Source organism: Microbulbifer maximicatervae (SeqCode) (assembly GCF_052467325.1).
Genome location: NZ_CP174310.1, coordinates 233,187 through 348,529, shown reverse-complemented (window position 1 = coordinate 348,529; position 115,343 = coordinate 233,187). Strand labels below are relative to the sequence as shown.

Genomic DNA, 115,343 nt, shown 5'->3' with positions numbered 1-115,343 from the left:
AAGGCCAGCTATTGAGGATACAACGATAGCTGAAGACACCAACTCTAATCCATAGATTAGACTATAACAGATAACACCTACTATAGACAGTGAGCAAATAGATTGGATAATCCTCATCGCTTTCGATTTTTCTTTTGGTTCACTGCTCATCATTTTCTCCTATTTATAACGGGACTTAGACACACTCATCCCAATTTTTATTTAGTGCTTCTACGTGAAAACAGTCGACTCATCGACAAGGAATAATAGGCCGCTTACGGCCGGAGTGTGGTTGAGTATTTTATTCTGAAGTTAGTCATATTGCATTACATTTTTCTACTGAGCCTTGCTCAAGACAAATATATAGAGAAATAAGAGTGCCACCTCTCATATCTATTCCATAGATATCAAAGATCCAAAAAAATATTTGTAGTCTTCAATGGAAATTAGAAAGCCTAATGCTCCTTCTTTCATTGAATATTTTTCAAGAAAATTTTGCTCTTGAGTATTCTTTTGCCTCTTTCGCTTAATTCTCTCTATATCCACATGAAGTTAACACGGAGTGTGGGGGCTGCTGTTAAACAGCCCCTGCGTAAAGCATCCGTGCTTCCACAATTTATTATAACTTTTCTGCCACATACCGTGAACCTAAGTAAAAAACCACTGCAGCTAATAATAATGGGACAAACAAGCTTAGCCAATAGTACCAATCCAGTACGACAGTTAAGACTCCTTCCATTCGAGCAGCGCCTAGCCTTACAGTAACCATAGTCAACAATACCGCCGCCGATACTACGGAGGTTTTAAGCTGACTGGCCGAAAATCTCGCCAAACCTAAAAGGATGCCAAGCAACGCCCCTTTTATGGCAAAGCTCATAAAATCCATTAACCAACAACCATACTCTGATTGAATGCAGGGATGATGGAACATCAAATGCGAGGAGCCGTAGATCTTGTCACCTGTAAAAAACGCTAACCAAGGAAGCAGGATTGCAAACAAATACTTTATGTAAATCACAAGGTCCTCATAATTTATAATGCCTTTGGCTGCAGCACATGTATCACGTCTGGGCCACACAGTCCGTACTGCCCAAACTAGTTATGTGTTTTTGATGACATAAGTATAAGACTCGAGCAACTTTCCTGCATGCTCAATCAGATTTACCGATTCTTCATCATCGTCGAAGCCTGCTATATCATGATTCCAAAAGTACACGGGCGATTCTTCATCACTTATGTCGATAAAGTAATAATCTCCACAGCCACTTTCTCCAATCAAAAAGTAGCTAAGTTCAATATCTAGGTGCAACCTTACAAACCGATTGAGTTCTACCAGTCGATTTTGATTGTTAAGAAGCTCTACTTCCGCAGCCCAAAAACCATCAGCTAACAGCATATCTGGATAGTTTGAAATGAACTCCTTGTAGCTTTGAGGAAGTTCGATATCTAGGGATTCTTCTATTTCTTTAAAATTCATAATGTTCTCGGAGCAACATAACGAGGGTATAGAAAACTCACCCCTATTTTGCATTGTGCATCTGCATGAAAAATAGCCTATTCATCAGTGAAAGCTCAATAAGAATTCACGTAGAATCACCATTTATGGTTAATAGTTGAAACCAAGTGAACTTAAAGGGTCATAGGTGCACATTAGTTTTTCTACAGTCTGAACACCCAATTAAAGGGCTCCGCTTCGCGGCGCCCCTCTTGAATTAGTTGTTAGCTTGTACCAGGACTTCAGCCTTGGGCATTTAATATAGCTATTTAGTAAATATATAAGAAATAGTAAGTACCCAAACATAACCCAACCTACAAATATACTAATTGGACCCGCATTAGCGGGGCATTTTATTACACCTATACCACAGCTAAGCATTAACCACACACCTGTATTTTTCAGTTGCATTAAAATCCCAAATGATAGAAATGCAACTGCACCTTTATATGAAAGGGAGTTTTTCTTGTATAAAGCAAAGAGGCACAAAAAAGAAAGAGTGAAAATAACAAGATATTCTATATGCAGCCAAGCTGAAAACGTACTTTTAACTGAGTATTTGGGATACTCAATGACTACAAGAAGCAGGTGAGTTGCTGCTAATACCAATGTACTTATAAATACTATCCAACTTTTCATGATTGATATATTTCTATTTACAGGCTAATGTTCGAAATTTTCGCGGCTGGAGTATAGCGGAAGTCGTCCGGCTACGATAGCGGCGAACAACCTGCGCTTTTAAGTGTTTCGGAACCAAGCATCACTATTGAATTCCTCGGGTATATTTTGTTCAGTAGGATCATCAAATCCCATACTCTCTAACTTATCAAACCATTTATCTCGTTTTGAGCCCGGTAGCTCCTGGCCACACCATGGACAAAACCTGATAGAAATAGAACTACTACCACCATCATGAATAATGAGACCATATTCATCAAACTTTGGGATAAAGGAAACAAGGGTGTCTGGACACTCATAGTTATTCTTGTGATCCCTACAGTTAAGCTCGACTCTTTTTCCCATTTCTTTACAACAATGCATAATTATCTTGGATACTTAACCCCCGTAATAACCGGCCGGCCAATCTGGCGATTTTTTGGTCAGAAAAAAGTAACGGGCTTGGTTAATCACATTGATTCCCTTGCTACCTGCCTGTCCCTGTCTAATCACTGCGACATCCATGTCGTTGCCAAATAGTGCTTATTCACGATTAGCCCACGGCGATTTCTTTTCAAAAGTTGAGATATACAGATTCTCAACTTTATCTCGCGCCCACTGGGTTTTGCGTAAAAACTTGAGCGAAGACTTAACTGATGGGTCACTCTTAAAGCAACTGATATTAATCCTATCTGCCAAGCCATCCCAGCCATAGTGCTCCTGCAAACGGGTAACAACTTTCTCAAGAGTAATACCATGTAGCGGATTATTTGGTTACTCTTTGCTCATTCTTCAATCAATACTCTATGTTTTATAACGCATTACGTCGTTGTATGTGGCGACCTACGCAGTAGGTTATTCAAACCGAAGGCGACAACACAACTTTGTTAAGCATTGTGTACGCCGAAAATCAAAGTATATGGAATTTCTATAGCCAACACCGTAACCGGAATCCATACAGAGCACTTTAGAGATTTTTTTGATGAATACCCTAGCACTTTCTTTAAATAGATAAACGGAATAATAAAATATAAGGAATATGCCGATAAAATAATAATCCCCGAAAAATCGTTTCCTACAACTACTAAACTGATTATGAATATAAGAATCATTGGTGCAAAAACGAAGACAAATGCAATCCACCAATCAATATCAGAGTCACTACTTTCGGCATTGTTTCCATCAATTAACTTGTAGATACCTACCAGTATCAACGCAGTTATTGCAGCCTGTAACATCTTCCTACCTATTTATGCTTAACGAGAATGTAGAAAAACTCAGCCCTCTTTTCGTATTGTGCCTCTACGTGAAAAATAGCCTACTCACAAGTAAAAGCTAAATCAGAACTCACGTAAAATCACCACTTGTGGTCGATACTTAATCATATTTGAAGAGTCATAGATGCACATTCATTTTTCTACAGCCTAAACACCCGCAGCGTAGGCTGCCCCGCGAAGGCTTTGACAGGAGCCGTAGCACCCGGCCTATATTGTCATGCCTCTGAACTACGCAGTTAAAGATGAAGTACACCACCCACCCTGATTTCAGTTGGGTATACGAATGTCTTCTGTCGCAAAACTTGATTATCGCACAATAATGACGCTGAATATTTTTCCTCGTTAGGTGAAACCACAAAATCTTGGCTAAACAATCCGGCCACCTCGCGAATATTGTGACTCACAAGGCTGTCATCTTGCTTTGATATTGAGAGGAGGCAATCTCCAGCTGTAGAGCCTTGAACAATGAACATGCCATCGCCCATATTGAAGCTTACACACCCAGTCAGAGTGAAACTAAAAATCATTGCAAATTTCATATTCATGCTGTTGAGGCATAATGCCGCCAACACGTTCCGAAATGGAGCAGCGAAGCTGCGGAATGTAAGTCCAGCCAGTTCTGCTTGCGTTCGTGCTTGACATTTCTATGGACTTTCTTTTTCTGTCACGTTCTCAAAAATCTGGAAACAGTAAGACTTGAAGTCATCTTGGCTGCCAACAAACTGAGCAAACGGAACATAAGTTGCTAAAGTGCTCGAAAAACCAGATTTAGAAGCCATTTTGACTGATGGGACCACAACTTCCGTGGGCCCAGCTCTTAATGGCGACATAACCTCAAATACATAGTGGTAAGATCTATTATCGCTTTTCCCTTTATCAATTGTGTACTTTAGTTTAGGATTTGCCTTGCACAGCAATTTAACTTGGCCTTTCTTGTATCTGTACAACTGACCTTCATGAGAAAAGCAAAAGTCATTGCTTTCTTTTTCGGCAACCAGGCTTCTGCCAACTTCTTGAACTTCTTTCATGCTTAAGTACTCATGTTGCAAAACACCGCAAACAGCGGTAGATTTCGAGCAGCGCAGCTACTTAAAACTGTTCAGTCACATGTAGTGGGCGGTGCTGCTTTACTAGTTATGCAATGCTAGTATTGTTGTTACTCTATTATTTGGCTTACGGTACTTAGATCAACTCCACACTCTTTGAGCCACGATGTCATTTCTGACAAGCTAATTGAGTGTTTTGTGAACGCTCCACCGCTATAGCCCTCAAAATAGTAGCCTGAGCTATTGTGCCCCTCGTAAATTGTTTTTATACCTTTGCAATCTACAAGAAATTCCCCTCTAAACTCATCCTTTCCCTGTAGAAGCTTAATTTGTGACTGCGTTGTACAACCAGCTTGCACAAGAATGAGGAATATTGAAATAAATATCGGGACTTTCTTCACTCATTTCCCTCGTGAATATAACATTCGTATTTGCGGCTGGTAAAGCGTAGTATAAGCTGTCCGGTCGCTATAACGGCGAGCAACATGCGCTTGTTAAGTGATTTGATCCTACCCATCAACAACGGACACACCACTAAGCGACTAGTTGTTCCTCAAACGCCTCAGGGCTGAGATAGCCATTGGCGCTGTGTAAGCGATTTCGAATGATTTCATTGACTATCCCCTTGTCACTTAACGAGAGTGTAGAAAAACTCAGCCCTCTTTTCATATTGTGCTTCTAAGTGAAAAATAACTTACTCATCAGTGAAAGCTAAATCAGAATTCACGCAGAATCACCATATGCAGTTAATATTTGATCACACTTGAAGAGTCATAGATGTACATTAGTTTTTCTACAGCCGGAACGCCCGCAACAGGGGCACTCAATACTATGCCCGATTTGTACAAATCTGGGAGCGCAGCGACCTGCGCAAAACATACATGGCGTTGGGCGTCCCTCGGAGGCCCGAAAGGCTGTACCAACTACTTGCGCTTGTATGTATTTTTACTTCTGTGGTTCTATAAGCCACTGTGAAAAACCACCTTCTTCGCTTGTACGGCACGAGTAGACGAAACCAAATTCGTATGATTTTGGCCTGTTTTTCAAGTATGCCCCCGATTTTGACATATAGTGTTGGAAAGGTTCTACGCTATTTTCTTTTTCAAAGAAGACAGAGTGATCTGAGCCCTCAGTTATACAACAACCATTACCCTCACAAGCTATCCCCTCAGAGATAGAAACCTCAACCGCTGCGTCAGAAGTACTAACCACGGTCGCTCCTCCTATACAGATACATGTGCCAGATGCCATGACGTTACTAGAAATTATAAATAGAAGTAGAACTATCGATCTCATAACGGCCTACACATAATGCCTCAATCAGCCACTGCCTCAGCGGTCGAGTGTATTGACTTGTTCAATTTTGATACGTGAATCATAAATTTTTCTCTGAGCAAATCACGATTTTCCCCATAATGAGCTTGGCGATGATGGTTAGGGCAAAGGGCAATGACATTTCTAGCTGAATCCTCCCCCAACTCTGACAATGGAACTATATGGTGTGTTTCGAGATACCTAGCTCCTGCTAAGGTTTTAAACCCCTCAGCTCCACAAAATTCGCAGTAGCCTTTTGCTCTTTCCAGTACACTCCGTCTAACGTCAGGGTTTCGAGAATACTGGTTGCTAGCTACTTCTTCTCTCACTACCGGAGCTGATTTAACAATTGATTCGTCAAATTGATCTATATATTTCGCTGGACCATCAATGCCTCTAACTAAAATACACTCTCCTGAATCTCTATCGTAACTCTCTAATGTCCACGGTTCATCATCAAGCATTCTTGTTTCTGTTTCCGAACGCTTTCTATCTGGAGTGTCGTCCCTAAGGGTACCATCACAAATTATTACTCTCACAGGCCAATTAAGTCGTGCCGCTTTTTGAAGCGCAAAGTCCATTTCGAATGCCCTTCTTCTTTGGGGGGAGCAACTCATTTCTTCTGCAAGTGTTCTCATGTTCAATTGTTGGATGATACTTTCTTCGCGAAGCTTAATATTTTCGTACCATAAATTAAGCACAATTAGTTCGCTATCATGATCTTGAAAGGTCCACTCATAGCAGTATTTTGGATTACTAGCCGCGTATTCTTCTCCTCGCTTATAGTTACCCCAATCACTTACATCAATACCCACTTGCTTGAGCAAGTCCATGAGTCGCAACCTTTCTTTCGGCTTTAAGAAATCAAAATCCATTGCAAATCTCCAAGAGGAATTGAACAATTTTATAAGCGGCGCGCGCTTTCTGAGCGCCCAGTGAAGATCGTTTTTTAGCCGTAGTGATGTTTGGTAAACTTGTTATTTTAATGTTGCACCACACCATAAATGAAACCAATTAATCCAAGTATTGCCAGCGGCAAGTAGTAAAATTTTACCACCGGCTCTTTTAAGCACTTCAACCCCTGGACTGGAAGAAAGTTAAAAGCCAACACCCAGGTTCCAACAAGAAAAACGACCCCTTCAGATAGTTTGCCATCGTCAAAGGTCCACCATAAGCCAGCCATTATCGCCATTAAAAGGACACCGAATAGCACAGCTAGATTGTAAATTGCCAGGAAAATATTATTCATGCTTTAAATATTACCCTTTTAGCGCCTGCCTCAAAACCAAAACGAATCGATGGTTTTGATGTCGGATATCTTTATTTTTTATAACTAGTGTACTACACATGCACTTCCACACTTTTAGGATTCAAAGCCATTGCTAGTTCTCGGAATATACGTTCCTCTACTGAGGAAATACCACCTTCAACCATTTCTTTAGGCTCTACAATTACCTTGGGCTTCCGTTTAAAGAGTCCTTTTATAGATAACTTTTTCTCAGCATTCACGATGCAATTCCACGCCGCATCAAAATCTCCAACCAAAAGTCTTTGAGTTGAGAATGCCTCTTTAGGAGTCTCAAAGTGAAATTTAGAGCCAGTAAACAGCTCTATCCTATTCCTATAAATTTTTAATTTTACTTCCATCTCTACTCGACTGTTTAGTTAGAACGCCCGCAGCATTTGGTGTCCCGTAGAGGACCACAGGACCGGAATAGAATGCCTTCGATTGTTATCCATTACTTGGCACGTCCTATATTTTTAAGGAAGACTATCACTGAAGCTGTACTTAGAAACCAAAAAGCCAACTTAAGAACAAAAACTACCAAAAACAAAAATGGATGAATTTTCAACCATATAATATCTGTAGTGCGGACATTAGGAATTCCGAACTCTGTTACGGCTTGCCAAAGATGGCCTCCCAACCAAATTGCAGAAAAAATAAAAATGCAGAACCACAACCAGTTTTGACATACCAAAGAGGTAACATCTTCTAGAACTTCAAATTTTCTTTTTAAACAGCCCTGATCTGAATTTAGATTTTTCCTTCTATTTTTTTTAGTGCGAGATCTTTTCATATCCTATAAATAACTCCAAACTCATCTGCGGAGACGTGTTAGCACCGAATTCCAGTACAGCGCTTTGTTACATTTCCATCTGCGCGATCTCTTCATAAAGCATGTCAATACGTAGACATTTTCTATCTTAATAATGAAATAGAGAGATTTTTCGACGTTCTCTACCTCTATATCAAGCTTGTAAATGGGGTTTCTCAAAAGGGGGTGGAATACGCCATCTTTATTTAGTGAAGATGAAAGCAGTCCGTAATACTCGTTTATATCCTCAATCAAAATCTTCGACGCATACCCTCTTGCATCTTCATCTGGCATCAGCTGTTTATTCAGTAGTCCATTGAAAATATAACTTTCTATTTCTTTGAATAGCCAATCTGATTCGACCTCTACTCGACCGTTAAAACGGTATTCTTTCGCCGCGAGATATTCATCCCCTTCTGACCAATGCGCAACAAGTTCACTTACGAAAAAATCAATTTCTTGCTCAGCTGCGTAGGCTGCCACTCCGAATCTATATCCATTCGCACAAAGCTTCGACAGACATTTCAAGTAGCCATGAAGCGATTCTACATGTGGATTATCTATGTGCTTAATCATGCTCAAAATGTAACGCCCGGCTCATCGGCGAGCGCAGCAAGTCCTCTAAAGGCCACAGGCCGGATCGAAATGAAGACGCTTATTAAGTGTTGATCTCATCTTCCCTGTCACGGATTGTATCAGAATGAATTCTATAAATACCACGATCAATTCTTTGTGTGAAGTTCTCATATGTTGGGCTATGTTGGCCTGTCTCCATTTCTAAGTTTGATAGAATAACACCTGTATATGCCTCTGGATTCTGTGGAAAGTAGCTTTGCCCTCATATTCGTAATTTAACGCCAATCTCACCGGCAGAGGCGCCACAGCGCCGGAGTCGGGTGCGACGTCTTGTTAACATTTCTCTCTCCGATCACTTTCATTCCATTCTTTTTGATTCCAGTGAACACTCTTTGCTCCCACTTCCCTAATTGAGAGATTGGGATCGTTACTATGGATTAACGTAACGAATTTTCTTCCGTAAACAAGATAGGAATAAGTTTGATCAGACATTATCTCTAGAAACACTTGTGAGTTGGAAATATCTCGTTTACTCCAAGAATCAAAATTTCTCACGCAGACTAATACATCACCTTGAGAACCTCTCTCAATCTCAGAAATGACATCGTCAAAAGCTCCCCAATTGCGTCCATAGTAACTAGGGAAAGAAAATACTTCATGGCAATCACTATGGAAGCTCTCCATTGTGTACCATTTTCCTCCATCTAAGAAGTACACTTTATATCCCGCGTCTTCATACCATGATATGTCTTTCTCAAATAATGCTAAATCAAAGTATTTGGCCACGGGCCCATACGCAAGGGTTTTAAGATCTAATTTAAATTCAGCCATGTTCGATTACTGCTGAAAGTTAACGCCCGGCTTCGGGGCGGACTAGGATATGCGAAGCAGCGGAAGGGAGGTCCCAGAACCGAGAGCGCGGCAAAAGCCGCTTATTAAATTTCGATGCTCTAGAAGAAAACCAGAACCGCATTTTCTTGCAGATCATATTCATGAACTCCTTTGAGTACGTAAGCTTCTTTTTCTATCGGTACTGGATCTTTACACAATAGCCACTCCTTGACAGCTTCCGCCTCGATACACTCTTCAGATGCACTTCTTATTTTTACTCTATACACCTCTCCAGGGGCTCTATCAGTGACTTCAGCAATCACAACAACCACACCTCGGTCTATAACCTCAAATTTCTCAATTATTGAATATTCCTCAAACATGGACTTGGAATTTAACGCCCGGCAGGCCGCGCGAAGCATGGGCTGTCCGGCAGAAGCCTCGTAGAGGCTGGAGCGAAGTTGATGCACTTGTATGGTTGTTCTTGCCCAATTCTGAAGTTGCGAAGTCTACAAACCATACGTAATGGACAAACTTTTGAGGGTACTTTGCTCACCAGATATTTCCCACTCTAACCAATTTGTCCACTCCATATGTATTTCGTCACCATGCTTTTCGAGAATATAGCAATCGTAGTCTATTCCTTTATAGAAAGCATCTAAATTATATTCAGATTGAATCCGCCAGCCATGCTCCTTGACCAACTTCTTCAATATGTCGCTTCCAATCTCCGTTCTTATGTCAGTAAGTTTCATAACGTGTATTCACATACTACCTAGGCAGCAGCAAAGAATACAGTCGACTCTTGAAAAAATGATTTCACAAGTTTTCTATTTTTCTTGATGCTCTGCAAATCTGCATTTGCACGACTCAGTAGTGTCTCACCTTTTTTCAGCGGCCTCTTTGAAGTCCCTATATTTCTCATATGATTCCAGACCAACTTATCTGGATTTAGGTCTGGTGCATATGGCGGTAAGAACACCATTTCAAGCTTTCCATCCTGTGAATCGACATACTCCAATACCTTTTTCGATTTGTGTACTGGGTGCCCATCAACAATGAGAATCACTGGTCTTTTCTGACTTCTCTGGAAATTTTTGAAGCATTCTACGCACTTTTCTGCCGTGAACTTTCCACTATAAATATGATACCAGAAGCCACCTCTATTCGATAAAGCTGAGATCGCATTGATTGACTGTCTTTGACCACTCGTTTTTACCACTGGAGTTTTTCCTTTTTCTCCCCATGTCCTTTGGAGTGGATCGTCTGATCTGATACTAGCCTCGTCCAGCCAAAACATTTCTGCACCAGTTTTTTTCGTATAAGATTTAATCTTTGGATAGACTTCCTTTACCCATTTATTCACCGCCTTCTCATCTCTCTCGTAAGCTCTTCGTAGAGGCTTTTGTGGCGTCAGGCCCAGTCGATGTAGAAGTGTGCCGACACTAGAAACGCTAAGTTCAATTTTGAATCTCTCAAAAATCAAATCCGATACGATCTGACGTGTCCACAATCCGAAATCAAAGCCATATTGCCTTGGATCGCCACCAATAACCCATCGTTTGACTTCCTCTTCTTCAATAGCTGACAGTTTTCTACCGCGTCCAGGTCTAATTTTTGGAGATAGCGCTTCAATACCTTTCTCCCGAGCAGTCCTTAACCATGGGAAAATAGTTCTGCTCCCCAGCCCTAAGCTACGACTAACCTCCGCCGCAGATTCTCCATCAAATACTCGCTGAACAGCAATTTTACGTATGAGGTGCTGCTCCTCAGTACTAAGTTTTCTGGCATCGTATTTCATGCAGTTTATATTACCAGGGTGTACTGATTATTTCTGCCCCGCTAGTAACTCCTCAGGAACGGGTGCGATTTACTGTATTCTTCTTGCTTGATTTGTTATGTGCTGACCTAATTGAAAAAAACATCAATTGAGCGCAGGCAATTAATTGTATTAAAGGAATATACCAATAATTTGTGCCGTACTCATTAAGATAACTATTATAATCAGGGCCACATAAGTGATTGCCGCTAATAGTAGTGTTTACTAAAAGCAAAGACCATATATACCCTACAAATAAACACAATATTAATATTAAACTAGCTGAGATGTTTTCAAAGTAAACATTTGTCGGCTTGACCTTAAAAATAATGAAGGAGGCAAGTAATGCAAAAGGAACAGATAGAATGACACTTCCAACGTAACCACCTGTATCCCCCATAGTACAAGTCTCAGCCATAGGGCCGAACCACGATAGCAAACAAAAAAGTAGCGCAGAAAACACTGCAATTATCCGTAAAAAAATATTTATAGCTTCACTCCATTTGGCTAATAGCACCCAAAGCGGGGTGCCGTTTACTGCATCCTTTGCCTTTGATTGTTAAGTTTATCTCGATACTCGCTAAGCTTTTTAATGTATTCTTTAATAGATTGACTATACTTGTGCTCTTTATCTAGTTGCTGAGCCTGATATATAATTTGAGCGAGCTTCCCTAGCCAAAGAGTACTGGAAAAATCGTTGTTTTTAGAGCCGCACTTTAATATTGAACATACCAGCTCACGAAATATCTCATACCGAATTCTGGAGTGCCTATTTGTTTCCAATTTAGGCAAGCATTCCCATACCCAGCTATTTATCTCTTCATCATTTTCAAATTGTGAAATAAAGGTACGGATAGACTTTGAAGATTTTTTCTTCAAACCCTTATCTTTGTATTCTTTGAATAATTGATAGCACTCAATTTTCATAATAACTTAACGTATGTATTTGCGACGGGTGAAGCGTACCGAAAGCCGTCCAGCGGCGAATCATATACGCTTGCTATGCATTTCTACTTACCGCACCAAACACACCACAAAACTCTTGCTCCATTTTTGAGCTGATAATACCAGTTTTATACATAGCCCAGGTAAAATGCGAACCTAGCCAACATGCTTTATCCAAAGTATCATCATCCAAACCAGACCTGTATTCATAGACAAGCTCACTATCAAAGTTATTCTCGCAATCAAGCTCTCCTAGGGGCCTTTTAGCATAAACATTTAATGGCGTATTTGAAGCCTCCGCTACATAATGAGCCAACAATCTGGTTTTAGAATTATGAATGTAAAATTGTAAACGGAAGTGGGAGTCATGGCACGATCTTTCACCCCACACAATTCCTTCATTTAAGCCTATCAGTTCTATTAGTTTTGTGTAGATAATATTCATTTGGCTTTTATGTATCCAAGCGGAGTTGCGATAGCACCTGAGTCGAGTGCAGCGCCTTGTTACAAACCCAACACCTTACGTGAAAGGTCTATTGTTTGTTCTCGATCTTTGGTTACAACAAGCCAGTCGAAATAAACCTCGCTGAATTGCCCAACCTTTCCGTCAAAAGCTGAAACTCTAACTGGCTCTCCAAAGAAGTCTTCACTTTTAGCAGATTTTACTGCCTGAATGATGTTTTCGGCAAATTCCAGAAGCTCAGCTTCAGTACCAATAAGGTATGCTTCTTCCCAACCTGTTTGAGCCGTAATCAAGGGCCCAGCATTTCTATCTTTATTCATGAAAATACGTACTTTTTAGATACTTGCAACCCCCCGCTAACGCGGCGAAAGCTGCGTAGCCGCTAGAGTCCGTGCCCTTTGTAGCACTGCGCTGCATTGAGCGCCCTATTATATGCCTAGTCCTCCCAAGTACCGGACTTAGCCGAGTTAACCAAAACCGATACAGGAAGAGGGGCGATGTCATCCCAGTTTTCTCTAGTGACTCCTTTACATCCATACAAAAATCCTTTTAAAAAGGCCCAGATGCCTTCAAATGGGTTTAAAGAGATACCTTCTGGGCCAAAGTACACACGATCGATACCAGAGATGTCTACATTGAATTTATGAGAGAATTCGATGAGGAACTCATCACCATCATCACCATCGACAGCCAGGTCGTCGTTCACTAGGGTTTCTAGGCGGATCTTCTCTGCTGCTATCCCTGTAAAGTTCGATACGAACTCTATGACGTCATTTTCCATAAGGCATGTAACGAGTGTGGAGAAAAACTCATTCCTCTTTTCGTATTGCGCTTCACGTGTAAAATAGCCTATTTATCAGTGAAATCTAAATCAGAATTCACAGAGAACCATCACATGCGGTCAATATTTGACCATACTTAAAGGGTCATAGATGCACATTAGTTTTTCTACAGCCTGAGCACCTTAATCTGCGGTAGGCCACGCTAAGCGTGGACTATCTGGTAGAGGCTCGCAGCGCCGAAACAAACAGTATCAACTTGTTTTGTTTTTCACAATGTTCCAACATGATTGAAGCTACCCGAGCCTAGATCAAAGTGCTGGATTTCGACATTGTTGGGGAAAACTGCACCATTAAATTTTTTGAAGATTCTATCTGCCATTTCTTTATCGGTAAGGATATGAAGCCTTCGTTCAGGACCTTGCCAAAGAGTGAGCCACAGGATTTCAGTTGCCGCACGATCCTGACCTGAAGTATTGCCAGTTTGCTTACCTTTCGCATTAGGATTATTGAACCATGGAGATGTACTGACTCCACCAATAATTTTACCTTCCTCAAAAATATCAAACTCGTGTGATGGCCCACCCTCAGAAAGACTTAGTATTTCCTTCTTTGCCGTGGTACCAATGAGTTTATTGAGTTTGTCACGTACCTTTTTTTCAACTTCTAGTGGTGACACGGAACTCTCCTAATACATAACGTCGAAATCGATGGCGGCTTGCTTTGCGTACATTTTTTACATGCATATTGGAGTTCTGCGACTATGTAAAAAGCGCACAAAGTAAGACGTCAACTGCATTGCCTTGTTAAGGTTTTTTCCTGTTAAACGTAAATTTATTACCACCTTCTACCAGCCCCCTAAAGAAATCCTGATCAATCTCGGCAATATGAGTTTTTATTATATGAGAACTATTTAAACGAAGAGTGAGTGTGCTCCCTATTAATTTCCAAGTTCCTTCAAAGGGTAAAACCAAACTGCCTAGTTTTGGATAGTTAGTGCACAGAAAAGTGTTGTCATATCTAAACTCACACTTATCCCATCCCGATTCACCACCAAATATGCCCCCACTCCTATCCTCCCAAGTGCCTTCTAGATCCTGAGCTAAAAAAGCATTGCTACTTAGCAGTAATAGAGTGACGAGCTTACTCATGAAGTACCTTAACGATTAGAGCACCTGCGGCAATACCAAAGCGAAGCGACGATTTTTACGTCCGGTGCCTTTAGTTTTTAAAAATTTTGCTGATCATAGGTACGATTTATCTCTGACCTAGAATACCCATACTGCTCTAATAGATCTTCGAAGAATCCTATATCTTTGATCTCATCCATAGTTGCCTCGTCTTTGTAGGCAAGGCATAAAACCATATGTGCCACAGCCATTTCTTGGTCACTTGTTATTCTAGGGAGCCTCTGAATAACTCCGTAATGCCTCTGCGGGTCTTGAAGGCTGCAGATGTTAGGCGCGGCTCGCCGCGAATGGCCGTAGCCCTTTGCAAGAGCTGCAACGCAGCAGCTGTGGCCTTCAAGGCCCGCCCTTCGGGGCTTGCAGAGCGATTCACACTCCGCGTTGCGACTTCTTGAAAGGTCTAGACATTCCTGCGAAGCCGCGCCTTGATTGTGAACCGCTCTGCATGCCAGAGGTATCACGGAGTTATTCAGAGGCTCCCTAGGCCCACTATTACCATCTACCCATGCCCACAATCTTCCCTTCATTTCACCCTCATTGAAGTCCACACCTGATCCTGACCAATAAGCCTTCATTACTTCATAGGAGTCAGAAATGGGGGATTGAAATTGTGACTCAATCTTTTCAATCCATGAAATCATGTATTGTGCGTATTCCTTCTTCATACTTTTACCGTCCACAGCGCGGGCGATCGAAGCGTAGGCTGTCCCGCGAAGGCCCATAGAAACTTCCCTATGATTATTAGCTGCTTTTACGTGGTCGGTCATTATATATTTCCTGTATCTTAGCATGGCCAACTACTCTTGAGCCTTCGCGAACCTCTAGATTGGAACCTACCTTTAGGCATTTTGGATATGCCTCTGATGTGGTGAATTTGACAAACGCTAGAGCGCGCCTGTTAGGTTCCGTAATCCCTGAATCAATAAACCAATAAATCGTAGTTGTAAGATAGTCGGCTTTAACCTTATAGTGAGGTCGGTATCCACTTTTTACGGTGGTATCTTTATCAGAAAAATATACTTGCATAAGGGCATCAGGCTCCCAGTCTGGGTTTTCAATTCTCTCGAATTTATCAGATATCACATTTACCCATTACAACAGTTAACGCCCACAATAGCCGGCCGGAGGCGCCGGAGGTCCGGCCGAAATCACGCAGTGGCTGGAGCGAAGTTAATTGTTTTGTTACGTACGACGTACTAGCCACTAAACCATGTACTTTCACGCTCGCAAATATTATCCCATGTCTCCCTCGGTACGATTTCCATGTTTGAAACCTCAGTTCCAACAAGAACATTTTTTTGATCCCATGAGATCACTTCTTCCAAATCTCTTGGAGGCTCACCACCGAAGCTTGGCACGTTGCTAAGGGAAAATACCCAAAGCCCTTGGACAAAATTATTATACAGTTCACCCACATTTTTCGGATAATCAACAATTACAGGGATTTTGGATAGATGCCTGGCAATTTCTCTAACATCCCAGTAATCGTCATCTAGACACCAACCATCGCAATCAGACCAGAGGTAGGATTCAAATTCTCCTTGAGAAATCAAAATAGAATTAACTGACATTCCATAGCCAGCTTGATAAAAGATTCTATATTGCAGCGACTTAGTTTCAACAACTTCCAAACTTACTGGGATGGCTAAGGGAATATCAGATTGTATTAGGTTGTAGATTGACGCTAACTCGCGATTGATCGCCTCAAGATCATTGAAATTTAACAATGCACACTCAATCCGACTCTGAGCGTCATTCATTAAACTTGTCGTATCCATCTAGGAACCAAAAGTCACGTAACACCAACCACACACATCGAATTGAAATTTTTTGCTGCTTTTCAAGCAAAGTTTACGAAGGCTGTCATACTGGTTTTTGCTAAGCAACTTTTCCACCATGCTTGAGAACAGATTTTCTTATAAATTCCATAGCCTCATCATCAATGGATGCAAGAGGTACCGATGTATAATTACCCCGGTTAACTAAAAGGATGAAAAAGTCTTTATGCTGGTGAAGTGAAGATATCTGACCCCATGGTATTTCTGCGAAACCTAGCGGTGAACTAAAACTAATACCAGATTCAGATAAACCAAATATAGTTTCTCCATTTCTCAGCTCATTGGCCGTTGTTTTAGCATGCTTCAAGTGGCCGATAAATAATGAAATTATTATTGCACCAACAATAAATACACCGCCGCCCGCCAAGCCTACCCTCCAAGAATAGTCTTCATTATATACTTGAATGCCGGAGTATATCGACAAACCAATAAAAACGACTGGGAATACTGGCCCGATTAGTTGTTTTATATAGGAAACAGCAGCTGACTGTAGTAAAGCCGGAGAATATTTTAGAACGTAATCTCGATTCATACCTATACCTAACGTTTGGCACAGAGGGGGTTTTGGAGCGACGAAGGAGTGGAAAAACTATCCGACTGCTGCCGCTTGTTAGGCGCTGAATCTTGCCTAAATGCCCAATACCGCAATGTGCCCATATTTATTAATATTTGTTTCTGCCCAAGCTGACAATTCTGAAATCATTTCTTGAAGCTGGCCTCTGCAAGACTGGAAATGATTTTGAAAATAGTCCCTAGTACCACCGAATACAAAACTCACTTTTCCGATGATTTCATTAAAGTCATTTGCTGATCTTAGTGACTCACTCAGTTCTTTTAGCTCAGTTAATATTTTACCCCATGAGTTTGAATCAGCATCATTCATACAGTAGTGGTTATAATTAGGAATATTCCTTTCAAATATTACTTCGATAAGACCAAAAACCTCTTCATCGAAAAACAGGCTACTCTCGTCCCAATGCTTACCCTTGTACTTCCCTAAGCATAGCTCGATATAACATGTTCCTTCTAGCTTGGACCTATCTTTGATTATCTGAATTTGCTCCATGACTTAATATCGCCTAACGCCTTTGTACCGAGCAGCTGTGTGGCGAAGCCACACTTAAGGCTGCCCAGCCCGAAGGCCGATCGTTGACAAACTTGTTAAAGGTCATGCTTTCTCCAGTGGGTAGAAAGTAAAACCCGAATATGTATTCTTGTGTTCTATGGGCATTTCATGAGCCACTTTTACAAGTATGGTGTGGCCGGGTAGTCCTTTGCCACTAATTTCTGGTTCCGTAAGTAGTTGTGAAATTACCTGGCTAGACGCCTCCTCTTCGGTTTCGGCCTCGGCACGCCTAGTAGCGAAAAATCCCGCAGGTTGAATTACCCCCTCAACATCTAAGTTGAAATTTTCACCTTGTACTAAAACCACGAAGTTTCGCATAAGACCTTTAACGCTTTGCCCACAGGCAGCCGAAATGCAGTGTAGGCTGCCCAGCCCCGAAGGGACGATTGTGCGACAACTTGTTAGCCATGCATGCAAATTTCTGCAATATTCTGCGCCTTTTCTATGCTTATACCATTAATAAAGTCATGATAAAACTCATGCTCTGTTTCATGTAAGCACAGTGTTGGTCTTGAACCTTCGCTTTGAGGGTTTACATCTGCTGCTAAAGAATGAGTGCTTTTATAATAAGGAAGTTCACTGCAGAACCAACCAAAGTAACCTGTGCCAGTATCTGGTTCGTCCCAATTCTCGATATAATGTTTGAAGCTTTGTTCACTTAAAGATACCCAGACACCCCACATGAATGGGTCTGTTACACCGTGGATAGGTATCTCTATTATTACTCTTGCAAAATAATGTGTGCCACCTTCATCTGTGTAATAGCAAAGGTCATCACTGATCTTTCCTTTCTCTTTTACTTCATCTGGTTGTGACAACCACGGATCAGGAGCTTTGAAACCAAAGCTAGGAGAGCCTTCGTGGACTTCACCGCAACATGAACATGTAAAGCTAAATATTCCTGCCATATCTCTAATTCTTTATTCAGCTAACGTCCGCCACAACCGCATTTCTGGAGAGGATTGTTTTGTATTATGAGCGCAGCGAACACAAAACAAGCACCGGAATAAATGTCGGATTTCTGACGTTTGTTAGGAATTTTTACCACACTCGTTTTTAACTTTTTGCTCAAGCTCTTTGATGCTTTCCTGTAGATTGCTCATATGCTGTGAGTTAGCCTCACGGTCAAACTGGAATTCCGCTTCAAGAGCTTCGACATTGGCACCCTTCGATATTAGATAGCGAACAATTTCAAAGTGCTCAAAATCATCAGCCACTTTCAAAGGTGTAAATCCACCTTCACCTTTTTGCTCGATATTGATGCCATTTTCTACAAGCAATTTTGCAGCATCTATGTCACCCCATACGCAAACACAATGGAGAGCGTTATCACCAAATGCATTCGTGTCATTTATGTCCTTAAGATCGGTGCCGGAAAAATCCGGCACCGATTGGATATCATCTAAAATCTTTCTGAGTAGCTGGTCCATGCCTGTATACCTAACGCCGGCCACACAGGCGAGCGAAACGCAGTGTAGCGAGTCCAGCCAAATGCGTTTTTTGCATTTGGCGATTGTGCTGGCCCTTGTTATGAGCCAGCTCTTGATTCGAGGTACTTAATGACACGCAGCCTTTCTACCTCGTAATACTCTTCTCGTGTTTCGTAATGAATTGTGGGGCTACAGCTTGATACCATAGCCCCTCCCTCAACGGCCATACCATACTCAGCTGATTCCCTAGAGCCGGGATATGCGAACACAACATATTCAACTCCTTCTTGAAAGGTGAAGCCACAAGCAGAAGACTGAGGATGAGTAAAAACTGTTACCTTTTCAGCAGCGCTAGATTTGTAATTTTTGGTTACTTCGAACTTCACTTTATTCAGGCTGTTCGGTAGCCAATAACCTTTTTCCCAAACCCACTTACTCCCTATGCTTTTTACTACGCCACGAAATACGAACTCGTAGTCGTTAAAAGCTTCTTCAATTTCATAACCTCTGCAGCTGCATGCCATGGCTACATTAGGCAAGATTATTAGAAGGGCTATTACCACATTCTTCATTTACGATTCTCACAACGCTTTGCCTGTGTTTTATACACATCATTTAAGCCCATTTAAAGCCTCTGCTGCTTCAATATAATGGAGCAGTTTGGTATATCCCTGCCAAACAGTTTTAACCCCTGGTTCGCCATCACCTTTACGTCCTAGAAATCCCCCTAGGCCTGCCAACATACGCGTTATATCCCTCATGCTTGGAGGTATATTCGGTGGGCAACTTTTATCTCGCATCATCCATACCATGCGCCATTCTTTTTCAGAGTAAGCACTCGTACATGGTTCATCAGGAAGACTTCTTGCTTGTGTAGTTATCGAATGTAGTCGCCATCCAATAATCATATAGATCGCAATACAATTCAACAATCGCTGCTCTGTTCTAAAACGATTACTTTCTATCTGGCATCCGCCTTTTACTACCCGAAAATAGGTTTCAATTTCCCACCGGCTTCGATACCACTCAATGATAACTCTCGCCTGCTTAAAGTCTTCAACTGGAAGATCAGTTAACAGCATCCACTCAATGCCTTTTTCACCCTCTGGTGGGTTTAATTCTTTGGCCAATACAGCATAGAGAGAAAGTGGTCGTTTAGATTTTCCTTTCCCAAGTAGCCGTATCTCAGTAGTGGATACACTGACTTTGGCTTTTCTTCCAGGTTCTCCATTCCGTTTGGGAATGTCTACCGTGTATAGACCAACAGATTTCTGCTCATTCATATGATCCCAAAGCAAAACTGTTTCTTCTCCATCGAGCTCTAAAGTGCGATTGGCCTTAGCTCGAACGATATAGCTCGCCCGCCGCTGTTCACTTTGATCTTCAGCCCGTTGAAACCACTCATGAATATCACCTTCTCTATCAGCAATACTCACAATTGTGCTTTCAGGGCAGCGCTCCTGTATCTGACAAGCCGCTTCGTAATGGTCTAGCCAGCGTCGACTCTCCTTATCCTTTATCGACTTGGTATAGCGAGAATTAGAGCTTGATTCCTTGTCTCTCTGCCACATACTACCCTCAACAACACCCAAGTTAACTCTTGATGGCGTTATAGCGATTGAGGTGTGCAAAAGTTGCTGATTGGTCTCTTTCCGTCGAAGAGTTCCCATCTCTTTACTTTCTAGGTCAGTGGCAAAATTTAAAAAGGTAGTATCTTGAGGAATAAGAACAACGGGCTGCGCTTTGATTCTCTCAAGAGTTGCTGATTTATGGCCGCTCATAATAGAGTCAAAGTTGACTTTATCATTTTCGATAAAGCGATAAGCCGCAAACGTTTCTGCCCAAGTTTTGTTTGCGCAGGGAATACTATTCTTTGGGTCGGAACTTAAATTACTGAGAATATTAGACAGGCGCTTATTCAAGCGTGTATCACCCATAACCTGATTTTTTATTTCGTCCATGACCCAGTCCTGCATAATTATCCAGCCAAATCTATAGTTCTTACTGGGTTAAACTGTAACTTATTGATTTATAAAATAAAACTGAAAAAACTTATGTATAAAACTTAGCGCTTTGCTAAGGGGCAACCGAAACGCAGTGTAGGTTGTCCCACGGAGGCCGCGACCTTTGCGACCGGAGTGTACTTCAGCAACTTGTTAAATCCCTACTGCCAGAGCTTCAAGTACTTGCTATGAAGCTCTTTCCGCTCTTGATCTGACATGTTTGAAATTGCCAAACCTTTAGCGCACCTATTTTCGATCACATACTCCTGCCAGCTTGGAGGGAAACCTGAAAGCCTAACCTCTGGCCCAATTTGCTTAAAGTGAACCAGCTTGAGAGTAAAGTAACTAAACTCTTGTTCTCCACGCATAACTTGGAATGATTGCCAAAAATGCATATGCCCAAAGAAAACAGATATCATTAAAACGAGCGAGAAAAAAGGAACAAATCGCTGGGATTTTGCAACTATACCAAGTACCAACTCCAAAAGTGACCAGATAGCAAGCAACAGGAAAACTATCGTATACATCCAAAAAGGATTCAATGGATCCGGGCGGTAATCCCATACTTCCTCAAAACTCCAGCATTCGAATGGAGTTACCGTGATAAAAATATGAAATCGGAAAAAAATCAGAACTGCCGTAACCGACAGTACTAGCACCGTTAATCTCCAATAACTTGATTCCACGTATCTCATTTCTACTATGACTTAATCGGGATAGGGAGGCACCTCACGATGCCTCTCCTCCCACACCACCAGGCATACGGGTCACGTACCATGGCGGTTCAATTCTATTCCCCTTCCTATCTGCCAATTCCGGCAGCCCCAAGTTCCTAAAGTATCTATTTGGCAATGCTCTGTAAAGGGCAGGACTTTTGCTTAGCCTCCATGGTCCATGCGCTGATTTGGCCGTGTTCCACGCTAAAAAACGATCAACGCCCAGCCTTCTTAATCTGCGGTAACCACTACGTCCCCATTGCTTCCATAAATAACATCGCAACTTCCGCCTTATCCACTTGTCCAGATCTTTCAGAGGGCTCAGTACTTCACTGATGTCAAAGTACGCTTTCCAACCAAGCAGGGTCTTCTTTAACTCATCTATGATCTGAGTAAACTTGCGGCCTCGTGTTCGGCGGGTGATCATTCTGATCTTGGCCTTCAATTTATTAATCGATGATTCTGATACCTTTATCCGGGCATCCTTCTTCAGCAATCTAAATCCTAGAAAGCTCCGCTTCCAGAAGTGATCCTCTGCACTCTTCTCAGTATTTACTGTGAGCTTCAGCTTACATTTGATGAAGTGCGTAAGGCTTACTTTTATCCGCTCTGCAGACCGACGACTTCCCACCAGTATTTGAAAATCATCGGCATATCGTACAAAACTGAGTTGCCGCTTGTGCAGCTCCCAGTCCAGTTCATTAAGCACAATATTCGCTAGAAGCGGAGATAACGGCCCACCTTGCGGGACGCCTTTTGTTGTAGCTATTACCTTGCCATCGACTACCGTTGGCGCTTTTAGGTATCGGTTTATCAACCCCAGCACATCAGCCGGTATTCCGCTTTGCTTCAGTGTTAGCATGAGCCTGTCATGATTCACTTCATCAAAGAAGGATTTCAAGTCCATATCGATCGTCCAGCGCTTTCCTTGCCGGACAAAGTTTTGGACCTGTCTAATCGCCTGGTGTGCCGATCGATTTGGTCTAAAACCAAAACTAAGAGCATGAAGCTTCGGCTCCCATTGCTCACTGAGTATCTGTGCGATAGCTTGTTGGATCAACCTATCTTGCACAGTGGGTATACCCAATGGACGCAGGCCTCCATTGCCTTTTGGTATAAAGACGCGTTTCACCGGTTGAGGACGATAGCTACTACTTAACACCTTTTGTCGGGTAGCAATCCAGGTCTGCTTAAGATGTTCCGGCATACGAGAAACTTGTTGTAATGCTCGAAACAGATTATTCCTATCTAGAATTCGCTGCATTAAAAGAGATGGGAAATTGGACAATGTATGATTAAGTTTCCAGTTTGATGTTCACCCAGAAAAAAATATTTTTTTCCTGGTAACTAAGTTACTTGTCAGATGCAGTCATCAAGCTCTGCATTAATAATACTGTCCAGAATTGTTCAGGCCTTCAGTAGCACGAAATCTACCTACTATGCCTTCTGCTGACTTCTATAGGCCGGTCAAAACCAATCTCTCAGTTTTCAGTTATTCCATTAACAACCCATAGACCTCCCAGGGTAAGACATTTAACTTTCTTCACGTAGATGCTGGATTTATAAAACGTAGGCCAATTGTGGATGGAGAGCTTTATGGTCACGTGCCCACTGGCTCCACCTACGTCACACCTCATATCCAGTTCTTGTTCATCATCCCGTGAATTTGCGTTGGGCTTCCTCCAGCTAATACCTCGCGATATTAACCTTGCCCTTTCGCTAACCTTCGGCTCCACGAATACCTGGTAAGAGGACTTTCACCTCTCTAGTTAAATGCCATGCCTGGCACACACGCCTGCCGCACAGGCGAGCAACTAGTTGCGAGTCCAGCGCACGAAGTGCGCGATTGTGCCGGCACTTGTTAGGGTGTTTTGGCTTCGACTTTTTCGATCGTCAGGTATTGCGCATAAATAGCTTCTTTGTGACCGAAGCTAATGTGTTTATCCAGACGAAGCATGGGCTTAATGACATACCCATTCTTTAGCTTCACAGAATATGAACCATCCCCTAGCTTCACCCAATTGCCTTGGTAACGCTTTAAAAGAGCTTCACCATAGTAGGCACCCCACAAGGTTGGCAGCATATTCTTAGCTCGCTCTGAGTAAGTCGGACCTTCCCTATCAATCACTTCGCTCAAGAACTTAACCGACTTTTCGGAATAATCGAAACCTTGCACGCCATTCTTGATGAAACTACTAACCGTACCAGCTCCGTAATCTTGTACTTGAGTCAATTCCTCTTTAGAAAGCGGTTGAACAGCCAACATCTGTTCAATTTGATCGTGATCACCACCATTCACTTCCTTCACTTCAATTTGGAGATTCTCTGAATTTGCACTCATTGAAATAGCTCCTACGAATAACACGATTAATCTTTTCACTATATTTATCTATTTATGACTCTCTGAACCCTAACGCCCAGCGCAGGCGCAGCCAGCGCGGAGCGCAATTTGTGTTAATGTTTGAGCGCCAGCGAGTAACACAAAAGGTGCGTAGCGTTGGCTGTCGCTCTGCCGCTGCTTGTTATGTGTTGGATACATTAACTACTTTACGACCTCACACTCTTTACTGTCATACATGAACTTACCGCCACTATCTAAGCACTTATCTATTTTTAACTGAAGCATGATGGCCGGCACGCCCACAGCAAGTACGAGCAGAACAAGAACAATTGAAACGGGTATGAACCAACTTTTCATGCGACCTATTGAAAATCCATATTTCTGTTGAATATCCAAGCTTGTGCTAACGGTGACACATAACGCCGCTAGCAAGGGCAGCCGAAGCAACGCGTAGGCTGTCCAGCCCAGCCCCGAAGGGGTTGGGCGAGCTTGCCTAGCTTGGTTATGGCTGGCGCGCTCGGGACCGACTACTAGCACTTTGCCAGCCATAGTTTGGCTGGCCGCTGCCCAATATTTACGAGGGAAGAATACCGCACTTTCCCTAACCAATTCTTATCTTACTGGCAATCCGCGAAATTGCAGCGGACTGCCTCTTTTTACAACACCCGAGCGAACACTCTTGGAGCGAAACTGCCTGAATAGCAATCAGTAAAATTGCTCAATACCAGATGCTATTTAGTGGCACGAAACCTTCAGTTACCACGAAAAATCAATAAAACCGACCGCCACAATAACGCCTGCATCACCAGCCGGAGGTAATTGGAGGCTTTTTTGCAGCTCTACCGCAAAAAAGGTGCAAATTGCCGGAGGTCGGGTGCATGCCCTGGTTATGTTTATTTCTCATTCCACGCTAACCCCAATTGGGTTACCACTACAAAATCACTAAATTCTACAAAGAATAAAATTTACTCATCACCGTCATCATCAAGAAATTTTAAAGTCGTATGTTCTTGACTAATAAATCTATTCCAAGGGCCATCTTCTTGGTCTGATGTTGAGATAAGACCATAATACTCAATTAGATTCCAATCTAAATTATCCAAAGCCCTAGTTTTGGTATCCGATATTTTCTTATAAATATGATCGATGAATAATTGATAAGTAGTTTTGTAATCAGATTGTCTTTGTTCTATGAGTTTTCCAAACTCACCAATACTTTTTATTGTGCCTTCGACAATAGAGTTTAAACCAGCATCCTTTTCGACAAGTGTTGCACTAAACATCCTTTTCGGACAGTCGATCACACACCTTAATGCATTGAGGAAGCCATTCAACTCAATTACTGCAGGCTCTGCTCTATGAATTTCAAGATTATTTGTTTTAATGGAACGACCCCTCAAAAAACATAACGCCCGCAGCTGCGGACAACTTGGAGCGCAGCGGAAAGGCGTTCCGACAGCCTGCGCTTGTTAAGCCAGCCAGAGTTCATAAAGGCACCATGCTCCATAAATAGTTAATGGCAAAACGAACAAACCATAAAGAACAGCTGCTGAGGGAGATGTAAACAAAATAGCTAAAACAGTACCTGCGCCCAACAAAATCACCGGCACTCCTAGCAACGTTGAAACCGCCTTTTCAAGTGAACCAATTTCGGACAATGGAGTTTCCTTATAAAGGAGCCTCCAAAGCTGCAATAGAGCTAAGCACGGTACAAAAAGTAAAAATACTGTTTGATATGGATTTGGCCCGAGATCAAATCTTCCTTTACTAAACACAGCCAATCCGAGAGCGATTGTTAAATAGAGTACCCAGATCGTACCGGGAACTATAGAGAGCAATCCAATTATTCTACTTTTCTTGGTCATATTGGCTTAACAGTTAATTCAAAAGAAGCTTCTTTATATCACCCTGCTTTATATTTCTATGCCTCACTTCCTTTGGGGACTCAAAAAAGCTCATAAAATCAATAAACTATCGTAACTTGGCGCAAATATGCAAGAATAAATACCAAGCAGCGTCTTTATAATTCTGTATATTCTCTGCTTTATATCATTTTTGGAACCCTTTAAGTATCAATGAGTTACGGAGTTTCACCTAGAAATAGGAGCAGCTGCTGCTGATTTTGTTGTAGAGTGCACAACTGTATACTTTTCAGTCAAAACCTATCTATATAACCACAAACCGACGATCTGAGAGTTATGTCTAGCCTACCACTTATACCCTAAAATCAGCCCCATCACTCGCAGGCGCTTGCGCACGGTGTACTCCATATCATCAGGCGCGACCTCCTCCCCACCTGTAAGCCCAAGCTTCACTTTCTTGTAAGTACAGGTCGATATACAGTACCTCCACTCACCTTTCTACCCCTACTTTATTGATCTCCTAATTTTTGTCACCCGGCGTCAACAGGTTCTCCGCTGCTACCACCCTTATACGTGGCAACAACGAATCTGGGGGGGCTGACTACAGGCTCGGGAAAGCATGAAGGGAAGCACAGATTCCGTCAAAAGTGGAACCTCCATTGCTGGCAGCTGGATTGATCGCTGACTCGGCGCACAAGAGCTAGGGAGCACTGACGGAAATATTCCTCCATCACTATGAGGCTAGATATCTTGGCAGCCGTGGGCTCTAGCTTTAGCACAACGCCGAAAGCCGCTTTAAACAACTGGTGGGCTCGTCAACATTCATCTGGAGGGTCTGTGTATAGCAAGCCAAGCATTGAGTACACGTCTTATGGCGCTGGCAAGGCTTGCCTACCCTCTCTTCCTGTCGGATAAGAGGGTCTGCTTGTTAAACACCTCCAAGACTTCAGCATGGCCACTCCGAGTTCGCTACCTAATCACCTTTGGCATCCAAGAGGCATTCGAATCAGAGCGCGTATATCCCCTACCGAACAGAGGCGCAATGATTCTACTTGGAATCCCATCTTTTAATTACTGGGTGCCTTAAGTTGCCCTACCCTTTTTAGGATATTCAGGCCTTTGCTCTCTGCTGCTTTTTGATCCGCACATAGATTTCTTCACGGTGGATGGGGAGTGATTTGGGTGCGCTTATGCCTATCTTCACTTGATTACCTTTCACCTCCAGCACTGTGACTGAGACATTTGCTCCAATCCTTAGAAGTTCACCTGTCCGTCGCTTTAAGATCAACATACTTATTTCCTTCGATGGTCAAAGTTTGGGCGCTTCCGGGGTGGGGAAGCTTGGGCTTAACGTTTGGAGGAAATGTGGGGTGGTGCGCGGGGACGGTAGGCAGAGAAGAGGAAAAGGCGGGCGCTAGGCTTCCAGCGCTTGGGAACAGGCCCCAAGCCGCTGAATGTACTCCACTTTATTGAAGACGAGCGGGTTTCTAGCGTACTATGCATATAGCCAGTGCGTCCTGAGTATTTTTTTTTTTTTATAAATAAAAAAAAAAATACGTGCTATCCAGGAGATGGAGGTCGGCCCTCCGTTATCGCTTTGCAGGAAGTGATAACAAACCCCCTCAAGGTGATCGGAGTAAAGAGCTTTGGTTAGAAGCGCTTGAGGAAAAGGCGTACGAGATACGTCAGGTATGTTGTGTAGAGACGAATGCAAATGAACCACTGATGAGGTGTCGAAAGCGTATTACCAAGATGATGTCAAAACCCGTGCACTGGCTAAGTGCGGGGATAAGCTTGGAGGTTACCTGTTTACCGACCGAGTGGCATCCGGCATAGAGGTGGCGTGAACACACAACAGGCTTTTGGGTGGAACAGGAGAACCTGTCGTCCAGGTGTTAAGGAAGAGCGTCAAGTAGAGGCCCTGCAAGACGTTGAGTACCAAGACTGGTCACAGGGGCGGAACAACCCGTAGTAGTGGAGAAGCGGCTGTAATGGACGTGGAGCGAAGGGGTTGTCGTATTCGGCGACTAACCGTGTAATCAACCCAGATGGGGAGGAATTAACGATTAGCGCAAAGCCATTCAATATTCCCAAGCGAGCGGTTTGGGAAGCGTGGAAGCAGATCAAGGCCAATGGCGGCGGAGCGGGGATTGATGAGATAACGATAGAGCAATATGAATCGAATCTCGCCAAAAACCTGTACAAGCTATGGAATCGGATGTCATCTGGCAGCTATTTTCCATCAGCCGTCAAACGAGTGGATATTCCGAAACTCGATGGCAGCCTGCGACCACTGGGTATCCCCACAATCGAAGATCGCATTGCGCAAATGGTGGCTAAGCAACTGCTGGAGCCAGAATTGGAGAAGGTATTTCACCCTGACTCCTACGGCTATCGGCCAGGCAAATCTGCTATAGACGCAGTGCGCCGAGCTCGACAACGATGCTGGGATAGAATCTGGGTAGTTGATTTAGATATCAAGGGTTTCTTTGACAATATTAATCACGAACTCCTGCTGAAGGCATTAGATAAACATAATAATCATCAGTGGGTCAGACTCTATGTACAGCGCTGGTTAACGGCTCCAGTACAACATCGGGACGGACAGCTTGAAGAGCGAACACAAGGTACTCCACAAGGGGGTGTAATCAGCCCTCTACTGGCAAACTTGTTTTTGCACTACGCGCTGGACGCCTGGATGGTGAGAACGCACAGAGATATTCCTTTTGAGCGTTACGCGGATGATGCTGTTTACCATTGTCGTAATCCTCGAGAGGCGGATCGCTTACTGGCGGCTCTAAAAGCACGCTTGACTACCTGCGGGCTTGAGGCTCATCCAGAGAAAACGCGCAAGGTCTATTGCAAGAACAGTAATCGTAAAGACTCCCACCCAGTGATCCACTTTGACTTTCTGGGCTTTCGATTTGGTCCCAGAAAAGCAAGGAATCGCCAAGGACAGATCTTCACCGCATTTAGTCCTTCAATGAGCCCTAAGGCCTTCAAGAGGATTAAGGATAAGGTCAGGCAATGGCGAGTAATAAACTGGGTGGATCGATCACTATCTGAAATGGCAAAAGTACTTAATCCCGCAATACAGGGTTGGCTGAACTACTATGGTCACTTTGGGCGGAGATATGGTGTTTATCGACTTCAGAAGTATCTTGACCAAACGCTGATGCGTTGGGCCAGGAAGAAGTTTAAGCATCTGAAGCGAAGCTGTTTCAAAAGTTGGGCCTTTATTGGAAAAGTTCGTCAACAAATGCGCGGCTTGTTTGCACACTGGAGAATGGGAAGATTGAAAATGTGCTGAATACGAAGAGCCGTATGAATTGAGAGGTTCACGTACGGTTCTGTGAGAGGTCGAAGGGGAAGTTCCTTTGGTCTACTCGACCTTTGATAGTCTACGTATCAATTTGGTTAGCTGGCCCCGGGTGTTCCTAGCACCTTGGGTCAGCGCCTTTTACTTACTCTTACGTCACGCTACCGTTCTCCTTTGAGGGGATGGGTTTTTTAGAGAATTCTCGACTCTCTCGAAGCTTTCAATACTATTTAAAGTTCTGAAGCGTTTTTAATTGGCTCGCTCTATTACGGCCAAAATACCAAAAATATCTATCGATTTTACGCAGCTTTGAGATTTAAACAAACTGAATAAATTCCAATAAGATAATTTTCGCGCCTATATTTTTATACATTTTTGACTAAGGAAACCTCAGTCAACCATTGGAGAATTCAGTTTACATTGGAATTTACCCCATGCTTTTCTGAAAAGATTAAAGAGTAATACTCTTATTCAAATAGTTAACCAAAGGCAAAACCGTGGATTGTGAAAGTTCACTAATGATTTAAATGGCTCATTAGTTTTATGCTTGTAGCCGCATTCCTTGGTTAAATACAAGATGAACGGGATTCTATTGTAGGGATAAATATTGAGTTCGGCGTGAAGTTACCATCTTGCAAGTCAACTCCCCACATTAGTGCTATTGCTTGGTTATTTTGGGTTAAAACCAACCGTACAAGTAACCGCTGGTAAGGTCGCTTTAGATTTTAGGCTTAGCTCTATCCTTACCAGTAACGTGGACCCTAACCTTATCCGTTCTGGCATAGCTAAAGCTCCAGGGGAATTCGATTACACTTCAATCCAGCAACGCATTCACGCTGCAATCTCAGGTGAGCAACCCACAAATCTTTTGCCGCTGGCTGTCGGGGGGCGTCGGAATATGCCCAAAGGCTTGCCTTTTCAGCTGTAGACCACTATTTAGAGCTGGTAAATTGGAGTGGCCGACAGCTGCCCCCTAAAAAGCGCGAGGCCATTGCAGCGGATGCACCACCTATCCGAAAACGGCTGGGCATCTTTCCAAAGCACTAGCTCTACCTCAACTTTGAAAGCCGCTTTAAGCGATTAGTGGGCTCAGCGGAAGTGGTACGCCAAGTCTGTACTCAGCAAAACAAATGCTGGGTGAACGGGTTACGCGATTGCCAGCGTTTTCTGCTTCCCACCTCCTGCTAAATTCAGCCTATTCATCTGGGCCGGCTAGCTCGCTGTGCAGCTCTTTGCGCAATCTCTTGCTAATTGACCCGATAAGCGGCTATCAGGACTAGCATACCGTCTGTTTTAACGCCAAACCTCTGAAAGTTCACCAACTAGTATGGAAGTCAGGTTTTTTACCTAAATGCTTTTCAATTGATAAATGTTCTCAATCGTGATCATTGAGTGTCCAGGATTGCCATCTTGGACACCCACTAACTCAAAAGCTGTAAAAAATACTCTTCTCTCGCGCCCCAGTCTCGACCAAACAATTGACATCATAAGATGATCGCAAAAGAATTTCCTATCTATGAGATCAGATCAATCCACCTATTTTTCTCTATATAGGATAAACACATTATCTAACTCATGCGGCTCCCACTCTAAAGTAAAAGACTGATCACCCTTTGAAAATATAGCTTGAACTTTAACCACTCCACTCAAACCTTCAAGGTTATTGATATCAGCTTTACCCCCTTCAGAATCCACTGATAATATCTCAACGTAAATTCTATTTTTATAAACATATTCCCACACACTCTCTAAGGCTCGCTCTTCCTCCTGGGCCGTAGAGCTCGAAACAACCTTTGATGCTAGGACTTTTATATCACCCATACTATCTCCCCTGCCGCAGGATACCAGGCTAAAAACCAATAATATTAAGCATAAATTTTTAAGCACTATGAAATACCATGATTCGCCAATTTACTTTCTAACCATTTCATATGAGTACTGTCATGCCTTTTAAGTACTGTTTCGCCACTATTCATAACAGATCTATAGTCCCCACTATGCTTACTTGATTTATGATATTCATCTTCAAGGCCAAGCATATGACCAAACTCATGGACTGCACCACGCTGCCGTTGACCACCCGACTTCCTTACAAGCTTCAAGTCTTGACTATCCAGTGCAACGGTTCCCATTACAGGATTAACACTACTTACAGCAAACTTGCTAACCTTTTCTACGGTTATTTCCCAGTGATCCAACATCCAGCCACCTATTTGCGTCTCAAACCTAAAATCTATACCAATAGCTTTTCCAGATGTCAGATATTTAAGTATTCTTCCACCCCACTTGTTCTGTATAGCAAGCTTCCACCGACTAACAAAAAGTGACTTTTCTGATGAACTCCACTTACCACCTTCTCCATCCTCAAAGAAGAACTGGATCTTCATAAAAACTATAAGTAAATAATTTCCACTAGCCAACTTCACCAGATATAAATCGAATGCATCATTGACTCCACCATACCCTATAGTTCCAGATCGAACATCCGTTTCTGAAGCTATAACAGTCTCTCCTGACCTTAGCACTGACATGCGTTCCCCTAAGAAAATAAATATCAATTTCACAAAAAACCAACGAGCATCATTATTCCCCCCGAAGTTCAGATATCAACTACAGGTAATGAAGTGTAATCGCACTCAAGGCTAATTTAGGAGAAGATCTGAAATATTACCTCACACGAAGTCAGATTTAGACAGTTAAACTAATCATTGATACTTACGGCCTCAGAATTATAGCGGTGCTGTCCCGGTTTCCCTTGAGGGCTCTCACCGAGATCAGACTGGTTTCAGAGATAGTGTAATAAAGATCATAGCGATCAACGGAAAGGCTTTTGAGCCCTTCCGCCAGTTCGATTGGCCTAGCCTAAGCTAGAGAGGGCGGCCAGCTTATGAACATGCATTCACAACCTGTCCAGATATCTTCGGTGTTAATAGGTTGATCTTCGACCACAATCCCATGCACCCACCAAACAAGGTTCATAATCCGACAATCCTGTTGGCAAAGGTGGGAACCCCGCAAAATTACTTATATATGTCCACCGCAGTACCTATAGGCCAATGACTTTACCCTGGAGTGCCCAGGCACCCCTTACACTAATCTTTGGGTGTGCAATATTGCCGTTTCTCTGATACTTAATTGACTTAACATTTGTCTTTGGGGCTGAATTGGAAAAGCTCAAGGGCTGCCCCAATTCCACAAGAGCGATAACATCCGCTTGATATAATTTTACTAAGTAGAAACGATTTCCATCACAACTACTTTCCAGCCATTTTCTCTCATACACGCAACAAGCTGGATTGTAGCCATCGAGTCTTTCGGCCATGATTTAGGGCCATATATTTCCCTACTCATTTCTTCTAGAGAATCTATGCAAGTGAAAATTGTCCGCTCGAACGTCACATTTCCATTGATTCCGTATGAATCACATCCACTCCGGTAGTCCTCAACCCAACAACCAGATAACCCTACACCAAAATTTCCCAAATCTATGGTGACTATTTCCTTCGCAACCTGTCGATATGGAGAAGTCGAATTACATCCAATACAAGCAACTAAAAAATATAATATTATGAAGTACTTCATAGAAGTATGGGGCCCATAGAAAATGTCCTGTGATTGTTAAACATGGCGCTAACCAAGAATCCCAGAACTGAAAACCCAATAGTAGATTGGGCCGCAGACAGCCCACCCTGAGACTGCAAATTTAAAAAAACTATCCCGCCTTGGCGCCCCTATACTTGCAAGGCCCGTAAGCTCTTTCTCTTGAATTGGCTTTATAAGTCTGTAGGTTTTTACCAGCAGCCATCCAACCAGAAGTGGGAGTAATGTCAACAGAATGATAGTGCCGATTGTAAGTAAAGCTTCAGGTGATGATTTTCTCATTTATCTTATCAACTATTTAGAGTATTGGGGGTAAATGTACCGAGCGCACGCCAGTGCGTCCGGTGCTTTTACTAGTTAGGCATAGTACCGAATCGCCCACCAAAAGACGGCAGTAGCTACCATACCCATATAACACATGAGAACAGTATGCCTATGACATATACATAGCTGGGCAGTCTTGTTCGACCTGGTTATGCGTCGCTTTGTTATCCATGGCTTCTAGACTTCAACATAGATTCAAATAAAAGTATTAAAAAAGCGCCACTTATAACTGGTAAAATTATTCCGAAAATGAAAAAAATAGCAGCCAATGAGCGACTACCTGTTTTATAGCACCTGTAGCCCTCTATGAACGGATACAATAGGAATCCTATCAGTACGCTTATATGATGAACTCCGGGACCCTCAGTAAAGCTCCACCCCCTAACCTTTCTAGGCCGAGGAGGTAGATTACCGGATAAAGCAGGCCGGCTAGTATAAAAATAACTAAAAGATAAAGCCACTTACTCAAAACTCATATCTCTCCGCTGAAGCATACAACACCACGTTTAGCCGCGACCAAAACTGGGTGACTTTTTTGATATTGGCATTGCGATCACAAAAGACCCTCTACTTTAGACAAAGTACTGTAACGCTTTGTTATGAGCTGCGATAGCACGGGATATACGAACCAATAAAATGAATGTAATTGGATTCACTTGTTACCTCAATTGGTGAGCCGGGTTTAATATCAATCAATATTGTATCGAAAGCCCGTTTACCATCAACTCCCTCTGCTCCCTTACATTCGATATATTTTGAGTCTCCTACTGACATCCTAATATAAATTCGATCTCCAACATCCGGAAAAACATGCCCGAACATACCATACTCTGTTCTTAAGCTACCCAAGTTTACGTCCTTAAGTTTCTTCATCTCAGCAGCGGGCATCTTAATTTGTTCGTCGCCTACTCTAAGATTAAAAATTCTGACATTATCCGTATTTTCATCAAGCTCTATTTCGAGAAAAAATTCCTTATAAGGCTCAGGAAGAACGCCCTTCAATTTTAGCTCGTGAACGTGTAATAAAGTTGTATCGTAGCCAAAAGCTGAGGCACACAAAAAATATGTTAATATTGCTAGTCGATTCATATCATAATCTCGTAATACAGGCGCCTAAACTTGTTAAGTTTTTTATGACCAATGTAAACCAACTAAACTTAAAAATGTTTTATTAGTTACTGGCATACCTGAAGAGGCCCCAACAACAACGCTGCCTAACCCACATTTTGGACAACAAGCTGTTTGCTCATTGTCAGTCCAGCGAACAATCTCACTTGGTGGAAAATTCTCCTCGCACATAAAACACCCGCAAATTTCACTTCGTAGAATTTCTTCCCGGTGATTTACTGCATGATCAGAGACCTGATATTGATCATACCCAAACTCCGAAGACAAATGTTGTTCAATACTTTGATATTTCATTCTGATGGATACTGGTCTTAACCTTAATACCTTGCGAAAATGTCTTGCTCACCGGGACATACTGCAGGGAGCATTTTTGTGTGAAAATGGTGCACAGTGACAGATATAAAAATGAGCGTAGTAGTATGTGCCTGAATACAGTAACTTGTTAGTCTTTGGAACTAGAAGAAACATTCCCACTTACAGTTGAACTCTTTAGTTTTTATATTAAAGCTATATTCACAGCCCTCAGCTGTAAGATCGTTGACTCTTCCATACACAGTAGAACCCACTTGCTTTTCGATAGAAATACCATCTGCGGATACTCGATTACCTGACCAGACCATGTTAGTTCCCTCGATAACAGCCAAACACAGTCCATCTGTGGCAACAAAGCAATTTGTTTCGCCATTGTACGCGACTGCTTCAATCATATCCCAATCTGTTTTTGCCATTACTTTTCTAGAATCTGGATCTACAAGATAGCCTTGACCACCAGCAACAATTAAAAATAGGTGTTTATCTTGTAACGGGAGCACTAAATTTGTTGATTCGCAATCGCCTTGGCTAAAGACGCCAACCCATTCCAAGTATTCCGAATCCAAAAATTTAACCCACAGAGTATTATTTCCTGACTCTATGACTGAATGCTCTTCAAATTCTCCAGACAATGGAGGTCTATCTAAAATACTTGCTTCCATTCCTTGAACTCATGTAGAGGCTAACTCGCCAATAAACTGTCCAGTGAGGACCCTATAATAGGGACGGCCTCGTGCCAACCCAGCGGCGCTTAGTAGTCAGACTTCATTGGATTGTTAGGCAGGTTTAAACCAGCGTTCTGGTGCTCTTTTGTTTAGCAGATAGTATACCGCTAGAAAGCATGAAGCTTCGCCGATCCCCGTATATAGTGAGTAAGCACCCAGAGGTGTGAGAATGCTCATGCCGGAAACTACGACAGCCAAGATCAGGAAGGTACTTTTAGGATTCTCGGTTCTTTTTCTGATCATGCCAGAGACCCATAGCAAAATGGCACCCCATATAGGGATGAATATGTAATTAAAGGGGTCGAGTATTCCTGTTTCAGAGCTAAGCACGTAGATAAACTCTTCAATCAAGAAGATTAGAAAGCTTAGGGCTATGAGGAGGTACACCATCTTGATACTTGTAGGAGTAGCTAGTTTCTCTAGCTCAATATCTGATTCAGGTGCTTTGTACGGATTCATGAATGGTATACCTAACGTTCACATAACCGGCCGTAAACGGCGCGGCAGTTTGTTGTAGTCCAGCCAGCTCTGCTGGCGAGATTGATGTACTTGTTAACTGTTGATTACTGGATAGATTGCATAGAAAACAGCCCTACCCCTGTGACGGTAAGCGCTGAGGCAACGACTTTACGTTTAGTGCTAAATAATGTTATGCCCGGATAGTGGCGAATAATATCACCCGACAACCAAAACAATGAGAAAAGACAGGCTACCCACGCGGCTTGCCTTGTTAAAGTCAACGTACCATCTCGGCAGGGAATAACTATTCCATTTGATAGTGCTCCGACAACAAAGTAGGCCAACATCAAAAATAGAATTAGCCACAAAGCCAGTACTTTCCCACCAGCTTGTGCGACTTCGCTCATGACTACCCCAGACAGCTAACTGTTAATTCAAAAGAAGCTTCTTTATATCAGCCCGCTTTATATTTCTACGCCCGATTTTCTTTCAAATCTCAATAAAATCAATAAGTTACCTTATTTTTGTGTAAATACGCAAGAATATATACAAAGCAGCGCCTTTATAATTCTGTATTTTCTCAGCTTTACATCACCTTTGGCACCCTTTAAGTATCAATGAGTTACTGAGTTTCAACTAGAAGTAGGAGAAGCTTCTGCTGGCTTTTGTTATTGAAAGTACAGCTGTACACTTTTCGATCAGCGCCAACTAATTTACATGGCCCAAAACTGATAATCTGAGGGTTATGGCTTGCTAGCCACTTGTGCCGTCTAAGCAACCCCATCACTGATATGTGTTTGCACGCGGTATGCTCCATATCATCAGGCATAGCCTCCCATCCAAGCTGTAAGCCTAAACTTCACTGTGTTGTAAACACTGGTCGATCCCCTCTTCCTTGACCTTATTGATATCCTGATTTTTGTCACACGGCGTCAACAGGTTCTCCGTTGCTACCATTCTTATACGTGGCGGTAACGATTCTGCGGGGCTGACTATACAGGTTCGGAAGAGCGTGACGAATTGAAATCTAGCGATGTGGAGGGACACCTTGTATGTTAGGCGAGGAACAGAAAAACCAAAGCATAGATTCCGTCAAAAGTGGAACCTCATCTGCTGGAGCTGGATTAATCACTGACTCAGCACACAAGAGCTAGGGAGCATTGTTGGGAATATTCCTCCTTCATCAAAAGGCTAGGCATCTTCACTTAGCGTAGGCTCTGTCTTTAGCCCAATCCTGAAGGCTGCTTGAAGCAGCTGGTGGGCTCGGCGACATTCATCTGGAGGATCTGTGTATAGCAAGCCAAGCATTAAGTACACCTCTTGTGGCGCTGGCAAGGCTTGCTTACCCTCTCTTCCTGTCGGATAAGAAGGTCTGCTTGTTAAACACCTCCAAGACATCAGCACGGCCACTCCGAGTTCGCTAGCTAGTCACCTTTGGCATCCAAAAGGCATTCGAATCAGAGCGCGTATATCGCCTACCGAACAGAGGCGCAATGATTCTTCTTGGAATCCCTCTTTCAATTATTGGGTGCCTCAAGTTGCCCTACCTTCAAGCATATTCAGGCCTTCACTTTCTGCTGCTTTTTGATCCGCAGATAGATTTCTTCACGGTGGATGGGGAGTGACTTAGGTGCGCTTATGCCTATCTTCACTTGATTGCCTTTCACCTCCAGCACTGTGACTGAGACATTTGCTCCAATCCTTAGAAGTTCACCTGTCCGTCGCTTTAAGATCAACATACTTATTTCCTTCGATGGTCAAAGTTTGGGCGCTTCCAGGGTGGGGAAGCTTGGGCTTAACGTTTGGAGGAAATGTGGGGTGGCGCTCGGGGGCGGTAGGCAGAGAAGAGGAAAAGGCGGGCGCTAGGCTTCCAGAGCTTGGGAACAGGCCCCAAGCCGCTGAATGTACTCCACTTTATTGAAGACGAGCGGGTTTCTAGCGTATTATCCATATAGCCATTTTGATACTTAGGTTATCAATTTGGTCAGCTGGCCCCGGGTGTTCCTAGCACCTTGGGTCAGCGCCTTTTACTTACTCTTACGTCACGCTACCGTTCTCCTTTGAGGGATGGGTCTTTTAGAAAATTCTCGACTCTCTCGAAGCTTTCAAAACTATTCAAACTTCTGAAGCCTTTTTAATCGGCTCGCTCAATTACGGCCAAAATACCAAAAATGTCTATCGATTTTACGCAGCTTTGAGGTTGAAACAAACTGAATAAATTTCAATAGGATTATTTTCGCGCCTATATTTTTGGTTATTTTCGGTTAAGGAAATCTCAATCAACCATTGGAAAACTCAATTCATATTGAAATGCACTCCATACTTTCCTTAAAAGATTAAAGAGTAATGCTCTCAATCATACAGCTAACTAAAGGCAAAGCCGGGGAATGTGAAAGTTCACTAATAATTAAATTGGCTCATTAGTTTTATACTCGTATCCACACTCCTTTGCTAAATACTGGAAGAGCAGGATTCCGTTGTAGGGGTAAATATTGAGATCAGCATGGAGTTACCATCTTGCAAGTCACCTCTCCACATTAGTGCTATTGCTTGGCTATTTTGGGTTAAAAACAATCGTACAAGTAGCCGCTGGTAAGGTCATTTTAAATTCCAGGCTTAGCTCTATTCTTACCAGTATTGCCAAGATATTGAAGACTCTGATTACACTTGTACTCAACAGCGCATTCGCACGGTCGTATCTAGTGAGCAACCCAAAGCTCTACTTTATTACTGGTAGTGAGCGCTTAAAAGGACCTAAAGCACTCCCTTTTCAGTTGGAACACTATTTCGAGCCAGTGACTGGAGTGGCCGGTATTTAGATCCTTAAAACGTGGTGGTATGTACGGAATCACCCCTCCTATCCGAGAGACTTGATATCTCACCTCTCCACTGGCTATATAGCAACCGAATTTTGAAAGCAGATTTAAAGTCTGTAGCTGACTGCCAGCAGCTTCCTCTCAGCGTTCGTTATAATCTGGCCTAACCCCAAATCAGCCTTCCCAAAGCCTGAACAGCAATTTCTGGTATTCCACTTCCCCTGCCTCTATGTCAGAGATGGAGGGCCTGCAGAAAGCTTTTATGGCTATTTACATCAGAGCCACTGCCATCTGGGGCCATCAGGATAAAGCCTTAACCTTTGCCCTTGAATATGTGTACGGCCGGTATAAGTATCCTCGCTCCCATCGACAGTCTCTTTAACAACAGTACCGCGAAAACGTTGATACCATTTGCCTCTATAATTATGATCTTGAAAATTTTTTAAGCGCAACTTACAGGTTTTTGACGAAATCCCAAAATCCATTTCAGTTTCACTTAAGTCAACATTATTTTTTTCCAGTTCTTCTTTAAACTGCTCCATATAATCGCTAGTGGGCTGATAGTGGCCACTGAAATTATTAATATGCTCTATTATTCCACCTACCACCGAGATATGCCCAGCCGCAGCAACTGGTCGCCCCGAGAAAAATGCTGAATGGTGCTGAATGTCACCATTTTTGTTACCACAAAAGATACGCCCATTCTTATCCATAACGAATGCCCAAGATCCGCCAGGATTGGTATTAAGTCTCTCTCCGCGCCAAAACAGAAGCCCATCTTGTATCGTAACCTGATATTTTTCTCGTTCAGCTTCACTCATATAGGGCACAACAACTCCACTATAAGTATCTTTACTTAAACCGCTATCTTTTAGCATTCCAAGTTCTTTGTATGGCATGGCAGTTATCTCCTTTATAAATGCGCTTAATAGGTAGCCATCAATATTAGCTAGTCATATTGATAACTATTTCAAGAGTATTTCTATCTCCATTCGTAAGTTTGACTCCAATGTAAATCATTGCGTTTCTGGTTACATACGCAGGGCTTTTCTTTGTGGGAAAGATACCCAACCCGAGAAAGATTATGAGCATCGGCGCCAGTGTATTGAGGGTAGAATGAAAAAGCTAGCCGCCATCTTTGCGTTCAATATTGCAGCCTATGCTGTAATGAGCAACCACTACTGTATTGTGCTCTATATCGGCGTAGAAGCCGCCAAAACTTGGTCCGATACCGAGATCCTTACTCCCTGATGAGGGCTTTTAAAAACTTCCGTACTAATTCAACGCTATCTTCAAGGGAACACTCTCGATTCTAGCGAAATAGAAAAGCTCCATGAGCTTAAAGAGTGGCCATAATGAATGACTTGCCACTAGAGACCTATAAAGCATGATAAATTTCAATGAATATAATCAACCAGCAAAGACATTGGTTCTGTATTATGCGAAACAACTAAACTCTGAAATCGCTCGATCAGTTGTTTCTGGAAACTCCAATTTAGATAGTAAAGAGGAGGCAGAGTCTTTGGCTTACTTTTTCTGGAAAATGACGGATCAAGCGGTTGATGACGAAAAAGATTGCAAGATGATTGAGGGTATTTCAGATATTCAGTCTTGGCTAGAAAAAGCACTTCATATATTTAGGGGTTACTTCAAAAAGCAAGGCTATCAGCAAGAGTGGTCAGAGGGCTATGACAAATACCATAGTGAGTAGAGCTTCATAACAAATTTCCACCTAACTGCTATGAGGAGAGGTAGGGTCGCCACTTTTGGGAGGGGCATTCAAGTCTCAAGGGTATTTCCGGTATTTCTGGACACCCACCAAATAGAAAGTATAAACCGCCAGCCCTATTGACAAAAGGATGAAACCCTTCAGGATACTATATATTCATACAGTCCAATACACGTGCTGCCGATGACTCTACCCCGAAGCACCCAGATATCTCTGGATGCAACACCTTATTATCACTGCGTTTCCCGCTGCGTACGCCGTGCATTTCTCTGTGGCAGAGATAGTAAATCCGGAAAAGATTACGAATATCGGCGCGAGTGGATTGAAAGCCGTATGTATAAATTGGCCGAGGCGTTTGCTCTAGATATTGCCGCCTATGCAGTAATGAGTAATCACTACCATATAGTGCTCTATATCGACAGAGAAGCTGCTAGCAAGTGGTCTCTCAAAGAGGTATTACTCGCTGGCAAAAACTGTTCAAAGCTTCCAGCTTGGCTCAGCGCTATCTTCAGGGCGATACCCTCGATCACTGTGAGGTAACTAGGCTAAAAGAAGTCGTTTCTCTATGGCGGGAGCGTCTAATGGATATCAGCTGGTTTATGCGCTGCTTAAACGAATCTATCGCTCGCCAGGCCAACGCTGAGGACAACTGTACAGGCCGCTTTTGGGAGGGCCGTTTTAAGTCCCAAGCCTTACTGGATGAAAGAGCCCTTGCTGCCTGCATGGCCTATGTAGACCTCAACCCGATCCGTGCCAATATTGCCAAGACCCCTGAAGACTCCGATTACACTTCGATTCAACAGCGTATTCGTGCGGTAGCCTCAGGCAAGCAGCCCAAAAGTCTACTTCCGTTTGTCGGCGGTGAGCGTTTGAGTATGCCGAAAGGGCTACCTTTTCAGCTGGATCACTATTTGGAGCTAGTGGACTGGAGTGGCCGACATTTAGATCCCAGAAAACGAGGCTGTATTGCCGAAAACACACCTCCCATCCTGAAGCGGCTTGGTATCTCACCCAGGCACTGGCTCTATCTCAACCGGAATTTTGAAAGTCGCTTTAAAGGCTTGGTGGGATCAGTGAAGGTGGTAAAGCAAATCTGTAGCCACCTCAATAAACGCTGGGTACACGGTATTGGTGACTGCCGGCGTTTCCTCTCAGCTACTTCCCACTAATCTAGCCCTACCCCAAACACTCGATAGCACGATTGCCGGTTTTATATCCAAAAATTGCGCTACCTACAGCCTGAACACAGCCCCTCTGCATTCCCCCCCTTTTTTTCCCTAAATTAGGGAGAAAAAGCTACCAGAGCTGGTGCTTGCCACGTAACTGACACTACCCTCCAATCTTTGGGTGTCCTGGATTGCTACATGACTGCGGTGGGCGTTTGAGTATGCCGAAAGGGCTACCTTTTCAGCTGGATCACTATTTAGAGCTAATGGACTGGAGTGGCCGACATTTAGATCCCAGAAAACGAGGCTGTATTGCCGAAAACACACCTCCCATCCTGGAGCGACTTGGTATCTCACCCAGGCACTGGCTCTATCTCAACCGAAATTTTGAAAGTCGCTTTAAAGGCTTGGTGGGATCAGTGAAGGTAGTACAGCAAGCCTGTAGCCACCTCAATAAACGCTGGGTACACGGTATTGGTGACTGCCGGCGCTTCCTCTCAGCTACCCCCCAAATCTAGCCCTACTCCAAACACTCGATAGCACGATTGCCGGTTTTATATCCAAAAATTGCGCTACCTACAGCCTGAACACAAACCCTCAGCATCCCCCCTCTTTACCCCTAAATCTGAGAGGAAAAGCCACCAGAGCTGATACTTGCCATGTAACTGCCCACAACAGTAAAAATTCACCAATGTTGCCATTTTTTTCACTTTTTGCTATTTTTCTTCAAATTATAAACACTGAATTCAATCTGAGCGAAAAATATGCAGCACCTTCCTGAGATTCTTAAGATAATTGAGGGGGGCGTAAAGAATAACGCCACCCAAGTCGCAAGCTATGCAAGTTTACTTGCCGACAAATTAGAAAGTGAAGGATTGCAGCGAGACGCCGGCAGTATTAGAAAAAAGCTAAATAGCGTTGCATCTCCGGCCGATCTAACGCCTCATGCAATAGACTCCACTCCATTACCCGTAGATCGCGATAGTCGATTAACGCTCGGAGACTTAACGCTTCCAATACTTGAAAACTCTCAAGTCCAGTTAAATGATCAAGTAAAAGAGAAAGTTAACGAATTTTTAGAGTTCATCAAACAGTCCCACCTTTTAACAAGTGCCGGGGTAGGCATTACTCCATCAATGCTAATTTATGGCCCGCCCGGATGCGGAAAAACTCAACTAGCCAATAACATTGCTGCACATTTGCAACTCCCTCTAATTACCGCTCGATGCGATACTCTTGTATCCTCATTCTTAGGTGCAACCGCAAAAAATCTCAGGAGCTTATTTGATCACGCCGCAAGTCGCCCGTGTGTTTTATTCCTTGATGAATTCGATGCTTTTGCAAAGGCGAGAGATGACCATCACGAATTAGGCGAATTAAAACGTGTCGTAGTAAGTCTTTTACAGAATATCGACTCCCTACCAGAAGATACTATTCTACTTGCCGCAACTAATCACGAAGAGTTACTTGATGCCGCAGTTTGGCGACGGTTTGCTTATCGAATTAAGATACCCCTACCTAACCCAGAACTGAGAAAGGGATTAATAGAGCAATTCCTCGGAGAATTTCAAAATGGCGGTCTTGCGACTTTAGCTGATGTCGCAAAGGGAATGAACGGAGCAGTTATAAAGCAAGCGTGTCAAGCTGCCATTCGAAAAGCGATAATTAGCGGTCAAGATAACATTGACAATGACTACCTAACTATAAAACTCGCCCAAGATCAATATACAAACATCATTGACGACCAGAAAATGACAGACGAAGAGAAGGTTGTTAGATTAAAAAACCTCAATGCTAAATTATTTACAATATCCAGACTCTCTGCAATGTTTGGCATGTCAACAGGAAAAATATCAAAGCTCACATCTACGCGAGGGAAGCTAAATGAGCAATGAAAATAATCCAATAAAAATCGTTGAAATCAACAAAACCGATCATCGTGAGCCGCGCCCACCCGGCCCAATAGAACATAAAATATTTGGGGATGGTGCAACTCAAAGCCACAGATCAAAATTAGCTAGAAATACGGAAAATACACTTAGCTATTTAAAGAGTTACCTCCTCGAATGGCCTGGTGTTCCTGGCGTCGCTAAAGTGACACTAAAGGAAGAAGCTCTTGCAAAATCACACAGACCAACAGCACTATTTAGTACACGGAGCTGCCCAATTATCGGAACCATGGGCTACGGAGAAATACTAATAAGCGCAACTTTAGACGGGCTTTCCGAGCTAAAAAGACGAATATTAGAAAGCGAAACTAAACGGCAAGTTGCAAACATCTCTGCTATCGAAAAAATTGAACCGTATAGTAAAGATGAACGCACGCAAGGATTCTCAACTAAGCAGCGTGACATTCTATGCAGGGAAAGCGGAACGGTCAAACTTCGACTTTTTGACCACAAAGACGAAATAAAAAACGCTAACTTGCGGGAAGCCCTGTATAATTATGCACAGTTAAATGAAATTAACATCAGAGAGCTCAGGTACGGAAACTCAAGAGATTTACTAGCAATCGAACCAAACTCTGCAGTAGATACAGAAAAATTGAGTCGATTCATTGGGTTAAGATCATTGGACCCAATGCCCAGCTATAGGCCCACCGATTTTGGAGTTCAGACAACCCCCGTTGGCAGCGCCAATGTAGATTCCTTCCCACCGCCCACTCCAGACGGCCATTATCCAGTGGTTGGAGTAATTGATTCTGGCGTCTGCCCAAATAGCAACCTCATACAACCTTGGGTACACGCAAGAGAAAGCTTCGTTCCTAGAGGACTCGAAGATTATAGTCATGGGACAATGGTTGCTGGGCTTATCGTAAACAGCCATAGCTTAAACCACCACGACCCAAAGTTCCCGAAGTCTCAAGCTAAAATCGTTGACGTAAACGTATTCCCCAAGCAAGGCAGTGTTAGGGAAGAAGATCTTATAGCCATTATTGAACAAGTTGTTCCAAAGTATCCAGAGGCCAAGGTCTGGAATTTATCTCTAGGGGGAGATACTCCTTCACATCCAACAGATTTTTCTGACTTCGCTAGATTTCTAGATGAAATGCATGATAAACACGGCTGCTTATTTGTGATTGCTGCCGGTAACCAGAACAATAAAGACTTATGGCCCACAATGGCCTGCGACCCTCTAAGAAACCGCATATCTTCTCCTGCTGACTCAGTGCGAGCTCTAACCGTAGGCAGTGTCGCTCATCAATGCACAGCTAGATCATTGGTCAAATGTGAGGAAACATCTCCATTTTCAAGAATTGGACCTGGACCATGTTTCATCCCAAAACCAGAAATCACCCATTACGGCGGCAACACAACTGAAACAGGTATGTACGCGCAGCTGGGAGTATTATCACTAGGTCCAAATAACAGTATCTACGAAAGTATCGGAACCAGTTTTGCCGCTCCAATCGCATGTAGCATTACCGCCGCAGTGAATCATTTCCTATCAGATGGCGGGCGACTAAAAGTGCCACCTGAGCGCACAAAGGCGCTTATGATTCATTCCGCACTCATAGCGCATAACAATCAAGTATCCTCAGAGACGCTTAATTACTATGGCTTCGGCAAGCCTAGCGGCTTAACCAACAGCCTGTACTGCGATGACCACTGTATCACCCTGCTCTTTGAAACTGATGTTCTCCATGGTGGGTATGAATTTGAACGAGTGCCATTCCCTATTCCAGACTGCCTAATCAACACTGAAGGGAAGTTTAAAGGTGAGATCCTAATGACATTAGTTTACTCGCCTATTACTGACAAAGAATTTGCATCTGAATACTGTCGAACGAATGTTGATGCTGGAATGGGAAGTTACGATCCTGACGATACAGGCATACCTAGATTCCAATCACGAGTACCTCAAGCGCCCAATGATTTAAATCATCTTTATGAAAAAGCCCAGATCGAGAATGGTTTCAAATGGTCTCCAGTAAAGGCCTATCATAAAGTGTTTCCTCGTGGAGTTGACGTCAGCACATGGCGGTTGAAAATGAAAGTGACTAGACGAGCTGAAGACGAGCGCCCACGGTACCCCCAAAAGGCAACGTTAGTTCTCAGCTTTAGATCTCTTGATCCAGAACTTCCTGTCTACAACCAAGCTATTCAAAAGCTAAATCAGGCTGGCTGGATCACCCACGATATCGACGCTCACCTGCGCATCAAGTTCTAAAGCACTGCCTTGCACGCCCCCTAACGAGCGTCACACCGCCAGTGCTCTACCATGTAAGTTATCGCGGAAACCCGCGATGTAATGCTTGTGTGATCAATTGGACTTAATGCGGACTTAAAATTTCAGAAACAAAAAAACCCGCTAAAAAGCGGGTTTTTTGGCCGTTGCTATGCAACGTTATATATGGTCGGAGCGGCCGGATTTGAACCGACGACCACCACACCCCCAGTGTGGTGCGCTACCAGGCTGCGCTACGCTCCGATTTTGAAAAATCGTTCACTTCGCTAAGTGATTGATTTTTAAAGACATCGTGTCTCGATGTGGCGTGAATCATACCTGAGTGCGGCTGGATTGCAAGCCCAGGTTTACAGTTTTTTATAAATTATTTTTCCCCTCCAGCAGGGCCACCACGTCCTTTAGTTCTGCGATCACTTCGGGTAGTACTTGCTGTAGCTGTACCACCTCTGCCCGCTCGCTGCCGGTTTCGATCTGCTGGCGGGCTCCACCAATGGTATAGCCCTCTTCGTACAGGAGCGCACGAATCTGGCGGATCATGATGACATCTTGGTGCTGGTAGTAACGGCGGTTGCCGCGACGTTTGACGGGTTTCAGCTGGGGGAATTCCTGCTCCCAGTAACGCAGGACATGGGGTTTAACTGCGCACAGTTCACTCACCTCACCAATGGTGAAATAGCGCTTACCGGGGATTGCAGGCAGCTGAGCGTTATTGCTCGGTTCCAGCATGCTCTTCTACTCGTGTCTTGAGTTTTTGCCCGGGTTTAAAAGTGACTACCCTGCGGGCCGAGATGGGGATTTCCTCGCCGGTCTTGGGATTGCGACCGGGACGCTGGCTTTTATCGCGCAGGTCGAAATTGCCAAAGCCGGAGAGCTTGACCTGCTCGTTACTTTCCAACGCATTGCGGATCTCCTCGAAGAAATATTCGACGATCTCTTTCGCTTCGCGCTTGTTAAAGCCCAGCTCTTCGTACAGTTTCTCGGCGAGCCCGGCCTTGGTCAGTGCCTCTGTCATTGGATCCTACCAATTGATTCAGAGGCGTCGACTCCAGATCGGAAGCGGCCCAAACCGCGGCGGCTTTCAACCCGGTAGCAGACGCTCTCGGGGTGCAATTCAGCCTGCACCCGAGAGCATCATGCTCTACTAGCGCAGACTAGCGTTATATTTTTCTTCTAGTTTTCCGACCACCGCATCTACAGCGGCATTGATTTCGTCGTCATTAAGGGTGCGTGACGAATGCTGAAACGTCAACCCCAAAGCGACACTTTTTCTATTTAAATCAATACCTTTGCCCTGGTAGACATCAAATATCTTTAGGTCCGTCAAGGTTTCACCTGCAACTTCGACAGCAGTTTCCACCAAGCTGGCGGCAGGAACCTCTGCGTCAATCAACAGGGCCAGATCGCGACGCACTTCCGGGAACTTGGACAGCGGGCGGAATGCGGGGGTTTTGCCCTCGCCGATCGCTTCCAGGCTCAGCTCAAATACGAACGCGGGCTTGGCCAGGTCCAACTTCTTCTGCAACTGCGGGTGCAGGGCTCCGATAACCCCTACTTCGCGGTCGCCGCGCATAATCTTGGCGGTTTGGCCGGGGTGCAACGCGGGGTGCTGGCCAGCGACAAAGCGGAACTCATCGGCAACACCGGTGCGAGCCAACAGGGCTTCTACATCGGCTTTCACGTCGAAGAAGTCCACGGCGTCTTTGCTGCCAGTCCAGTTTTCTGCGTAGCGGCTACCGTAGGCGAGACCGGCAATCATTTGCTCCTGGTGCAGCTCGGCACCCGGCACAAAGCGCAGGCCGGTTTCAAACAGGCGCACGCGGTTTTGCTGGCGGTTCAGGTTGTACTGCAACGCTTTGCACAGGCCTGGCAGCAAGGTGGTGCGCATAACCGCCAGCTCGGCGCTGATCGGGTTTTGCAGGGCCACCGGATCGGCTTCCGGATCAAACAGCGCGGCGCTGTCGCTATCGATAAAGCTGAAGGTAATCGCTTCGTAGTAACCACGGCTCAGCAGGGTTTGCTCCAGGTTGTCCTGGGCAATGGTGCTCTCCGGGCGCGGGGCGATTTCCAGTTCGGCAGTAAAGCTTTCACTGGGGATACGGTTATAGCCGTATACACGGGCCAGCTCTTCCAGCAGGTCTGCTTCGATGGCGATATCGAAACGGAAGCTGGGGGCGAGGAAGGTCCAGCCTTCGTCGTTCTGGTCGATTTTTTCCAGGCCCAGACGGGTGAGAATATCGACGATTTCGTCATCGGCCAGTTTGATGCCCAGGCCTAACTCTACTTTCGCACGCCGCAGGGTAATGTGGCGCTCGGCGGGCATAATTTCAGTCAGCTCACGCACGTGTACCGGGCCGGGTTCACCGCCGACGATATCCAGCAGCAGCTGGGTAGCGCGCTCTACCGCTTTCTCTTGCAGGTGGTAGTCCACGCCGCGCTCGAAACGGTGGGAGGAATCGGTGTGCAGGCCGTAAGAGCGAGCCTTACCGGCAATGGCCAGCGGGCTAAAGAAGGCGCTCTCCAGGAAGATATGCTGTGTGCCTGCGGTCACGGAGGAATCCAGGCCACCCATTATGCCGGCCATCGCCAGAGGTTTTTCCTCATCGGCAATTACCAGGGTGCCCTCTTTCAGTTTGACTTCCTGGCCGTCCAGCAGGGTCAGCTCTTCACCGGCTTCCGCCATACGCACTTTGATGCCGCCGGAGAGTTTCTCCAGGTCGAAGGCGTGCATGGGCTGGCCCAGTTCCAGCAAAACATAGTTGGTAACGTCTACTACCGGGTCGATACTGCGCAGGCCGCTGCGACGCAGGCGCTCTTGCATCCACAGAGGTGTTACCGCTTTGATATCGATATTGCGAATAACACGACCTACGTAGCGCGGGCAGGCGGCTTCCGCCAGCAGGGATACGGGCATACTCTCGTCGATCTGCTGGGGTACCGGAGCAACTTCCGGGCCCTGAACGGCGCAGCGATTCAATACACCCACTTCGCGAGCAATACCGGCAACACCGAGGCAGTCGGAACGGTTCGGGGTGAGATCCACTTCGATGGTCTCATCGTCCAGCTGCAAGTATTCACGCAGATCGGTACCGGTGGGTGCGTCTTCTGGCAGTTCCCAGATACCGTCATTGTCTTCGCCCAGTTCCAGTTCGGTCTGTGCGCAGAGCATACCGAAGCTCTCTACACCACGGAGCTTGGCTTTCTTGATTTTAAAATCGCCCGGCAGCTTGGCGCCTACCAGGGCAAAAGGAATTTTGATTCCGGTGCGCGCATTGGGAGCACCGCACACAACTTGCATTTCACCGTCGGGGTGACCGGCCACTTTACACACGCGTAGCTTGTCCGCATCCGGGTGCTGTTCACAGGCGACAATCTCACCGACAACCACTCCGGAGAAATCGCCCGCAACTTTTTCTATACCGTCCACTTCCAGGCCGGCCATGGTGATTTGATCGGCCAGTTCCTGCGTGGTGAGTTCCGGGTTTACCCATTCCCGCAACCAGGAGTTGCTGATTTTCATAGTTGATCTCTTTCTGTATTCCGTCAGCGCAACTTGGTGCGCATTTCGCCTGGGGCTATTTCGCCTCCCAGGCCTCCACAATTCGACTGCTGTTGCGAAGAGCCATTGCCATTCGCGCTGCCACTTGGCTTAGAACTGTTTCAAGAAGCGCAGATCGTTATCGAAGAACAAGCGCAGGTCGTTGACGCCGTAGCGCAGCATGGCGAGGCGCTCGATACCGATACCGAAGGCAAAGCCGGAGTATTTTTCGCTGTCGATATCGCAGGCGGCGAAGACGTTCGGGTGCACCATGCCGCAGCCGAGAATTTCCAGCCAGCCGGTGCCGGAACATACGCGGCAGCCTTCACCGGAACAGGCGGTACACTGGATGTCCGCTTCTGCGGAAGGCTCGGTGAACGGGAAGTAAGACGGGCGGAAACGCACCGGTACTTCCGCTTCGAAGAAGGCGCGCAGGAATTGGTCGATGGTGCCTTTCAGGTGGGCGAAGCTGATGTTCTCGCCGATTACCAGGCCTTCTACCTGGTGGAACATGGGCGAGTGGGTGACATCGGAGTCGCAGCGGTATACGCGGCCCGGGCAGATAATGCGCAGCGGTGGAGATTTTTTCTCCATGGTGCGGATCTGCACTGAGGAGGTGTGGGTTCTCAGTACGGTGGTGGGGTCCACGTAGAAGGTGTCATGCATCGCGCGCGCGGGGTGGTGCGCGGGAATATTCAACGCTTCGAAGTTGTAGTAGTCCTGTTCGACTTCCGGGCCGTTTTCAACGGAGAAGCCAATGCTCGCAAAGAATTCTTCCACGCGCTTTAAGGTGCGCGTAATGGGGTGGGCATTGCCCTGCTCTTCGCCGCGCCCCGGCAGAGTGACATCAATGGTCTCTTCGGCCAACTTCGCGTTGATGGCGGCCTGCTCCAGCATATTGCGGCGCGCGTTAATTTTTTCCTGAACCTGCTGCTTGGCTTCGTTGATCTTGGCACCCGCCGCCGGACGCTCCTCAGCCGACAACTTGCCAAGGCCTTTCAGCAGTGCCGTCAGCTGGCCCTTTTTGCCCAGGTAATCAACACGCACCTGATCCAGTGCGGCGAGGCCATCGGCCTTCTCCACCAGCTCCATAGCCTGCTCGGTGAGGGACTGCAAATCTTGCATCGAACTGTTCCCGTTTGAATCCAACTTCGATTAATTTTTTCTGCTTTGTTCGGCCGGTACTTTCTGTACCGGAGGGAATTTCCCCAGGCACCGCCACCGGTAAAAAATAGCGGAAACTCCATAAAAAAATAGGGAAGGGCCACTACAGCCCTTCCCTATTTTGAGTATTCAGTTTTACAACTGAAGTGACAGCTTACGCTGCCAGGGCTGCCTTAGCTTTTTCAACTACGGCAGCAAAAGCGACTTTATCGTAAACAGCCAGATCAGCCAGTACACGGCGATCCAGTGCGATGTCCGCTTTTTTCAGACCTGCGATCAGGCGGCTGTAGCTCAGGCCTTCAGCACGGGACTGGGCGTTAATACGAGTAATCCACAGAGCGCGGAAGTTACGCTTTTTAACGCGACGGTCACGGTATGCGTACTGACCAGCTTTAATTACTGCCTGCTTGGCAACGCGGAATACGCGTGAACGCGCACCGTAGTAACCTTTAGCCTGCTTCAGAATCTTCTTGTGACGACGACGCGCCTCTACACCACGTTTTACACGGGCCATACTTCTATCCTCTTAAACCTTTGCGATTTGGGCCAATTACTTGGCGCGCAGCATACGATCGACCAGTCCAGCATCAGACTTGTTCATAGTCTGGGTGCCACGCAGCTGACGCTTGCGCTTGGTGGTCATCTTGGTGAGGATGTGGCTCTTGTTAGCGTGCTTGTGCTTGTAGCCCGCAGCCGTCTTCTTGAAGCGCTTGGCAGCGCCACTGTGAGTCTTTGCTTTCGGCATTTTGTACTCCAAAGTTAATATTCGCCTGTAAAACAGGCACCTTTAGTAACTGCCGACAACCGAAGTTACCGGCACTGCGAGAGTGGGGAGGCAGCCGTCGCCCAACCACTTCTCAAAGGAGATCCCGGGAATGACTTCCCCAAACCTCACTTTTTCTTTTTGAGCGGAGCAATCACCATCAGCATTTGACGACCTTCCATTTTCGGTCGCTGCTCTACGGTGCCCAGCTCTTCAAGGTCCTTTTCGATGCGCTGCATCATTTCCATGCCCAGCTCTTGGTGAGCCATTTCGCGGCCACGGAAACGCAGGGATACTTTGGCCTTGTCACCCGCTTCCAGGAAGCGGGCCAGGTTGCGCAGCTTGATCTGGTAGTCACCGACATCGGTGCCCGGGCGGAATTTCATTTCCTTGATCTGCTGCTGCTTCTGCTTCTTCTTGGCGGCATTCTTAGCTTTTTTAGCTTCGAATACGTGCTTGCCGTAGTCCATGATCTTACAGACTATCGGCGTGGAGTCCGAGGCAATTTCAACGAGATCCAAGCTAGCTTTCTGTGCAGCTTCCAGCGCTTCATCCAGGGAGACAATGCCTACCTGTTCGCCATCAGCGCCTATCAGGCGGAGTTCTGACGCTTCAATCTGATCGTTTATGCGGGCCTTTTTGGACCGTCCCTTAGTGTCTCGTTTAATAGCTATGGTCTCCCAGTTGCCAAGTTGTTATGCATTATCTTCTGTCAAACGACCGCGACGATTCACGTCTTGCTCGAGGATCTCGAGGAATGACTCATACGTCATTGTACCAAGATCTTCACCGCTACGGGTACGTACTGCCACGGTCTGACTTTCTACTTCCTTATCGCCAATTACCAATAGATAAGGAACACGCTGAAGCGTGTGCTCGCGGATTTTAAAGCCGATCTTCTCGTTTCTCAAGTCAGCTGTGGCGCGGTATTGCAGCTCACCCAAACGATCTTGCAAATTGCGACAATATTCGGCCTGGCGATCGGTGATATTCATGATCGCCACCTGCTGCGGCGCGAGCCAGGTGGGGAACGCGCCTTCGTAGTGCTCGATCAGGATTCCGATAAAGCGCTCGAAGGAACCCAAGGCTGCGCGGTGCAGCATTACCGGGGACTGGCGCGAGCCATCTTCCGCTACAAACTGGGCATCCAGGCGGCCCGGCATGGAGAAGTCCACCTGAATAGTACCGCACTGCCATACACGGCCGAGACAGTCTTTCAGGGAGAATTCGATCTTCGGTCCGTAGAAGGCGCCTTCACCCGGCAGCTCTTCCCACGGCAGGCCAGCGGCATCCAGAGCGTCGGCCAAGGCTTTTTCAGCCTTATCCCAGCTCTCATCGGAACCTACGCGCTTCTCCGGGCGAGTGGAGAGACGGTAGATAACGTCCTGGAAGCCGAAATCCTTATAAACGGAGTGCAGCAGATCCATAAAGTCAGAAACCTCTGACTGGATCTGATCTTCGCTACAGAAGATATGGCCGTCATCCTGCACAAAGCCGCGCACGCGCATCAGGCCGTGCAGGGAACCGGAGGGCTCGCTACGGTGACAGGAGCCAAACTCCGCCAGACGCAACGGCAGGTCGCGGTAGCTGCGCAGGCCCTGATTGAATACCTGTACGTGACAAGGACAGTTCATCGGTTTAATGGCGAACTGACGTTCTTCACTGGTCAGGGTGAACATGTCATCGCCGAACTTATCGGCGTGACCGGACTTGCGCCACAGGCTGAAATCTACCAGCTGTGGAGTCTTGATTTCTTTGTAGCCGAATTCGCGCTGGCGGCGACGCATGTACTGCTCGATAGTGCTGTAGATGGTCCAGCCGTTCGGGTGCCAGAACACCATGCCGGGCGCCTCTTCCTGGATATGGAAAAGGTCAAATTTCTTCGCCAGCTTGCGGTGATCGCGCTTTTCTGCCTCTTCGATACGACGCAGGTAAGCTTTCAATTCTTTTTTGTTGGCCCAGGCAGTGCCGTAAACACGGGTCAACATTTCATTGTTGGAGTCGCCACGCCAGTAGGCACCGGCCACTTTGGTCAGTTTGAACGCTTTCAACCTGCCAGTGGAGGGTACGTGGGGACCGCGACACAGGTCTTCAAAGTCGCCCTGGCGGTAGAGAGAAATATCTTCATCACTGGGGATGCTGTCGATAATCTCAGCCTTGTACTCTTCGCCCATTTCGCGGAAGTACTTAACCGCTTCTTTGCGCGGCATCAGGCGGCGACTGACAGTAATGTCTTCTTTGGCCAGCACTTCCATACGCTCTTCGATCTTCTCGAGATCTTCTGGCGTAAACTGGCGCTCGTAGGCGAAATCGTAATAGAAGCCGTTTTCGATAACAGGGCCAATGGTGACCTGGGCTGTGGGGTACAGCTGCTTAACTGCTTGTGCCAGCAAGTGCGCTGTGGAGTGACGGATCACTTCCAAGCCTTCGGGCTGACGATCAGTAATAATTGCCAGATTTACGTCGGTATCAATAACGTAACTGGTATCGACTTCCTTGCCGTCTACAACGCCAGCAAGTGCGGCTTTTGCCAAACCAGGGCCGATATCAGCGGCTACATCGTGTACGGAAACCGGAGCAGAAAATTCTCGACGGGAACCATCGGGGAGAGTAACAACGGGCATTGTTTATCCTTTGTTCTCAGTGGCGATCCCTACCAAAGACCGCATGAAATCATTCATGAAACTGTTGATCTGGATGGGCTATCCATCCTTCAGAAAGGTGGTAGACCCGGGCGGATTTGAACCGCCGACCTCTGCCATGTCAAGGCAGCGCTCTAACCAACTGAGCTACGGGTCTAAAACTCTGCAGCGGGGGAACCCAGTGCTGCGAAGAGCGCGAACTTTAGCACCGCTTTTCAGTGTTTTCAACAACTTACTGAACTTTTGTGTGAAATTTTTTAAGAGTAACCAAGCACCAACAAGGCAGTGCGGGACTATCAAAATGTAGATCCAAGTCCCGCCCTTCAGCAAGGATTATTCCACACCTTTTAAGTGGGTAATCTCATCGCGCAATTTTGCTGCCGCTTCAAATTCCAGGTTCTTCGCATGCTGGTACATTTGCTCTTCCAGCTCGGCAATTCGGGCCCAGCGCTGCTTATCGGTAAGGGCCTCGACATCCACCTTGTATTCGCCTTTACCCTCGGCAACTTTGCGGCGCCCCTTCTTGGGCACGCCGGGGGCCACTGCTCCCTCCAGAATATCCGCCACACTCTTGCGGATACCTTTTGGAGTAATGCCGTGCTCCTCGTTAAAGGCCAGCTGCTTCTCGCGGCGGCGACGAGTCTCTTCGAGAGCTCGCTCCATAGAGCCGGTGACTTTGTCCGCGTAGAGAATCGCCCTCCCCTCCAGGTTTCGAGCAGCCCGCCCAATGGTCTGGATCAGCGAACGATCGGAACGGAGGAAGCCCTCTTTATCGGCATCGAAAATTGCCACCAGGGCAACTTCCGGCATATCCAGGCCTTCTCGCAGCAAGTTAATACCAACTAGCACGTCAAACTCGCCGATACGCAGGTCCCGGATAATCTCTACCCGCTCGACGGTATCAATATCGGAGTGTAAGTAACGGACACGAACACCACTTTCGGAGAGATATTCAGTCAGGTCTTCCGCCATCCGCTTGGTCAATACGGTGATCAGCACCCGCTGGTCGGCGTCCACACAGCGATGAATTTCAGACAGGGCATCATCTACCTGGGTCAATGCTGGGCGAACTTCGACTTCCGGGTCCACCAACCCTGTCGGGCGAACCACCTGCTCGACCACTTGCCCTGCATTCTCTTGCTCATAGGCCCCTGGGGTTGCGGACACAAAAACCGTCTGGGGTGCCAACCCCTCCCACTCTTCAAACTTGAGAGGACGATTGTCCAGGGCCGATGGCAGACGAAAGCCATACTCCACCAAAGTTTCCTTGCGCGACCGGTCTCCACGATACATACCGCCGATTTGCGGCACTGTCACGTGACTCTCATCGATAAATAACAGTGCATCATTGGGCAGGTAATCAAAAAGCGTGGGCGGCGGCTGACCAATACCGCGACCGGAGAGGTAGCGGGAATAGTTCTCTACGCCATTGCAGTAGCCAAGCTCCTGCATCATCTCCACATCGTAGCGGGTACGCTGATCTAGCCGCTGCGCTTCGACCAGCTTGTTGTTTCCACGCAGTTGCTCGAGGCGCCCTCGCAGCTCATCTTTGATTTCATCGATAGCACTGACGATGGTCTCTCGCGGCGTCACATAGTGACTCTTGGGGAAGATAGTGACCCGGGGCACCTTCCTGATCTGCTCTCCAGTGAGAGGGTCAAATATGGTGATCTCTTCGATCTCTTCATCAAAAAGAGACAGGCGCACCGCTTCCAAATCGGAGTCTGCCGGGTAGATATCGATAATATCGCCGCGCACCCGGTAAGTAGCGCGACGGAAATCTGCATCATTGCGGGTGTATTGCAGTTCAGCCAGGCGCCTGAGGATAGTGCGTTGGTCAACGAGATCGCCGCGATCCAGATGCAGGACCATCTTCAAATATTTGTCGGGGTCACCCAAACCGTAAATTGCCGAAACTGTGGCGACCACAACCACATCGCGCCGCTCAATAAGTGCCTTGGTGGCCGAGAGGCGCATCTGCTCGATATGCTCGTTTACGGATGCATCCTTTTCGATAAAGGTGTCCGAAGAGGGAACGTAAGCCTCCGGCTGGTAGTAGTCGTAGTAAGAGACAAAATACTCCACGGCATTCTTGGGGAAAAACTCTTTAAACTCCCCGTAAAGCTGAGCCGCCAGTGTCTTATTGTGGGCCATCACAATGGCCGGCCGCTGCAGGCGCTCAATAATATTCGCCATAGTGAAGGTCTTACCGGAACCGGTAACACCCAGCAGCGTTTGATGGCTCAGACCATCATCAATCCCTTCTGACAACTGCTCTATCGCCAGAGGCTGATCGCCCGCTGGCTGATACTTGGACTCCACCTTAAAAGGTCGCGACTCCATACACTTCCCCCAACCGCTTAATCATTCATGCAACACAGGATTGTAGGCTGTCGTCATACGACCCACAATTACAAGAGAATAGCGTCCTACCCTTCCCAACTCTGACCTGCGACATTTTGCGCATGACCCCAAAAAATAATTTCCTGACAAATCAATTAGTTAAAGATGAAAAAAGGGGTTGACCTGTTCGGAAGTGCTCTATAATATACGCGCCATCTCAACGGCACAGCCGAAAAGATATTCCGCCTTAGCTCAGTTGGTAGAGCAAATGACTGTTAATCATTGGGTCGCTGGTTCGAGCCCAGCAGGCGGAGCCAAATTTCAAAGCGCAGCTTAATTTGCGCTCTATAAATTAGATTAAATTCCGCCTTAGCTCAGTTGGTAGAGCAAATGACTGTTAATCATTGGGTCGCTGGTTCGAGCCCAGCAGGCGGAGCCAAACAAAAGCCCGGATAGACTCCATCTATCCGGGCTTTTTCTTTTCTGCTCAAATATTTTTAATCTACACAGAGGCTGGTAAATGGCGACCAACCCTGTTGGTTAGCCGCTCAAAATAACCAGCTAGCGGGAGCCAGCCTCCCCGGCCAGCGGCAACCTCTCTACCGTCGCTCCTCCACTTGGTTTCCGCACCTGCCCTTGCCTCGACCAGACAACATCGACCAACCCCTGCTTGGGCGAATAGCCTTTTACTGCCCGGCAAAGAATCCTGCGGACCTGCTCGCAATCATGAGAGCCGCACGCATCCCTGAGCTCCGAAACCAGGAGCTGCAAAGCCTCACTGTCGAGACGCTCCTCTTCGGCGCGCATAATCATTGGATGGTCCGTGCCCAGCACGTTATCCCCCAACAACAACTCTTCATATAACTTCTCCCCCGGGCGCAATCCAGTGAGCTGGATTTCAATATCGCCATCAGGGTTCTCTTCATCCCTTACCGTGTGACCCATCAAACGAATCAAGCGCTCAGCCAAATCGTAGATGCGAACCGGTTCACCCATATCGAGAACAAATACATCCCCATTCCGCCCCATGCTCCCAGCCTGCAATACCAGCTGAGCTGCTTCGGGAATTGTCATAAAGTAACGAGTTACTTTTGAGTGGGTTACCGTTACCGGACCACCAGCGTTGATCTGATCCGTGAACAAGGGAATTACTGAACCGGAAGAGCCGATAACATTACCAAACCTGACCATGCACACGCGCATCTTGTTAAAGCGGCGGCCAAAATCCTGGCAAATCAGCTCGGCAAATCTTTTGGTGGCCCCCATCACATTGGTTGGCCGAACAGCCTTATCAGTAGAGATAAGCACAAATTGCTCAACTCCATGCTGCTCTGCGGCCTCAAGTACGGAGAGGGTACCCAGGACATTATTGTCGGCACCAATAACGACATTCTGCTCAACCAGGGGCACATGCTTATATGCGGCTGCATGGTAAATTGTATGCACAGAGAAACCCTGGATGATTTCCGCCATACGCTCAGTGTTACGCACATCGCCAAGCAGCGCGGTTACCTCAAACTGGACCCCATCATCCTGGTGCTGCTGTCGCAGCTCGCGCTCTATCTGATAGAGGGCATACTCAGAGGACTCAACTACAACCAGCCTGGCAGGCTTCCATTGCGATATCTGCCTGCACAATTCTGACCCGATGGACCCACCAGCACCAGTAACCAAAACCACCTTGCCACTGATGGAGCCAGAAACTAGCTCCTTTTGCGGCTCAACAGGAGCGCGCCCCAGGATATTTTCATAGGTCTGCGAAACATCCTCTGCCCGCCCCACTCCGTCGAGCAGCTCCTCCACTCCGGGAATCGCCTTTACCACCAGGCCTCGCTCTCTGAGCGCCTTGGTTATCTCCCTGCGGCGGCGCCTGGGCACTCCCGGCATAGCCAAAATAACTTCTGCTATGTCCTTACCTGCAACAACTTCAAGTATGTCTGCGGGGTTATACACCAGCAACCCATCGATAAAGGTCTTTTGCTTGGAGGCATTATCATCAAAAAAAGCAACGGGCTTATAGAGCTGCCCATGAACTAGCGCCTTATACATTTGCAAACCCGCAGTACCAGCACCATAAATAGCCACCCGGGTTTTATGAATCTCCAATGCAGTCTGATAGTAAAGGCGGACCAACCAGCGGGACCCACCCACAGCAATAAACGCAAAGCACCAGTAGATCACAGGGACAGAACGAGGAACCCCTGCCGTAGTCAAGTAGGAAAAGAGCGCCAGCATCACGGCAGAAAGGGTCACCCCTTGCAGAACCGCAATAATAGCTTTTTGCCCCATGTATCGGATAATTGTCCGGTACAAACCTAGCCGTAAGAAAATAAAACTAGTAGCGACTAATGTTAACCCCAGGCAAGCAAACATTCGCCACTCAAGAAACTGTGCGACGCCATTGAGCCGGATTGCCATAGCCAGCAGAAAGGCCAAGCTCAGCATCAGCATATCAAATGCCAACATCAGCACCGGCTTATGGATTCTCTTTACACTTCGCCAAACTCTTGTCACATGACTCCCCGGAATCTACCTACAAACATAAAGCCACCTCTCAACAGGGGCAGCTCAAATCCTCTCAAATACAGCAACTGCAAGTGCCACGGAAGAGAAAAATATCATCGCACCCAGCTGTAGAATGAGCGCTTTCTTTACTCCAACTCGAATTGCGTATCTTTGATAGAAGTGTTCACGATGCGCCTCCCACCAACGCTGACCTGCCACCATTCTTTTTAATAGTGTATAAGTAGCATCCAACCAAAATGGTGCGAATATCACCAGCGGCATCCATAATTCAAACGCTTCCCGCTGCCAGCCAAATAAACTAACAGCAACCACCGCTAAACCTATACCTGTGGAGCCGGCATCACCTAAAAAAATCTTCGCCGAGGGCCAATTGAAAACCAGAAAAACTGACGCGCAAACTGCCACTAAAGCGCAAAACCAAGCTAGCTCGGCATCTCCATTTAAAGCGCAAATCACTCCCAAAGAAGAAAAGCCAACAAGCGTCATTGATCCCGCCAGGCCATCCATCCCATCCATAAAGTTATAGAGGTTAATAGCCCAGGCCCCAGCCACAATAAATACCGGGTAAAACCACCAATTCAACTGTTCCGGCAGCGCAAACAAAAGCAAGGCCACCGCCACAAGATGAGCCGAAAACCGAAAATGTATAGCCACATGCCTTAGATCATCCAATGCGGATACCACCAATAGAAGCGTAAATGCGGCCAACACCAATGGAGATAAAATTAGCGGACTCACCACTATCGCAACCAGGCAGCCCAGCAAAAAAGCCCAACCCCCGGTGCGAGGAACAGGCACAGAGTGCATCGAACGGTTATTTGGTACATCGAGCGCAAAATTGCGCATTCGCACGATAAACACCGAGGTAGCGCCGTAACTTGTTGCCACAGCCAACAGTAACGGAACCACCCACTCCAAAGCCATACTACTCAAGCAACTAACCCTTTATCACTTCCACGTAAACCAATCTTTCCAATTACACTCACACCAAATAATTGCAGATACCTACGCAGCCCGGCTGGACAACCCAAAGGGCCAGCCAACTAGGAAATATTCACTAACAATTGAGGGAAGATCAGAACGAGATGTAGAACACAATAAAATTTGAGGCTTTATGATTGATGCAATCCAGGCGTTACATCTTACCGGGAATTGCAACTGAACGACACCAAGGCGACTCATGTATTACGACTCTCTTGTTTATCAGTTCAAAATCCCGACCGGAGGCTATGAAAAACCTATCAGCCGGGATCAGTGTTCACTAGAGCCGAATTACACCCCTGTTTTTATCCAGGGTTGCCGCACCTATCCCTTTCACATTCAACAACTGCTCTACAGAGGTGAACGGGCCATGCTCTTCGCGATATTTGACGATCAATTGTGCTCGTGCCTCGCCAATGCCATCCAGCCTCTCAGCAAGCTCAATCGCTGAGGCGCTATTGACATTGACTGACAACACAACTTCTTTGGCCTCAACACTTTCCGACTCCCCCGCGTACACAGAAGGGTTTAGAAAAAGCGAAAATGCCAGTGCAAAAACAACAGAAAATAATCGGTAGGTCAATTTCATGGTTAACTCCCAGTGAATTATCAGTTTCACTTTGGGACTACTATTACCCCCCCAAGCAACGCCATGATATCAACATGCAGCTTTCTGTCGGCTCAGGCCTAATTACACATCATTACAAGTCGCGAAGCAAGATAACCATCCTAACCTGCCAGTTCAGCCAGTACTGACTTCAAGGCCGATAGAGGCTCGGGAGCAGCAGTAATTGGCCGGCCAATAACCAAGTAGTCAGAGCCCTGATCTAAAGCTTCAGAAGGAGTCAAAGTCCGGCGCTGATCCCCAGCATCAGAGCCCGCGGGGCGAATCCCTGGCGTCACCAAAGAAAAATTGACGCCGCATTCACTTCGCAGTAGCTGAGCTTCTCGCGCAGAGCAGACTACCCCGTCTAGTCCGCAGGATTTAGCCTGAGAAGCTAGGTGCAACACTTGCTTTTCCAGCGGAGCAGCTACTCCAACTGCAGCCAACTCCTCAGCGGTTGTACTGGTAAGTACCGTGACTGCAATTAATAGAGGCTTATTTTCGCCAAACTCCTGCAAGGCCTCGGCGGCAGCCGACATCATCCGCTCACCACCACTTGCATGGACATTAACCATCCATACACCCAATTTCGCAGCGGCTTTAACTGCCTTTGCAACAGTATTGGGAATATCGTGAAATTTAAGATCCAGAAATACCTGGAAGCCCCGGTCAACCAGGGTCTTCACCAGATCCGGACCAGCCGCAGTAAACAGCTCCTTACCAACCTTGACCCGACACAGCGACGGGTCGAGCTGATCTGCCATTGCCAGTGCAGACTCAGCATTGTCGTAATCCAGAGCAACGATAACCGGAGAAGAAACTTTAGACTGCAAGAAATACCTCATTCATTTCAAAAAAATGCCCCGACCAAGCAGTCGGCCTGACAAGCGAAGCAATAGTTAACCTACTCGCCCTCAATCCCCTTAACGGAGCGCACCGAATCCCAGTGCTTACAACTCGGGCATAACCAGTGCAACTGGTTGCCCGAAAACCCGCAATTGCTGCAGCGGTAGTGAGGGCGACTTGCTATTAGTTGATCAATTAATGTTTTGAGTAAGGCTAGGTTCTCTCTCGCCCTACCCTCTGTACTGTCTATATGAAGATCGAGAAAACGTCCCAACCCCCTCAATGATGGGCGCAGCGCCAACTGCTTCCCCATAAATGCCGCCGCTGCGGCCTCGCTATCTTGCTTTTGAATACGCTCGGTCAGGGCAATTAATACGCTATTCGATGGGTGCTCCCTCAACAAGGATTCAAGATAGCGATCCAATCCTTTGCCATCCCCCAAATCCCCGTAACAAGTGATCAACAACTCGAGGATTTCAGGAATATAGTCCGGACTTTGCTTGGGAATTCGCTGCAATACCTTAATAGCCTCTTTTGGTTTGCCAAGCAGGTATTCAAGGCGCCCCCACAGCAAATTTGCCCGTACCGAGCTGCGCTCATAACTCAGGGCGGAGTCGATATGCTTCCGCGCACTGAGGTAATCCTTTGCCGCTATAGACTCCTCTGCCAATTCACAGCAAAAATGAGCTTGAACCGGCGCCCAGTCAGCTGAGAGGCGCTTGAACCGTCGACCGTGCAACAGGTTTACTGCATGGATTGCTTTAGCCCACTCTCTTTCATCCCGATAGACCTCAATCAGGCGCTCCAGACTAACAGCCTTCAGTTCCTGGGAAGTTTCAACCAACTCTTGCAGCAAGCGCTCAGCCCTATCCAACCAGCCCGCAGAAATATAATCGCACGCGAGTTCAAGCTGGGCCTTATTTTGACTAACTCTGGACAAACTGGGACGACCAAGTAGATTTTGATGGACTCGAATCGCTTGGTCGTATTCACCTCTTCGGCGCAATAAGCTCCCAAGGGCCAGATGGGTATCAAAAGTAGCCTGACTGACCTCTAGGGAGTCAATAAATTTATCGATGGTGTCGTCGTGGCGCTCGCTCAACAAATAATTCAGGCCCTGCGCGTATGAACGCACTAAGGCATGTTCTTGCTCACTGTAATCTTCTACTTTCTTTTTGGCACTGCCTCGCCCCAGCACCCAGCCGATCGCGATTGCCGCAAGCAGGAAAAAGAAATAGGTAAAATCGAGCAAATCAGTCTCCAGAGGCCTTGCGGTGGGCGGAGTGTAGCTCCCGCTCCATTTTCTTCAACTGCTTCTCGAGCGCCCGTACTTGGCGACGCTTGATAAAAATAGGCTGCAGACTGACAACAAAACCCAGAAGCAACCCCAATAACAAGAAACCGATAAGCCAGAAGCCCACGCTTCCCGACGGCAGTTGATAGCCCACAATATTTGGCGCGACAGTCTCCGGATTAGCAACTGCGAAATAGACCCCCAAAGCAATACACAGCAGGGCGACGACCCCATAGACGATGCGTGTCAGCCAACGCAAAAATGACAAGGGAACCTCCACGTTCCACAAAATAACTTTATCGAATAACGACGAAGCTCATCCCTGTTAATAGCAGTACATATACTGCTGCCAGGGAGCAATCATACTTCGATACTCGCCTCATCATGCATACTTCGATTCACTCTGTCGCGTAATTCTTTGCCAGGCTTGAAATGCGGGACATATTTCCCGGCGAGATCAACCGCATCCCCAGTTTTGGGATTCCGGCCCGTACGCGGGGCTCGATAGTGAAGAGAAAAGCTACCAAAGCCGCGTATCTCTATACGCTCACCCTGGGACAGGGCATCTGACATGGTGTCGAGCACCACTTTTACCGCCAGCTCTACATCCTTAACTGGCAGCTGATCCAACCTCAACGCAATCCTTTCGATCAGTTCGGACTTGGTCATGCGCTCCGCAACCTTTGTAAGTCATTGATTATTCTGGAGTAGAGCACCAATCATCTAATAGAAAGCCGGACTGGGCAACCCCAGTCCGGCTTTCGGGTCGCTCCAAATGATCCATTTGGAGCTATGAACACTCAAAGACGATTAGTCTTTGTTATTCATTTGAGCCTTGATCAGGTCACCGATAGTAGCGGGCTGAACTTGTTCAGACTGCTTCTTGCTGTGATCCTTGATAGCTTGCTTCTCGTCGTCCTGGTCTTTGGCTTTGATAGACAGGCTGATCACGCGGTTCTTGCGATCCACGCTGGTGATCTTAGCTTCTACTTCTTCGCCTTCTTTCAGAACGTTGCGAGCATCTTCAACCTTGTCGCGGCTGATTTCAGAAGCGCGCAGCACGCCTTCTACTTCGTCCGCCAGGGTGATTACTGCTTGCTTAGCGTCAACTTCCTTAACAGTACCTACAACGATGCTACCGCGATCGCTGGTGGTAACGTAGTCGGAGAACGGATCGGACTCCAACTGCTTGATGCCCAGGGAGATACGCTCACGCTCGGAATCGATGCCCAGGATAACAGTCTCGATTTCGTCGCCTTTCTTGAACTTGCGAACAGCTTCTTCGCCAGCTTCGTTCCAGGAGATGTCGGACAGGTGAACCAGACCGTCGATGCTGCCGTCGAGACCAATGAAGATACCAAAGTCAGTGATGGACTTGATCTTACCGGAGATCTTGTCGCCCTTAGCGAATTTACGCGCGAAGGCATCCCACGGATTTTCCTGGCACTGCTTGATACCCAGGGAGATACGACGACGCTCTTCGTCGATATCCAGGATCATCACCTCTACCTCGTCGCCAACCTGGACAACTTTGGATGGGTGAATGTTCTTGTTGGTCCAATCCATTTCGGAAACGTGTACCAGACCTTCCACACCTTCTTCCAGCTCGGCAAAGCAGCCGTAGTCGGTCAGGTTGGTTACAACAGCCTTCACGCGGCTGTTCTCTGGGTAACGCTGCTTGATGGATACCCAAGGATCTTCGCCCAACTGCTTCAGGCCCAGGGATACACGGCTGCGCTCGCGGTCGAACTTCAGTACTTTTACTTCGATCTCGTCGCCAACGTTCACGATCTCGCTCGGATGCTTGATGCGCTTCCAAGCCATATCGGTGATGTGCAGCAGGCCGTCGATGCCGCCCAGGTCTACGAAAGCACCGTAGTCGGTCAGGTTCTTCACGATACCCTTGACGCTCATGCCTTCCTGCAGGCTTTCCAGCAGAGCTTCACGCTCTTCGGAGGTGGCAGCTTCCATAACGGCGCGGCGGGAAACAACTACGTTGTTGCGCTTGGAGTCCAGCTTGATAACTTTGAACTCGAGCTCTTTACCTTCCAGGTGCGCGGTGTCGCGAACCGGACGAACGTCAACCAGAGAGCCGGGCAGGAACGCACGGATATTGGCAACATCAACAGTAAAGCCACCTTTAACCTTACCGCTGATAACACCTTTAACCACTTCGTCAGCTGCGTGAGCTGCGTCGAGGATTTTCCAGGCTTCAGCGCGCTTGGCTTTTTCGCGGGACAGACGGGTTTCACCGAAACCGTCTTCTACAGCTTCCAGGGCAACCTGTACTTCGTCGCCCACCTGCAGCTCAACTTCACCTTTATCGTTGGCGAATTGTGCAGCAGGGATAACGCCTTCAGACTTCAGGCCCGCGTGAACGGTAACCCAGTCTTTATCTACGTCGATTACAACACCAGTAACAATTGCGCCCGGTGCCATTTCAACGCTTTTCAGGCTCTCTTCAAATAGATCAGCAAAGCTCTCGCTCATTACATTACCTATAGTGCTGGGTCCAGCCGTTGGTAACTGTTAAGTCTAGTCAACCGCCAGCCGCGACCCCAACCGCGCTGCCAGCACGCGGGTCGGATTACGATAACGGCCGGGCGATTCTGGCTGATCCCGGCCGCTGTCGTTAGAAAACTATTTACTGCCCGAACTTCAGGGTGAAATACGGTCCTGAACTAAATCGAGCACTTTTCGGAGGACTTCATCGATACTCACCCCCGTACTATCCAGCTCAACCGCATCCTCAGCGGGAGCCAGGGGGGAGGCTTTTCTGTTCATATCCTGTGCATCTCGGGCACGGATGTCCTCCAGCAGGTCGCGGAGGCTAACAGAAACCCCCTTATCCTGCAACTGAGCGAAACGCCTGTTAGCGCGCTCCTCGGCGCTGGCGGTTAGGTAAACCTTGACCGGCGCGTCGGGAAACACGGTAGTGCCCATATCCCGACCATCGGCAACCAAGCCGGGGGCTTGACGGAAGTCCCGCTGGCGCTGCAGCAGCGCTGCCCGCACTCCGGGAATTGCCGCGACCTTGGACGCGGCCATGCTTACCCGCTCCATACGGATATCTGCGGTGACATCACTCTCTTCCAGCCACACCTGCAACTGACCGGCACTCACGGTAAAGCGTACATCGAGGTCTTTCGCCAATTCAGTCAGCAACTTGTCATTGGAGAGGTCAACCTCCTTATTAAGTGCGGCCAAAGCGGCAGCCCGATAAAGGGCCCCGGAGTCCAACAAGGAAAAGCTCAAGCGATCAGCCAAAAGCTTTGCAATGGTTCCCTTACCCGAACCACTGGGACCATCAATGGTAACTACTGGTGGCAACCCGTTTGTATCACTCATATTTTCTTTACAACTCAACATCTCTGGCGGATGCACTCAAGCGAACCACAACCGCCCAAACCTGAATGCCCGTGTCACGCCAACTGCAACTTGAGACCCGCGCCCGTTGCCAGTTCGGCAAAGTTCGGGAATGAGGTCGCCACATTGGCGCAGTGAAGGATGCGGATTGTATCCTTTGCGCGCAGCGATGACACTGCAAACGCCATAGCAATACGGTGATCCCCCAAGCTATCGACGGTGCCTCCAGAAAATACCACACCCTCTTTGCAGCCCTGGATCACGATACCGTCCGGTGTTGGCTCAGCTTTTACCCCAAGTGCAATCAAGCCATTTGCCATCGCCTGAATCCGGTCACTTTCCTTGACCCGCAACTCCTCCGCACCAGTCAGGACGGTCTCACCTTCTGCACAAGCTGCCGCAACAAACAATGCGGGAAACTCATCAATCGCCAGGGGCACCTGATCCTCAGGGATGCGAATTCCCTTCAAGGGCGCATAGCGAACACGAATATCCGCCACCGGCTCACCGCCCACTTCGCGCATATTCAGCAATTCAACATTGCCGCCCATTGCACGGAGGATATTGATAACCCCATCGCGGGTGGGGTTGATCCCCACATGCTCCAGCACAACATCGGAACCGGGAGAGATAGCGGCAGCAACCATAAAGAATGCGGCTGAAGAAATATCGGCAGGCACATCGATGCGACAGGATTTCAGTGAGCCACCGCCCACCAACTTAGCCTGAGCACCATCCCGCTCCACCTTATAACCAAAGCCCTGCAACATGCGCTCGGTATGATCTCTAGTGGGCGCCGGCTCAACGGTAGACGTTTGACCCTCACTATAGAGCCCAGCCAGCAATACCGCTGATTTCACCTGGGCACTGGCCATCGGCAGCGGGTAATCGATCCCTTTCAACGCACTACTACCCTTAATCAAAAGCGGCGGACGACCTTCCGGGCCAGTCTCAATATTTGCACCCATCTCACGCAGAGGATTAGCCACGCGATTCATCGGGCGTTTTGACAGGGAATCATCACCAGTGAGTGTTACGTCGAAATCCTGCCCGGCAAGCAATCCAGCCAACAGGCGCATGGAGGTCCCGGAGTTACCGAGATATAGCGGTCCGGGCGGTGCCTGCAAGCCATTAAGTCCTACGCCATGAATTACAACCCGACCATTGTCCGGCCCCTCAATTACGACCCCCATATCGCGGAAAGCCTGCAGGGTTGCCAGTGCGTCCTCCCCCTCCAGAAAGCCCTCAACTTCTGTAACTCCCTCGGCCAGGGAGCCCAGCATAATTGAGCGGTGCGACATGGATTTGTCCCCCGGCACCCTGAGCTTGCCATTTACAGCCTCGCCCGGCTGCACGATAAAAGTAATCTCTTGTTCTTGCATAGGTTCCGAATACGCTTGTTTTGCCAACATTTTGGTAAAGTGATCCCGTGCCGCTTTGGCGCGAGTAAAAACCCCCATCAGGGCAGCGCTATCACCCGAGGCAATAGCGTCGCGCAGGGAAGAAAGGTTGAGGCTGTATAGGTCGATGGCCTTTAAGATGGCATCCCGATTGGCGAGCATAATATCTCGCCACATAACCGGGTCACTGGAAGCGATACGAGTAAAGTCACGGAAGCCTCCCGCCGCATAACGGAAGATATTTTCGTTTTCCGCATCGTGGGCCAAAGTGTCCACAAGGCTAAAAGCGATGACATGGGGAAGATGGCTCGTAGCAGCCAGAACCTCGTCGTGCTCCTCCACTGACATTGTCAGGGGCTCAGCTCCCACGGCCTGCCATGCTCGCTCCACGAGCTGCAAATGAGCAGCCCCTGTATTCGCAAGCGGCGTCAGGATAATGCGGTGATCCCTATAGAGGTCATCTCTCGCCGCGGTAACACCACTTTTTTCAGAGCCAGCGATTGGATGCCCTGGCACCAAAAAATCTGGAGCACTTCCCCACACTTTTTCTGCCGCTGCCACCACGCTACCTTTTACGCTGGCGCCATCTGTCACAGTGACTCCCGCCGGCAGGTGTTCTTTAAGCTGCGCGAATACAGACTCAATCGCCAGTGTCGGCACAGCCACAAACACCAAATCGCCCGGCTCCAGCTGCGGCAATACCAGCTCTAGACTGGTGCTGGCCCGATCAACAATACCGAGCGCCCTGGCTTCATCGCAGACACTCTCTTCCAGAGCGACCCCGATAACCTCTCGGCAAGCCCTGGCAGCTTTCAGTGCAAGGGCAAAACTCCCCCCAATTAAACCGATCCCAACAACCAGCAGTCGGCCAATTTGAGCTTGCGCCATCACAGCACTCCGCGAGGGTAGGAACCCAGCACTTTCAGATCTGAGGCACAGCCTCCAACCTCTTTTAGCGCCTCGGCAATCCCCTGGGTATCGCGGTGGCCGCTAAAATCGATAAAGAACACATAGGTCCAATTGCCAGACTGCGATGGCCGGGTCTCTACCCGAGTCAAATCGACACTGTAGCGACGAAACGGCTCCAGGAGATCGTGCAGAGCACCTGGCTCATTGCGCATTGATACCATCAATGAGGTTTTATCATCCCCGCTCGCAGGCACTTGCTGGGTACCAATAATCAAGAAGCGGGTGGAATTATCCGGGCGATCTTCTATTTTCTCCGACAGCACCTTCAGCCCGTAGAGTTCCGCTGCCATATCGCCAGCTATCGCCGCAGCATTCCACTCACCCTTAACGCGCTTGGCCGCATCCGCATTGCTGGCAACTGCAACACGTTCCACATTGGGATAATGGGCATCAAGCCACTTGCGGCACTGCGCCAGGCTCTGCGCATGGGAATAAATACGAGTGATTGACTCTGGGCGCGTTACATCTGAGATCATCAAGTGATGATGGATACGCAGCTCCACCTCACCGCAGATACTCAGGTTGGAGTGCATAAAGTTGTCCAGGGTGTGATTGATCACCCCTTCGGTAGAGTTTTCTACCGGCACAACACCGTAACTGACGGCCCCTGCTTCTACCTCACGGAAAACTTCATCAATTGCCGCCAGCGGCCGGCTCTGGGCAGAGTTGCCGAAGTGCTTTAATGCCGCCTGCTGGGTAAAGGTACCTTCAGGGCCCAGGTAGGCCACTTTGACGGGCTCTTCCAAGGCCAGGCAGGCCGACATAATTTCGCGAAACAGTCGCGCCATTTCTTCATCAGTCAGCGGGCCATTATTGCGCTCCATAGCCTTGCGCAGCACTTGTGCTTCACGCTCCGGCCGATAATAGAGAGCATCCTCGCCAGTAGCTTTCTTAACCTCTGCAACCTCCAGGGCACAGCGAGCCCGCTCACTAATTAAGCGAGCAATCTCTCCATCAATACTGTCGATCTGATTGCGCAGCTCCAGCAGTCGCTGGTCGCCACTCACAGTTTCCTCTGCCATTCGTCTATCTACTTTCTCTAGAAATCATCAAGATTGAATTAACCACCTAAGCCTTGCGCGCTTCAAAATCCGCCATAAATGCCACAAGCGCTTCCACTGCCTCCATGGGAACGGCGTTATATAGCGACGCACGCATACCACCCACAGAGCGGTGCCCCTTTAAGCTCAACAAACCCGCTTCTTCTGACTCAATCAAAAACTGCTTATCCAGGCGATCGTCAGCCAATACAAAGGGCACATTCATGCGGGAGCGACTTCCCTCCTCAACCGGACTGGAGAAAAAGTCACTGCTATCGAGGAAGTCGTACAGCATTTTGGATTTAGCATCGGCCTGCTTAGCCATCGCATCAACTCCCCCCTGATCTTTCAACCACTGGAAGACAAGACCAGATAAGTACCAAGCGAAAGTAGGCGGCGTGTTATCCATAGAGCCCGCTTCTGCAGCCACCTTCCAGCTCAAACTGCGAGGAATATTTTCCAGTGAGCGATCGAGTAAATCATCCCGAACCAAGGCTACAGCGATACCTGAGGGGCCAATGTTTTTCTGCGCGCCGGCATAGATAACGCCGAACTTTTCCACCTCAATCGGTTGAGACAAAATAGTTGAGGACATATCCGCCACCAGCGGGCACTCCACTTCCGGCACATAGCCAAACTCAACACCGCCAATTGTCTCGTTGGGGGTATAGTGGAAATAAGCCGCATCACCACTCGACTGCCAGCTGTCTGCCGCAGGTGCATAGCTGAAGTTGCGATCCTCACTGGATGCAACCACATTTACCTCACCATAGCGACGAGCCTCTTTGATCGCCTTGGCCGCCCAACTACCAGAGTGTATAAATTCAGCTTTGGATGAGCCGGCACCGAGAAGATTCCAGGGCACGGCACTGAATTGCCCAGTTGCCCCGCCCTGAAGAAACAACACTTTGTAGTTGCTCGGCACACTGAGCAGATCGCGGAGGTCCTGTTCGGCCCGCTCAGCTACTTCAACAAACTCTGGAGAGCGGTGGCTGACCTCCATTACAGAGCAACCGAGCCCTTGCCAATTGAGCAACTCCCTTTGCGCCCGCTCCAGTACGGGCTGCGGTAAAGCGGCAGGGCCTGCACAGAAATTAAACTTCCTCATGAGCTGATTTCCACAATACAAAAAAGGTTTCAAATACAACTAGATGTGTCTACGCACAAATTGCCATTCAGAGGGATAGATATCGCGCCTTTAGCGTTTTTCGTGGGAGCCAAAGGCAAGAAAGGCCGCGATAAACGCAGCCTTTCTTAGTGGTCTGGAGCGGTGGGTCACTCTTCCCCACCGTTTTCTTCACCGTCATCTTCGGTCTCTTCAATGCGACCGAGGCCAACCAGCTTCTCGCCAGTCTTCAGGCGAATCACTCGCACCCCCTGCGTGTTGCGCCCAAGTACAGACACTTCATCAACACGGGTACGCACCAGAGTGCCCTGGTCGGAGATCAACATCATCTCCTCACCTGGGTGCACCTGACAGGCCCCAACCAAGGCACCGTTACGTTCACTTTCCGCGATCGCAATAACACCCTGGGTACCGCGTCCCTTAGTGGGGAATTCGCTGATAGCTGTGCGCTTACCGTAACCATTCTCAGTAGCCATCATCACAGAGCCACCCTCTTCAGGGATAACCATAGCGATAACCTGCTGACCTTCCTGCATACGAATACCGCGAACACCACGGGAAACACGGCCCATAGAGCGGACATTGGACTCGGAGAAGCGCGCTGCCTTACCGGCGCTGGTAAACAGCGCTACATCGCGCTCACCATCGGTAATCGCAGTGGCTACCAGGCGATCGCCCTCCTCCAATTCAATTGCACGCAAACCAACACTGCGGGGACGGGCAAAAGCGGTGAGGGGGGTTTTCTTCACGGTGCCATTGGCAGTGGTGAAGAAGATAAAGTGATTTTCGTCGTACTCGGACACCGGCATCATGCTACTGATACGCTCGCCCTCTTCCAGAGGCAGCATATTAACCATTGGGCGACCACGGGAGGCTCGGCCAGCGGTGGGCACTTCGTAGACTTTCAGCCAGTACACCTTGCCCTTATTGGAGAAGCACAGAAGGGTGTCATGGGAGTTGGCGATCAATAGATGCTCGACGAAGTCCTCGTCTTTTACCTGGGTCGCGGATTTACCCATACCACCACGGCGCTGGGCCTGGTAATCCGTCAGAGGCTGGCTCTTGGCATAACCACCGTGGGAGATAGTTACTACCTTATCTTCCGGGGTAATCAGGTCTTCAACGGTCAGATCCTGGCGAGACGCAACGATATCGGTACGACGCTCATCGTTAAAGTCCTTTGACAGCTGCTCTAACTCTTCGCGGATCACTTCCATCAGACGCTCGAAGCTACCGAGGATATGCAGGTATTCAGCAATCTGTTCCAGTCGCTCCTGGTATTCTGCCAGCAGCTTGTCATGCTCCATACCGGTCAGACGGTGCAGGCGTAACTCGAGGATAGCCTGGACCTGGGCCGGAGACAGGTAGTAAACACCATCACGCAAACCAAACTCTTGCGGCAGATCGTCCGGTCGGCAGGCATCGGCGCCAGCGCGCTCCAGGAATTGCTGTACATTCCCTACCTTCCAACCCTTGGCCAGCAGCGCCTCGCGGGCATCTGCCGGCGTGGCGGAAGATTTGATCAGCTCAATAACCGGGTCGATATTGGCAATAGCAATTGCCTGACCTTCCAGGATATGACCGCGCTCGCGGGCTTTGCGCAACAGGTAGACCGTGCGACGGGTAACCACTTCCTGACGGTGGCGAATAAAGTGCTCGAGCAGCTCTTTGAGATTCAATACCTTGGGCTGGCCATCGACCAGGGCCACCATATTGATACCGAAGACGCTTTCCAGCTGGGTCTGGGAATAGAGGTTATTCAGAACCACATCACCCAGCTCTCCCCGCTTAAGCTCAATCACTACGCGCAAGCCGTCTTTGTCGGACTCATCGCGCAGCTCAGAGATACCCTCGATCTTTTTCTCTTTCACCAGCTCAGCAATACGCTCGATCAAGCGCGCTTTATTCAACTGGAAGGGGATCTCAGTAATGATGATGGTTTCGCGATTGGTCTTGTCATCGCGGATCACATCTGCTTTGGCACGCACATAAATGCGGCCACGGCCAGTGCGGTAGGCAAGGAGAATACCGGCGCGGCCATTGATGATGGCGCCCGTGGGGAAGTCCGGCCCGGGGATGTACTCCATCAGGTCGTCGACGGTCAACTCGGAATTATTGATCAGAGCCAGGCAAGCCTTGATCACCTCACCCAGATTATGGGGAGGGATATTGGTGGCCATGCCTACCGCAATACCGGAGGAACCATTGACCAAGAGGTTCGGCACACGCGAAGGCAACACCTCCGGCATTTGCTCGGAACCATCGTAGTTATCGACAAAATTAACAGTTTCTTTATCGAGGTCGGACAGCAGCTCGTGGGCCAACTTATCCATACGAATTTCGGTGTATCGCATGGCAGCTGGACTGTCACCATCGATAGAACCGAAGTTACCCTGGCCATCTACCAAGGTGTAACGCATAGAAAACGGCTGCGCCATACGTACAATAGTGTCGTAGACCGCAGTGTCTCCGTGCGGGTGATATTTACCGATTACATCACCAACGACACGCGCTGATTTCTTGTACGGTTTATTCCAGTCGTTTTTAAGCTCGCTCATCGCGTAGAGCACGCGGCGGTGTACCGGCTTGAGGCCATCGCGTACATCCGGCAGTGCGCGCCCGACAATCACGCTCATGGCATAGTCGAGATAAGACTGCTTGAGTTCTTCTTCGATATTAATCGGAGAGATTTCTTTGGCTAATTCGCCCATGGCTTACGGCGTTCCTTTTATAGCGCGGGCGTACGTACTGTGCCCGGGATAAGCGGGCGATTCTACCATAGTTTGAGATGTTTGGAGCCGCAGGACTATGAGATATAAAACTGCAACCCAAACCACAGTTGTCGCCCCCTTTGACTGCGGCTACAGTAAAACACCCCCACAGCAGCCACCAGATAAGTCCTCATGCAACAAGCTGTCGATACCCTGATCCACGCACGCTGGATCATACCCGTCGTACCCGAGAAAAAAGTGTACGAAAATTGTTCGCTCGCAATAGAAAAGGGCAAAATCTCTGCCCTGGTACCCACAGCTGAGGCCTCAATTCGCTTTAAGGCAAAAGATGAAGTCGACCTGGGGCAACACGCACTAATTCCAGGGTTAATCAATACTCACAACCATGCACCCATGACGCTATTGCGCGGCTACGCTGATGACCGCCCCCTTAAAGAGTGGCTGGAGCAACACATCTGGCCGACAGAGCAACGCTGGGTAGGTCCGCAATTTGTAGCTGACGGCAGCCGGCAAGCGATTGCCGAGATGCTGCGCTCTGGTACTACCACTTTTTCTGATCAGTACTTCTTCCCGGAAGCCGTCGCCATTGCTGCGCGGGAGAGCGGAATCAGGGCCCATATCGCCTTCCCCGTGCTGGATGCCCCAACCCCCTGGAGCCGCAATAGCGATGAGGCCCTACACAAAGGATTGGCGTTACGCGATGATTACCGTGCGCACGATCGAATTGAGGTGGTATTTGCACCCCACGCCCCCTATACCGTGGGGGATAAAACACTGGAAAAAATTGCAGTCTGCTCTGCCGAAGCGCAGATCTCCATGCAAATGCACCTCCACGAGACCCACGCTGAAGTTGAAAGCGCCCTGAATGCTACTGGAGAGCGACCCACCGAGCGGCTATTCCGCCTCGGACTGCTAGGGCCGCAGACACTTTGTGTACATATGGTGGCCACCAACCAGCGAGATATTGAGCTAGTGAGCTCAAGTGGCGCCCATGTTTCTCACTGCCCATCATCCAATCTCAAGCTCGCCTCAGGCTTTTGCCCGACCTATGACATGCTGGAAGCCGGCATCAACGTTTCCCTGGGCACCGATGGCGCCGCGAGCAATAACACCCAAGACCTGTTCTCCGAAGCCAACACAGCCGCACTACTGGCAAAAGCAGTTAGCGGGAACGCAACAGCCCTACCCGCGCATAAGACACTGAGTATGGCGACCATCAACGGAGCCAAAGCACTGGGAATTGAAGATATAACCGGAAGCCTGGAGGTAGGTAAAAGCGCAGACATTGCTGCTATCAACCTCGGCGGTCTAGAGCAGCAGCCTTTGCATGACCCAGTGTCCCAGTTGATTTATGCCAACGGAGGACACAATGTCAGCGATGTCTGGGTTGCAGGGCGACAACTTTTAAAGGAGCGCCAGCTACAAACCTTAAACGAAACTGAGGTTATCCAGCGGGCGCAAATATGGCGTGATAGAATCAGCGGAAATTTACGCTAGATAACTGATTCCGGCCCAATCACTGAAAAGTGCCGGTTACGAGCGACGGAGTTTGCAGAGAAGTTCATGAGCAATGTAGATCCCTCAGAAATCGCCAAATTTGAGCAACTTGCCAGCCGCTGGTGGGACAAGGAAGGCGAGTTCAAACCACTACACGAAATCAATCCACTGCGTGCAAATTACATTGATGGGTATGCTCCGGTTGCCGGTAAGAAGCTCCTCGATGTGGGCTGCGGTGGCGGTATCCTGGCTGAAGCCATGGCACAGAGGGGAGCCGATGTTACCGGTATCGATCTAGGGGAAGCCCCACTCAATGTCGCCAAACTCCACGCCCTCGAAAGTGGCGTCAGCGTCAACTATCGCAAAGTGGCAGTAGAGGAACTGGCAGAAGAAGCGCCCGAGAGCTTTGACATTGTTACCTGCCTGGAGATGCTTGAGCATGTACCAGACCCCTCTTCTGTCATTCGCGCCTGCGCGAAACTTGTAAAACCCGGCGGTAAACTATTCTTCTCTACGATCAACCGCACCCCTAAAGGGTGGCTGTTTGCCGTAGTCGGAGCGGAATATGTCCTACGCTTACTGCCCAAGGGCACTCATGAATACAGTAAGTTTATCCGCCCCTCAGAAATGGGCGCCTGGCTGCGCGATGAGTCCCTGGAAGCGCACGATATAACCGGTATGACTTATAACCCGGTTACCCGAAGCTACAAATTGAACCCCCGGGATGTCGACGTCAATTATTTGATGTATGCCAGCAAACCAGAATAAGTGAACTGCAAAATGAAAGCCGTTTTATTTGACCTGGATGGTACCCTGCTTGATACAGCGCCAGATTTTATTGTTGTATTAAATCAACTGCGCCAACAGGAACAATTACCTCCACTGCCTGACGAGACGATCCGGGGAACCGTATCCAATGGTTCCAGGGCGCTGGTCACATTGGGGTTTAACAAAGAAGAAGGTGACCCTGCCTTCCCAGGATTACTACAAAGGTTACTGGACCTCTACCTCGCACACCTTGCAGAGAAGACGACCACCTTCCCTGGCATCGACAATCTGCTCGACAACCTGGTTGAAAAAAACCTTCCCTGGGGGATTGTCACCAATAAACCGGAGGCCTACACCACTCCTCTGATGGAAGCCTTTACCCATCTACCGCCAGCCTCTGCAATTGTTTGCCCTGACCACGTCAGCAAATCCAAGCCGGACCCCGAGCCCCTATTTTTAGCCTGCAGCCAGATTGGCTGCGCTCCCGCTGAAGCAATTTATATCGGCGACCACAAGCGCGATATCATCGCCGGCCAAAAGGCTGGTATGCCAACTATCGCTTGCGGATATGGTTATATTGACTCAACAGATAACCCCGCCAATTGGGGGGCAGACCACCTGGTAAATTCCGCCAATGAAATTTGGCCCCTTCTAGAACAACACTATTTTTGAAACTTGAAGTAATACCGGGCACCCAAGCCCGGTGACAGTATCGGGATATTTCATGTCAGACTTTGTTGGCGACTATCAAGCGCCCTCCGACTTATTAAATAGCAAGATTATTCTTATCACCGGTGCCGGAGACGGCATAGGTAAAACTGCAGCAAAGACTTTTGCCGCTCACGGGGCGACGGTAATTTTGCTAGGGCGTACAACTCCCAAGTTAGAAGCAGTCTATGACGAAATCGAGGCTGCCGGTGGGCCACAGCCGGCTATTTTCCCCATGGACCTGGGTGCGGCAAAAATAGAGGATTTCGAGAGCCTTGCAGAAGCTATTCGCAACGAGTTTGGCCGCCTGGATGGACTCCTGCACAATGCCGGCCTACTCGGGCAACGCACCCCTATCGGCAATTACAATTTCAATACTTGGCAACAAGTAATGCAGGTCAATGTTAATGCAGCATTTGGGCTAACAAAGGCAATGCTGCCCCTGCTAGAGGAATCAGAAGCCGGCTCTGTTATTTTTACAAGCTCCAGCGTTGGAGTTAAAGGGAGAGCCTATTGGGGAGCCTATTCAGTATCGAAATTTGCCACCGAAGGGCTAATGCAGGTACTCGCCGATGAACTGGAAGGGGTTTCCAATACCCGGGTCAACTCCCTAAACCCCGGGGCAACCCGTACAACAATGCGAGCAACTGCCTACCCAGCAGAAAACCCCCAGTCGGTAACCTCTGCAGAAGATATTATGCCCACCTACCTCTACTTAATGGGTAGAGACAGCAACGGCATAAGCGGGAAGCATTTTAGCGCCCAGAAGAAATAGAGACCCTGCCCCATGGACAAGAATCCGAACTTCGGTCTCGGGCGCTTGTCCATGAAACTCTTGATCGAAATTGTACTCGGTAGCTAATCAACTATTCACCGAAGCCCTTTTCATCGCCATCTTTTGCACCTGAGCCTTCCCCAACTGGCGGCATATGCTCCGGAGCATCGGCAAATACATCACCTTCAAACTCCATCATATGCGAGCCATCAAACAGCTCTATATCTTGAGCGTCTCCCGAGTATTGGTTGTAGTCAACAGACTGATCATCACTCTCACTAAGCACGATCCCCACAGCATAAGCTGCAGACCGGTCAGACACCGCGAGACTTATTCCTTCGCAAGACACATACCCAATCACAACAGCAAACAGTGCTGCAGGTGTTAGCAACCCCTTCATCTTTCCGCCCCTGGATAGTTAACTTTTATGATTTTTTGCTTATTGATAGCTTGCCAGACTTTTAGAGGCATAGTTAGTCACCCCCTGACTTCAAACCTAACCCAACATCTCAAATAAATTAGCCATTAAGGCCGCTTCTCAGGTCATCTGTGCTATTGCGCAAATTCTTTCATGTTGGCAAGCTGAAAAGTGTGAGCCTTTTCCCAAATCTATTTGTTCATGCCGACCATGTCAGGCAGAATAAAAGTCATAATTAGCAAATAAGTCGACACCCTGAACTATGAAAGCCCTCATCATTTTTGCCCTGCTAGCACTTTCCTCCTCGCCAATATTTGCGGACTCGTTAAAGAACCAAGTCAAATCCTGCTCTGAAATTAAACCCCAAGAAGGTCGTCTCAGATGCTATGACCGGATCGCCAACTCCCTTGATCAGCAAGCAGTTAAAGAGTTTGGCCAAGAACAAAAACGGATAGCTGAAGAGGCCCCCAAACATATTGAGGCGAAAATAGTCGCAATCCAAATGGCAGCGCACCAGAAGCGTCTAATTTCCCTCAATAATGGCCAAACGTGGAAACAAAATGACTCTAAGGGAGTAAATTGGAAAATCGGCGACCTTGTGGTTGTAGAACGAGCCATGTTCGGCTCCTTTTTTATGAAACCTGCCGACGGTGGACCAAAGCTTCGCGTAAAACGCGTTAAGTAGTATCCGCGCCCCTCTTGGTGGGTGCCTGCACCCACCCCAATCATTTCCCGTCAATAATCCACCCTCCTAATTTCAACCAACCCAGGCACTTTCAGCAACACTCTTCTATAGTGAGAAAGGAATAGGCGCCAAAAGCGCCTTGAGAGGCTAAACAGCGTGTAGTACTTACACAGCCAACAGAAGGTTTAAGCACTTGTCCCGAGAACATTTTTACTCAAGGGATGAAGAATGGCTGAAGGATACAGGCGAACCACTCTCTGACTCCTGCCAGGGCGCTAGCGAGCCCGACCCCCAGGTCGAGCAAGGCCCAGGCGTGGAAGAGATCCACGCAACGGGTGAATCCCTCTCCGAGAGCGGCACCACCCCAATGCAAAGCTATCTCAAGCATCTATATAGGCTTGAACTACTGACCCCGGAGGAAGAACACAGCACCACCTGCCTACTACGTGACCTGGAGGAAAAGCTAATATTCAACCTCCAGGAAAGCGGCACCGAACTGGTCCAGCTGCGAAGTGAGGGAGTGGAACAACGAGGAAGCACCGGTGCCTACGACCATGGATTAATCATTGCTCACACGGAAATCCTCCTCACAAGTGAACATTTGGATCGGCGCAGTCGCAGCAGGATAATCGGGCTATTACAACGCTTTCAAAAACAGCGGAAAAAACTGATCCAATGTAATCTGCGCTTGGTTATTGCTATCGCAAAACGCTTTCGCAACCCATCTGTGCCCTTTATCGATTTAATTCAAGAAGGCAATGTTGGATTAATGAAAGCCATTGAGCGATTCAAACCACAAATGGGATATCGATTTTCCACCTATGCCTACTGGTGGATTCAGCAAGAAATTCAATTAGCCTTAAGGCGCAACGAAGATCTAGTCCGACAACCGGCTAATGTTCAGGATGATTTAAGAGCAATCTACAGGGCCATTGGCGAAGTCCGTGCTCAGGGGCAGCCCGCATCTGATGACAACCTAGCCCGCCACACCGGACTGGACATTGAGAGAATTCAGAGCCTGTTAAAGCTACCTGGGCCCACCGGCTCTCTGGATGACCCGGTTGCAGATGACCAAAGCAGCACCAGACTGGACTATGCGCCAGCTGACGAGCTGTACAATACCGATGAACTGGTAACCAACCAGGAGCTAGCTCAGCGCCTCCGTGAAGCTGTTGCCCGTCTCCCCGCACGACAAAGGACAGTCCTCAACTTGAGGTACGGGTTAATTTCTGACAAGGACTGTTCTTTTCGGGTTATTGGTGAGCAGTTAGGGCTTAGCCAGGAGCGCGCGAGGCAACTACATTCTGACGCACTTCGACAACTGAAACGGCAGTGGCGCTAGAAAAGGAAGAAGCCGGTGGCAAGCCTCTTTAGGGAGCTTGCCATCGAACCCTTTCCCACTAGTCTTTAAAACAGCCCTATCAGTTAGTACCGCGAAGCTATGCGTAAATCAGTGGTCTTTAACGATAAGTGCAGTGCTTTTAAATACTGCGCCTATATTTTTTCCTGCGGACTCTTCCTTACTCCGCCAATCCACGCGGAATCTGAATTCATTGTAAGTGCAGGCAAAGGACTTGGGAATGAATTGATGCAGTATCGCTCTATCTCGGCTTCAGAAATGGCTGGATTTAGCTACTCACATTTACTGTCTTCATTTAGCCTTGGCAATAATTCATTACAATGGTGGGGCCAAGGCAGTTACTCCCATATGCGAATTGAGCATCGAAGCGAGAAACAGCAGCAAAATATTCTCGAAATTAAACCAATTCTCCGCTGGTACCCTCGAAATGAATTTCAGGGCGGATTTGCTGAAGCAGGTGCAGGCGCGTCCTACTTAAGCCAAAAGAACTTCGGTGATATCGGATTGAGCACCAAACTAAATTTTGCCCTGCACTTTGCTCTTGGGTACCGCTTTTCCAGAGGCTACATCCTTTCATTAAGATACAGTCACTTTTCAAACGCCAGAACCAATACACCCAACCCCGGCTTTGATTTTGCCTCTTTAAATGGACATCTTAGTTTTTAAAGACTCAATGCTATAGCCCAGCTACTAGCGACTCGCGTGCCCACCAAATTAACTTATAAGATTCTGAAAAAAATCTATGGTTTTTCCAGCTGAAGCTGCATAACTAAACTCTTGAGGGTTCGAGTTGTTTGGCTTGTTCAGCAAATTCAAACTTGTTTGTATTAAAGATTTAATATCACCTCGCTCCACCAACCCTTCGGGGAAATAATTTTGCAAAACCTCACCCGTACAGCCTCCAGAATAAGCGACTACCGGGCGCCCCATTGCCATTGCCTCCTTGGAATACTTTGCATTCTCATCCTTCTCACTGGCGAGTTGAAATACTAACTGGGAAGTTGCATACAACTCACGCATATCACGGCGTTCACCGAGAAAAGTTACCTTGCCGCCGAGATCCAATTCTTGCGCGAGCCCTTCCAGTTTTTTCAAATAGCGTAAATCATCATCCATCAAAGCCCCTACAATCACTCCATGAATATCTTCGTTGTGTGCAGCAGCTTGGGCCAACATATGTAAAAACTCTTCTTGCCCCCCACTTGCAGAGATCTCTCCCGGCATCAGCCACCAGTTTTTCCCTTCCAGCTGAGGATAACTATTCAAAAGCTTCAATTGCCACTGGCTCGCCACTGGTTTCTCTCGATCAAACTCGCGAATATTGATACCGCGATAAATAACCTCTACGGAGTTTTCAACAATTTTGGCAGAGGAATTCCTCAGGTTCTCTGCAACCCCATGCGAGGTTGCGATAATTCCATCTCCCGACAGAAAACCTTTATTTAAGTAACTTTTGGGAAAAGGTTTATCCACAAGAGGTACCAGCTTGGGCCGACTTGTAACCGGCTCACTCTTTAAGGCGCGCCAAGCTAGAAAAGCTGTTAAACGGCCATAGGTATGGACAATATCCGGGTTCAACCCCGTAAGAATCTTACGCAGGCGGGATTTATGCCGCAAAGACCATATTGACTCAGTGGTTTTTGGAAAGCTGATAAAGTCACTACCGTGCAGACGAAACCGCGCCTCCAATGGCCCACCAGCAGAAATCACCAGAGACTCGTGGCCGTTTTTGACCAGTTCACTTGCAAACTCAAGCGCAAGAGTTGCTGTGATTCCGGGCTCTAGATTGGGCAAAAATTGTACAACTTTCAATTTGACTTCCGTGGCAACAAACCAAAAGGTCTATTTTGACTTCCAATAAGATAATTTCCCAGTAAATCATCACTAATTTGCAAGCCAGTGACTCCATACGCAAAAGCTCCCCTGGCACCCGAAAGTGTTAGTGATAGTATTTGCAATGGCAAACCACTCAGGGACCTGAAAATGCTTCACCGACAAATAAGTTACTTTCTCGCCTTTACGCTGCTTCTGCTAACAATAGGTGCTTCAGCTGCTGAGAGCGACAAAGGTGTCTTCTGGAAAGCGACCAAAGATAGTAAAACCATTTACTTATTAGGCTCTGTTCACTTGGCAACTGAGGATTTTTACCCCCTTAGATCAAAAATCGAGCAAGCCTATACCAAAAGTGACGCCATTGCCGTCGAGGCCGATATTCTAGCTGCAGAAGGCGATAGCCTGTTGCAGCAGCGAATCAAGATGGAGTCTGTATACCAGGGAAAACGCACCTTAAAAGACGAATTACCACCGGAGCTTTATAGCCAATTAAAATCTTGGATGCGAAAGCGGAATATGCCCGAAGCTATGTTTATCCGGCAGCGTCCCGCCATTGCCATGATTTCCATAAGCATGATTGAGATGCAAGCCCACGGCCTCAATCCAGAGCTCGGCATTGATCGCCATTTTCTGTTGAAAGCTAAAAAAGATGGGAAATCTATTCTGGAACTGGAAGGAGTTCTCCAACAGTTCCAAATGTTAAATGGCCTGGACAACCCTGCATTATTATTTCAACAAACCCTCGAGCAAATTGGGGATATTTCATCCTTTTTGCCCAAGCTGACCGGCGCATGGAAAAGAGGTGATGAGGATGAATTAAACCGCCTAATCATCCTGGATGGTCTAACAGAGAACCCTGAATATAAACCTCTTTATGACACTTTGTTCTTTGAACGCAATGAAAAGATGGCAGAAAAAATTGCCCTAAAGGGGCCAAATTACAAATCTCTTTTCGTTATTGTCGGCGCTGGCCACCTAGTAGGCGATCGTAGCGTTATCAAGTTTTTGAGTGACAGTGGTTACAAGCTAGAGCGCCTTTAATATGTCACCCTGAGCATTTTCGGCGCAGGCTTTCTGCGCCCCTCTTCTCATCACACCGCCACGCCCCAACCTTTTCTATTGCTAAACTCGAATAGCACTTCTTCCGTGACCAATGACAACTCTCAAATAGAGGCGCTCAATGAAATATTGGGGAGCATGCTGTGCCACTTCAATATTTTTATTTTACTTCCCAGCCATCGCTGATGAAGCCGAAACAAAAGGTGGACTGAAAATTGTCTCTGACGATGGGAACTTCTCCGCACAACTAGGCGGAAGAATTCACTTCGATACATATATTTTTGATAAAGATCTGGAAGACCCGGTTAACACCACAGACTTTCGCCGCGTAAGGTTGTCAATGAAAGGCAAAATCTGGAAGTGGAACTACAAACTTGAGAGAGACTTTGCATCCGATGGGACTGGAGGATTGCGAGACGTCTATTTAGCAACAAAGTTCTATACGGGAAAACTAACCATCGGCAACTTTAAACCCAGCCGCTCAATCAATGAGCTGACAAGCTCCAATGACCTAGTGCTCATGGAGCGGGCATTTACCAGCGCTGCAGGTATTTATTCTGGGCGTGGGCGTCAGCAAGGTATCGACTGGCATAAGCATTGGTGCTGTCATACATTTGGTTTTACGTTATTCAACTTACGGGACCCAGGCGATCCCAGGAACTCGGGGTTTGGCGCAGCAACTCGACTGACCTGGGCTCCAATTAACGATGTTTTATCAACAGTTCATCTGGGTGTATACCGTAGCTACGAAAAAGCGAATCAGGACAGTCCCGATATCACTGCTGAAGTTGCCTATGCGGGCCGACGAGGGCCGGAGCAGCTGATAGCAATCACACCTGGCGGATCAGATAATTTTTTTGGCGAGTTTGGTGACGATGAGTTTTTCCTTGGAGATGGCGGAGGCCGGGTCAATACTACCGGTTTCGAGCTAGCTGCGACTTACGGCCCTCTATTCGGCCAAGCGGAATATGCGTATGGTCATTTCACAGGGAAGATATACCTCTCTGAATTGACCTATGAGGAATTCTTCGGTCTTCCGCCAAGTTTTTTTTGTGACCCCATAAGCGGATGCTTTATTGGCGGACAGGATGTTCACTCCTGGTACATTATGGGAAGCTGGGTAATTACCGGCCAACATAAACCCTACGACTCCAAGATAGGGGTATTTAAATCTATCAAGCCATCTCCTCCAGAGGGTGCCTGGGAAGTTGCCGCAAGATATACCGCTATAGAGAATCGGGATTTTCGCCAGCTGCGAGCGAGTAATTTTATATTTGGGGTCAATTACTATTTCAACCCCAAAGTCCGGGTAATGATGAACATCACCCTCGGTGACGATGATTTTACTGGAGATAAAACCAACCAATTTGCCATACGACTACAGGGGGTTTGGTAGGGGGGGGTATAAAGTGGCTCAAGACAGTCCTCAAGCCACTTTACCAAACGGAAAATTAACCTACTTGCTGCGCCTTAGCTGGGTCAAAAACCTCAACCTCTGCAGAAAGTTTTATATCCCGAACCGGATTTTCAAATCGATTTAATGCGATATTTCGCTGCTCTTTCGCTTTCTCAATATTGGCCTCTTTCACCGGGCCGTAGCCCCGGATGATATCCGGATATTGAAGTAGCTCAACTGCAGCAGCGTGATTCTGCGAATTTAATTGGCCCAGAACTTTCTTAACCAATTCTTCATATTCACTGATCAGTGCCCTCTCCATTTTTCGCTCAGCAGTATAACCAAATATATCAAGCGCCGATCCGCGCAAGAACTTCAGCTTCGCCAAAACACCAAATGCCTTGTACATCCAACCGCCAAATTTCATTTTGCGGGGACGCCCCAAGCCTTTATCGAAGCGCGCCAATAACGGGGGAGCCAAATTGAACTCCAGTGTAAAGTCACCACTGAAGTTCTCTTTTAGCGATTCGGTAAAGCGGCTATCGGTGTATAGGCGGGCCACCTCGTACTCATCCTTATAGGCAAGCAACTTTGCATAATTGCGCGCAACCACCTCAGCCAACTGCACATTCCCGGGCACTTTTAAAATCTCAGCAGATTTCACCGTATCGACCAAACTGCGGTAACGCTCGGCGAGGTCCGCATTTTGATAACCGGTGAGGTGCTCCACCCGGTGAGCCACAATCGCTTCAAGAGTTTGTGGTACCTCTACTGCAACTTTTTCGTGGGTTAACAGTTTGTCCAGAGCGTTGCGATTTTCTGCCGCCAACCGCCCTGCAGCAAACCCCTGCAGATTTCCTTCCACAGCTACACCGTTTAAGCGGATCGCTTCCAGCAGGGAGGCTTCAGTTAGCGGGATCAACCCTTTCTGCCAGGCGTAGCCGAGCATAAAAATGTTGGCGGCAAGCGTATCACCCAGAGCTGCCTTGGTCAGGCGATGCGCTTCTACTGAGCTGAGCTCATTAACCGCACCACTCACCGTATCCAATACCGCTTGCGGTGAATGGACATCCTCACGCCCGAGAACCGTTGCCGCCGTTGGACTCAAGTGGGTATTCACTACCGCGCGACTGTGCGATTTATCCAGTTTAACCAAACAAGCTGCCACATTGCCGGCTGCAATCAGGTCACAGGCCATTAAGGCATCGGCACGACCGTCGGAAATACGTACCGCGCGCAAAGACTCGGGCGCAGCCGCAAAGCGAATATGGGAGTAAACCGCTCCGCCCTTCTGAGCCAATCCCGTCTGATCAAGGGTGCTGCACGCTTTGTCCTCGATATGTGCCGCCATCGCTAGCAAAGCGCCAATGGTCACTACACCCGTACCGCCAACGCCGGTAACCAGGAAGTTATACGGCTGCTGTAAGCCCGGAAGCTGTGGTGAGGGCAACTTGGCCGCCTCAGTTCGCAACACGTCACCTACCCCGGCGCCCTTGGCAATATTGCCACCTTTCACCGTGACAAATGAGGGGCAGAAGCCGTTAACGCAGGACATATCCTGATTACAGCCGGTTTGGTTTACCCTGCGTTTGTCGCCCAGAGCTGTTTCCACTTTCTCAACAGCGATACAGCTCGACTGCTGGACGCAGTCCCCACAGCCTTCACACACCAGCTCGTTGATAAAGGGGCGCCCCTCGGCTTTAGGCAGTAGCCCGCGCTTGCGCTTGCGGCGCAGTTCGGTGGCACAGGTCTGGTCGTAAATAATAACGGTACAACCTTCAACCTCACGCAGCTCATCCATTACAACGGGCAAGTAATCCCGGTGACGAATTTCAACTTCACTGGGGAAGGACAGCGCACCCTTGTATTTATCCAGGTTATCTATCACCAGGATAACTTTCTGCACCCCTTCTGCCAAAACTTGGCGACAGATCATATCCGGAGCCAACTCACCATCGTGGGGCTGGCCGCCGGTCATGGCGACCGCATCATTAAACAGGATCTTGTAAGTGATATTGACCTTGGCAGCCACGGAAGCGCGAATCGCCAAAATACCGGAGTGGAAATAGGTACCATCACCCAGGTTTACAAAGACATGCTTTTCAGTGGTAAACGGCGCCTGCCCTACCCAGTTGACCCCTTCGGCACCCATTTGGGTGAAGGTATAAGTCTCCCTATCCAACCACTGGGCCATATAGTGACAACCAATACCTGCTAAGGCTCGGCTTCCCTCCGGCACCTTGGTAGAACGATTGTGGGGGCAGCCGGCACAGAACATAGGCAAGCGAGACACACTTGAGCCCGTCTGCTGGGAAATACGCTCAGCCAGGGCATTGAGGCGCATCAAGCGGTGCTTGCCGCCTTCATCCAACTTGTCCTCACCCAAAACAAAACCCAATACCTGGGCAATAATCGCTGGCGACAGCTCGCCATAAGCAGGCATCAGCGGCTGATCACTATCGTCCACTTTGCCGAGAATACGCGGGAAATTCGGGTCCTTCACGTGGACGTTGTACAGCTCCTCTTTCAGCTGCACTTCCATCAAACTGCGTTTTTCCTCAAGCACCAGCAGCGTATCCAAGCCACGGGCAAACTCCTGGATACCCGGCACATCCAACGGGTAGGTCATACCCACTTTAAGGATTCGAATACCGAGCTGCTTGGCCTTCTGCTCATCGATACCCATGTCTTCGAAGGCCTGCATCAAGTCCAGATGGGCCTTACCGGTGGTGACGATGCCGAGGCTCGCCTCAGGATTTTCCAGTACAACCTTGTTGAGTTTATTGGCGCGGGCAAAAGCCAGCGCAGCGGGGCGCTTGTAGCGCCACAGGCGCTCTTCCTGCTCGAGAGGGTTATCCTGCTTGCGAATATTCAGGCCGCCCTCGGGACGTTCAATATCCGGGTAGTGAAATTTAACCCGCTCAGGGTCCACTTCCACGGTCGCAGAGCTATCCATATTTTCTGCCAGGGTGATCATTGCCACCCAGCAGCCGCTAAAGCGGGACAGCTCCAGCCCGTAGTGACCATAATCCAACACTTCCTGCACGGTGGCGGGGTTAAGTACTGGAATATGCATATCCACAAAGGCAAATTCAGACTGCCCGGGATAGGAGGATGACTTACAGCCGTGGTCATCGCCAGCAACGATCAGCGCGCCACCTTTGGGAGAGGAGCCAGCGGCGTTGGCATGGCGAAATGCATCGCAGGAGCGATCGACACCCGGTGTCTTGCCATACCAAATCCCGCAGACGCCATCCACTTCTGCACCCTGGAACAAGCCCACCTGCTGGGAACCCCAAACAGCTGTAGCCGCCAACTCTTCATTGACGCCAGGCTGGAAACGGATGTTGTACTCTCCCAGCAGTTTTTTCGCCCTGGATAACTGCAGGTCGTAGCCACCTAATGGCGACCCCCGATAACCGGAGATAAAAGTCGCGGTATTGAGGTCGCGATCCCGGTCCATTCGCATCTGGTCTATGGGTAAGCGCACAAGGGCCTGGATACCTGAAAGGAGCACACGGCCCTTGAGCATGGTGTAGCGGTCGTCCAATGAAACCTGTTTTTTTACATGGGAATCCGCCGTACTTTGAGGACTGGTTACTTTTTCAGTCATACACCTACTTCCGGTTAATTATTCTTCTCGAAACCCGGTTCGAGTTATTAGTCATTATTCTTCCGAATAGTCCGTTTTCTGTGGTTAGATGCGCCTGTTTTTATATTTGCCGCAAAGTCCCAGTGCGGCTGAGGGCACACTGCACCTATCCCGAAACGGTTTAGTCAGGTCATACTAGTTCGTTAAGCGCAATAGAGCATTGCTTTATTCACGCAAATATGCGTAAATTTGTGATAGAAGTTTCGATTTAGATAATTTTTATAGGATAGGAGTCTTTATGAAGCGTTCGACAGACCTGGATGATTTTGACCGTAAGATTCTGCGAGCGCTGCAGGAGAACGCAGATTACTCCATGGCAGAGCTGGGCGATAAAGTCGGCCTTTCGCACACCCCCTGCTGGCGCAGAATCAAGCGATTGGAAGCCGAAGGCATTATCCGTGGCCGTGTTACCCTGCTGGACCCACGCAAACTGGATCTGGGTGTCACTGTATACTGCTACGTTACCATCCACAATCACGATGAGGAATCCCTGAACAACTTTGAATCAGCAGTTCAGGATGTCCAGGAGGTGGTCGAGTGCTACTCCACCAGCGGAGACAAAGACTATGTCCTGCGTGTTGTAGTAGATAGCGTGGAGCACTATGAGCAATTACTGAAGCGCTCCCTGGTACACCTGCCAAACGTGGCCTCAGTCAACTCCACCTTCGCCCTCAAGCAGGTGAAGTACACTACCCAGCTGCCACTTTAAGCCAAAAGTGTGAAAAGTAAAGCCCCTTGTTTTAACGCATGGGGCTTACTGAGAAAATTTGGGTTACTCTGCAAGCTCCCGCAGCGCATTAAGCAAATGATCAAGCGTTTCCTGCAGTGACTTTCTGTCACAATCCACCGTTATTTCTGCATATTGCCGGTAAAGGGCCTGTCGCTCTTCAAATAAGTCCGCAAAAGACTGCCCTGGCGCCTTCGCAATGCCACGGCTTTCATAATTATGGATACGCCGGCGTAACTCCTTAGCTGAACACTGAAGAAACACTACCACACCCTGACTGCGTAGATTCGCCATGCCCTCTTCGCTATAGACGGCGCTTCCTCCAGTGGCAATAACATCACTGGGGAGGGTGGCCTCGGCTAATACCTCCCCTTCAATGGCACGGAGATTAAGATAGTCACTTTCGGCCATAATTTGCTGCAAAGTCTTGCCCTCTCTGGACTGGATCAAAACATCAGTATCTGTAAACCCCAGTGCCAGCTCCTTTGCCAACAACACCCCCAGCGTACTTTTACCGGCGCCGGGCATTCCAATCAGGACAATACTTTTTCTTTTTTTCATTTTATTAATACTTGCACATTCAATCGCTACGGCGGGGAAAGAATACCGAGCGCAACCAACCCAATAAGGTGTTCCCACCCAACATCATCTTATCCAATTCATCCAGATTATGCGCTTGGCGAAAGGCATCGGCAAATAATGCCTCCCGGGTAATCATTCGCCGCTTGGGATTAATTGATTTAATGGGTTTTGCCGGATTACCAGCGATAACCGTATTTGCGGGGACATCTTTAGTGACGATACTGCCGGCTCCTACTACAGAATTATCACCGATAGTGACACCTTTGCAGATGGTTGCACTATCTCCAATCCAAACATTGTTACCCAGCCGCACCGGGGAAGTACAACGGAAGGGCCGCGTGCGATTGTAGAGCCCGTGCCAATCAGAATCGGAAATATACACATTGGCTGCGATCATACAGGCATCGCCAATCTCAATAGATTGAGCCGCAGAAATACGCACCCCTGGAGATATCAATACGAAATCCCCAATAGTAATAAATGCCTCTCCCCCCTTGTGCCCAAAAGTGGTAAAGCGAATACATTTCTCGTTGTTGGAGATTAAGTGAGGGTAATTTCCGAGCCGAACATTTTCGCCAAAAACATGGACAGAACCCGGGTCCATCACTTCCGGCTCAACCCCAACCGCATCGAATTGTGGCAGAAGGAAATACTCTGTTCGCCATTTGCGCCAACGCAGCTGCAGTCGCTTGAGCCAATAGGGCCTGTGATCCTTACGCATATTTTAATTTCTACTTATATTTTCTGGGATTTACGGAGCCCTGAGTAAAAACCCAATTGCTTTTGTACTAGCGGCAGTTTAGTGTTTCGGCCACGAAAAATAGCAAGCGTTTACCCATGTCCCTAAATCTACCTATTGATATTCGAGCAATTAAAGGTTTTCTCGCTGCCCATGAAGGGGAAGCTCTCTACCACCTGGCAGCTGAAGCCAGCTCACTGGGTCCCTGTCTTGAAGTGGGCAGCTACTGCGGCAAATCATCAATTTACCTGGCCAGTGCCTGTAAGCTGACCGATAACGTCCTGTTCGCCGTAGACCACCATCGCGGATCTGAAGAGCACCAGCCCGGGGAGGAGTATCACGATCCCGAACTGTTTGATGGCCAGGCCAATTTAATGGACAGTTTTCGTACTTTCCGCGCGAATATTCGCGCGGCTGAATTGGATGACTGGGTTGTTCCCGTCGTCGCCCCCTCCGCAACAGCTGCACGCTGCTGGAATACCCCTTTGGGTCTCGTATTTATTGACGGTGGCCACTCCCTGGAAGCGGCCATGACCGATTATCGCAGCTGGTCCCGCCATATCGTGCCCGGTGGCTACCTGGCGATCCACGACATTTTCCCGGACCCCGCCGATGGCGGCCAGGCGCCCTACGATATTTACAAGCTAGCCCTGGCTTCCGCTCAGTTCGAGCTCGTCGAAACTGTCGACACCCTGGGAATCCTGCGCCGCATTTAAGGGCAGGCACACCGATGTAAACAGCTCGCTCGCTGGCGTTAATCCGGCGAGCGCATCGGCAGCCAGAAGCATGGCTCCTACAGTCCAGGTGGTTTTTTCCTCCGGCCAGATGGCCTCATCCCGGTAGACATAACCGGTCCAGTAGCCCCCATCTTTATCCTGCCAGCGGTGCAAGCCGCGATACAAAATTTCCGCCCGCGAACGCTGGCCAGCAGCGATTAGGGACATGGTGAGTTCGCAGGACTCAGCCACCGTCACCCAGGGCTCATCGCTGACGCAACGACATCCCAACCCAGCCACGACAAACTCATCCCAGCGCTGCTGAAGCCGCAACTGCGCTGCCTCACCAGAAAAGGCACCGGTTAATACGGGATAAAACCAGTCCATTGAAAAGCGCGCCTTGCTTTCCCAGGTGCGATCAAAGCGCTCCGGTTTATTGCGCAGCGCATCGCCCAGAGCTTCCCGGGCAAGTAACCATTGGGGGCGAGCAACCCCCAGCTGGTGGGCAATATTAATTGCGCATTCCAGACTTTTATAAATGGAAGAGCAACCGGTGATCAGGGCATCTTCCATAGGGGCGCCCTCTGAATCTACCGCCCAATGAATTTCGCCAAATTCCGTTTGCAAGCGCAATACAAACTCAATTGCACGCTCCACCATCGGCCAATAGCGCTGTAAAAACAGTGTGTCTCTACTAACCAGGAAGTATTGCCAAATTCCTGTTGCCACATAGGCAACAAAATTGGTTTCACGACGCTCCCGGTTGTCAATATCGCCATCTTTATAAGCGGCCCACCAGCTGCCGTCCTCCAGCTGAATCTCAGCCAACCAGCAATAGGCGTTTTCAGCAGCTCTGAACTCTCCGGCAATGGCGAGCCCCATAGCGGCCTCGACATGATCCCAGGGGTCGGCATAGCCCCCTTTAAACCAGGGAATTGAACCATCGGGGAGTTGCTGGGAGAGAATATAGGCGGCGCTATCCTGGATAAATCCTTCTGGGAAAAGACCAGAAGCTTTTGCCGGCACAGAAATTTCACTCATGCCTCAGCTCCCTCAGGCAGAGAGAGGGACGCATCCACTCGTTGTGTCGACCCGGCAGGTTTCACAAAATAGAGAGCAATACTTTTTCCCAACAGCGGGTTCAATAGTTTTTCGAGAATCCGGGTAAAGGCTGGTTTCTTCATCAGATCCCACACCAACAGGCGGTGATAGGCAGAGACCAAGCGGGAATCGGGCTTGTCCCAAAACAAACACTTTAACCACCAATAAGGTGCATGTAACGCATGGGCCTTATGCCGGGCAAAATAGTGGTGCCCCAGCTTTTCAATATCCTCTCGCAGCTCGCGCTCGCGGAATATCCGGATATGCCCACCCTCAACCTGATGGTATTCATCGCTGAGTTTCCAGCACACCCACTCGGGAAGAAATGCCGGTACTGTCGCGGCAAAAATACCGGAGGGTTTTAATACCCGGTTAATCTCAGCCAGGACAGACTTGTAATCGGGGATATGCTCAAGTACCTCTGAGCAGATAACCACATCAAAACTCCCATCGGCAAATGGTAGTTGCAAGCCATTGGCAACTCCAAACTGCAAGCGACCTTTTGAATGCTCGGGAGAGCGAAAAGGTTCCGCTCGCTCACTGGCAGTGCGCACATCATCAAAACACAGGTCAATGCCGTAAACATCGACATCATCGGTGATCATTAAGTGAATGGAATGGCGCCCTTCACCGCACCCCAAGTCGAGGACTTTTTGGCCAGGGCGAAGATTTAAGTGCTGGGGATCTACAGTAATCATCAAGCCGCCTCCGCACTGCGCATATTCGGAGTTTCTATTTCATGACTACTGGGTTGTTCCGCCAGTGTATGTCCGAGAATTTCCCGGTAATATTTCACCAAACTCTCTGCAGCGATTTTCCAGGAAAATTTATTTTCAATGCGCTGGCGACCTTTCTCACTGAGTTCTTTTCGCAGCGCTTCGCTGGATAAAACCTGGCGCAGGGCATTGGCCAAAGCTTCGTGATTTCCTGCAGGGACCACAATTCCGGCATCCCCAACCACCTCAGGCAAAGCACCCCCGTCACTGGATACTACCGGAGCACCACATGCCATTGCCTCTCCGGCAGGTAAACCAAATCCTTCGTAGAGCGATGGGCAAGCTACCGCTGTAGCCTTGCGGTAATTATCGACCAGTTCTTCGTTAGAAATACCGGAGACAAACTGAACCCTATCCTGAAGATCCAGATCGTGAAGCAAGCGTTCCGTAGCGCCACCTTCGCGTAATTTGCCAACCACCAACAACTCTATGTTTTCATATTCCTGGCGCAATTCCGCCAGCGCCTGTAATAAAAAGCGCAGACCTTTGAGCGGCTGGTCTGCCGATGCGGTGGTCATAATCCGCAGAGGCAAGCGCTTATTCTCTGCCCCTGGGTTGAATAATTCGGTATCAATACCGTTGTAAATCAGGTGAATCTGCTCGGGAGCCACGCCAAACTGCTCGATAATATCCCGCTCAGATTGCCTGGAAACGGTCACGATATGGCGAAGTTTCCGCGACACCTTAATCTGCATATTCAAAAAATTATGCCAGCGACGTACCAGCAAACGAAAACGCCAATCGGGGGCGGCATCTAATGCCAGTTGACGATCCCGGGTAATGGGGTGATGAATTGTCGCGACAACAGGCAATCCATTTTTCTCGATATCCAGCAAGCCGTAACACAGTGATTGGTTATCGTGAACAATGTCGTATTGTTTGCCGTGCTTGCGCAGGTATTTATTTACCCGACGGCCAAACGTATAAGGCTCGGCAAAACCGCCGGTAAGCTTACTCCACCATTCAAAAAAATCCGCCCATGACAGCAGGTGGCGAGGTTTCAAGGCCCGCGCTGGACGCTCAACTTCATAGAGATTCAACCCTGGCATTTTGATGAGTTTTACGCGCTCATCGAGTTCTGGGTAGGGCTGGCCAGAAATAACATCCACGGAGTGACCAGCATCTACCAGTGCTTTACTCAGGTAGCGCAGGTAGATGCCCTGACCACCACTGTGTGGATTGCTGCGATACCCCAAAAGGCATATTTTTAGTGGCTGCGTCTCGCCAGCCGTTGGACCGTCTGCACAATTTCCCAAGGCGGTCATAGTTTCCCCATCTGCAATATTCTTATACCCCATAACATTATCCGCTCTCGCACAGACATTCTGCGAATGCCAACGTCTAAAAGCCGACCGTCTGGGGTGCCTCGCTGGTAAAGCGGAAGAATACACTGGCGGAGAAATGACTGCTAGGCGGAAGCGGTCCACACTCTTGGTATCCTGGCCCAAGGATGTGTGCTCGCAAGCCAAAATAGCAACAAAAGCCCAGCAACCGCACACGGTGTCAGTCGATGCACTCAAGCCATGGCAACCTTAAAAGAAGGGATTAATACGAACAGGAAGTGGAAATAAGTCAATCGAAAATAAAAAAATGCCCGCCAAAAGGCGGGCCAGATTTCTCGAACACACTTTCAGGAGGAGAGTTTCAAGTACATTACGCACTTAAATTTAGGTATAGCAGAGGAAATACCCCCCACTAACTCTCCTGTCGTGAAAGCCGTTCACTAAAACGGCAATCGACGCTAAAGCACACCGCCAATGTTTATACCCGATGCAGATAACTCTGGTATTCAACATCGGTAACGCGGGCAGCTATCTCTGCTTGCTCCTGTCTTTTCAACAGAGAGAACAATTCCACAAAGCGCGGATCAAGGTACTCGCGCCACAAAGGGCTCTGCTCAAAGCGCTCCAGTGCACCACTCCAGGTATTGATCAACTTCTCACTCTCCACCTGATAGGCATCGCCTTCCACGGGTGCAGGCGCTTCCATCTGGTTCTCAATGCCATGACACACACCAGTGAGAATCGCAGCTAACACCAGATAGGGGTTTACATCCGCCCCGGCAATACGGTGCTCGATACGCCGCGCCACAGGATCACTGGCGGGCACACGCAAAGTTGTAGTGCGATTATCGTAGCCCCAGCAGAGATTCAGCGGTGCGTGAGAGCTCTCCTGGAAGCGGCGATAGGAGTTACTGTGAGGTGCGAAAAACGCCATCGCATCGTTGGCAGTCGCCAGCATTCCTGCTGCGGCATAACGCAGTAAATCTGAGCCAGTGTCAGAACCGTCATCAAAAACGTTCTTTCCATTGGCGTCGATCAAACTCATATGCACGTGCATTCCGTTACCCGCCTGATCCCCGAAAGGCTTGGCCATGGTACTCACGCGGAAGCCGTGACTGCGCGCCACCCCTTTTAACAAGCGCTTAAACAGTAATGTTTGGTCTGCTACTTTAACGGGATCGGCACTGTGCAACAGGTTGATTTCAAACTGTCCCGGCGCACACTCCGACAATACTGAATCTGCGGGAATACCCTGGGCCTCGCAGGCAGCTCGCACATCGGCAAAGAAGTGTCGCTGAGCATTGAGCTCGGACAGATCGTAAACGTCGGTGGAAGGCACCAGCTCGGCGTCGTTATCGCTAACCGGGCGCGGACGCGCCAGATGATCCACCTCATCGCGGAGCAGATAGAATTCCAGCTCGGTCGCACACACGGCGGTATAACCCAGTTTGCCGAGACGCTCTACCACGCGCTGCAACTGGCTGCGGGGATCGGCATAGAGAGAGGAGCCATCTGCCTCATGCAACTGCATATGCAGCTGGGCAGTGGACTCGCGATGCCAGGGCGCCAGACTAATAGGCGAAACCGGCAGGCAAACGCCGTCGCTGTCTCCACTGGCAAATACCAGCGGGCTGTCTTCGATATCCCGCCCCCAGATATCGAGACTGACCGCGCTACGCGGCATTTGCAGACTGCCCTTGAGCAATTTCTCCGCAGCTTCTGCCGGCAACCACTTCCCTCGCGGCACGCCATTGATATCGAACATAAAGCCTTCGATCCACTTTAGGTCCGAGTGCTCTGCCAGGAATTTTTGCGACTGCTCCAGCAGATCGGGCTGGGCAGTGAATTCTTTTTCTTGAGACATAAGGTGCCTGGGGTGATTCAATCTAAACGCAGAGACGGCCCAACACCGCTTTTCCACTCAAACTATGGAAAACGGGGTATCAGACCGCCTCTGCAACAGAGTATCTTGCCGCTATGTTACGCCAGTGCTTTAGCAGTGTCGTCCAGGGCGCGGTGCGCTTTTTCTACCAGCTCATCGACCTGTTCAGTGGTCATAATCAGTGGTGGTGCGATAACCATGGCATCGCCAACGGCGCGCATCACCAAACCGTGCTTGATACTCAGGTCACGACATACCGCACCAGCGGTGCAGTCATCATCAAAACGAGCGCGGCTGGCCTTATCTTTTACCAGCTCCAAGGCACCGACCATACCCAGACTGCGGGTTTCACCAACGATCGGGTGCTCCGCCAGTTCAGCCCAGCGCTTGGACAGGTAGGGGCCGGTTACATCGCGGACATTCTCAATAATCTTCTCGTTGCGCAGAATATTGATAGTGGCCAGACCTGCCATACAGGCAGCCGGGTGCGCGGAGTAGGTGTAACCGTGGGTAAACTCGCCACCTTTGGTTTTGATCACCTCAGCGACACGATCACTCACCATGGTACCGCCCAGGGGGAAGTAACCATTGGTTACTGCTTTGGCGAAAGTCATCAGGTCGGGCTTCATGCCGTAATAGTCGGCACCGAACCACTCACCGGTACGACCGAAACCAAAAATCACTTCATCCATCACCAGCAGGATGTCGTACTGGTCCAGCACCTTCTTGACTTCCGGCCAGTAGGTTTCCGGCGGGATAATTACCCCGCCAGCACCCTGGATTGGCTCAGCGATAAACGCCGCAACATTATCCGGGCCCAGCTCCTGGATTTTCTCATCCAGGCTGCGAGCCGCTTGGATACCAAACTCCTCCGGAGACATATCGCCACCCTCACCAAACCAGTAGGGCTGCTGTACGTACTCAATGTAGTCGAGCGGCTGGAATTGCTTGTGCATACCGCTCATACCACCCAGGCTGGCACCGGCAATGGTAGAGCCGTGATAGCCATTCTTACGGGAAATAACGATGCGCTTCTCCGGCTTTTCCTGGATATCCCAGAAACGGCGGATCAAGCGCAGGTTAGTATCATTTGCCTCGGAACCGGAACCAGTGAAGAACACATTGTTCATATGCGCCGGGGTCACTTCAGCCAGGGCGTCGGCGAGTTCAATCGAGGGCACCGTAGTGCACTGGAAGAAGCTGTTATAGAAAGGCAGGGTGTTCAGCTGCTCGTAGATCGCATTGCTGATTTCTTTGCGGCTGTAGCCGAGGTTGCAACACCAGAGGCCTGACATGCCATCAAGCATTTTGTTGCCATCAATATCCGTGATGTACGCGCCCTCGGCGCTGGTAATCACACGGGTCCCCTGCTGGCCCAAGTCATGGAAGTCAGTAAATGGGTGTAGCAGGTGCTCACGGTCGTGTTGCTGCAGCTCAGTCTTGTTCATATTTCTCTCCTGGCTTTCACAGGCCTTGCTCAGCGCCCACCAATCGGGCTCAAAAGGCCAAATCGTTACCACTAATTTGTGATCACATTCTAGTGGGGCCATCGACAGAAGCGCAAGGTCTATCTGCCCTTACCGAAAACATAAGGTCAAATTGCGCCAGTGCGAGGAGAAAAAGTGGAAACTAAATAGTCAACTGGGGGGGGAGGAGCCGCTACAGCAGCTCCTCTGCAGAGATAGAGCCGAGCCCCTCTTCAATATCCTGCTGAATGGCTTTGCGCACCTTCAACTCATCTTTACTGGCAATAGCCTCGAGCAGATCTTGATGCCGGTCTGGCAACTCCTGCACGCCAAAGCGCTGGAAAACCAAGTGCTGGAGGGGAGCTGTCTGTAGCCACAGGCTCTCGATCAGGGACAGGATGATATGGGGCTGCCCCAGGCGATAAAGGGTAAAGTGAAATTCCAGATTAGTGGTTACATAGCGCTCGATGTCTTTCTGAGCGAGAGCTTCTGTTACACGTTCATCCAGCTCCCGAAGTTGCGCTAATTCAGCATCCCCGACCAATGGCAGGGCCTGTTCAGCGGCCTGACACTCCAGGGCCACACGAGCGGCACAGATCTCTGCCAGTTTTTCCGGGGTCATTGTCGGCACCCTGACCCGGCGGGTATCTGACAGCTCAAGGGCCCGCTCTGAGGTCAGGCGACGCAACGCTTCGCGAACCGGCATTGGACTGCAATTAAGCTCCGAGGCCAGACCCCGGATAGTAATCGCCCTACCCGGCAAAAACTTTCCCCGCAGAATGGCATCCCGCACCTGAAAATAAACCCTCTCCTGGGTTGTGCGGTACTCTTCCTGGGGACTGTTAAATTCCTGCACCATACCTATGCTGCCCTGACCTGCTCCAACATATGAGGGACATCCTCCGCACCCACCTCAATTAAATGTTCAGCCGCCCGACCACTTTGCCAAATTTCATAAAAATCATCTGCCACCCGGCGACTGAGATCAACCACCCGCCCCCAGTACTTCAAACGGTCTTCACGGTCGAGCTTGTAGAAATCATTGCGGTCTGGAATTTTTCCATAGGGCAAGGAGGCAACAAATTTGGGCGAAGGAGCCACGACCAGAGTGGATTGCATGGCATCTCCGCGAACCCGTCGCCAAGAGAGCCCTTTATCAAACCAGCCGGGCACCATATAGGGGAAAAAGTGCGGGTAGAGCACTAGGCCCTGGGGGTGGCGGAAGCGCAGATCAAAGTGGTAATCGGTGATACCGCCATCGCGATAATTACCCTGTGGAGCTCCCTCCGGTGTCTGCACCCCTGTCATAACCAAAGGGATACAGCCACTGGCCAGTACAGCAGCACAGGTATTTTGCTCGGTCAGCGGAATATTTTCGGTGCTCAGATTCTGGAAATGAATGCCTGCCGACTCTTGCGAATGAAAAACCACCCGCTCCCAAAAAGCGCTCAGGCTGTTGCGAGATACAGCATTTGCCAGTGCCGAGGCGAGTAATGCCGGCGCCAACAGCGCCTTGTTTTCACTGGCCAGTGGCCCCCTGCCCCTGGCCGCCACAAAGTGGCTGTGCCAAATGGGATTTTCCACGACCTCGCGCGCACCTTTAGCACCCAACACTGCCTGCAGCATCTTGCGACCGCCGGCAGTAATCTCTTCAGGGGAGGGTTTGTCAGAGTAGGCTTGGTAGATGTAGTGATGCTCTAGTCGCTCAAGTGCTGACAGCGGCTCTGCCATTGCGTAACACATGTTGCGAAAACTACCGATAGATGATCCCAAGGTGACAATTGGCTCGCTCCGCTCCTTGAAGAACTCCCCCATCAATACCCGATCCAACTGGCTAATCACCAGCCACTTGGGACCGCCGGAAGCGCCGACCAGCGTCGAAAATTGTCTCTGGGACAACCCCTCTTCACGTATGCGCCGCGCAGCCGTCTCTCCGGCCAGTAGAATACAACTGGTATTTTTCACTCACTTTCTCTTTTTCTTAGCCGTCAGAGTTTATCTCAGATTTCAACTATCCCGGACTACCACTCACCCTGATTTTCCATAGACATCCAGGGCTCCTGTGGCGGGAGAGGCTCTCCACTTTGCAGCAACTCAATGGAAATCCCATCTGGGGAGCGAAGAAATGCCATATGGCCGTCTCTCGGGGGTCTGTTGATAACCACTCCCTGATCCATCATACGCTGGCACACCCCGTAAATATCATTTACCCGATATGCCAGGTGTCCAAAATTCCGCCCGCCAGTGTAGCTTTCCGGGTCCCAATTGTAAGTGAGTTCCAATGTCGGGGCCTTATTCTCCCTGGCCGCTTCAAGATCCTCGGGGGCTGCGAGATACACTAGGGTAAAACGCCCTTTATCATAATCATTTCGACTAACGACCTGCAGGCCCAGCTTTTCACAGTAAAACGCCAGAGATTCATCCAGATTGGTTACGCGAACCATGGTATGTAAGTACTTCACCCTCTACTCCTTCTTGTTGCCAAGCTCTACAATCAGCCCATAACAAATAAATCGGCTTTTTAAAGCTAAACGCATATGTATAAAAAATTCTATCGCGAGTTCCTTCAGGCGCCCAGTGGCAGTCCCTCTTCCATGCTGCACATGGCTTGCCACTCCCACCACTACTGGCCCGATGTTACCCTTGATGCAGTACAGCAGTACTGGCGCGATTCAGCACTTCTGGCCGATGAAAAATGGGGGCCAATTTTTGAGGAGAAGATACCCTCATGGCAAGCGGCGATCGCAAAATCCCTCAACCTACCCAGGGCAGACTTGATCGCTATAGCCCCAAATACCCATGAACTAGTGTATCGGCTACTGAGTTCATTCGATCCCAGTAAACCATTGCGCATTCTCACTACAGACGGAGAGTTCTACAGTTTTACTCGCCAATTACAACGTCTGGAAGAGCTTCCTCAAGTAGAGGTAACGAGAGTTGCTAAAGAACCCTACGCCACCCTGGCAGAAAGATTTGAGACCGAGCTACATAAAAATGAATACCATCTGGCCTATGCCAGCCTGGTATTTTTTGACTCCGGTGTGGTATTTCCTCGGCTGCTGGAGGTTGCGGCACAGAAACCGCATGACACACAATTCGTTATCGATGGATATCACGGTTTTTTTGCTCGCCCAATCGATCTTTCAACCATTGCAGACAAGGTTTTTTTTACAGCAGGATCATACAAGTACCTAGGCGCCGGCGAAGGCCTGTGCTTTATGACAATTCCTGCGAACTGCACACTGCGCCCCCTTAATACTGGCTGGTTCGCAGAAATGGCGGAGCTGGAGAATCGCTCTGGCGAAGTGGGATATAGCGACAATTGGCTGCGCTTTGCTGGGGCGACCATGGACTATTCAACACTCTACAAAGCCCTGGCTATTTTCGATTTATTCCATCGCGAAGGCATTACCATCGAGAAAATACACAGCTATGTTCTCAATGCGCAAACCCGGTTCCTGAGTAGCATGGATAACTCAGACCATCCCATCTTGAATCGCAACAACTTGATTTGTCATGATCTGGAAGAAGGTCACGGCCACTTTTTCACATTTGACTGCTCACAACCAGAAGTCTCACAGAGGGTTCAGGAAGAGCTCAAGGCTCGAGCAGTTCTGTGTGATCGGCGACAACAGTTTCTCAGGCTGGGGTTCGCCATCTATCACGATAAGGATGAAACTTACCAGCAGGTTTTTAACTCTTAAAGCTTCAGAGCTAAGAGGACAGAGTGATTTTTACCACCGCCGCTAGAGCATATTTAACACCTAAAAGGCACACCGGCTCAGCTGCGGTTCAGGATTCAATCTATAAAATAATGGCGCCATTTTCGTCGCAACAATCAGCACTCAATGGATAAGGAAGCGTTATGAAAGCAGTAAAAATTTCAGTAATTTCCCTTCTCGCCCTGCTCGCCACCGCCTGTGGTAACGAGCGGGCTCCAGAAGACCGGGGGACCATGGTATCCATCGCTGCACGGGGGGAGGCAAGTCAGGTTCCTGATATCGCAAAAATTTCTGTCGGAGTGGTAACCGAGTCAGAGGACAGCAAACAGGCAATGCGCGATAACGCCAATCAGATGGAGTCTTTGATGGCCGCCATCAAAAAATCGGGTATCAACAAGAAAGATATTCAAACCACAGGCGTTAACCTGTCTCCGCGCTACCAGTACCAGCAAAACAAAAAACCCCGAATCACTGGTTACACCGCGCGAAATACCGTCAGCGTGAAGGTTCGCAAACTGGATGAACTCGGCAAGGTCTTGGACAATCTTACTGCCGCTGGAGCCAACCAGATCAACGGTCCGAGCTTCGAAATTGGTGAACCTGCTCCAGTTCAAGCCAAAGCTCGGGAAAAAGCCCTTGAAGATGCCCAAGAACGTGCAGAAATGTACGCCAAAGCGCTGGGTACAAAAGTGCGTCGCATTGTCAGTATTTCAGAAAATGGCAACGGCGGTATGCCACGCCCCATGTACCGCACTGAAATGGCGGCCATGAAAGACAGTGCTTCCACCCCCATTTCACCGGGAGAAACCACTCTTACCGTCAATCTGGATCTGGTATACGAACTCGAGGACTAATACGGAGCAATAGCTACTCACATACGGAGGCAGGAAGGATACACGGCGCTTGGGGCCATTCAGGGCTTGAATATATTCACAGCGCATTTCGATTCTTCCCTGCTGCCCCGCAGTAGCTAATGTCTTGTCAGCAGTGAAACAGCACCAACAGCCTTGCTGTTTCACTGCCGTTCTTCTCTACAGGCTAACCGCTGATATCTTGCTCAAGAAACACATCACTTGGCAACTCGCTGGACTCTTTGTAAATAACGCCTTCTTTCATTACAAACAGAACCCGTTGCATTTCCGAAATATCTTCCAGGGGATTTCCAGCCACAGCGATAATATCAGCTATCTTGCCCTCGCTAATGCTGCCCAGCTCATCCTGTACTTGCAGTAGTTGGGCTGCATTCCAAGTCGCTGAACGCAGTGCATCTGCCGGGCTCATTCCCCCCTGTACCATCAGTAAGAATTCACGGGCATTATCGCCGTGACGGGTAACACCGGTATCGGTTCCAAACGCAATTTTTACTCCGCGCTTGTGAGCGCGGCTGAAAGTATCCTGCATCAAAGGCCCCATAGTCGCGGCTTTCGGGCGCACCAGGTCTGGCAGGAAGCCTTCAATTGCCGATTTTTCTGTCACCCACTCACCAGCCATTAAAGTCGGCACAAACCAGGTGTTGTTACGGCGCATCAGGTCCATCACTTCATTATCCATATAGGTGCCGTGCTCAATGGAGTCCACTCCAGCACGAATTGCGCGAATCATTCCCTCCTTACCGTGGGCATGTACTGCAACTGTGAAACCATAGTCCTTAGCAGCCTCAACAATTGCCTCCAGCTCATCCTGCATAAATTGTGGGTTCTGGCCGCTCTTTGCCACACTCAAGACTCCACCAGTCGCGGTGATCTTGATCAAGTCAGCGCCGTCCTTATAGCGCTGACGAATCGCTTTGCGCGCGCTGATCGGCCCATCAATAACACCATCCACCGGGCCAGGGTTTCCCATCAAGTCCTGCCTGAGCCCATTGGTGGGGTCAGCGTGCCCACCGGTAGTTGCGATTGTCTTTGCCGCCGTATAAATACGCGGACCTTCCACCAGGCCTTTGTTGATTGCATTACGTAAACTCACAGTCACATTGTCGTGATCACCAAGATTTCGAATCGTGGTGAATCCAGCCTGCAGAGTGCGATGTGCAGCATCCACGCCGCGCAAGGTAAAATCGGCAGTATTCCAGCTGAAAGACTCCATATAAGCACGCGGCCCAAACTCGTAAGTGAGATGGCTGTGCATATCCATCAAACCTGGCAATACCGTATATTCTCTCAAGTCAACCAAGCGCTCTCGATCGCGCTTGGCAAACCCCTTCTGTACTGACTCAACCCGCCCATCGACAATATGAATGGTGCGGTCTTCCAATAATTTTCCATTACTGCTATCAAATAATTTGCCAGCGTAAATTGCGATGCTCTCGGCCCCAGCCTGTAAACTAAAAAGCCCAGCAAATACCGACAAAGCCACGGCGGCTGCGCGGTTGACAAAGTAGCTTCGGTTGGTCTTTGTTGTCATTGTCGTCCCCAGTAGATCTCTTTTAGATTCTTAACGTCCTTTACCAAGATCGCACAATCTACGCAATTACCCAGGCGAGAGGAAGCCTCTATGAAAATCTATGAGTTCGCAGCAGCACCAAACTGTCGACGTGTTCGCATGTTTATGGCAGAAAAAGGTGTGGATATCGAATATGTAACAGTAGATATCGCTAAAGGGGAAAACCTTACAGCAGAGTATGGGAATAAGAATATTTTGAAAAAAGTTCCTTTACTGGAGCTTGAGGACGGCACACATATTTCCGAATCAGCCGCCATTCAACGATATATTGAAGAACTACATCCAGAGCCCCCTCTATTTGGCAGAAATGCAAAAGAAAAGGCTCAGGTTGAAATGTGGAATCGTCGTGCTGATTTCAACATGATGTATCACATTGCTATGAATTTTCAGCATGTAACTGGTTTCTTTAAAGACCGGATGAACGTTTATCCAGAGTTTGGGAAGGACTGCGGCAAGGAGGCCATGAAATTTATTGGCATCCTTAACGATCATTTATCAGATCATCAATACTTGGTTGAAGACTACTTCTCCGTAGCAGATATTGCCATGGTGACCTGCATGGACTTCGGAAAGATTCAGGACTTACGACCCAATACTGAAGAGCACCCCCACGTAGTCCGCTGGCGTGAACAACTTAAAGAGCGCCCCAGTTTTAAAGCTTAAACCTTATTTCCCCGCCCAAACAGGGCGGGGAAATAATTTCAGTCAGTCCTTTGCAGGAAGCACCTCAACGGGGCCAATATCCAAGGCTTCAACCTCGCCTTTAATCTTACTTAGATCCCCAACAATCACCCAGGTGAATTGATCTGGCGCAAGATACTCCTTCGCGGAGGCCTCCACTTTTTCCTTATTCAGTGCTGAAACCCGCTGTGGGTATTCGGCAATATATTCCTCTGGAAGCCCCTTCTCCACCTGCCAATTAATACTGGAAAGCAACTGCCCTTTGGTCTGGAATCGAGCACTTTGCTTCAGGACTTCATCATTCTGGTAGTCCTCAAGCTCTTTCGCAGTAATAGGGCGCTCCCCTAAATACTCCTCATACTCTTTTACCAATTCTTTAATGGCTGGAGCTGTTTTATCAGTTTGCACAGGAGCAAAGAGAATATAGGGACGCTGCCCTTCAGTATCCAGGGAAACCGCGCGGGCACCATAGGACCAATGCTTGTTCTCACGAAGATTCATATTGACCCTGGACGTAAACTTTCCGGCAATAATATTTGTCATCGCATCAAAAGCTTCAGCGCCCTGCGGCTGCCAAGGCGGCATCAGCAGACCGGCCATGATGTAGCTCTGTTGTGCGCCAGGGCGATCGAGCAAATAAACTCGGGCCTTTTCCGGACGAGGCACCTTGGCAACTTCAATTTTGGGAAGCTCTGACTTAGGAGCAGTCCACTTGCCGAGCGTTTCGTTTAGCAGAGGTTCAATTTCTTTTTCAGTAACATCCCCCACGATCGTCAGGGTTGCATTATCCGGGCGCACCCAGGTTTTCTGGAAGTTAACGAGATCCTCACGGGTTATGGACTTAATACCCTCGGGAGTACCCGATCCCGTCAGGGGAGAGCCATAAGGGTGGTTTTCTCCAAATAGCAGCGGCGGCAGTTCACGCATGGCCAAGCCCTGAGGCTGGGCTTTTTCCTGGGCTATTGCATCCAGGCGATTGGACTTAACCCGCTCCAGATCGGACTCTGGGAAACGAGGTTCAGTAACCACCTTCTCAAATAACTCCAGCGATGGCTCCAGTTGAGTCTTAAGGGCACTCATACTGATATTGTTATAATCAAGGCCACTACCACCACCAATGTTTACACCAAGCTCTTCTGAGCGAGAGCTAAATTCCAGGCTATCCAGATCACCCGCACCTTCGTTCAGCATTTGCGCCGCAACTGAAGCCAGACCCGGCTTATTTTTATCTGCGGAGGCGCCACTGCGAAATTGTAGATTCATCAGTACAACGGGAGTATCGTGGCGTTCGGCCAGAACAACCTTTAATCCATTTTTGAGAGTAAATTCTTTTTGTTTTGGCAGTTCCAGCTCTACATTTTTGTCTACCTCGGGGAGCTTGCTGCGGTCAGCACCCTCCGCCGCTGCCGTATACTTCTGCTTCGGCTCCATAATTAAGGTGTAGGAGTCCTCTTTCAACCACTGCTCAGCCACTTCCTGAACTTCGAGAGCGGATACTTTTGCATAATCCTCCACGCCTTCTATCAAGGCCCCAGGATCGCCGAAATAAAACTCCGACTGGGCAAGAATGTCACTCTTACCACCAAAACCACCGGTTTTTTCCAATCCCTTTACCAACCCGGCAAACTCACTCTGTTTAACCCGGCGCAGCTCATCCGCATTCACACCATTTTTTGCAAATTGCTTTAATTCTTTATTCAGTAAATCTTCAACTTTTTCTACAGACTGCCCGGGTTTCACGTCGATGATAATCATCAACTGCCCTGCAAGCTGACGGCCGTAATAAAAAGCGCTGACACTGGTGGCCACTTGCTCATCGCGAACCAAACGGCGGTAAAGAAGAGAGTTTTTTCTATTGGCGAGAAGGGAAGTCATTAATTCCAGCGCGTCTTCCACTTCGCTACCCACTGCGGGCACATTCCAAACCTTGTAAATTCGCGTTTGGGGCACCTGGTCGTAAACCACCTCCCTCTTTTTCACTTGGGTGGGTAGTTCCCAATTCTTAATGCGCGGTTGCACTCCTGTGCTCGGGATATCACCAAAATATTTGCGCACCTTGGCCATCGCATCTTTGACCGTAACATCACCCGCAATTACCAAAACGGCATTAGCGGGCTGATAATGGTCCTCAAACCATTTTTTGACATCTTCAAGACTGGCGTTATTCAGGTCCTCCATCGAGCCAATCGGCGTCCACGAATAGGGGTGCCCTTTGGGGAAGGTGCTCTTGGCAATAATATCGAACGCTTTGCCATAAGGTGCATTCTCCCCCTGGCGCTTTTCATTCTTTACAACACCGCGCTGCTCATCCAAAACCTCCTGGGTAATTGCACCTTTAAAATGCCCCATTCGGTCGGACTCCATCCACAGCGCCATATCCAGGGCGCCTTTGGGCACGGTGACAAAATAATTGGTGCGGTCATTGCTGGTGGTGCCATTCATATCGGTAGCCCCAGAGCGCTGGAAGGGTTCGAAATATTCCCCTGGGAAGTTTTCGCTACCGTTAAACATCAAGTGCTCAAATAAATGAGCAAATCCGGTTTTACCTGGCGGCTCATCCTTAGAGCCTACTTTGTACCAGAGATTGGTAGAAACAACGGGGGCTTTGTGGTCTTCATGCACAATCACCGTCAAGCCATTGGGCAATACTTCCTTATGGAAAGGAATCTCCAACTTGGGTGGCGGGACATACGCCTCTTTATCGGATGCAGCAGCCTTACTACTGGCTGCTGCTTCCTTATCCACCGAAAGCGCATGAGGCGTATCATCGGTAGACTTTCCGCAAGCGGTAAGGCCAGTAATAGCGATGGCAACGCTGATAAGTAGCGGACGCAAGTCCATATTGTCACTCCCTTTTAAAAAACCGCAATTTCAGGATGGCAAGTTTAGGCCAGCTTTCCTCCAGAGTGTCAGCAAAACCTTTTACCAACCGCAATTTAGCAAATATTCCAGGCAAAAAAATGGGCACCGAAGTGCCCAAATCAATACATCACAGAGAGAAGCGAGATGACAATCGCCCAAGGAATCAGGTCACCAGCTCTACTCCTGCGCTGAAAACATTACGCTGCCACAGTACCAGACTTATCTTCGGCCTCGCCTACAACCGTATGGTGACCAAAGCGCTCCTCGGCAACCCGGTCCGCTACGTGAGCAGTGGTCTGGCCGGTTTCATCGGCACGCTCGAACACTTCTTTCATCGTGCTGCCAATCTCTTCGATATGAGCGCGCACTTCTGCAGCGTCGTAATCGCCTTTCTGCTGGTAGTAAACATCGATAATACCGCCAGCATTAATGACATAGTCCGGTGCGTACAAAATACCTTTCTCGCGAAGCACTTCAGCATGGCGCTCTTCCGCCAACTGGTTGTTAGCCGCGCCAGCGATCGCCTGAACCTTCAAACGGCTGATGGTGTCATCGTTAAGAATTGCACCCATCGCACAGGGGGCAAACAGATCTACGTCCAGGTCAAAGATCTCGTCGGCAGTTACGGCTATGGCACCCAGCTCGGTAACCGCACGATCTATATTGTCTTGGAAAATATCGGTGACAAACAGTTCCGCACCGGCATCCTTCAATAGTTTACCCAGGCGGAAACCGACGTTGCCCACGCCTTGAATAGAGACTTTTAAGCCGGTCAGGTCAGTCTTGCCCCAGCGGTGTTCTACCGCAGCTTTCAGGCCAACAAACACACCGTAAGCAGTCGAAGGGGAAGGATCACCACCATACTCGGAGCCCGCAAACAGGCCGGAAACAAACTCGGTTGTCTCACCGATAACACTCATATCAGACACACTTGTGCCGGAATCTTCAGCGGTGATATAGCGGCCGCCCAGGGTATTAATAAACTCACCCATAGCGCGCAGTAACTCAGGGGTCTTTTCCTTGCGCGGATCACCAATAATTACGGCTTTGCCACCACCCAACTTGAGACCAGCCATCGCAGACTTATAAGTCATACCACGGGAAAGGCGAAGAACATCATTCAGGGCCTCGCCATCGTCGGCGTAGGGCCACATGCGGCAGCCACCCAGTGAAGGACCCAAATTCGTATTGTGTACCGCGATAATGGCCTTCAAGCCACTCTTTGCATCTTGGTAAAACGCCACTTGTTCGTGTTTATCGTAGGCGGAATGGGAAAAAATACTCATTAACTGTTCCTCTCCGGAAGGCCGGTTCTACAGCTGGGGAACAACCACAGCCCTTATCTGTTTTTATCTGGAATAAGATTATATCCAGCTTCCACAGACAAAGTTTGCATATTTTGCACACATGAGCCTTGCAATAGCTAAAGCATCACACTAGAAGCACAGTTTTAGGATGGGCATTCACCCCGGAATAACTTGGGCCGCCCAGTCATTAATCCAGGCGGCTAGCTCTACGCTCTTATTTCTCCATCAATTGGTATTGAATACCGGACCCTCTCCTACCGCTGGCGGCTCTCGCATAAATTTCCTATAACTGCCCCTCAAGAGAACACGATTCCTGTATAAATCTTCTGGCAAAGAACCACCTTTTGAAGCCTTCCTTAACATGTCTATTTTTTCAAAAATTTTTGAAAACCTCACAACACTGACAACTAAGATCATTTCCACCGCCTAAGCGCGTTACATCCTCTGCGCATGGTCTGGTAGAATCCGCGCCCAAATCGACCCATAGAGATAAACTCGATGCTGAATGCCGACGCTCTAAAACAACTTTCGCAACTGAAAACAGATATTCGCTCCAGTAAGGAGTTTGCCGAAGGCCGGGTTCGCGGCAGTAACGGCAAGTTTGGCTTCGTTGAGTTGGATGACGGGAGGGAAGCCTTCCTACCTCCCAATGAAATGGAGCGTGTATTTCCCGGTGACCGGGTTCGAGTAAGTCTCTCCGAAGAGAACAAGGGTAAACTCGCGGCAGAGCTCGATGCATTGATCGACAGCCAGCTCGACTACCTTGTTGGCCAGTATGTACAGCGCGGCCAGGGCCACTTTATCCAGCCCACGCAAAATGGCCTGTCCCGCTGGATTTTTCTCCCTCCCAAGGCTCGCGGCAAGGCCCAGCCGGGAGAGTTTATTGCCTGCAAAGTAAACCGCCATCCATTTAAAGACGGCAGAGCCCAGGCCAAGGTGGAAACCGTTATCGGCAAGCCCGATATGCCCGGTATCGAACACGCCTATGTTGTCGCCCAATTCAAGCTACCTGAGCAATTTGGTGCCGCTGCACAAAAGCAGGCGGACACAATTGCGGAGAAACTGACAACAGTTACCGGTGAGCGCACCGAACTTTCCGAGCTGGGCTTCGCAACTATCGATGCAGAAACCACTCGCGATATGGACGACGCTCTGGCCGTAAGCAGCCGTGACGGGGGCTGGACCCTGCACATTGCTATTGCAGACCCATCGTCGCTAATTGATGAGAACAGCCCCCTGGATAAAGAGGCGTTTAATCGGGCCCACAGCCAGTATTTACCAGGCGAAACCCTACCTATGCTGCCACGCAACCTGTGTGAGAACCTGTTCTCCCTGGTTCCCGGCGAGCTGCGCCCCGCCCTGGTGATCCATATCGATATCGATAGCGATGGCACCATTGGCAATAGCCGCTATGAATTTGCCGCTATTCGCTCCCAGCACAAACTGAGCTATGAACAAGTCAGCCGCTTTATTGAGGGTGACGACTCCGCCGTGCCCCAGGAGCAACAGGACAGTCTGCGTAATTTGGCGGCGATCTACGAAGCGCGCGCCGCATACCGTGCCAGCCACTCACTGGCAATGGAAGATCGCCCGGACTATGAAATCCGCTTGAACGATCAGCGCAAGATCGAGCGTATCGAAAAGCAGGAACGCAATATCGCTCAGCGAATGGTCGAGGAAGCCATGCTCGCTACCAATATCAGTATGGGTGGCAAACTCGCCGAGATTGAGCAGGGCTGCTTCTCTGTTCATTTGGGCTTCCGCGAAGAGCGCATGGGAGAAGTTCGCAGCCTGCTGAAAGAACTGCTGCCTGAGCATGCAGAGGCCGATCTGGGGCAACTGGAGCATTACCTTGCACTGGTTAAGCACCTGGAAAACCATGAAGAGCCGCAGATGAAGAACCTGCTCGCCGTGCTCAAGCGTATGCTGCGCCCGGGCCAGCTCGATAACAAGGTAGGGGCTCACCTGGGACTGGGCCTCGAGGCCTACGCCACCGTCACCTCTCCAATTCGCAAGTACAACGACCTGCACAATCACCGCGCTCTGCGTGCTGCTGCGCAGGGAGAGAAAGCCTCCGCCCTGGCCGATGATAAAATTGAATCCCTGCAGGAAAGCCTGATTCGCGGTCGCCAGGCCAACCGAGCCCTGGAACAATGGCTCTACGCTCAATTTATCGAGAAGAAAGTTGGTCAGGAGTTTACAGGGAAAATTACGCTGGTAAACGGCGCTGGCATCGGCGTGCGACTCGACGACTTTGGTATTGACGGCTTTGTGCGCATGAATGGCGACAAGAAGAATCTGCCCGCCTTCGATGGCAAGCACCTGGTTCTTACGCACAATGAAAAACGCTTCCACCTAGAACAGGAAGTTTCAGTTAAAGTTGCGTCTGTCGATGTAGACAAACGACGCATCGCCTTTGAACTGAACGCTGAAAAAACTGAAGCAGCCGACGCGGCTCAAAAATAAATTCCTGCACATTTACCCAAGCCCGGCGCTCGCCGGGCTTTCCTGCCGGGGGCCAAAGCCCACCGCCTTTGATCGGCCAGCTAGCTTATAGCTCCGGCACCAATAGAATAAATCGAGGCCACTCATGAGCAATATTGCTGAATTGAACCCAACTCCACTGTGGGCACACTTTTCCAAGCTCTGTGAAATTCCACGCCCATCCAAGCATGAAGACCGCGTAGTGGAGCATATCGTTAACTTCGCTAAAGCACGCGGCCTAGGCGTTCAGCTGGATGAAATCGGCAATATTGTTATCAAGAAGCCGGCCACTCCAGGGATGGAAAACCGCAAGACACTGGCCTTGCAGAGCCATGTGGATATGGTGCCACAGAAGAATGCCGACACTGAGCACGACTTTCTCACCGACTCAATCAAACCCTACGTGGATGGAGACTGGGTAACTGCGGAAGGCACCACGCTCGGCGCAGACAATGGTATTGGTGTTGCCGCAATCCTGGCCCTGATGGAATCTACTGATATTCCCCACCCCGCCTTGGAAGCCCTGCTGACAATTGACGAAGAAGCGGGCATGACCGGCGCCAAGAATCTTAAGCCTGGCTATTTTGAAGCTGACCTGCTCCTCAACCTGGATACTGAAGATGAAGGCGAGCTGTATATCGGCTGTGCCGGCGGTGTCGACGTCAATGTCAGCCTGCCCTATACGCCAGAAGCGATCCTGCCCGGTGCCGAAGCAGTAAAACTCTCTGTTCGCGGTCTCCGTGGCGGGCATTCAGGCTTGGATATCGACAAAGGCCGGGGCAATGCCAACAAGATCGCAAACCGCATTATCCACGCCGCTCTAACCCAGGTCCCCGAGCTGCGTATTGCCAGCCTGGATGGCGGTAGCCTGCGCAATGCGATTCCCCGCGAATCCTTCACAACCCTGGTTGTGCCTTCAGTAGCGGTCGATAAAGTACAGGAAATTGTAAGAAGCGAAAGCGCTCAAATTGCCCGTGAACTGGACAACGAAGCGGCACTAGATATCACCCTGGAAGCTACCGAAACTCCAGCCAACACCCTGGACGCAGATAGCCAATTGACCCTTATTCGCGCAATCCGCTGCTGCCCCAATGGTGTTGAGCGAATGAGCACTGCTCTCGAAGGCATTGCTGAGTCATCCAACAACCTGGCCCGTGTTGTAACAATGGAGGAGAACGGTGAGCATCGAGTAAAAATCCAATGTCTTGTACGCAGCCTCTCTGACAGTGCCCGCGACCAACACGGCCTCAATGTCGCCGCCACCTTCCAGCTGGCAGGTGCAGAAACAACACTGGACAACGACTACCCTGGCTGGACACCAAATCCCGATTCACCGCTGCTGGCGATGATGAAGGATGTCTATAAAGATATGACTGGCGAGGAAGCTGAAGTAAAAGTCATTCACGCCGGCCTGGAGTGCGGATTGCTGGCCAAGCCCTACCCCAACTGGGATATGGTTTCCTTTGGCCCAACTATTCGCCGCGCTCACTCTCCTGAAGAGAAGGTACATATCCAGAGTGTCGCCAATTTCTGGGATTACTTTATTAAAGTGGTCCAGGCAATTCCCACTCGCGACTAATCGCCCAATCGGGCCTCGGCTTACCCCGAGGCCCGACACCTTGCCTCTCCACGCCGCCCTCCGATTACTACACCCAACCTATCAATCACACTAAAAACTACTTTCTAGCTATTGTTAGAGAGCCACTGGGCTATTTTAATATTTCTTAATTCCACAGGTGCCCTGGGAAAATGAAGGAGAGTTATTCACTTGGTGCAAAAGCCTCAGAGCAGGAACGTTTGCTATAACAGAGGAAAATTTACGGAGATACAGAAGGCCTACATTTTCCACACAAAAATAATCTGGAAAGCTACCGCCCAAGTTATCTAACGGTAGAAAAATTGGAGATCCAATGTTGCGCTACCTCTTTGCGGCGACAAATCCAAATGGGTTCGAATCCCTGGATATATTTCAAGAAACGATAAACTCCAGCAGCCCTGGCAGGGTGGCCGCTGACTCGCCCATGTAGTCCAACACTCATCAACTTAGGACTCACGCTCCCTTCCCGCCAAAGCTGATCGAAAGCACCTTTTAGCAATAAAAAGAAATCATCGGCAGTCGTGCACCCACTGGGCAGCAGGTACTGAATATCGTTATTCACCAAGGTGTAGGGAATCACCAACAGTGAATCTGATTTCTGTTCCCAAAATGGTAAATCATCACTGTAGGAATCTGACGTATACAGTAATCCATCAATTTCCCGTACCAATGATCGAGTATGGGAGCTTACCCGACCTGTATACCACCCAAACGGAGGCCTAGCCGTTAGCTGCTCGATTATCTTAACGGTGAGCTGAATATCGTGTTTCTCTCGACTCTTAGGAGTATCTTTATAATCAATCCACCGGTATCCATGGCCAGCAATCTCATGTCCCGCTTCAACCAGGGCCAGCGCTAAAACCGGATTAAGCTCTAACGCCTGACCGGTAGCAAAAACTGTTAAAGGTACGTTGCAAGTATTAAAGATATCGAGAAGCCGCCAGACGCCAGCGCGAGAACCATACTCATACATACTCTCTACACTGAAATCCCGCCCTCCAACCCGTGCAGGCCTGCCAGGAAGTTCATGCAGGTAAGATTCAGATTGGGTATCGCCGTTTAGCTTGGTGGATTCTGATCCCTCCTCTAAATTCAAGACAAACTGAATTGCAATGCGGGCCTGATCAGGCCAGCGGGGATGAGGCGGGCGCCCAGCATAACCCTCCAGATTTCTCGTGTGCATCAACCCAGCTCAAATGTCGTTACACCAAAAATTCGATCCCGCGCAATATCCGGCATTGGCCCCAGGTACATCCTTGCGCAGCCAAAAACTTCCTCCATTCCATAGTGCTTGGCCAGCGACATAGCCGCAGGATTATTTTCCGGCACATCCAGAAAGATAGGTCCATCATCTGCAAATGAGACCAGTCGCTTCAACAACATATCTGCCACTTTATAGCTATTTGCAAACAGAGGACCGACTTTACATCCATTGCGGCAACGCCTGATTACACCATAGCCACAAAGACTTCCAAATTGGACATAGCCCAAACTCAGAGCCTCTGGCTGGGAAATCCATGCTTTCAGAAATACCCGTCTACTTGCGGGAAAGCAGGTCCTGTCGTAAGCAATTATTTGATCCAAAGAAACTTCACTAAGCGGGATAATTTCATCAGGGCATTGAGCACTCACACCCTCAAAAGCAGAAAGTTCGACTCGATAACGGAGATTCCGATGGGAGAAGTTAAAACCGCCGCGGCCATAGTAATCCTGCATCGCAAATACCCCATCCATACCGATGCTTGCATCAGGCCTCAACCGGGTTTTTAAGCGGTCCCGTCGGATATACCAAAGCCTGTTACCAAACCCATGACCTCTGAATTCAGGCCTAACGATAAAGAATCCCATAAAACCGAAATCATCACCGTACGCAGTAATTGCCCCTCCTCCGATCAAGTCACCCCGAACTTCCGCCGCAATGTAAGCTTCTGGATCTGTTTTCCAGAAAATTTCTGCATCGTGCAACCCCGGATTCCAGCCTTCAAGTGCAGCCCAGTCAACCAGTAATTCCACTTCTTTACGTGTCATCTCCCGAACAGTAAATGATTCATGCATTGACTTAGACTCTTCTCGTTATCGTATTTATTCAGCTACCTGGAGCGAGGAACTTAAAGGGTTCTGAAGGACTCAACTTAGATGCCACTTCCCCACCAGTATCCATTGGAGTATCTAATTTCATTGTCATTACTTTAGATCCCGGCTCAATAGCAACACTATCCATATCCAGCCAAATTACTGATGGACTAATAACAGAGTCGAAATAGTAGCGGCTACTTTTTTGATCAATAACCGACCGCCACAATGTTGAGGCTATATTGGGTTTATCGGGATCATCCATTCCCAGCGGCACGCTGACAGCACGAATTTGGGAGAATGCGGATGCTAATGCATCGCGATACTTTTTATATTCTGGTGATGTTTTTAAAGCATAACTCGCCCGTACAAACCTGTCCGCCGCACTAATTGTACCCGGTAGAAAGTTTTGGCCTCCAATTGAATTCCAATAGGAGTTGATTGCCAGCTGCTGATCATAAGGTGGTGAATTAGTCATTACCGTAAACTGCTTACCGTGATGGATCTTTAGCACACCGTCAAGATATTCAAAAATAGCGGAATCACCGCTGGGATCTGAAATTGCAATATGCGCACTTGCGGGTCTCCCATTGGGAAGATCTGCGCCAACCACGGTGTATGGATCACTCTTTAACCCCTTTACCGCAGCATTAACCGTTGCGTAGTTATCCAGGATGTATTGCAACCAGGCCCCAACAGAGATAGTCGGCTTACCCCTATCGGCAGCACTCCCATAATCTGCCTCAGCCAAGTATAAAAGGTTGCCTACGAGGCCCTTTTCATTGAGCCCATCAGTTGTAGCTGCATCGTAAATGCTGATAACAATTGAGCCAAACTTCGATGTCCAAGTAATAGATTTTGGGCCTAAGCCACCATTGCGCTCCATCCCCTGAGGGAAAACCCAAAATGCCATAGCTGCATCGGTATCACTCCAGTCCATGCTACGGGCAGTAATATAGGTCTTATCACCAGTTTCATAGAGTATTCGGGTACAAGCAATCGAAGACCTGGGCTCGAGTAGGCACAGCACTACAACAACAAAAACCATAACGGAGTTTATAGCTTTAGAAAAACATGAAATCCTTTTCACTTTGCCAACCATCCCTCAAAATCATTAATTAATATACTGATCGTTTACAGTCACTGTAATCGGCTATAAACAATAGAAAGTCCGGTTTCCATCATAGATGGCCAACAATGGTGAGACTGTCTTTCATTCCAATACTTGGCAACCTTGGCGTAAAGGCCCAGAAACTGACACCGCTTTCAACATGTACAGTTCAAATATCTTGTAACTTCAGTAAACTTTTACAGCTAATCAGCTTCACGCTAAAAGCATTCATTTTGGTATAGGCTACTCAAATAAAAACTATTTGAAAAACTGTACACCTATTAACCAAAAAGAAATAATCCCTCTTATCGAAGTAGCAATAAGGCCAATCACGGAGCCCCTAATGAACTCAATTGGCAGACTGGTAATCCTAGTCAACAACTATGAAGAAGCTATTGCCTTTTATCGTGACAAATTGGGGTTTGAAGTATTTATTGACTCTCAAGCAGCACCGCATCGATTTGTTCATATTCGACTTCCGGCACAAAAAGATATGGGTATATGGTTACTTCAGGCAACTTCTGAAAGCCAGCAAAAGAAAGTGGGAGCACAAACTACAGGGCAGCCTTGTGCCGTTATTTATACAGATAATTTTGACAGAGAATATAAAAAACTTGCAAAAAATGGCGTTCACTTCAGCAAGCCACCCACTTCTGAAGGGGGTGCAGAGTTTGCCCACTTTGAAGATCTCTACGGCAACGAATTTATTTTAGTTGAACTACAAAAAGAAACCGTAGAGTAAATTTTAACCTGTCGCTTCTGAT

At 48.3% G+C, this 115,343-nt stretch carries 114 protein-coding genes, 4 tRNA genes and 1 pseudogene (1 of these 119 only partly in view); 27 read left to right on the top strand and 92 right to left on the bottom strand.

Translation table 11 applies throughout. The features are described 5' to 3' along the window. From ACJJIE_RS01870 to csrA (ACJJIE_RS01675), 40 genes and pseudogenes are all read right to left on the bottom strand, one after another. Positions 1-150, bottom strand: partial view of a hypothetical protein gene (locus ACJJIE_RS01870; RefSeq protein ID WP_444893330.1) — the 5' portion only. Its footprint begins 132 nt before the window's first position; only the first 150 of its 282 coding nucleotides appear in the window; the start codon lies at positions 148-150; its stop codon lies off the left edge, out of view. A gap of 448 nt (positions 151-598) precedes the next feature. Continuing rightward, positions 599-997 carry a hypothetical protein gene (locus ACJJIE_RS01865; RefSeq protein WP_444893329.1) on the bottom strand — a complete coding sequence of 133 codons (399 nt, stop codon included), beginning with the start codon at positions 995-997 and terminating at the stop codon, positions 599-601. An 81-nt stretch (positions 998-1,078) separates the two neighbouring features. After that, the gene (locus tag ACJJIE_RS01860) at positions 1,079-1,456 is read right to left on the bottom strand and encodes an SMI1/KNR4 family protein (protein ID WP_444893328.1); all 378 of its coding nucleotides are present in this window, start codon (positions 1,454-1,456) and stop codon (positions 1,079-1,081) included. A 756-nt stretch (positions 1,457-2,212) separates the two neighbouring features. Then, positions 2,213-2,515: a DUF6980 family protein gene (locus tag ACJJIE_RS01855; RefSeq protein ID WP_444893327.1), complete on the bottom strand. Its 303-nt coding sequence runs from the start codon at positions 2,513-2,515 to the stop codon at positions 2,213-2,215. 159 nt (positions 2,516-2,674) lie between these two features. Then, positions 2,675-2,893: pseudogene (locus ACJJIE_RS01850) on the bottom strand (VF530 family protein); the annotation flags it as partial. A 125-nt stretch (positions 2,894-3,018) separates the two neighbouring features. Beyond that, positions 3,019-3,369: a hypothetical protein gene (locus tag ACJJIE_RS01845; RefSeq protein WP_282932098.1), complete on the bottom strand. Its 351-nt coding sequence runs from the start codon at positions 3,367-3,369 to the stop codon at positions 3,019-3,021. Between the two features lie 275 nt (positions 3,370-3,644). After that, positions 3,645-3,947: a hypothetical protein gene (locus tag ACJJIE_RS01840; RefSeq protein WP_282932097.1), complete on the bottom strand. Its 303-nt coding sequence runs from the start codon at positions 3,945-3,947 to the stop codon at positions 3,645-3,647. A 105-nt stretch (positions 3,948-4,052) separates the two neighbouring features. Further along, positions 4,053-4,436, bottom strand: coding sequence for a hypothetical protein (locus tag ACJJIE_RS01835; protein WP_444893326.1), 384 nt, complete (start codon positions 4,434-4,436; stop codon positions 4,053-4,055). Between the two features lie 552 nt (positions 4,437-4,988). Then, the gene (locus ACJJIE_RS01830; RefSeq protein WP_444893325.1) at positions 4,989-5,123 is read right to left on the bottom strand and encodes a hypothetical protein; all 135 of its coding nucleotides are present in this window, start codon (positions 5,121-5,123) and stop codon (positions 4,989-4,991) included. A 647-nt stretch (positions 5,124-5,770) separates the two neighbouring features. Then, positions 5,771-6,643: an HNH endonuclease gene (locus tag ACJJIE_RS01825; RefSeq protein WP_444893324.1), complete on the bottom strand. Its 873-nt coding sequence runs from the start codon at positions 6,641-6,643 to the stop codon at positions 5,771-5,773. Between the two features lie 107 nt (positions 6,644-6,750). After that, a complete protein-coding gene (locus ACJJIE_RS01820; RefSeq protein WP_282932093.1) occupies positions 6,751-7,017 on the bottom strand; it encodes a hypothetical protein in 267 nt (88 codons plus the stop codon). 92 nt (positions 7,018-7,109) lie between these two features. Beyond that, positions 7,110-7,415 carry a hypothetical protein gene (locus ACJJIE_RS01815; protein ID WP_282932092.1) on the bottom strand — a complete coding sequence of 102 codons (306 nt, stop codon included), beginning with the start codon at positions 7,413-7,415 and terminating at the stop codon, positions 7,110-7,112. A 92-nt stretch (positions 7,416-7,507) separates the two neighbouring features. Continuing rightward, the gene (locus ACJJIE_RS01810) at positions 7,508-7,846 is read right to left on the bottom strand and encodes a hypothetical protein (protein WP_282932091.1); all 339 of its coding nucleotides are present in this window, start codon (positions 7,844-7,846) and stop codon (positions 7,508-7,510) included. Between the two features lie 21 nt (positions 7,847-7,867). Further along, positions 7,868-8,347: a hypothetical protein gene (locus ACJJIE_RS01805; protein WP_444893323.1), complete on the bottom strand. Its 480-nt coding sequence runs from the start codon at positions 8,345-8,347 to the stop codon at positions 7,868-7,870. 426 nt (positions 8,348-8,773) lie between these two features. Beyond that, positions 8,774-9,271, bottom strand: a complete 498-nt coding sequence (locus ACJJIE_RS01800; RefSeq protein WP_282932089.1) for a barstar family protein — start codon at positions 9,269-9,271, stop codon at positions 8,774-8,776. 119 nt (positions 9,272-9,390) lie between these two features. Then, the gene (locus tag ACJJIE_RS01795) at positions 9,391-9,741 is read right to left on the bottom strand and encodes a hypothetical protein (protein ID WP_282932088.1); all 351 of its coding nucleotides are present in this window, start codon (positions 9,739-9,741) and stop codon (positions 9,391-9,393) included. Between the two features lie 39 nt (positions 9,742-9,780). Beyond that, positions 9,781-9,984 (bottom strand): hypothetical protein, encoded by a 204-nt coding sequence (locus ACJJIE_RS01790; protein WP_282932087.1) that lies wholly within the window; start codon positions 9,982-9,984, stop codon positions 9,781-9,783. A gap of 62 nt (positions 9,985-10,046) precedes the next feature. Next, positions 10,047-11,072 carry an IS630 family transposase gene (locus tag ACJJIE_RS01785; protein WP_444893322.1) on the bottom strand — a complete coding sequence of 342 codons (1,026 nt, stop codon included), beginning with the start codon at positions 11,070-11,072 and terminating at the stop codon, positions 10,047-10,049. A gap of 52 nt (positions 11,073-11,124) precedes the next feature. Then, on the bottom strand, positions 11,125-11,508 hold the full coding sequence (locus tag ACJJIE_RS01780) for a hypothetical protein (protein ID WP_282932086.1): 384 nt from the start codon (positions 11,506-11,508) through the stop codon (positions 11,125-11,127). 116 nt (positions 11,509-11,624) lie between these two features. Beyond that, complete coding sequence (locus ACJJIE_RS01775; RefSeq protein WP_282932085.1) at positions 11,625-12,017, bottom strand: hypothetical protein; 393 nt, start codon at positions 12,015-12,017, stop codon at positions 11,625-11,627. Between the two features lie 73 nt (positions 12,018-12,090). Further along, on the bottom strand, positions 12,091-12,480 hold the full coding sequence (locus ACJJIE_RS01770) for a hypothetical protein (protein ID WP_444893321.1): 390 nt from the start codon (positions 12,478-12,480) through the stop codon (positions 12,091-12,093). Positions 12,481-12,539: 59 nt separating this feature from the next. Beyond that, positions 12,540-12,818, bottom strand: a complete 279-nt coding sequence (locus ACJJIE_RS01765) for a hypothetical protein (protein WP_282932083.1) — start codon at positions 12,816-12,818, stop codon at positions 12,540-12,542. 116 nt (positions 12,819-12,934) lie between these two features. Then, positions 12,935-13,279 carry a DUF1493 family protein gene (locus ACJJIE_RS01760; protein WP_444893320.1) on the bottom strand — a complete coding sequence of 115 codons (345 nt, stop codon included), beginning with the start codon at positions 13,277-13,279 and terminating at the stop codon, positions 12,935-12,937. Between the two features lie 269 nt (positions 13,280-13,548). After that, a complete protein-coding gene (locus ACJJIE_RS01755; protein ID WP_444893319.1) occupies positions 13,549-13,956 on the bottom strand; it encodes a hypothetical protein in 408 nt (135 codons plus the stop codon). Positions 13,957-14,083: 127 nt separating this feature from the next. Further along, complete coding sequence (locus ACJJIE_RS01750; RefSeq protein WP_282932081.1) at positions 14,084-14,428, bottom strand: hypothetical protein; 345 nt, start codon at positions 14,426-14,428, stop codon at positions 14,084-14,086. Between the two features lie 77 nt (positions 14,429-14,505). Further along, positions 14,506-15,231 carry a hypothetical protein gene (locus ACJJIE_RS01745; RefSeq protein ID WP_444893318.1) on the bottom strand — a complete coding sequence of 242 codons (726 nt, stop codon included), beginning with the start codon at positions 15,229-15,231 and terminating at the stop codon, positions 14,506-14,508. Between the two features lie 429 nt (positions 15,232-15,660). Further along, a complete protein-coding gene (locus ACJJIE_RS01740; protein WP_444893317.1) occupies positions 15,661-16,224 on the bottom strand; it encodes a hypothetical protein in 564 nt (187 codons plus the stop codon). A 118-nt stretch (positions 16,225-16,342) separates the two neighbouring features. Further along, entirely contained in the window at positions 16,343-16,834 is a 492-nt protein-coding gene (locus ACJJIE_RS01735; protein ID WP_444893316.1) for a YcxB family protein, read from the bottom strand. A gap of 96 nt (positions 16,835-16,930) precedes the next feature. Beyond that, positions 16,931-17,368, bottom strand: coding sequence for a hypothetical protein (locus ACJJIE_RS01730; RefSeq protein ID WP_444893315.1), 438 nt, complete (start codon positions 17,366-17,368; stop codon positions 16,931-16,933). Positions 17,369-17,470: 102 nt separating this feature from the next. Continuing rightward, a complete protein-coding gene (locus ACJJIE_RS01725) occupies positions 17,471-17,746 on the bottom strand; it encodes a hypothetical protein (RefSeq protein WP_444893314.1) in 276 nt (91 codons plus the stop codon). Positions 17,747-17,829: 83 nt separating this feature from the next. Further along, the gene (locus ACJJIE_RS01720; protein ID WP_282932075.1) at positions 17,830-18,336 is read right to left on the bottom strand and encodes a DUF2199 domain-containing protein; all 507 of its coding nucleotides are present in this window, start codon (positions 18,334-18,336) and stop codon (positions 17,830-17,832) included. Positions 18,337-18,459: 123 nt separating this feature from the next. Continuing rightward, complete coding sequence (locus ACJJIE_RS01715; protein WP_282932074.1) at positions 18,460-18,858, bottom strand: ankyrin repeat domain-containing protein; 399 nt, start codon at positions 18,856-18,858, stop codon at positions 18,460-18,462. A 98-nt stretch (positions 18,859-18,956) separates the two neighbouring features. Beyond that, the gene (locus ACJJIE_RS01710) at positions 18,957-19,430 is read right to left on the bottom strand and encodes a netrin-like domain-containing protein (RefSeq protein ID WP_444893313.1); all 474 of its coding nucleotides are present in this window, start codon (positions 19,428-19,430) and stop codon (positions 18,957-18,959) included. Between the two features lie 39 nt (positions 19,431-19,469). After that, positions 19,470-20,834, bottom strand: a complete 1,365-nt coding sequence (locus tag ACJJIE_RS01705; RefSeq protein ID WP_507021872.1) for an IS4 family transposase — start codon at positions 20,832-20,834, stop codon at positions 19,470-19,472. Between the two features lie 188 nt (positions 20,835-21,022). Beyond that, the gene (locus tag ACJJIE_RS01700) at positions 21,023-21,520 is read right to left on the bottom strand and encodes a hypothetical protein (protein WP_444893311.1); all 498 of its coding nucleotides are present in this window, start codon (positions 21,518-21,520) and stop codon (positions 21,023-21,025) included. Positions 21,521-21,590: 70 nt separating this feature from the next. Beyond that, a complete protein-coding gene (ltrA, locus tag ACJJIE_RS01695; protein WP_444893310.1) occupies positions 21,591-22,784 on the bottom strand; it encodes a group II intron reverse transcriptase/maturase in 1,194 nt (397 codons plus the stop codon). Positions 22,785-23,438: 654 nt separating this feature from the next. Next, positions 23,439-23,918 carry a hypothetical protein gene (locus tag ACJJIE_RS01690; protein WP_444893309.1) on the bottom strand — a complete coding sequence of 160 codons (480 nt, stop codon included), beginning with the start codon at positions 23,916-23,918 and terminating at the stop codon, positions 23,439-23,441. Between the two features lie 965 nt (positions 23,919-24,883). Beyond that, positions 24,884-25,318, bottom strand: coding sequence for a hypothetical protein (locus tag ACJJIE_RS01685; RefSeq protein ID WP_444893308.1), 435 nt, complete (start codon positions 25,316-25,318; stop codon positions 24,884-24,886). Between the two features lie 69 nt (positions 25,319-25,387). Continuing rightward, on the bottom strand, positions 25,388-25,783 hold the full coding sequence (locus ACJJIE_RS01680) for a hypothetical protein (protein WP_444893307.1): 396 nt from the start codon (positions 25,781-25,783) through the stop codon (positions 25,388-25,390). Between the two features lie 1,108 nt (positions 25,784-26,891). Continuing rightward, complete coding sequence (csrA, locus tag ACJJIE_RS01675; protein WP_444893306.1) at positions 26,892-27,071, bottom strand: carbon storage regulator CsrA; 180 nt, start codon at positions 27,069-27,071, stop codon at positions 26,892-26,894. Positions 27,072-27,791: 720 nt separating this feature from the next. On the opposite strand from csrA (ACJJIE_RS01675), the gene ltrA (ACJJIE_RS01670) reads away from it, so the two are divergent. Then, the gene (gene ltrA, locus ACJJIE_RS01670) at positions 27,792-29,090 is read left to right on the top strand and encodes a group II intron reverse transcriptase/maturase (protein ID WP_282931929.1); all 1,299 of its coding nucleotides are present in this window, start codon (positions 27,792-27,794) and stop codon (positions 29,088-29,090) included. Positions 29,091-30,635: 1,545 nt separating this feature from the next. Here ltrA (ACJJIE_RS01670) and ACJJIE_RS01665 read toward each other — a convergent pair. From ACJJIE_RS01665 to ACJJIE_RS01625, 9 genes are all read right to left on the bottom strand, one after another. Continuing rightward, entirely contained in the window at positions 30,636-30,920 is a 285-nt protein-coding gene (locus tag ACJJIE_RS01665) for a hypothetical protein (protein ID WP_282932069.1), read from the bottom strand. 65 nt (positions 30,921-30,985) lie between these two features. Then, positions 30,986-31,630, bottom strand: coding sequence for a zinc metalloprotease (locus ACJJIE_RS01660; protein ID WP_444893305.1), 645 nt, complete (start codon positions 31,628-31,630; stop codon positions 30,986-30,988). 1,990 nt (positions 31,631-33,620) lie between these two features. Next, complete coding sequence (locus tag ACJJIE_RS01655; protein ID WP_444893304.1) at positions 33,621-34,112, bottom strand: hypothetical protein; 492 nt, start codon at positions 34,110-34,112, stop codon at positions 33,621-33,623. A gap of 42 nt (positions 34,113-34,154) precedes the next feature. Further along, a complete protein-coding gene (locus tag ACJJIE_RS01650) occupies positions 34,155-34,445 on the bottom strand; it encodes a hypothetical protein (protein WP_282932066.1) in 291 nt (96 codons plus the stop codon). Positions 34,446-34,606: 161 nt separating this feature from the next. After that, positions 34,607-35,125: a hypothetical protein gene (locus tag ACJJIE_RS01645; RefSeq protein WP_444893303.1), complete on the bottom strand. Its 519-nt coding sequence runs from the start codon at positions 35,123-35,125 to the stop codon at positions 34,607-34,609. Positions 35,126-35,239: 114 nt separating this feature from the next. Then, positions 35,240-35,647: a hypothetical protein gene (locus tag ACJJIE_RS01640; protein WP_282932064.1), complete on the bottom strand. Its 408-nt coding sequence runs from the start codon at positions 35,645-35,647 to the stop codon at positions 35,240-35,242. Between the two features lie 104 nt (positions 35,648-35,751). After that, a complete protein-coding gene (locus ACJJIE_RS01635) occupies positions 35,752-36,054 on the bottom strand; it encodes a hypothetical protein (RefSeq protein ID WP_444893302.1) in 303 nt (100 codons plus the stop codon). Positions 36,055-37,206: 1,152 nt separating this feature from the next. Continuing rightward, positions 37,207-37,386: a carbon storage regulator CsrA gene (csrA, locus tag ACJJIE_RS01630; RefSeq protein WP_413662655.1), complete on the bottom strand. Its 180-nt coding sequence runs from the start codon at positions 37,384-37,386 to the stop codon at positions 37,207-37,209. A 1,352-nt stretch (positions 37,387-38,738) separates the two neighbouring features. Continuing rightward, positions 38,739-39,362: an IQM protein middle domain-containing protein gene (locus ACJJIE_RS01625; protein ID WP_444893301.1), complete on the bottom strand. Its 624-nt coding sequence runs from the start codon at positions 39,360-39,362 to the stop codon at positions 38,739-38,741. A gap of 217 nt (positions 39,363-39,579) precedes the next feature. On the opposite strand from ACJJIE_RS01625, the gene ACJJIE_RS01620 reads away from it, so the two are divergent. The 7 genes from ACJJIE_RS01620 (at position 39,580) to iteS (ending at position 45,528) form a co-directional block, all read left to right on the top strand. Further along, positions 39,580-39,714: a hypothetical protein gene (locus tag ACJJIE_RS01620; RefSeq protein WP_444893300.1), complete on the top strand. Its 135-nt coding sequence runs from the start codon at positions 39,580-39,582 to the stop codon at positions 39,712-39,714. Between the two features lie 136 nt (positions 39,715-39,850). Next, on the top strand, positions 39,851-40,174 hold the full coding sequence (locus ACJJIE_RS01615) for a hypothetical protein (RefSeq protein ID WP_444893299.1): 324 nt from the start codon (positions 39,851-39,853) through the stop codon (positions 40,172-40,174). 201 nt (positions 40,175-40,375) lie between these two features. After that, positions 40,376-40,732, top strand: coding sequence for a hypothetical protein (locus tag ACJJIE_RS01610; RefSeq protein WP_444893298.1), 357 nt, complete (start codon positions 40,376-40,378; stop codon positions 40,730-40,732). Positions 40,733-40,773: 41 nt separating this feature from the next. Further along, a complete protein-coding gene (locus ACJJIE_RS01605) occupies positions 40,774-41,361 on the top strand; it encodes a hypothetical protein (protein WP_444893297.1) in 588 nt (195 codons plus the stop codon). A 218-nt stretch (positions 41,362-41,579) separates the two neighbouring features. Beyond that, on the top strand, positions 41,580-41,876 hold the full coding sequence (locus ACJJIE_RS01600) for a hypothetical protein (RefSeq protein WP_444893296.1): 297 nt from the start codon (positions 41,580-41,582) through the stop codon (positions 41,874-41,876). A 246-nt stretch (positions 41,877-42,122) separates the two neighbouring features. Then, positions 42,123-43,253, top strand: a complete 1,131-nt coding sequence (locus ACJJIE_RS01595; protein ID WP_444893295.1) for an AAA family ATPase — start codon at positions 42,123-42,125, stop codon at positions 43,251-43,253. Then, on the top strand, positions 43,243-45,528 hold the full coding sequence (iteS, locus tag ACJJIE_RS01590) for a S8 family anti-phage peptidase IteS (RefSeq protein ID WP_444893294.1): 2,286 nt from the start codon (positions 43,243-43,245) through the stop codon (positions 45,526-45,528). Before ACJJIE_RS01595 ends, iteS begins: the two co-directional genes overlap by 11 nt. Before the next feature lie 184 nt (positions 45,529-45,712). On the opposite strand, the gene ACJJIE_RS01585 is transcribed toward iteS, so the two are convergent. From ACJJIE_RS01585 to uvrB, 11 genes are all read right to left on the bottom strand, one after another. After that, a tRNA-Pro gene (locus ACJJIE_RS01585) sits at positions 45,713-45,789 on the bottom strand. Positions 45,790-45,903: 114 nt separating this feature from the next. Next, on the bottom strand, positions 45,904-46,272 hold the full coding sequence (locus ACJJIE_RS01580) for a MerR family transcriptional regulator (RefSeq protein WP_108733836.1): 369 nt from the start codon (positions 46,270-46,272) through the stop codon (positions 45,904-45,906). Further along, positions 46,253-46,558: an integration host factor subunit alpha gene (ihfA, locus tag ACJJIE_RS01575; protein WP_108733837.1), complete on the bottom strand. Its 306-nt coding sequence runs from the start codon at positions 46,556-46,558 to the stop codon at positions 46,253-46,255. The genes ACJJIE_RS01580 and ihfA overlap by 20 nt, the downstream gene beginning before the upstream one ends. Positions 46,559-46,687: 129 nt before the next feature. Continuing rightward, positions 46,688-49,063, bottom strand: a complete 2,376-nt coding sequence (pheT, locus tag ACJJIE_RS01570) for a phenylalanine--tRNA ligase subunit beta (RefSeq protein WP_444893293.1) — start codon at positions 49,061-49,063, stop codon at positions 46,688-46,690. A 129-nt stretch (positions 49,064-49,192) separates the two neighbouring features. Beyond that, positions 49,193-50,206, bottom strand: coding sequence for a phenylalanine--tRNA ligase subunit alpha (gene pheS, locus ACJJIE_RS01565; protein ID WP_108733839.1), 1,014 nt, complete (start codon positions 50,204-50,206; stop codon positions 49,193-49,195). Positions 50,207-50,399: 193 nt separating this feature from the next. Next, the gene (gene rplT / locus ACJJIE_RS01560) at positions 50,400-50,759 is read right to left on the bottom strand and encodes a 50S ribosomal protein L20 (protein ID WP_108733840.1); all 360 of its coding nucleotides are present in this window, start codon (positions 50,757-50,759) and stop codon (positions 50,400-50,402) included. A 36-nt stretch (positions 50,760-50,795) separates the two neighbouring features. Next, positions 50,796-50,990, bottom strand: coding sequence for a 50S ribosomal protein L35 (gene rpmI / locus ACJJIE_RS01555; RefSeq protein ID WP_020413351.1), 195 nt, complete (start codon positions 50,988-50,990; stop codon positions 50,796-50,798). Between the two features lie 146 nt (positions 50,991-51,136). Next, positions 51,137-51,676, bottom strand: a complete 540-nt coding sequence (gene infC / locus ACJJIE_RS01550; RefSeq protein WP_282934667.1) for a translation initiation factor IF-3 — start codon at positions 51,674-51,676, stop codon at positions 51,137-51,139. 27 nt (positions 51,677-51,703) lie between these two features. Beyond that, positions 51,704-53,632 carry a threonine--tRNA ligase gene (gene thrS / locus ACJJIE_RS01545; RefSeq protein WP_108733842.1) on the bottom strand — a complete coding sequence of 643 codons (1,929 nt, stop codon included), beginning with the start codon at positions 53,630-53,632 and terminating at the stop codon, positions 51,704-51,706. A gap of 98 nt (positions 53,633-53,730) precedes the next feature. Beyond that, positions 53,731-53,807 (bottom strand) — tRNA-Val (locus ACJJIE_RS01540). Positions 53,808-53,983: 176 nt separating this feature from the next. After that, positions 53,984-55,993: an excinuclease ABC subunit UvrB gene (gene uvrB, locus ACJJIE_RS01535; RefSeq protein ID WP_413662664.1), complete on the bottom strand. Its 2,010-nt coding sequence runs from the start codon at positions 55,991-55,993 to the stop codon at positions 53,984-53,986. 241 nt (positions 55,994-56,234) lie between these two features. Here uvrB and ACJJIE_RS01530 point away from each other — a divergent pair. After that, positions 56,235-56,310: transfer RNA gene (locus ACJJIE_RS01530), tRNA-Asn, on the top strand. Between the two features lie 46 nt (positions 56,311-56,356). Further along, a tRNA-Asn gene (locus ACJJIE_RS01525) sits at positions 56,357-56,432 on the top strand. Between the two features lie 122 nt (positions 56,433-56,554). Here ACJJIE_RS01525 and ACJJIE_RS01520 read toward each other — a convergent pair. The 13 genes from ACJJIE_RS01520 to gyrA form a co-directional block, all read right to left on the bottom strand. Further along, positions 56,555-58,507, bottom strand: a complete 1,953-nt coding sequence (locus tag ACJJIE_RS01520) for a polysaccharide biosynthesis protein (protein WP_444893292.1) — start codon at positions 58,505-58,507, stop codon at positions 56,555-56,557. A 54-nt stretch (positions 58,508-58,561) separates the two neighbouring features. Then, positions 58,562-59,326: an MraY family glycosyltransferase gene (locus ACJJIE_RS01515; RefSeq protein ID WP_444894735.1), complete on the bottom strand. Its 765-nt coding sequence runs from the start codon at positions 59,324-59,326 to the stop codon at positions 58,562-58,564. Between the two features lie 454 nt (positions 59,327-59,780). Continuing rightward, positions 59,781-60,089: a ComEA family DNA-binding protein gene (locus tag ACJJIE_RS01510; protein ID WP_282932048.1), complete on the bottom strand. Its 309-nt coding sequence runs from the start codon at positions 60,087-60,089 to the stop codon at positions 59,781-59,783. A 140-nt stretch (positions 60,090-60,229) separates the two neighbouring features. Continuing rightward, entirely contained in the window at positions 60,230-60,937 is a 708-nt protein-coding gene (gene pyrF, locus ACJJIE_RS01505; protein ID WP_444893291.1) for an orotidine-5'-phosphate decarboxylase, read from the bottom strand. A 71-nt stretch (positions 60,938-61,008) separates the two neighbouring features. Beyond that, the gene (lapB, locus tag ACJJIE_RS01500) at positions 61,009-62,202 is read right to left on the bottom strand and encodes a lipopolysaccharide assembly protein LapB (protein WP_282932046.1); all 1,194 of its coding nucleotides are present in this window, start codon (positions 62,200-62,202) and stop codon (positions 61,009-61,011) included. Position 62,203: 1 nt separating this feature from the next. Then, positions 62,204-62,512 (bottom strand): lipopolysaccharide assembly protein LapA domain-containing protein, encoded by a 309-nt coding sequence (locus ACJJIE_RS01495; RefSeq protein WP_282932045.1) that lies wholly within the window; start codon positions 62,510-62,512, stop codon positions 62,204-62,206. A 92-nt stretch (positions 62,513-62,604) separates the two neighbouring features. After that, positions 62,605-62,913, bottom strand: a complete 309-nt coding sequence (gene ihfB / locus ACJJIE_RS01490) for an integration host factor subunit beta (protein WP_282932044.1) — start codon at positions 62,911-62,913, stop codon at positions 62,605-62,607. 141 nt (positions 62,914-63,054) lie between these two features. Then, on the bottom strand, positions 63,055-64,734 hold the full coding sequence (gene rpsA / locus ACJJIE_RS01485; RefSeq protein ID WP_413662670.1) for a 30S ribosomal protein S1: 1,680 nt from the start codon (positions 64,732-64,734) through the stop codon (positions 63,055-63,057). 168 nt (positions 64,735-64,902) lie between these two features. Then, positions 64,903-65,592 carry a (d)CMP kinase gene (gene cmk / locus ACJJIE_RS01480; protein ID WP_444893290.1) on the bottom strand — a complete coding sequence of 230 codons (690 nt, stop codon included), beginning with the start codon at positions 65,590-65,592 and terminating at the stop codon, positions 64,903-64,905. 74 nt (positions 65,593-65,666) lie between these two features. Next, positions 65,667-67,898 (bottom strand): bifunctional prephenate dehydrogenase/3-phosphoshikimate 1-carboxyvinyltransferase, encoded by a 2,232-nt coding sequence (locus ACJJIE_RS01475; RefSeq protein ID WP_444893289.1) that lies wholly within the window; start codon positions 67,896-67,898, stop codon positions 65,667-65,669. Beyond that, the gene (gene pheA / locus ACJJIE_RS01470) at positions 67,898-69,001 is read right to left on the bottom strand and encodes a prephenate dehydratase (protein WP_282932042.1); all 1,104 of its coding nucleotides are present in this window, start codon (positions 68,999-69,001) and stop codon (positions 67,898-67,900) included. Before pheA ends, ACJJIE_RS01475 begins: the two co-directional genes overlap by 1 nt. Before the next feature lie 46 nt (positions 69,002-69,047). Beyond that, positions 69,048-70,127 carry a 3-phosphoserine/phosphohydroxythreonine transaminase gene (serC, locus tag ACJJIE_RS01465; protein ID WP_444893288.1) on the bottom strand — a complete coding sequence of 360 codons (1,080 nt, stop codon included), beginning with the start codon at positions 70,125-70,127 and terminating at the stop codon, positions 69,048-69,050. Between the two features lie 167 nt (positions 70,128-70,294). Further along, positions 70,295-72,856, bottom strand: a complete 2,562-nt coding sequence (gene gyrA / locus ACJJIE_RS01460; protein ID WP_444893287.1) for a DNA gyrase subunit A — start codon at positions 72,854-72,856, stop codon at positions 70,295-70,297. Positions 72,857-73,048: 192 nt separating this feature from the next. Here gyrA and ACJJIE_RS01455 point away from each other — a divergent pair, with 192 nt between their 5' ends. From ACJJIE_RS01455 to ACJJIE_RS01440, 4 genes are all read left to right on the top strand, one after another. Then, positions 73,049-74,374: a TRZ/ATZ family hydrolase gene (locus ACJJIE_RS01455; RefSeq protein ID WP_444893286.1), complete on the top strand. Its 1,326-nt coding sequence runs from the start codon at positions 73,049-73,051 to the stop codon at positions 74,372-74,374. Positions 74,375-74,440: 66 nt separating this feature from the next. Beyond that, entirely contained in the window at positions 74,441-75,142 is a 702-nt protein-coding gene (gene ubiG, locus ACJJIE_RS01450) for a bifunctional 2-polyprenyl-6-hydroxyphenol methylase/3-demethylubiquinol 3-O-methyltransferase UbiG (RefSeq protein WP_444893285.1), read from the top strand. Positions 75,143-75,154: 12 nt separating this feature from the next. Then, positions 75,155-75,814, top strand: coding sequence for an HAD family hydrolase (locus tag ACJJIE_RS01445; protein ID WP_413662676.1), 660 nt, complete (start codon positions 75,155-75,157; stop codon positions 75,812-75,814). 52 nt (positions 75,815-75,866) lie between these two features. Next, positions 75,867-76,625, top strand: coding sequence for a YciK family oxidoreductase (locus ACJJIE_RS01440; RefSeq protein WP_444893284.1), 759 nt, complete (start codon positions 75,867-75,869; stop codon positions 76,623-76,625). Positions 76,626-76,716: 91 nt separating this feature from the next. Here the strand turns inward: ACJJIE_RS01440 and ACJJIE_RS01435 are convergent, their stop codons facing one another. After that, positions 76,717-77,025 carry a hypothetical protein gene (locus ACJJIE_RS01435; RefSeq protein ID WP_282932038.1) on the bottom strand — a complete coding sequence of 103 codons (309 nt, stop codon included), beginning with the start codon at positions 77,023-77,025 and terminating at the stop codon, positions 76,717-76,719. A 280-nt stretch (positions 77,026-77,305) separates the two neighbouring features. Between ACJJIE_RS01435 and ACJJIE_RS01430 the strand changes: the two genes are divergently transcribed. From ACJJIE_RS01430 to ACJJIE_RS01420, 3 genes are all read left to right on the top strand, one after another. Beyond that, the gene (locus ACJJIE_RS01430; RefSeq protein WP_282932037.1) at positions 77,306-77,728 is read left to right on the top strand and encodes a hypothetical protein; all 423 of its coding nucleotides are present in this window, start codon (positions 77,306-77,308) and stop codon (positions 77,726-77,728) included. A 193-nt stretch (positions 77,729-77,921) separates the two neighbouring features. After that, complete coding sequence (locus ACJJIE_RS01425; protein WP_282932036.1) at positions 77,922-79,070, top strand: sigma-70 family RNA polymerase sigma factor; 1,149 nt, start codon at positions 77,922-77,924, stop codon at positions 79,068-79,070. A 246-nt stretch (positions 79,071-79,316) separates the two neighbouring features. Next, positions 79,317-79,754: an acyloxyacyl hydrolase gene (locus ACJJIE_RS01420; RefSeq protein ID WP_444893283.1), complete on the top strand. Its 438-nt coding sequence runs from the start codon at positions 79,317-79,319 to the stop codon at positions 79,752-79,754. Positions 79,755-79,802: 48 nt separating this feature from the next. On the opposite strand, the gene ACJJIE_RS01415 is transcribed toward ACJJIE_RS01420, so the two are convergent. Further along, positions 79,803-80,900 carry a glycosyltransferase gene (locus tag ACJJIE_RS01415; protein WP_444893282.1) on the bottom strand — a complete coding sequence of 366 codons (1,098 nt, stop codon included), beginning with the start codon at positions 80,898-80,900 and terminating at the stop codon, positions 79,803-79,805. Positions 80,901-81,071: 171 nt separating this feature from the next. Between ACJJIE_RS01415 and ACJJIE_RS01410 the strand changes: the two genes are divergently transcribed. Continuing rightward, entirely contained in the window at positions 81,072-81,962 is an 891-nt protein-coding gene (locus ACJJIE_RS01410; RefSeq protein WP_444893281.1) for a TraB/GumN family protein, read from the top strand. A 139-nt stretch (positions 81,963-82,101) separates the two neighbouring features. Continuing rightward, entirely contained in the window at positions 82,102-83,376 is a 1,275-nt protein-coding gene (locus tag ACJJIE_RS01405) for an OprO/OprP family phosphate-selective porin (RefSeq protein WP_444893280.1), read from the top strand. A gap of 55 nt (positions 83,377-83,431) precedes the next feature. Here ACJJIE_RS01405 and ACJJIE_RS01400 read toward each other — a convergent pair whose 3' ends face one another. After that, positions 83,432-86,989: an indolepyruvate ferredoxin oxidoreductase family protein gene (locus ACJJIE_RS01400; protein WP_444893279.1), complete on the bottom strand. Its 3,558-nt coding sequence runs from the start codon at positions 86,987-86,989 to the stop codon at positions 83,432-83,434. A gap of 277 nt (positions 86,990-87,266) precedes the next feature. On the opposite strand from ACJJIE_RS01400, the gene ACJJIE_RS01395 reads away from it, so the two are divergent. After that, positions 87,267-87,737, top strand: a complete 471-nt coding sequence (locus tag ACJJIE_RS01395; RefSeq protein WP_020413378.1) for an Lrp/AsnC family transcriptional regulator — start codon at positions 87,267-87,269, stop codon at positions 87,735-87,737. Positions 87,738-87,800: 63 nt separating this feature from the next. Here ACJJIE_RS01395 and ACJJIE_RS01390 read toward each other — a convergent pair whose 3' ends face one another. Together ACJJIE_RS01390 and ACJJIE_RS01385 are read right to left on the bottom strand one after the other, a co-directional pair. Beyond that, positions 87,801-88,316, bottom strand: a complete 516-nt coding sequence (locus ACJJIE_RS01390; protein ID WP_444893278.1) for a shikimate kinase — start codon at positions 88,314-88,316, stop codon at positions 87,801-87,803. A 19-nt stretch (positions 88,317-88,335) separates the two neighbouring features. Next, positions 88,336-89,058: an acyltransferase gene (locus ACJJIE_RS01385; protein ID WP_444893277.1), complete on the bottom strand. Its 723-nt coding sequence runs from the start codon at positions 89,056-89,058 to the stop codon at positions 88,336-88,338. 116 nt (positions 89,059-89,174) lie between these two features. On the opposite strand from ACJJIE_RS01385, the gene ACJJIE_RS01380 reads away from it, so the two are divergent. Next, complete coding sequence (locus tag ACJJIE_RS01380) at positions 89,175-89,792, top strand: class I SAM-dependent methyltransferase (RefSeq protein WP_282932028.1); 618 nt, start codon at positions 89,175-89,177, stop codon at positions 89,790-89,792. Here ACJJIE_RS01380 and ACJJIE_RS01375 read toward each other — a convergent pair. The 8 genes from ACJJIE_RS01375 to ACJJIE_RS01340 all read right to left on the bottom strand — a co-directional run bounded on the left by ACJJIE_RS01375 (position 89,721) and on the right by ACJJIE_RS01340 (position 98,762). Continuing rightward, positions 89,721-90,833: a prenyltransferase/squalene oxidase repeat-containing protein gene (locus ACJJIE_RS01375; protein ID WP_444893276.1), complete on the bottom strand. Its 1,113-nt coding sequence runs from the start codon at positions 90,831-90,833 to the stop codon at positions 89,721-89,723. The genes ACJJIE_RS01380 and ACJJIE_RS01375 overlap by 72 nt on opposite strands. After that, positions 90,830-91,591: a class I SAM-dependent methyltransferase gene (locus ACJJIE_RS01370; protein WP_444893275.1), complete on the bottom strand. Its 762-nt coding sequence runs from the start codon at positions 91,589-91,591 to the stop codon at positions 90,830-90,832. The genes ACJJIE_RS01375 and ACJJIE_RS01370 overlap by 4 nt, the downstream gene beginning before the upstream one ends. Beyond that, positions 91,591-92,967 (bottom strand): glycosyltransferase family 4 protein, encoded by a 1,377-nt coding sequence (locus ACJJIE_RS01365; protein ID WP_444893274.1) that lies wholly within the window; start codon positions 92,965-92,967, stop codon positions 91,591-91,593. The genes ACJJIE_RS01370 and ACJJIE_RS01365 overlap by 1 nt, the downstream gene beginning before the upstream one ends. Positions 92,968-93,430: 463 nt before the next feature. Beyond that, a complete protein-coding gene (locus ACJJIE_RS01360) occupies positions 93,431-94,816 on the bottom strand; it encodes a glutamine synthetase family protein (protein ID WP_413662690.1) in 1,386 nt (461 codons plus the stop codon). A gap of 116 nt (positions 94,817-94,932) precedes the next feature. Beyond that, complete coding sequence (locus ACJJIE_RS01355) at positions 94,933-96,282, bottom strand: aspartate aminotransferase family protein (protein ID WP_282932024.1); 1,350 nt, start codon at positions 96,280-96,282, stop codon at positions 94,933-94,935. A gap of 211 nt (positions 96,283-96,493) precedes the next feature. Continuing rightward, positions 96,494-97,159, bottom strand: coding sequence for a GntR family transcriptional regulator (locus tag ACJJIE_RS01350; RefSeq protein ID WP_282932023.1), 666 nt, complete (start codon positions 97,157-97,159; stop codon positions 96,494-96,496). A gap of 2 nt (positions 97,160-97,161) precedes the next feature. Continuing rightward, a complete protein-coding gene (locus tag ACJJIE_RS01345; protein WP_444893273.1) occupies positions 97,162-98,265 on the bottom strand; it encodes a hypothetical protein in 1,104 nt (367 codons plus the stop codon). 56 nt (positions 98,266-98,321) lie between these two features. Further along, complete coding sequence (locus tag ACJJIE_RS01340) at positions 98,322-98,762, bottom strand: VOC family protein (RefSeq protein ID WP_444893272.1); 441 nt, start codon at positions 98,760-98,762, stop codon at positions 98,322-98,324. A 75-nt stretch (positions 98,763-98,837) separates the two neighbouring features. On the opposite strand from ACJJIE_RS01340, the gene ACJJIE_RS01335 reads away from it, so the two are divergent. Both ACJJIE_RS01335 and ACJJIE_RS01330 read left to right on the top strand, forming a co-directional pair. Next, complete coding sequence (locus ACJJIE_RS01335) at positions 98,838-100,004, top strand: aminotransferase class V-fold PLP-dependent enzyme (RefSeq protein ID WP_444893271.1); 1,167 nt, start codon at positions 98,838-98,840, stop codon at positions 100,002-100,004. A 161-nt stretch (positions 100,005-100,165) separates the two neighbouring features. Further along, positions 100,166-100,876 (top strand): SIMPL domain-containing protein, encoded by a 711-nt coding sequence (locus ACJJIE_RS01330; RefSeq protein WP_444893270.1) that lies wholly within the window; start codon positions 100,166-100,168, stop codon positions 100,874-100,876. A gap of 184 nt (positions 100,877-101,060) precedes the next feature. On the opposite strand, the gene ACJJIE_RS01325 is transcribed toward ACJJIE_RS01330, so the two are convergent. Further along, positions 101,061-102,425, bottom strand: a complete 1,365-nt coding sequence (locus ACJJIE_RS01325; RefSeq protein WP_282932018.1) for a metal-dependent hydrolase family protein — start codon at positions 102,423-102,425, stop codon at positions 101,061-101,063. A 90-nt stretch (positions 102,426-102,515) separates the two neighbouring features. Between ACJJIE_RS01325 and ACJJIE_RS01320 the strand changes: the two genes are divergently transcribed. Continuing rightward, on the top strand, positions 102,516-103,127 hold the full coding sequence (locus ACJJIE_RS01320; protein WP_282932017.1) for a glutathione S-transferase family protein: 612 nt from the start codon (positions 102,516-102,518) through the stop codon (positions 103,125-103,127). 42 nt (positions 103,128-103,169) lie between these two features. On the opposite strand, the gene ACJJIE_RS01315 is transcribed toward ACJJIE_RS01320, so the two are convergent. Both ACJJIE_RS01315 and ACJJIE_RS01310 read right to left on the bottom strand, forming a co-directional pair. Next, positions 103,170-105,986 carry a M16 family metallopeptidase gene (locus ACJJIE_RS01315; RefSeq protein WP_444893269.1) on the bottom strand — a complete coding sequence of 939 codons (2,817 nt, stop codon included), beginning with the start codon at positions 105,984-105,986 and terminating at the stop codon, positions 103,170-103,172. A gap of 218 nt (positions 105,987-106,204) precedes the next feature. Next, positions 106,205-107,293 carry a Glu/Leu/Phe/Val dehydrogenase dimerization domain-containing protein gene (locus tag ACJJIE_RS01310; protein WP_444893268.1) on the bottom strand — a complete coding sequence of 363 codons (1,089 nt, stop codon included), beginning with the start codon at positions 107,291-107,293 and terminating at the stop codon, positions 106,205-106,207. A 519-nt stretch (positions 107,294-107,812) separates the two neighbouring features. Here ACJJIE_RS01310 and ACJJIE_RS01305 point away from each other — a divergent pair. Together ACJJIE_RS01305 and ACJJIE_RS01300 are read left to right on the top strand one after the other, a co-directional pair. Beyond that, the gene (locus tag ACJJIE_RS01305) at positions 107,813-109,780 is read left to right on the top strand and encodes a VacB/RNase II family 3'-5' exoribonuclease (RefSeq protein ID WP_444893267.1); all 1,968 of its coding nucleotides are present in this window, start codon (positions 107,813-107,815) and stop codon (positions 109,778-109,780) included. Positions 109,781-109,904: 124 nt separating this feature from the next. Further along, positions 109,905-111,377, top strand: coding sequence for an aminoacyl-histidine dipeptidase (locus ACJJIE_RS01300; RefSeq protein ID WP_444893266.1), 1,473 nt, complete (start codon positions 109,905-109,907; stop codon positions 111,375-111,377). A gap of 301 nt (positions 111,378-111,678) precedes the next feature. Here ACJJIE_RS01300 and ACJJIE_RS01295 read toward each other — a convergent pair whose 3' ends face one another. Genes ACJJIE_RS01295 through ACJJIE_RS01285 form a run of 3 tightly spaced genes read right to left on the bottom strand, consistent with a single transcriptional unit; the run spans position 111,679 to position 114,558 of the window. After that, a complete protein-coding gene (locus ACJJIE_RS01295; RefSeq protein WP_444893265.1) occupies positions 111,679-112,578 on the bottom strand; it encodes a polysaccharide deacetylase family protein in 900 nt (299 codons plus the stop codon). Continuing rightward, the gene (locus ACJJIE_RS01290) at positions 112,578-113,450 is read right to left on the bottom strand and encodes a GNAT family N-acetyltransferase (protein ID WP_282932011.1); all 873 of its coding nucleotides are present in this window, start codon (positions 113,448-113,450) and stop codon (positions 112,578-112,580) included. Before ACJJIE_RS01290 ends, ACJJIE_RS01295 begins: the two co-directional genes overlap by 1 nt. A gap of 31 nt (positions 113,451-113,481) precedes the next feature. Beyond that, the gene (locus ACJJIE_RS01285) at positions 113,482-114,558 is read right to left on the bottom strand and encodes a bile salt hydrolase (protein ID WP_444893264.1); all 1,077 of its coding nucleotides are present in this window, start codon (positions 114,556-114,558) and stop codon (positions 113,482-113,484) included. Between the two features lie 364 nt (positions 114,559-114,922). Between ACJJIE_RS01285 and ACJJIE_RS01280 the strand changes: the two genes are divergently transcribed. After that, positions 114,923-115,321: a VOC family protein gene (locus ACJJIE_RS01280; protein WP_282932009.1), complete on the top strand. Its 399-nt coding sequence runs from the start codon at positions 114,923-114,925 to the stop codon at positions 115,319-115,321. Positions 115,322-115,343: the final 22 nt, after the last annotated feature.

Coding starts and splice junctions, on each gene's coding strand:
- ACJJIE_RS01395 (WP_020413378.1), top strand. CDS start 87,267: ATGAAGCGTTCGACAGACCTGGATGATTTTGACCGTAAGATTCTGCGA.
- ACJJIE_RS01315 (WP_444893269.1), bottom strand. CDS start 105,986: ATGGACTTGCGTCCGCTACTTATCAGCGTTGCCATCGCTATTACTGGC.
- ACJJIE_RS01620 (WP_444893300.1), top strand. CDS start 39,580: ATGAAAAAGCTAGCCGCCATCTTTGCGTTCAATATTGCAGCCTATGCT.
- ACJJIE_RS01730 (WP_444893315.1), bottom strand. CDS start 17,368: ATGGAGCAAATTCAGATAATCAAAGATAGGTCCAAGCTAGAAGGAACA.
- csrA (WP_444893306.1), bottom strand. CDS start 27,071: ATGTTGATCTTAAAGCGACGGACAGGTGAACTTCTAAGGATTGGAGCA.
- pheA (WP_282932042.1), bottom strand. CDS start 69,001: ATGGCAGAGGAAACTGTGAGTGGCGACCAGCGACTGCTGGAGCTGCGC.
- ACJJIE_RS01595 (WP_444893295.1), top strand. CDS start 42,123: ATGCAGCACCTTCCTGAGATTCTTAAGATAATTGAGGGGGGCGTAAAG.
- ACJJIE_RS01405 (WP_444893280.1), top strand. CDS start 82,102: ATGAAATATTGGGGAGCATGCTGTGCCACTTCAATATTTTTATTTTAC.
- ACJJIE_RS01310 (WP_444893268.1), bottom strand. CDS start 107,293: ATGAGTATTTTTTCCCATTCCGCCTACGATAAACACGAACAAGTGGCG.
- rpmI (WP_020413351.1), bottom strand. CDS start 50,990: ATGCCGAAAGCAAAGACTCACAGTGGCGCTGCCAAGCGCTTCAAGAAG.
- thrS (WP_108733842.1), bottom strand. CDS start 53,632: ATGCCCGTTGTTACTCTCCCCGATGGTTCCCGTCGAGAATTTTCTGCT.
- ACJJIE_RS01815 (WP_282932092.1), bottom strand. CDS start 7,415: ATGGAAGTAAAATTAAAAATTTATAGGAATAGGATAGAGCTGTTTACT.
- ubiG (WP_444893285.1), top strand. CDS start 74,441: ATGAGCAATGTAGATCCCTCAGAAATCGCCAAATTTGAGCAACTTGCC.
- ACJJIE_RS01720 (WP_282932075.1), bottom strand. CDS start 18,336: ATGGCAGGAATATTTAGCTTTACATGTTCATGTTGCGGTGAAGTCCAC.
- ACJJIE_RS01775 (WP_282932085.1), bottom strand. CDS start 12,017: ATGAAAATTGAGTGCTATCAATTATTCAAAGAATACAAAGATAAGGGT.
- ihfA (WP_108733837.1), bottom strand. CDS start 46,558: ATGACAGAGGCACTGACCAAGGCCGGGCTCGCCGAGAAACTGTACGAA.
- ACJJIE_RS01580 (WP_108733836.1), bottom strand. CDS start 46,272: ATGCTGGAACCGAGCAATAACGCTCAGCTGCCTGCAATCCCCGGTAAG.
- ACJJIE_RS01825 (WP_444893324.1), bottom strand. CDS start 6,643: ATGGATTTTGATTTCTTAAAGCCGAAAGAAAGGTTGCGACTCATGGAC.
- ACJJIE_RS01830 (WP_444893325.1), bottom strand. CDS start 5,123: ATGAAAAGAGGGCTGAGTTTTTCTACACTCTCGTTAAGTGACAAGGGG.
- ACJJIE_RS01745 (WP_444893318.1), bottom strand. CDS start 15,231: ATGACCGACCACGTAAAAGCAGCTAATAATCATAGGGAAGTTTCTATG.
- pheS (WP_108733839.1), bottom strand. CDS start 50,206: ATGCAAGATTTGCAGTCCCTCACCGAGCAGGCTATGGAGCTGGTGGAG.
- ACJJIE_RS01645 (WP_444893303.1), bottom strand. CDS start 35,125: ATGGAAGCAAGTATTTTAGATAGACCTCCATTGTCTGGAGAATTTGAA.
- ACJJIE_RS01770 (WP_444893321.1), bottom strand. CDS start 12,480: ATGAATATTATCTACACAAAACTAATAGAACTGATAGGCTTAAATGAA.
- ACJJIE_RS01765 (WP_282932083.1), bottom strand. CDS start 12,818: ATGAATAAAGATAGAAATGCTGGGCCCTTGATTACGGCTCAAACAGGT.
- ACJJIE_RS01295 (WP_444893265.1), bottom strand. CDS start 112,578: ATGCACACGAGAAATCTGGAGGGTTATGCTGGGCGCCCGCCTCATCCC.
- ACJJIE_RS01735 (WP_444893316.1), bottom strand. CDS start 16,834: ATGAATCGAGATTACGTTCTAAAATATTCTCCGGCTTTACTACAGTCA.
- ACJJIE_RS01445 (WP_413662676.1), top strand. CDS start 75,155: ATGAAAGCCGTTTTATTTGACCTGGATGGTACCCTGCTTGATACAGCG.
- ACJJIE_RS01435 (WP_282932038.1), bottom strand. CDS start 77,025: ATGAAGGGGTTGCTAACACCTGCAGCACTGTTTGCTGTTGTGATTGGG.
- ACJJIE_RS01705 (WP_507021872.1), bottom strand. CDS start 20,834: ATGCAGGACTGGGTCATGGACGAAATAAAAAATCAGGTTATGGGTGAT.
- ACJJIE_RS01605 (WP_444893297.1), top strand. CDS start 40,774: ATGGATATCAGCTGGTTTATGCGCTGCTTAAACGAATCTATCGCTCGC.
- ACJJIE_RS01835 (WP_444893326.1), bottom strand. CDS start 4,436: ATGAAAGAAGTTCAAGAAGTTGGCAGAAGCCTGGTTGCCGAAAAAGAA.
- ACJJIE_RS01355 (WP_282932024.1), bottom strand. CDS start 96,282: ATGAACAAGACTGAGCTGCAGCAACACGACCGTGAGCACCTGCTACAC.
- ACJJIE_RS01455 (WP_444893286.1), top strand. CDS start 73,049: ATGCAACAAGCTGTCGATACCCTGATCCACGCACGCTGGATCATACCC.
- ACJJIE_RS01365 (WP_444893274.1), bottom strand. CDS start 92,967: ATGGGGTATAAGAATATTGCAGATGGGGAAACTATGACCGCCTTGGGA.
- ACJJIE_RS01320 (WP_282932017.1), top strand. CDS start 102,516: ATGAAAATCTATGAGTTCGCAGCAGCACCAAACTGTCGACGTGTTCGC.
- ACJJIE_RS01380 (WP_282932028.1), top strand. CDS start 89,175: ATGTCCCTAAATCTACCTATTGATATTCGAGCAATTAAAGGTTTTCTC.
- ACJJIE_RS01800 (WP_282932089.1), bottom strand. CDS start 9,271: ATGGCTGAATTTAAATTAGATCTTAAAACCCTTGCGTATGGGCCCGTG.
- ACJJIE_RS01390 (WP_444893278.1), bottom strand. CDS start 88,316: ATGAAAAAAAGAAAAAGTATTGTCCTGATTGGAATGCCCGGCGCCGGT.
- ACJJIE_RS01370 (WP_444893275.1), bottom strand. CDS start 91,591: ATGATTACTGTAGATCCCCAGCACTTAAATCTTCGCCCTGGCCAAAAA.
- ACJJIE_RS01300 (WP_444893266.1), top strand. CDS start 109,905: ATGAGCAATATTGCTGAATTGAACCCAACTCCACTGTGGGCACACTTT.
- ACJJIE_RS01475 (WP_444893289.1), bottom strand. CDS start 67,898: ATGGCGCAAGCTCAAATTGGCCGACTGCTGGTTGTTGGGATCGGTTTA.
- csrA (WP_413662655.1), bottom strand. CDS start 37,386: ATGTTGATCTTAAAGCGACGGACAGGTGAACTTCTAAGGATTGGAGCA.
- ACJJIE_RS01840 (WP_282932097.1), bottom strand. CDS start 3,947: ATGAAATTTGCAATGATTTTTAGTTTCACTCTGACTGGGTGTGTAAGC.
- ACJJIE_RS01760 (WP_444893320.1), bottom strand. CDS start 13,279: ATGGAAAATGACGTCATAGAGTTCGTATCGAACTTTACAGGGATAGCA.
- ltrA (WP_444893310.1), bottom strand. CDS start 22,784: ATGCCGGAACATCTTAAGCAGACCTGGATTGCTACCCGACAAAAGGTG.
- ACJJIE_RS01600 (WP_444893296.1), top strand. CDS start 41,580: ATGCCGAAAGGGCTACCTTTTCAGCTGGATCACTATTTAGAGCTAATG.
- ACJJIE_RS01280 (WP_282932009.1), top strand. CDS start 114,923: ATGAACTCAATTGGCAGACTGGTAATCCTAGTCAACAACTATGAAGAA.
- ACJJIE_RS01715 (WP_282932074.1), bottom strand. CDS start 18,858: ATGGACCAGCTACTCAGAAAGATTTTAGATGATATCCAATCGGTGCCG.
- gyrA (WP_444893287.1), bottom strand. CDS start 72,856: ATGGGCGAATTAGCCAAAGAAATCTCTCCGATTAATATCGAAGAAGAA.
- ACJJIE_RS01440 (WP_444893284.1), top strand. CDS start 75,867: ATGTCAGACTTTGTTGGCGACTATCAAGCGCCCTCCGACTTATTAAAT.
- ACJJIE_RS01780 (WP_282932086.1), bottom strand. CDS start 11,508: ATGGCTGAGACTTGTACTATGGGGGATACAGGTGGTTACGTTGGAAGT.
- ACJJIE_RS01615 (WP_444893299.1), top strand. CDS start 39,851: ATGATAAATTTCAATGAATATAATCAACCAGCAAAGACATTGGTTCTG.
- ACJJIE_RS01290 (WP_282932011.1), bottom strand. CDS start 113,450: ATGCATGAATCATTTACTGTTCGGGAGATGACACGTAAAGAAGTGGAA.
- ACJJIE_RS01305 (WP_444893267.1), top strand. CDS start 107,813: ATGCTGAATGCCGACGCTCTAAAACAACTTTCGCAACTGAAAACAGAT.
- ACJJIE_RS01740 (WP_444893317.1), bottom strand. CDS start 16,224: ATGAATGACGCTCAGAGTCGGATTGAGTGTGCATTGTTAAATTTCAAT.
- rplT (WP_108733840.1), bottom strand. CDS start 50,759: ATGGCCCGTGTAAAACGTGGTGTAGAGGCGCGTCGTCGTCACAAGAAG.
- ACJJIE_RS01820 (WP_282932093.1), bottom strand. CDS start 7,017: ATGAATAATATTTTCCTGGCAATTTACAATCTAGCTGTGCTATTCGGT.
- ACJJIE_RS01410 (WP_444893281.1), top strand. CDS start 81,072: ATGCTTCACCGACAAATAAGTTACTTTCTCGCCTTTACGCTGCTTCTG.
- rpsA (WP_413662670.1), bottom strand. CDS start 64,734: ATGAGCGAGAGCTTTGCTGATCTATTTGAAGAGAGCCTGAAAAGCGTT.
- pheT (WP_444893293.1), bottom strand. CDS start 49,063: ATGAAAATCAGCAACTCCTGGTTGCGGGAATGGGTAAACCCGGAACTC.
- ACJJIE_RS01610 (WP_444893298.1), top strand. CDS start 40,376: ATGACTCTACCCCGAAGCACCCAGATATCTCTGGATGCAACACCTTAT.
- ACJJIE_RS01325 (WP_282932018.1), bottom strand. CDS start 102,425: ATGACAACAAAGACCAACCGAAGCTACTTTGTCAACCGCGCAGCCGCC.
- ACJJIE_RS01625 (WP_444893301.1), bottom strand. CDS start 39,362: ATGCCATACAAAGAACTTGGAATGCTAAAAGATAGCGGTTTAAGTAAA.
- ihfB (WP_282932044.1), bottom strand. CDS start 62,913: ATGACCAAGTCCGAACTGATCGAAAGGATTGCGTTGAGGTTGGATCAG.
- cmk (WP_444893290.1), bottom strand. CDS start 65,592: ATGAGTGATACAAACGGGTTGCCACCAGTAGTTACCATTGATGGTCCC.
- ACJJIE_RS01510 (WP_282932048.1), bottom strand. CDS start 60,089: ATGAAATTGACCTACCGATTATTTTCTGTTGTTTTTGCACTGGCATTT.
- ACJJIE_RS01360 (WP_413662690.1), bottom strand. CDS start 94,816: ATGTCTCAAGAAAAAGAATTCACTGCCCAGCCCGATCTGCTGGAGCAG.
- ACJJIE_RS01640 (WP_282932064.1), bottom strand. CDS start 35,647: ATGAATCCGTACAAAGCACCTGAATCAGATATTGAGCTAGAGAAACTA.
- uvrB (WP_413662664.1), bottom strand. CDS start 55,993: ATGGAGTCGCGACCTTTTAAGGTGGAGTCCAAGTATCAGCCAGCGGGC.
- ACJJIE_RS01385 (WP_444893277.1), bottom strand. CDS start 89,058: ATGCGTAAGGATCACAGGCCCTATTGGCTCAAGCGACTGCAGCTGCGT.
- ACJJIE_RS01335 (WP_444893271.1), top strand. CDS start 98,838: ATGTATAAAAAATTCTATCGCGAGTTCCTTCAGGCGCCCAGTGGCAGT.
- ACJJIE_RS01400 (WP_444893279.1), bottom strand. CDS start 86,989: ATGACTGAAAAAGTAACCAGTCCTCAAAGTACGGCGGATTCCCATGTA.
- ACJJIE_RS01330 (WP_444893270.1), top strand. CDS start 100,166: ATGAAAGCAGTAAAAATTTCAGTAATTTCCCTTCTCGCCCTGCTCGCC.
- ACJJIE_RS01660 (WP_444893305.1), bottom strand. CDS start 31,630: ATGTCAGTGCTAAGGTCAGGAGAGACTGTTATAGCTTCAGAAACGGAT.
- ACJJIE_RS01750 (WP_282932081.1), bottom strand. CDS start 14,428: ATGAGTAAGCTCGTCACTCTATTACTGCTAAGTAGCAATGCTTTTTTA.
- ACJJIE_RS01350 (WP_282932023.1), bottom strand. CDS start 97,159: ATGGTGCAGGAATTTAACAGTCCCCAGGAAGAGTACCGCACAACCCAG.
- ACJJIE_RS01710 (WP_444893313.1), bottom strand. CDS start 19,430: ATGAAGAATGTGGTAATAGCCCTTCTAATAATCTTGCCTAATGTAGCC.
- serC (WP_444893288.1), bottom strand. CDS start 70,127: ATGAGGAAGTTTAATTTCTGTGCAGGCCCTGCCGCTTTACCGCAGCCC.
- ACJJIE_RS01665 (WP_282932069.1), bottom strand. CDS start 30,920: ATGGGTGATATAAAAGTCCTAGCATCAAAGGTTGTTTCGAGCTCTACG.
- iteS (WP_444893294.1), top strand. CDS start 43,243: ATGAGCAATGAAAATAATCCAATAAAAATCGTTGAAATCAACAAAACC.
- ACJJIE_RS01680 (WP_444893307.1), bottom strand. CDS start 25,783: ATGACCAAGAAAAGTAGAATAATTGGATTGCTCTCTATAGTTCCCGGT.
- ACJJIE_RS01690 (WP_444893309.1), bottom strand. CDS start 23,918: ATGAGTGCAAATTCAGAGAATCTCCAAATTGAAGTGAAGGAAGTGAAT.
- ACJJIE_RS01375 (WP_444893276.1), bottom strand. CDS start 90,833: ATGAGTGAAATTTCTGTGCCGGCAAAAGCTTCTGGTCTTTTCCCAGAA.
- ACJJIE_RS01855 (WP_444893327.1), bottom strand. CDS start 2,515: ATGCATTGTTGTAAAGAAATGGGAAAAAGAGTCGAGCTTAACTGTAGG.
- ACJJIE_RS01860 (WP_444893328.1), bottom strand. CDS start 1,456: ATGAATTTTAAAGAAATAGAAGAATCCCTAGATATCGAACTTCCTCAA.
- ACJJIE_RS01845 (WP_282932098.1), bottom strand. CDS start 3,369: ATGTTACAGGCTGCAATAACTGCGTTGATACTGGTAGGTATCTACAAG.
- ACJJIE_RS01635 (WP_444893302.1), bottom strand. CDS start 36,054: ATGAGCGAAGTCGCACAAGCTGGTGGGAAAGTACTGGCTTTGTGGCTA.
- ACJJIE_RS01515 (WP_444894735.1), bottom strand. CDS start 59,326: ATGCACTCTGTGCCTGTTCCTCGCACCGGGGGTTGGGCTTTTTTGCTG.
- ACJJIE_RS01655 (WP_444893304.1), bottom strand. CDS start 34,112: ATGAATCGACTAGCAATATTAACATATTTTTTGTGTGCCTCAGCTTTT.
- ACJJIE_RS01420 (WP_444893283.1), top strand. CDS start 79,317: ATGCAGTATCGCTCTATCTCGGCTTCAGAAATGGCTGGATTTAGCTAC.
- ACJJIE_RS01785 (WP_444893322.1), bottom strand. CDS start 11,072: ATGAAATACGATGCCAGAAAACTTAGTACTGAGGAGCAGCACCTCATA.
- ACJJIE_RS01650 (WP_282932066.1), bottom strand. CDS start 34,445: ATGAAATATCAAAGTATTGAACAACATTTGTCTTCGGAGTTTGGGTAT.
- ACJJIE_RS01430 (WP_282932037.1), top strand. CDS start 77,306: ATGAAAGCCCTCATCATTTTTGCCCTGCTAGCACTTTCCTCCTCGCCA.
- ACJJIE_RS01810 (WP_282932091.1), bottom strand. CDS start 7,846: ATGAAAAGATCTCGCACTAAAAAAAATAGAAGGAAAAATCTAAATTCA.
- ACJJIE_RS01725 (WP_444893314.1), bottom strand. CDS start 17,746: ATGCGAAACTTCGTGGTTTTAGTACAAGGTGAAAATTTCAACTTAGAT.